The 115343-nt window shown below is 62.2% G+C and carries 103 protein-coding genes, 1 tRNA gene, 5 pseudogenes and 1 riboswitch (2 of these 110 running past the window's edge); of the genes and pseudogenes, 63 read left to right on the top strand and 46 right to left on the bottom strand.

Annotated features, from left to right (window positions below):
- The 3 genes from ACTAQJ_RS10410 to ACTAQJ_RS10400 all read right to left on the bottom strand — a co-directional run.
- Window positions 1–387, bottom strand: partial view of a trypsin-like serine peptidase gene (locus ACTAQJ_RS10410; RefSeq protein ID WP_498701932.1) — the start only. Its footprint begins 615 nt before the window's first position; the window shows 387 of its 1002 coding nt (coding positions 1–387); its start codon is at window positions 385–387; its stop codon lies beyond the left edge, outside the window.
- Between the two features lie 236 nt (window positions 388–623).
- Window positions 624–1742, bottom strand: a complete 1119-nt coding sequence (locus ACTAQJ_RS10405) for a hypothetical protein (protein ID WP_498701931.1) — start codon at window positions 1740–1742, stop codon at window positions 624–626.
- A gap of 174 nt (window positions 1743–1916) precedes the next feature.
- Window positions 1917–2507, bottom strand: coding sequence for a cysteine hydrolase family protein (locus ACTAQJ_RS10400; RefSeq protein ID WP_498701930.1), 591 nt, complete (start codon window positions 2505–2507; stop codon window positions 1917–1919).
- 130 nt (window positions 2508–2637) lie between these two features.
- On the opposite strand from ACTAQJ_RS10400, the gene ACTAQJ_RS10395 reads away from it, so the two are divergent.
- The gene (locus tag ACTAQJ_RS10395; RefSeq protein ID WP_498701929.1) at window positions 2638–3615 is read left to right on the top strand and encodes a GlxA family transcriptional regulator; all 978 of its coding nucleotides are present in this window, start codon (window positions 2638–2640) and stop codon (window positions 3613–3615) included.
- Window positions 3616–3792: 177 nt separating this feature from the next.
- Window positions 3793–6012 (top strand): NADP-dependent isocitrate dehydrogenase, encoded by a 2220-nt coding sequence (locus tag ACTAQJ_RS10390; RefSeq protein ID WP_498701928.1) that lies wholly within the window; start codon window positions 3793–3795, stop codon window positions 6010–6012.
- A 71-nt stretch (window positions 6013–6083) separates the two neighbouring features.
- Here ACTAQJ_RS10390 and ACTAQJ_RS10385 read toward each other — a convergent pair whose 3' ends face one another.
- Window positions 6084–7184, bottom strand: coding sequence for an FAD-dependent oxidoreductase (locus ACTAQJ_RS10385; RefSeq protein WP_498701927.1), 1101 nt, complete (start codon window positions 7182–7184; stop codon window positions 6084–6086).
- Window positions 7185–7283: 99 nt separating this feature from the next.
- Here ACTAQJ_RS10385 and ACTAQJ_RS10380 point away from each other — a divergent pair, with 99 nt between their 5' ends.
- Window positions 7284–7724, top strand: coding sequence for a DoxX family protein (locus tag ACTAQJ_RS10380; protein ID WP_498701926.1), 441 nt, complete (start codon window positions 7284–7286; stop codon window positions 7722–7724).
- Window positions 7725–7771: 47 nt separating this feature from the next.
- Here the strand turns inward: ACTAQJ_RS10380 and ACTAQJ_RS10375 are convergent, their stop codons facing one another.
- Window positions 7772–8842 (bottom strand): Gfo/Idh/MocA family protein, encoded by a 1071-nt coding sequence (locus ACTAQJ_RS10375; RefSeq protein WP_431118953.1) that lies wholly within the window; start codon window positions 8840–8842, stop codon window positions 7772–7774.
- 139 nt (window positions 8843–8981) lie between these two features.
- Between ACTAQJ_RS10375 and ACTAQJ_RS10370 the strand changes: the two genes are divergently transcribed.
- From ACTAQJ_RS10370 to ACTAQJ_RS10360, 3 genes are read left to right on the top strand one after another with little or no spacing between them, the layout of a single operon-like run.
- Window positions 8982–10079 carry an efflux RND transporter periplasmic adaptor subunit gene (locus ACTAQJ_RS10370; RefSeq protein ID WP_431118954.1) on the top strand — a complete coding sequence of 366 codons (1098 nt, stop codon included), beginning with the start codon at window positions 8982–8984 and terminating at the stop codon, window positions 10077–10079.
- 3 nt (window positions 10080–10082) lie between these two features.
- A complete protein-coding gene (locus ACTAQJ_RS10365) occupies window positions 10083–10829 on the top strand; it encodes an ABC transporter ATP-binding protein (protein WP_498701925.1) in 747 nt (248 codons plus the stop codon).
- Window positions 10826–12007 carry an ABC transporter permease gene (locus ACTAQJ_RS10360; protein ID WP_498701924.1) on the top strand — a complete coding sequence of 394 codons (1182 nt, stop codon included), beginning with the start codon at window positions 10826–10828 and terminating at the stop codon, window positions 12005–12007. Before ACTAQJ_RS10365 ends, ACTAQJ_RS10360 begins: the two co-directional genes overlap by 4 nt.
- On the opposite strand, the gene ACTAQJ_RS10355 is transcribed toward ACTAQJ_RS10360, so the two are convergent.
- From ACTAQJ_RS10355 to ACTAQJ_RS10325, 7 genes are all read right to left on the bottom strand, one after another.
- Window positions 11985–12677, bottom strand: coding sequence for an ABC transporter ATP-binding protein (locus tag ACTAQJ_RS10355; protein ID WP_224091496.1), 693 nt, complete (start codon window positions 12675–12677; stop codon window positions 11985–11987). The genes ACTAQJ_RS10360 and ACTAQJ_RS10355 overlap by 23 nt on opposite strands.
- Window positions 12678–12679: 2 nt before the next feature.
- Entirely contained in the window at window positions 12680–14104 is a 1425-nt protein-coding gene (locus tag ACTAQJ_RS10350; RefSeq protein WP_498701923.1) for an ABC transporter permease, read from the bottom strand.
- Between the two features lie 200 nt (window positions 14105–14304).
- Window positions 14305–15714 carry an MFS transporter gene (locus ACTAQJ_RS10345; RefSeq protein ID WP_498701922.1) on the bottom strand — a complete coding sequence of 470 codons (1410 nt, stop codon included), beginning with the start codon at window positions 15712–15714 and terminating at the stop codon, window positions 14305–14307.
- A gap of 419 nt (window positions 15715–16133) precedes the next feature.
- Complete coding sequence (locus ACTAQJ_RS10340; RefSeq protein ID WP_498702174.1) at window positions 16134–17231, bottom strand: substrate-binding domain-containing protein; 1098 nt, start codon at window positions 17229–17231, stop codon at window positions 16134–16136.
- 51 nt (window positions 17232–17282) lie between these two features.
- Window positions 17283–18551: a multiple monosaccharide ABC transporter permease gene (gene mmsB, locus ACTAQJ_RS10335; protein ID WP_498701921.1), complete on the bottom strand. Its 1269-nt coding sequence runs from the start codon at window positions 18549–18551 to the stop codon at window positions 17283–17285.
- Window positions 18552–18595: 44 nt separating this feature from the next.
- A complete protein-coding gene (gene mmsA / locus ACTAQJ_RS10330) occupies window positions 18596–20152 on the bottom strand; it encodes a multiple monosaccharide ABC transporter ATP-binding protein (RefSeq protein ID WP_498701920.1) in 1557 nt (518 codons plus the stop codon).
- Window positions 20153–20281: 129 nt separating this feature from the next.
- A complete protein-coding gene (locus ACTAQJ_RS10325) occupies window positions 20282–21472 on the bottom strand; it encodes an ROK family transcriptional regulator (protein ID WP_223936265.1) in 1191 nt (396 codons plus the stop codon).
- Window positions 21473–21724: 252 nt separating this feature from the next.
- Between ACTAQJ_RS10325 and ACTAQJ_RS10320 the strand changes: the two genes are divergently transcribed.
- Window positions 21725–22531 (top strand): carbon-nitrogen hydrolase family protein, encoded by an 807-nt coding sequence (locus ACTAQJ_RS10320; RefSeq protein ID WP_498701918.1) that lies wholly within the window; start codon window positions 21725–21727, stop codon window positions 22529–22531.
- Here ACTAQJ_RS10320 and ACTAQJ_RS10315 read toward each other — a convergent pair.
- Window positions 22528–24162: a PucR family transcriptional regulator gene (locus ACTAQJ_RS10315; RefSeq protein ID WP_498701917.1), complete on the bottom strand. Its 1635-nt coding sequence runs from the start codon at window positions 24160–24162 to the stop codon at window positions 22528–22530. The two genes, ACTAQJ_RS10320 and ACTAQJ_RS10315, sit on opposite strands and share 4 nt — an antisense overlap.
- Complete coding sequence (gene alr, locus ACTAQJ_RS10310) at window positions 24152–25399, bottom strand: alanine racemase (protein WP_498701916.1); 1248 nt, start codon at window positions 25397–25399, stop codon at window positions 24152–24154. The genes ACTAQJ_RS10315 and alr overlap by 11 nt, the downstream gene beginning before the upstream one ends.
- Window positions 25400–25539: 140 nt before the next feature.
- Between alr and ACTAQJ_RS10305 the strand changes: the two are divergent.
- Both ACTAQJ_RS10305 and ACTAQJ_RS10300 read left to right on the top strand, forming a co-directional pair.
- A pseudogene (locus tag ACTAQJ_RS10305) lies at window positions 25540–27020 on the top strand (amino acid permease).
- Window positions 27020–28726 (top strand): flavin monoamine oxidase family protein, encoded by a 1707-nt coding sequence (locus tag ACTAQJ_RS10300; RefSeq protein ID WP_498701915.1) that lies wholly within the window; start codon window positions 27020–27022, stop codon window positions 28724–28726. The pseudogene ACTAQJ_RS10305 and the gene ACTAQJ_RS10300 overlap by 1 nt, the downstream one beginning before the upstream one ends.
- Window positions 28727–28862: 136 nt before the next feature.
- On the opposite strand, the gene ACTAQJ_RS10295 is transcribed toward ACTAQJ_RS10300, so the two are convergent.
- Genes ACTAQJ_RS10295 through purU form a run of 3 tightly spaced genes read right to left on the bottom strand, consistent with a single transcriptional unit; the run spans window position 28863 to window position 30932 of the window.
- On the bottom strand, window positions 28863–29384 hold the full coding sequence (locus ACTAQJ_RS10295; protein ID WP_498701914.1) for a gamma carbonic anhydrase family protein: 522 nt from the start codon (window positions 29382–29384) through the stop codon (window positions 28863–28865).
- A gap of 9 nt (window positions 29385–29393) precedes the next feature.
- Complete coding sequence (locus ACTAQJ_RS10290; protein ID WP_498701912.1) at window positions 29394–30059, bottom strand: class I SAM-dependent methyltransferase; 666 nt, start codon at window positions 30057–30059, stop codon at window positions 29394–29396.
- A gap of 21 nt (window positions 30060–30080) precedes the next feature.
- Complete coding sequence (gene purU / locus ACTAQJ_RS10285; protein WP_431118976.1) at window positions 30081–30932, bottom strand: formyltetrahydrofolate deformylase; 852 nt, start codon at window positions 30930–30932, stop codon at window positions 30081–30083.
- A gap of 35 nt (window positions 30933–30967) precedes the next feature.
- Window positions 30968–31053, top strand: a riboswitch (ZMP/ZTP riboswitch).
- Window positions 31054–31168: 115 nt separating this feature from the next.
- Here purU and glyA point away from each other — a divergent pair.
- From glyA to ACTAQJ_RS10215, 14 genes and pseudogenes are all read left to right on the top strand, one after another.
- On the top strand, window positions 31169–32464 hold the full coding sequence (gene glyA, locus ACTAQJ_RS10280; RefSeq protein WP_477515262.1) for a serine hydroxymethyltransferase: 1296 nt from the start codon (window positions 31169–31171) through the stop codon (window positions 32462–32464).
- 135 nt (window positions 32465–32599) lie between these two features.
- A complete protein-coding gene (locus tag ACTAQJ_RS10275) occupies window positions 32600–33493 on the top strand; it encodes a bifunctional methylenetetrahydrofolate dehydrogenase/methenyltetrahydrofolate cyclohydrolase (protein ID WP_498701911.1) in 894 nt (297 codons plus the stop codon).
- 621 nt (window positions 33494–34114) lie between these two features.
- On the top strand, window positions 34115–34816 hold the full coding sequence (locus ACTAQJ_RS10270) for a sensor histidine kinase (protein ID WP_498701910.1): 702 nt from the start codon (window positions 34115–34117) through the stop codon (window positions 34814–34816).
- Window positions 34813–35478: a response regulator transcription factor gene (locus ACTAQJ_RS10265; RefSeq protein ID WP_498701909.1), complete on the top strand. Its 666-nt coding sequence runs from the start codon at window positions 34813–34815 to the stop codon at window positions 35476–35478. The genes ACTAQJ_RS10270 and ACTAQJ_RS10265 overlap by 4 nt, the downstream gene beginning before the upstream one ends.
- Window positions 35479–35628: 150 nt before the next feature.
- Window positions 35629–35949: an SHOCT domain-containing protein gene (locus ACTAQJ_RS10260; RefSeq protein WP_431118984.1), complete on the top strand. Its 321-nt coding sequence runs from the start codon at window positions 35629–35631 to the stop codon at window positions 35947–35949.
- A 148-nt stretch (window positions 35950–36097) separates the two neighbouring features.
- Complete coding sequence (locus ACTAQJ_RS10255; protein WP_224093888.1) at window positions 36098–37027, top strand: ABC transporter ATP-binding protein; 930 nt, start codon at window positions 36098–36100, stop codon at window positions 37025–37027.
- A 16-nt stretch (window positions 37028–37043) separates the two neighbouring features.
- Window positions 37044–37883 (top strand): ABC transporter permease, encoded by an 840-nt coding sequence (locus ACTAQJ_RS10250; RefSeq protein WP_498702173.1) that lies wholly within the window; start codon window positions 37044–37046, stop codon window positions 37881–37883.
- Window positions 37880–38713: an ABC transporter permease gene (locus tag ACTAQJ_RS10245; protein WP_498701908.1), complete on the top strand. Its 834-nt coding sequence runs from the start codon at window positions 37880–37882 to the stop codon at window positions 38711–38713. Before ACTAQJ_RS10250 ends, ACTAQJ_RS10245 begins: the two co-directional genes overlap by 4 nt.
- Before the next feature lie 66 nt (window positions 38714–38779).
- Entirely contained in the window at window positions 38780–39346 is a 567-nt protein-coding gene (locus ACTAQJ_RS10240; protein WP_498701907.1) for a hypothetical protein, read from the top strand.
- A 10-nt stretch (window positions 39347–39356) separates the two neighbouring features.
- Window positions 39357–40188, top strand: a pseudogene (locus tag ACTAQJ_RS10235) (exodeoxyribonuclease III).
- 21 nt (window positions 40189–40209) lie between these two features.
- Complete coding sequence (gene trpS / locus ACTAQJ_RS10230; RefSeq protein ID WP_498701906.1) at window positions 40210–41334, top strand: tryptophan--tRNA ligase; 1125 nt, start codon at window positions 40210–40212, stop codon at window positions 41332–41334.
- A 4-nt stretch (window positions 41335–41338) separates the two neighbouring features.
- Entirely contained in the window at window positions 41339–42016 is a 678-nt protein-coding gene (locus tag ACTAQJ_RS10225; protein WP_431118991.1) for a 2'-5' RNA ligase family protein, read from the top strand.
- Window positions 41943–43028: a YihY/virulence factor BrkB family protein gene (locus tag ACTAQJ_RS10220; RefSeq protein ID WP_498701905.1), complete on the top strand. Its 1086-nt coding sequence runs from the start codon at window positions 41943–41945 to the stop codon at window positions 43026–43028. Before ACTAQJ_RS10225 ends, ACTAQJ_RS10220 begins: the two co-directional genes overlap by 74 nt.
- Window positions 43029–43050: 22 nt before the next feature.
- A complete protein-coding gene (locus tag ACTAQJ_RS10215) occupies window positions 43051–43203 on the top strand; it encodes a hypothetical protein (RefSeq protein WP_431118994.1) in 153 nt (50 codons plus the stop codon).
- 76 nt (window positions 43204–43279) lie between these two features.
- Here the strand turns inward: ACTAQJ_RS10215 and ACTAQJ_RS10210 are convergent, their stop codons facing one another.
- Window positions 43280–45502 carry a hypothetical protein gene (locus ACTAQJ_RS10210; RefSeq protein ID WP_498701904.1) on the bottom strand — a complete coding sequence of 741 codons (2223 nt, stop codon included), beginning with the start codon at window positions 45500–45502 and terminating at the stop codon, window positions 43280–43282.
- Window positions 45503–45612: 110 nt separating this feature from the next.
- Between ACTAQJ_RS10210 and ACTAQJ_RS10205 the strand changes: the two genes are divergently transcribed.
- Window positions 45613–46914: an ABC transporter substrate-binding protein gene (locus ACTAQJ_RS10205; protein WP_498701903.1), complete on the top strand. Its 1302-nt coding sequence runs from the start codon at window positions 45613–45615 to the stop codon at window positions 46912–46914.
- A 68-nt stretch (window positions 46915–46982) separates the two neighbouring features.
- Here ACTAQJ_RS10205 and ACTAQJ_RS10200 read toward each other — a convergent pair whose 3' ends face one another.
- The 5 genes from ACTAQJ_RS10200 to sdhC all read right to left on the bottom strand — a co-directional run bounded on the left by ACTAQJ_RS10200 (window position 46983) and on the right by sdhC (window position 51388).
- On the bottom strand, window positions 46983–47756 hold the full coding sequence (locus ACTAQJ_RS10200) for an alpha/beta hydrolase (RefSeq protein ID WP_498701902.1): 774 nt from the start codon (window positions 47754–47756) through the stop codon (window positions 46983–46985).
- Window positions 47757–47884: 128 nt separating this feature from the next.
- A complete protein-coding gene (locus tag ACTAQJ_RS10195) occupies window positions 47885–48667 on the bottom strand; it encodes a succinate dehydrogenase iron-sulfur subunit (RefSeq protein WP_011773975.1) in 783 nt (260 codons plus the stop codon).
- Window positions 48667–50466, bottom strand: a complete 1800-nt coding sequence (gene sdhA / locus ACTAQJ_RS10190) for a succinate dehydrogenase flavoprotein subunit (RefSeq protein WP_498701901.1) — start codon at window positions 50464–50466, stop codon at window positions 48667–48669. The genes ACTAQJ_RS10195 and sdhA overlap by 1 nt, the downstream gene beginning before the upstream one ends.
- 106 nt (window positions 50467–50572) lie before the next feature.
- Window positions 50573–51049: a succinate dehydrogenase hydrophobic membrane anchor subunit gene (locus ACTAQJ_RS10185; RefSeq protein WP_431119003.1), complete on the bottom strand. Its 477-nt coding sequence runs from the start codon at window positions 51047–51049 to the stop codon at window positions 50573–50575.
- 3 nt (window positions 51050–51052) lie between these two features.
- Complete coding sequence (sdhC, locus tag ACTAQJ_RS10180; protein WP_231343329.1) at window positions 51053–51388, bottom strand: succinate dehydrogenase, cytochrome b556 subunit; 336 nt, start codon at window positions 51386–51388, stop codon at window positions 51053–51055.
- 309 nt (window positions 51389–51697) lie between these two features.
- Between sdhC and ACTAQJ_RS10175 the strand changes: the two genes are divergently transcribed.
- The 24 genes and pseudogenes from ACTAQJ_RS10175 to ACTAQJ_RS10060 all read left to right on the top strand — a co-directional run bounded on the left by ACTAQJ_RS10175 (window position 51698) and on the right by ACTAQJ_RS10060 (window position 76690).
- The gene (locus tag ACTAQJ_RS10175; RefSeq protein WP_431119004.1) at window positions 51698–52831 is read left to right on the top strand and encodes a mannose-1-phosphate guanylyltransferase; all 1134 of its coding nucleotides are present in this window, start codon (window positions 51698–51700) and stop codon (window positions 52829–52831) included.
- A 108-nt stretch (window positions 52832–52939) separates the two neighbouring features.
- Window positions 52940–54145 carry an amidohydrolase gene (locus ACTAQJ_RS10170; RefSeq protein WP_477520819.1) on the top strand — a complete coding sequence of 402 codons (1206 nt, stop codon included), beginning with the start codon at window positions 52940–52942 and terminating at the stop codon, window positions 54143–54145.
- A 113-nt stretch (window positions 54146–54258) separates the two neighbouring features.
- Window positions 54259–54693, top strand: a complete 435-nt coding sequence (locus ACTAQJ_RS10165; RefSeq protein WP_498701899.1) for a MarR family winged helix-turn-helix transcriptional regulator — start codon at window positions 54259–54261, stop codon at window positions 54691–54693.
- A 55-nt stretch (window positions 54694–54748) separates the two neighbouring features.
- A complete protein-coding gene (locus tag ACTAQJ_RS10160; protein ID WP_431119008.1) occupies window positions 54749–55180 on the top strand; it encodes an organic hydroperoxide resistance protein in 432 nt (143 codons plus the stop codon).
- Window positions 55177–56199, top strand: coding sequence for an NADP-dependent oxidoreductase (locus ACTAQJ_RS10155; RefSeq protein WP_498701898.1), 1023 nt, complete (start codon window positions 55177–55179; stop codon window positions 56197–56199). The genes ACTAQJ_RS10160 and ACTAQJ_RS10155 overlap by 4 nt, the downstream gene beginning before the upstream one ends.
- A gap of 302 nt (window positions 56200–56501) precedes the next feature.
- Window positions 56502–57570 (top strand): annotated as a pseudogene (locus ACTAQJ_RS10150) (BMP family lipoprotein).
- 183 nt (window positions 57571–57753) lie between these two features.
- A complete protein-coding gene (locus ACTAQJ_RS10145; RefSeq protein ID WP_431119010.1) occupies window positions 57754–59274 on the top strand; it encodes an ABC transporter ATP-binding protein in 1521 nt (506 codons plus the stop codon).
- A complete protein-coding gene (locus ACTAQJ_RS10140; protein WP_498701897.1) occupies window positions 59264–60589 on the top strand; it encodes an ABC transporter permease in 1326 nt (441 codons plus the stop codon). The genes ACTAQJ_RS10145 and ACTAQJ_RS10140 overlap by 11 nt, the downstream gene beginning before the upstream one ends.
- Entirely contained in the window at window positions 60586–61875 is a 1290-nt protein-coding gene (locus tag ACTAQJ_RS10135; protein ID WP_431119014.1) for an ABC transporter permease, read from the top strand. The genes ACTAQJ_RS10140 and ACTAQJ_RS10135 overlap by 4 nt, the downstream gene beginning before the upstream one ends.
- A 2-nt stretch (window positions 61876–61877) precedes the next feature.
- Window positions 61878–62282 (top strand): cytidine deaminase, encoded by a 405-nt coding sequence (locus ACTAQJ_RS10130; RefSeq protein ID WP_431119015.1) that lies wholly within the window; start codon window positions 61878–61880, stop codon window positions 62280–62282.
- Window positions 62279–63589, top strand: coding sequence for a thymidine phosphorylase (locus tag ACTAQJ_RS10125; protein ID WP_498701896.1), 1311 nt, complete (start codon window positions 62279–62281; stop codon window positions 63587–63589). The genes ACTAQJ_RS10130 and ACTAQJ_RS10125 overlap by 4 nt, the downstream gene beginning before the upstream one ends.
- 11 nt (window positions 63590–63600) lie before the next feature.
- Window positions 63601–64269, top strand: a complete 669-nt coding sequence (locus tag ACTAQJ_RS10120; RefSeq protein WP_498701895.1) for a DedA family protein — start codon at window positions 63601–63603, stop codon at window positions 64267–64269.
- Between the two features lie 193 nt (window positions 64270–64462).
- A complete protein-coding gene (locus ACTAQJ_RS10115) occupies window positions 64463–65170 on the top strand; it encodes a DedA family protein (protein WP_431120159.1) in 708 nt (235 codons plus the stop codon).
- Between the two features lie 76 nt (window positions 65171–65246).
- A complete protein-coding gene (locus ACTAQJ_RS10110) occupies window positions 65247–66389 on the top strand; it encodes an adenosine deaminase (protein WP_498701894.1) in 1143 nt (380 codons plus the stop codon).
- Complete coding sequence (locus ACTAQJ_RS10105; protein WP_498701893.1) at window positions 66367–67065, top strand: MazG nucleotide pyrophosphohydrolase domain-containing protein; 699 nt, start codon at window positions 66367–66369, stop codon at window positions 67063–67065. The genes ACTAQJ_RS10110 and ACTAQJ_RS10105 overlap by 23 nt, the downstream gene beginning before the upstream one ends.
- Before the next feature lie 116 nt (window positions 67066–67181).
- The gene (eno, locus tag ACTAQJ_RS10100; RefSeq protein ID WP_477515241.1) at window positions 67182–68462 is read left to right on the top strand and encodes a phosphopyruvate hydratase; all 1281 of its coding nucleotides are present in this window, start codon (window positions 67182–67184) and stop codon (window positions 68460–68462) included.
- 180 nt (window positions 68463–68642) lie between these two features.
- Window positions 68643–69446: an FtsB family cell division protein gene (locus ACTAQJ_RS10095; RefSeq protein WP_498701892.1), complete on the top strand. Its 804-nt coding sequence runs from the start codon at window positions 68643–68645 to the stop codon at window positions 69444–69446.
- 68 nt (window positions 69447–69514) lie between these two features.
- Window positions 69515–70198, top strand: coding sequence for a DUF501 domain-containing protein (locus ACTAQJ_RS10090; protein ID WP_477515368.1), 684 nt, complete (start codon window positions 69515–69517; stop codon window positions 70196–70198).
- Window positions 70195–71151, top strand: coding sequence for a Ppx/GppA phosphatase family protein (locus ACTAQJ_RS10085; RefSeq protein WP_498701891.1), 957 nt, complete (start codon window positions 70195–70197; stop codon window positions 71149–71151). The genes ACTAQJ_RS10090 and ACTAQJ_RS10085 overlap by 4 nt, the downstream gene beginning before the upstream one ends.
- Window positions 71148–72521: a S8 family serine peptidase gene (locus ACTAQJ_RS10080; RefSeq protein WP_498701890.1), complete on the top strand. Its 1374-nt coding sequence runs from the start codon at window positions 71148–71150 to the stop codon at window positions 72519–72521. The genes ACTAQJ_RS10085 and ACTAQJ_RS10080 overlap by 4 nt, the downstream gene beginning before the upstream one ends.
- Before the next feature lie 38 nt (window positions 72522–72559).
- Entirely contained in the window at window positions 72560–74017 is a 1458-nt protein-coding gene (locus ACTAQJ_RS10075) for an NAD(P)/FAD-dependent oxidoreductase (RefSeq protein WP_223948358.1), read from the top strand.
- Window positions 74018–74078: 61 nt separating this feature from the next.
- Window positions 74079–74999 (top strand): N-acetyltransferase, encoded by a 921-nt coding sequence (locus ACTAQJ_RS10070; RefSeq protein ID WP_498701889.1) that lies wholly within the window; start codon window positions 74079–74081, stop codon window positions 74997–74999.
- Window positions 75000–75037: 38 nt separating this feature from the next.
- Window positions 75038–75111, top strand: a tRNA-Leu gene (locus ACTAQJ_RS10065).
- A 223-nt stretch (window positions 75112–75334) separates the two neighbouring features.
- Window positions 75335–76690, top strand: coding sequence for an ABC transporter substrate-binding protein (locus tag ACTAQJ_RS10060; RefSeq protein WP_431119030.1), 1356 nt, complete (start codon window positions 75335–75337; stop codon window positions 76688–76690).
- A gap of 230 nt (window positions 76691–76920) precedes the next feature.
- Here ACTAQJ_RS10060 and ACTAQJ_RS10055 read toward each other — a convergent pair whose 3' ends face one another.
- The 4 genes from ACTAQJ_RS10055 to ACTAQJ_RS10040 are packed head-to-tail and all read right to left on the bottom strand — an operon-like array spanning window position 76921 to window position 81124.
- Window positions 76921–77691 carry an ABC transporter ATP-binding protein gene (locus ACTAQJ_RS10055; protein WP_498701887.1) on the bottom strand — a complete coding sequence of 257 codons (771 nt, stop codon included), beginning with the start codon at window positions 77689–77691 and terminating at the stop codon, window positions 76921–76923.
- Window positions 77688–78752, bottom strand: a complete 1065-nt coding sequence (locus tag ACTAQJ_RS10050; protein ID WP_498701886.1) for an ABC transporter ATP-binding protein — start codon at window positions 78750–78752, stop codon at window positions 77688–77690. Before ACTAQJ_RS10050 ends, ACTAQJ_RS10055 begins: the two co-directional genes overlap by 4 nt.
- Complete coding sequence (locus tag ACTAQJ_RS10045) at window positions 78749–79717, bottom strand: branched-chain amino acid ABC transporter permease (RefSeq protein ID WP_431119035.1); 969 nt, start codon at window positions 79715–79717, stop codon at window positions 78749–78751. Before ACTAQJ_RS10045 ends, ACTAQJ_RS10050 begins: the two co-directional genes overlap by 4 nt.
- A 9-nt stretch (window positions 79718–79726) precedes the next feature.
- Window positions 79727–81124, bottom strand: a complete 1398-nt coding sequence (locus tag ACTAQJ_RS10040) for a branched-chain amino acid ABC transporter permease (protein ID WP_431119037.1) — start codon at window positions 81122–81124, stop codon at window positions 79727–79729.
- Window positions 81125–81403: 279 nt separating this feature from the next.
- On the opposite strand from ACTAQJ_RS10040, the gene ACTAQJ_RS10035 reads away from it, so the two are divergent.
- Window positions 81404–82327 (top strand): Bax inhibitor-1/YccA family protein, encoded by a 924-nt coding sequence (locus tag ACTAQJ_RS10035; RefSeq protein WP_498701885.1) that lies wholly within the window; start codon window positions 81404–81406, stop codon window positions 82325–82327.
- 86 nt (window positions 82328–82413) lie between these two features.
- Here the strand turns inward: ACTAQJ_RS10035 and ACTAQJ_RS10030 are convergent, their stop codons facing one another.
- Genes ACTAQJ_RS10030 through galT form a run of 3 tightly spaced genes read right to left on the bottom strand, consistent with a single transcriptional unit; the run spans window position 82414 to window position 86023 of the window.
- Window positions 82414–83652: an acetyl-CoA C-acetyltransferase gene (locus tag ACTAQJ_RS10030; protein WP_498701884.1), complete on the bottom strand. Its 1239-nt coding sequence runs from the start codon at window positions 83650–83652 to the stop codon at window positions 82414–82416.
- A 53-nt stretch (window positions 83653–83705) separates the two neighbouring features.
- On the bottom strand, window positions 83706–84866 hold the full coding sequence (gene galK, locus ACTAQJ_RS10025) for a galactokinase (RefSeq protein ID WP_498701883.1): 1161 nt from the start codon (window positions 84864–84866) through the stop codon (window positions 83706–83708).
- On the bottom strand, window positions 84863–86023 hold the full coding sequence (gene galT, locus ACTAQJ_RS10020) for a galactose-1-phosphate uridylyltransferase (RefSeq protein ID WP_498701882.1): 1161 nt from the start codon (window positions 86021–86023) through the stop codon (window positions 84863–84865). The genes galK and galT overlap by 4 nt, the downstream gene beginning before the upstream one ends.
- 82 nt (window positions 86024–86105) lie before the next feature.
- Here galT and ACTAQJ_RS10015 point away from each other — a divergent pair, with 82 nt between their 5' ends.
- From ACTAQJ_RS10015 to ACTAQJ_RS10000, 4 genes and pseudogenes are all read left to right on the top strand, one after another.
- A complete protein-coding gene (locus ACTAQJ_RS10015) occupies window positions 86106–87074 on the top strand; it encodes an aldose 1-epimerase family protein (protein ID WP_498702172.1) in 969 nt (322 codons plus the stop codon).
- Between the two features lie 57 nt (window positions 87075–87131).
- A pseudogene (locus ACTAQJ_RS10010) lies at window positions 87132–88411 on the top strand (AI-2E family transporter).
- A gap of 3 nt (window positions 88412–88414) precedes the next feature.
- Window positions 88415–89653 (top strand): threonine ammonia-lyase, encoded by a 1239-nt coding sequence (gene ilvA, locus ACTAQJ_RS10005; RefSeq protein ID WP_498701881.1) that lies wholly within the window; start codon window positions 88415–88417, stop codon window positions 89651–89653.
- Between the two features lie 12 nt (window positions 89654–89665).
- Entirely contained in the window at window positions 89666–90280 is a 615-nt protein-coding gene (locus ACTAQJ_RS10000) for a rhomboid family intramembrane serine protease (RefSeq protein ID WP_498701880.1), read from the top strand.
- Between the two features lie 131 nt (window positions 90281–90411).
- On the opposite strand, the gene greA is transcribed toward ACTAQJ_RS10000, so the two are convergent.
- Together greA and ACTAQJ_RS09990 are read right to left on the bottom strand one after the other, a co-directional pair.
- Window positions 90412–90906: a transcription elongation factor GreA gene (gene greA, locus ACTAQJ_RS09995; RefSeq protein WP_431119052.1), complete on the bottom strand. Its 495-nt coding sequence runs from the start codon at window positions 90904–90906 to the stop codon at window positions 90412–90414.
- A gap of 151 nt (window positions 90907–91057) precedes the next feature.
- Window positions 91058–91516, bottom strand: a complete 459-nt coding sequence (locus ACTAQJ_RS09990; RefSeq protein ID WP_498701879.1) for a DUF4307 domain-containing protein — start codon at window positions 91514–91516, stop codon at window positions 91058–91060.
- 77 nt (window positions 91517–91593) lie between these two features.
- On the opposite strand from ACTAQJ_RS09990, the gene mca reads away from it, so the two are divergent.
- From mca to ACTAQJ_RS09975, 3 genes are all read left to right on the top strand, one after another.
- Window positions 91594–92499: a mycothiol conjugate amidase Mca gene (gene mca, locus ACTAQJ_RS09985; RefSeq protein ID WP_498701878.1), complete on the top strand. Its 906-nt coding sequence runs from the start codon at window positions 91594–91596 to the stop codon at window positions 92497–92499.
- A gap of 109 nt (window positions 92500–92608) precedes the next feature.
- Window positions 92609–92908, top strand: a complete 300-nt coding sequence (locus ACTAQJ_RS09980) for a hypothetical protein (protein ID WP_498701877.1) — start codon at window positions 92609–92611, stop codon at window positions 92906–92908.
- Window positions 92886–95045 carry a thioredoxin domain-containing protein gene (locus tag ACTAQJ_RS09975; protein ID WP_498701876.1) on the top strand — a complete coding sequence of 720 codons (2160 nt, stop codon included), beginning with the start codon at window positions 92886–92888 and terminating at the stop codon, window positions 95043–95045. The genes ACTAQJ_RS09980 and ACTAQJ_RS09975 overlap by 23 nt, the downstream gene beginning before the upstream one ends.
- On the opposite strand, the gene trhA is transcribed toward ACTAQJ_RS09975, so the two are convergent.
- Window positions 95038–95679 carry a PAQR family membrane homeostasis protein TrhA gene (gene trhA / locus ACTAQJ_RS09970; RefSeq protein WP_431119060.1) on the bottom strand — a complete coding sequence of 214 codons (642 nt, stop codon included), beginning with the start codon at window positions 95677–95679 and terminating at the stop codon, window positions 95038–95040. The genes ACTAQJ_RS09975 and trhA overlap by 8 nt on opposite strands.
- 108 nt (window positions 95680–95787) lie before the next feature.
- On the opposite strand from trhA, the gene ACTAQJ_RS09965 reads away from it, so the two are divergent.
- The gene (locus tag ACTAQJ_RS09965) at window positions 95788–96594 is read left to right on the top strand and encodes an isoprenyl transferase (RefSeq protein ID WP_431119061.1); all 807 of its coding nucleotides are present in this window, start codon (window positions 95788–95790) and stop codon (window positions 96592–96594) included.
- A gap of 263 nt (window positions 96595–96857) precedes the next feature.
- Window positions 96858–98225, top strand: coding sequence for an RNA 5'-3' helicase PhoH2 (phoH2, locus tag ACTAQJ_RS09960; RefSeq protein WP_498702171.1), 1368 nt, complete (start codon window positions 96858–96860; stop codon window positions 98223–98225).
- Between the two features lie 165 nt (window positions 98226–98390).
- Here the strand turns inward: phoH2 and ACTAQJ_RS09955 are convergent, their stop codons facing one another.
- Both ACTAQJ_RS09955 and ACTAQJ_RS09950 read right to left on the bottom strand, forming a co-directional pair.
- Window positions 98391–99035: a GNAT family N-acetyltransferase gene (locus ACTAQJ_RS09955; RefSeq protein WP_498701875.1), complete on the bottom strand. Its 645-nt coding sequence runs from the start codon at window positions 99033–99035 to the stop codon at window positions 98391–98393.
- Between the two features lie 75 nt (window positions 99036–99110).
- Entirely contained in the window at window positions 99111–99929 is an 819-nt protein-coding gene (locus ACTAQJ_RS09950) for a hypothetical protein (RefSeq protein ID WP_498701874.1), read from the bottom strand.
- A gap of 62 nt (window positions 99930–99991) precedes the next feature.
- On the opposite strand from ACTAQJ_RS09950, the gene ACTAQJ_RS09945 reads away from it, so the two are divergent.
- From ACTAQJ_RS09945 to ACTAQJ_RS09935, 3 genes are all read left to right on the top strand, one after another.
- Entirely contained in the window at window positions 99992–100537 is a 546-nt protein-coding gene (locus ACTAQJ_RS09945) for a prepilin peptidase (RefSeq protein ID WP_498701873.1), read from the top strand.
- Window positions 100538–100670: 133 nt separating this feature from the next.
- Window positions 100671–101174 (top strand): META domain-containing protein, encoded by a 504-nt coding sequence (locus tag ACTAQJ_RS09940; protein WP_498701872.1) that lies wholly within the window; start codon window positions 100671–100673, stop codon window positions 101172–101174.
- A gap of 4 nt (window positions 101175–101178) precedes the next feature.
- Window positions 101179–101655, top strand: a complete 477-nt coding sequence (locus ACTAQJ_RS09935) for an NUDIX hydrolase (protein WP_498701871.1) — start codon at window positions 101179–101181, stop codon at window positions 101653–101655.
- Window position 101656: 1 nt separating this feature from the next.
- On the opposite strand, the gene ACTAQJ_RS09930 is transcribed toward ACTAQJ_RS09935, so the two are convergent.
- The 5 genes from ACTAQJ_RS09930 to ACTAQJ_RS09910 all read right to left on the bottom strand — a co-directional run bounded on the left by ACTAQJ_RS09930 (window position 101657) and on the right by ACTAQJ_RS09910 (window position 106997).
- A complete protein-coding gene (locus ACTAQJ_RS09930) occupies window positions 101657–103318 on the bottom strand; it encodes an MDR family MFS transporter (RefSeq protein WP_498701870.1) in 1662 nt (553 codons plus the stop codon).
- Window positions 103315–103983, bottom strand: a complete 669-nt coding sequence (locus ACTAQJ_RS09925; RefSeq protein ID WP_498701869.1) for a TetR/AcrR family transcriptional regulator — start codon at window positions 103981–103983, stop codon at window positions 103315–103317. Before ACTAQJ_RS09925 ends, ACTAQJ_RS09930 begins: the two co-directional genes overlap by 4 nt.
- A 144-nt stretch (window positions 103984–104127) precedes the next feature.
- The gene (locus ACTAQJ_RS09920; RefSeq protein ID WP_442002671.1) at window positions 104128–105555 is read right to left on the bottom strand and encodes a class II fumarate hydratase; all 1428 of its coding nucleotides are present in this window, start codon (window positions 105553–105555) and stop codon (window positions 104128–104130) included.
- A gap of 87 nt (window positions 105556–105642) precedes the next feature.
- The gene (locus ACTAQJ_RS09915) at window positions 105643–106257 is read right to left on the bottom strand and encodes a carbonic anhydrase (protein ID WP_431119073.1); all 615 of its coding nucleotides are present in this window, start codon (window positions 106255–106257) and stop codon (window positions 105643–105645) included.
- A gap of 56 nt (window positions 106258–106313) precedes the next feature.
- Window positions 106314–106997 (bottom strand): DUF4245 domain-containing protein, encoded by a 684-nt coding sequence (locus ACTAQJ_RS09910; protein ID WP_498701868.1) that lies wholly within the window; start codon window positions 106995–106997, stop codon window positions 106314–106316.
- Window positions 106998–107197: 200 nt separating this feature from the next.
- Between ACTAQJ_RS09910 and glpX the strand changes: the two genes are divergently transcribed.
- Window positions 107198–108220, top strand: a complete 1023-nt coding sequence (glpX, locus tag ACTAQJ_RS09905; RefSeq protein WP_431120164.1) for a class II fructose-bisphosphatase — start codon at window positions 107198–107200, stop codon at window positions 108218–108220.
- 283 nt (window positions 108221–108503) lie between these two features.
- On the opposite strand, the gene ACTAQJ_RS09900 is transcribed toward glpX, so the two are convergent.
- The 5 genes and pseudogenes from ACTAQJ_RS09900 to ACTAQJ_RS09880 form a co-directional block, all read right to left on the bottom strand.
- Window positions 108504–109439: a lipid II:glycine glycyltransferase FemX gene (locus tag ACTAQJ_RS09900; protein ID WP_498702170.1), complete on the bottom strand. Its 936-nt coding sequence runs from the start codon at window positions 109437–109439 to the stop codon at window positions 108504–108506.
- A 2-nt stretch (window positions 109440–109441) separates the two neighbouring features.
- Window positions 109442–110692: a mannose-6-phosphate isomerase, class I gene (gene manA / locus ACTAQJ_RS09895; protein WP_498701867.1), complete on the bottom strand. Its 1251-nt coding sequence runs from the start codon at window positions 110690–110692 to the stop codon at window positions 109442–109444.
- A gap of 52 nt (window positions 110693–110744) precedes the next feature.
- Window positions 110745–112385, bottom strand: coding sequence for an LCP family protein (locus tag ACTAQJ_RS09890; RefSeq protein WP_498701866.1), 1641 nt, complete (start codon window positions 112383–112385; stop codon window positions 110745–110747).
- Window positions 112386–112396: 11 nt separating this feature from the next.
- Window positions 112397–112922: pseudogene (gene purE / locus ACTAQJ_RS09885) on the bottom strand (5-(carboxyamino)imidazole ribonucleotide mutase).
- 36 nt (window positions 112923–112958) lie between these two features.
- On the bottom strand, window positions 112959–114146 hold the full coding sequence (locus tag ACTAQJ_RS09880) for a 5-(carboxyamino)imidazole ribonucleotide synthase (RefSeq protein ID WP_498701864.1): 1188 nt from the start codon (window positions 114144–114146) through the stop codon (window positions 112959–112961).
- 225 nt (window positions 114147–114371) lie between these two features.
- Here ACTAQJ_RS09880 and ACTAQJ_RS09875 point away from each other — a divergent pair, with 225 nt between their 5' ends.
- On the top strand, window positions 114372–114938 hold the full coding sequence (locus tag ACTAQJ_RS09875; RefSeq protein ID WP_477515210.1) for a GtrA family protein: 567 nt from the start codon (window positions 114372–114374) through the stop codon (window positions 114936–114938).
- Window positions 114939–114940: 2 nt separating this feature from the next.
- Here the strand turns inward: ACTAQJ_RS09875 and ACTAQJ_RS09870 are convergent, their stop codons facing one another.
- On the bottom strand, window positions 114941–115343 hold the 3' portion of the coding sequence (locus tag ACTAQJ_RS09870) for a TIGR03089 family protein (RefSeq protein ID WP_498701863.1). Its footprint extends 293 nt past the window's final position; the window shows 403 of its 696 coding nt (coding positions 294–696); its start codon lies off the right edge, out of view; its stop codon occupies window positions 114941–114943.

Genomic DNA, 115343 nt, shown 5'->3' with positions numbered 1-115343 from the left:
GAAGATCTTGCCGATGTGCTTGACGGGTGTTTCGCTCTGGTTGGTCTTGAGGTTGATGGCCTTGGAGTCGGTGGAGGCTTGCTGGCCTTCGACGCTCTTAAGTGCGCCCGGGGCTTCGGTGACCGGGGCTTTTCCGAGGTTCAGGAGCCGGCCGCGGTCCAGTGCCTTGATGGCGAGGATGTCGCCGGACTTGGCGTTCTTCATGCGTTCCGGGGTCCAGTAGTCTGCGGCGCCGTTGTCCGACGCTACATGGCTGCTGACCGCAATGCCGCTGGAGTCGATGTCCTTGGCGGGGGCCGCATTTGCGCTGGTGGTTCCAACCAGGGCAAGGATTGCGGCAGCGGACAGACTCAGGAGGCTTGTGGCCAGGGTCTTGGTTTTTGTCACGTTGTTCCAACCTATCGAGGGAGTGGGGCGGCCAGTGATGGCGACCGCCGACTGACGGAATCGAAGCTACCCAACGTATGACAAGTTTGTAAAGAGTTGTTTCACACTTTGTGATATTTTGCTTTCACTTCCTTGTCGAGCGGCAGACTCCCTTGGTGACCCAATAGCTCAGGGGGCCAAGCCTCTCCCGGTGGAAGCGGCCTGGCCCCAGCGAACTAGTCGATCATTCCCACCGACTACTTCTTGACAGGGCAGACTCCCTTGGTGGTGGTGTTGTAATCCGGGAGGGCAGATCTTACGCGAGTGCCTGTTCCAAGTTGAACGAGGATTTCTTCCGAGAGTAGATCTTGCTTACCTTTAAGAGCGTCAGCAACGTTAGTGTCCTGGGAAAAGATGAGTTCCGCGGCAATGTTGTCTTGAACGATTCGGGCCAGATTATCCAGGGCCACTGCTACCGGATCGGCGGGCATTTCAAGTCCTGGAAGGTCAATGAGATGCGTATCGACCTTGGCTGGATTCATAAGATCCTTGATGATGATCGTGTTCTTATTCAACTCTGCGGTAGTCCATTGCGAGAGCACCACCGTGTACAAATCGGCCCAAGCTGATTCGCCAAGTTTTTTACGCCAGGTCCCCATCAAGGTCTTGACGCCCGCAATTTGAGCCTCTGAGGCGTATTTCATGTTCACTCGAATGTCCGGGTAAACGTTGCCGGCAAATGCCTGGAATGAAGTGATGCCGAATTTCTTGGTCTTTACCGAATTGGAAATGAAGTCGATGCCACCCGTGAGGATGTTGTAGCAGGATTTTTGCAGCTCTGGTACAAGGCCGGCTTCGGGCAGCACTCTCCGGGCAGTCTCGAGCTTGGATCCGAAGTCCTGAAGCGGGAGGATCCAGTCTCTGGAATGTTCGTCGTTAAAGGCGACCAACTTGAGGTCGTGGGGGTCGATGCGGCTCTCATTGGGCACCCCAGGCATACTGTCGGCGAGGTATGAGGCGACAATGGAGTAGCAGCCCAGGGGAACGTGAGCGATCGATTTCGCCAATTCGAACGCCTGAGGGACTGGCTCAACCGACTCTCGCGCTCCATTCGTGACGAGTGTGAATTTGCCTCCTGTTGCATTGTTCTGAACAACAATCACCGGCGAAAGATGCTGTACGAGGTCAGCCTTCAAAGCAGCATAATTGGATCTCATCCCGATATTGATGGCCAGGATGGCTTCCTTTGCCTTTGGAGTTGGAACTCCGGCGATCGTAGGAGTCGCCCGGGCTTGGGACAGAGGCAGGGCTGAGGTGAGGAGGGCAGTTGCCCCAATGCTGGAAACGCCTCGGATAAATCCTCTGCGTGTGGTCATGTGAATCTTCCTTCCTGCTTCAAAGCACAGGCTGTGCCTTGATGGAGTCTTGGCGCTGGTAAGCACCGGAAGATTGCGGGGACATTCTCCGGAGTTCTCTGATTGAAATCGGCGGATAACTGAGGAGTGGCAGGGCGCTTGGGAGGGCGCCCTGCCGACCGCCTGGATTGGGACTTAGGCGAGTTCCTCCTGGGTGGCGACTACCACGCCATAGAGATCGGCAATGGTGGCCAACGCCGAATAGTGGACCTGGCACGCGTCCAGTTCGGTGCCGGCAACGGGCAACGAACGGGTTGCGCTTGCGTCAGCAACGACGGTAGCGCGGTCGCCTCGCAGAAATGCACCCTGAGCGGTGTATGCGACGCACATGTGGGTCATAAAGCCGGCAATAATGAGAGTCTCCCGTCCGGCCGCCTCAACATGTTCGGCCAGGTCGGTGTCCAGAAAAGCGTTGGGTGCCTTTTTTACGACGACTGGTTCACCTTCCTCCGGAGCAACCATCGGATGGATTTGACCAATCTTATTCCGGATGTCGTAGGGGGTTCCTTCTCCGCCATCGTTGATGACGTGAATGATCTTTGTGCCTGCCTTGCGGGCCCGCTGGAGCAACGTGCTGGCTTTTTCCAAGGCATTTTCCCATCCGTCCAACTCCATCACGCCAGTGGTGTAGGTGTTCTGATAATCGATCAGAATTAGAGTTGAATCACCAAGTTGTGCTGGCATTTCATCCAAGCCGTTTAACTGGCGGAGTGTAGTTCTCGGCATTATTTTCTCCCTAGTGACAAGATTTCATCCAAGAAATGGACCATTTGATACGCTAACTTCGCATGCAAGATGTCGGCAATGACGCACAACATGCAAAAACCGACATGGCAGTTGAGGTGAAAGAACCCTGATGATCAAGAAGCTGGTAGTCGTGGTCCTTTTCGACAACATTGATTTGCTCGACGTCACGGGACCGCCTGAAGTCTTTGCGCTAGCGAGACGGGAGAACGATGAAGCCGCCAACTATGAAGTAGTCCTTGCCGCTGAAACGTTGGCGCCGGTGACCACGGGAGCCGGTGTAAGGGTGGTCCCAGATGTGACTTTCGAGGACCTCGGCACCAGGCGCATCCACACGTTGATCGTCCCTGGCGCTGTTGAAGTCGACGAGAACCGGCAGATCCGCCCTGTCGTCCACGCAGATGTTGTAGATCGCGTTAAGCAGCTCACCACGAGGGCGGATCGCGTGGCGTCAATCTGCGTTGGCGCGCATATCCTGGCCGCCGCGGGGGTGTTGGATGGCAAACGCGCAACTACGCACTGGTCCACAGCGGAGCAGCTGGCTGCGGATCACCCCTTGGTCACCGTCGATCCCGATCCGATTTTCATCCGCCAAGGCAACGTGTGGACTGGTACAGGCATTAGCGCCTGCCTGGATTTGACGCTCGCACTCGTAGCCGAAGACCTGGGGGAGGATACTGCGTTGAGAGTCGCTCGCCAGCTCGTCATGTATCTGAAACGTCCTAGCGGCCAGAGCCAGTTCAGCGTTCCATTGTCCAGGACCTCCACCAATCGGCGTATCGAAGATCTTCGCCACTTCATCCTTCGCAATGTTCACCAGACTCTTACCATCGGGAAACTCGCAGAGGAGGCCAATATCAGCGAGAGACAATTGACCCGCATTTTCAAGAGTGAACTCGGTATGACACCGCACAGCTACATAGAGTCCGTCAGGGTGGAAGTGGCACGCAGTCACCTTGAATCCACCGACGCCACGTTGGAGCGCATCGCTTCACTCTGTGGGCTCGGCTCGGTCGATACCCTCGTTAGGGCCTTTCGACGACGCCTTGACGCAACGCCCACCGAGTACCGGCTCAGATTCCAGATTTAGTCCCAGGAGCGTACGACGCCGGTCGGCGGCTTCGTCGGCCAGGCCGCCGTCGGGCGTAAATCGCTTTCCGGCACGGTAACGAACACGTGATCCCGGACACGAAGGGCCGCCAATCGAGCCTACTCGGGTAAGTTTAGAGATGTTGAAATCTGCAGACTTTCAGGGAGAACCCCGCCAATGGCCAAGATTATCTATACCCACACAGACGAAGCGCCGATGCTGGCTACCTACTCATTCCTGCCGATTGTGGAAGCGTATGCCTCGACCGCAGGTGTGGAGGTCGAGACCCGCGATATTTCGCTGGCAGGCCGCATCATCGCCGTTTTCGGCGATTTCCTGACTGAAGAGCAGCGCACGGGCAACGCCCTGGCTGAACTTGGCGAGCTGGCAAAGCAGCCGGAAGCCAACATCATCAAGCTGCCCAATATCAGCGCCTCCGTGCCGCAGCTCAAGGCTGCCATCGCCGAACTCCAGTCCCAGGGCTTCGCCCTCCCGGACTACCCGGACAACCCCTCCTCGGACACCGAGACGGATATCCGCTCCCGCTACGACAAAATCAAGGGTTCAGCTGTGAACCCGGTGCTGCGTGAAGGCAACTCCGACCGCCGCGCACCCCTGTCGGTGAAGAATTACGCCCGTCAGAACCCGCACTCCATGGGTGCCTGGTCTGCCGATTCCAAGACCAACGTTGCCACCATGGGCCAGAACGATTTCCGCTCCAATGAGAAGTCCGTCGTGCTCAAGGCTGACGATTCCCTCAGCATCCAGCTGGTCCGTGAAGACGGCACCACCAAGGTCCTCAAGAAGGACTTCCCCGTCCTGGCCGGCGAAGTTGTGGACGCCACCGTCCTGCGCGCAGACGCCCTGGACGAGTTCCTCAAGGCACAGGTTGCCCGTGCCAAGGAAGAGGGCATCCTCTTCTCGGCTCACCTGAAGGCCACCATGATGAAGGTCTCTGACCCCATCATCTTCGGCCACGTGGTCAAGGCTTACTTCTCCGAGCTGTTCGATACTTACGGCAAGCAGCTCGCAGCCGCAGGCATCAGTCCGAACAACGGCCTCGCAGCCATCCTCAGCGGTCTTGATGACCTGCCGGAAGACGTCCGCGAAGGCGTCAAGGCAGCCATCACCAAGGGCCTCGAAGACGGTCCGGCGTTGGCAATGGTGGACTCGGACAAGGGCATCACGAGCCTTCACGTTCCGTCGGACATCATCGTTGACGCCTCCATGCCGGCCATGATTCGCTCCTCCGGCCACATGTGGGGCCCGGACGGCAAGGAAGCCGATACCCTCGCCGTCATCCCGGACAGCTCCTACGCCGGTGTCTACCAGGTTGTCCTGGACGACTGCCGTGCCAACGGCGCATTCGATCCCACCACCATGGGCACCGTTCCCAACGTGGGCCTCATGGCGCAGGCAGCCGAGGAATACGGCAGCCACGACAAAACCTTCGAAGTCCAGGCAGCCGGCACGCTCCAGCTCGTCGACAGCAAGGGCAACGTCCTCGCTGAGCACCAGGTTTCCCCTGGTGACATCTGGCGGGCATGCCAGACCAAGGATGTCCCGATCCGCGACTGGGTCAAGCTTGCCGTCAACCGCGCCCGCGCGTCCCAGACCCCGACCGTTTTCTGGCTGGACAAGGGCCGTGCGCACGACGCCAACCTCATCGCCAAGGTCAACGAGTACCTCAAGGAACACGACACCGAGGGCCTGCAGATCGAGATCATGTCCCCGGAGGAGGCAACAGCCTTCACCCTGGAGCGCATCCGCAAGGGTGAGGACACCATCTCCGTCACCGGTAACGTCCTCCGCGACTACCTCACGGACCTGTTCCCGATCCTCGAGCTCGGCACCAGCGCCAAGATGCTTTCCATCGTTCCGTTGATCAACGGTGGTGGCCTCTTCGAGACCGGTGCAGGCGGATCTGCTCCCAAGCACGTGCAGCAGCTGATCAAGGAAAACCACCTTCGCTGGGACAGCCTGGGTGAATTCCTTGCTCTGGCCGTCAGCTTCGAGCACCTTGCCACCACCACTGGCAACGCCCGCGCCCAGGTCCTTGCCGACACACTGGACCGCGCTACGGGTACGTTCCTGCTGGAAAACAAGTCCCCGCGCCGCAGCGTTGGCGAGCTGGACAACCGTGGAAGCCATTTCTACCTGGCCATGTACTGGGCACAGGAACTGGCCAAGCAGACTGAGGATGCAGAGCTCGCCAAGGACTTCGCAGCCATCGCTGAAGCCCTGACCTCCAACGAAGAGGCAATCGTCGGCGAGCTTGCCGCAGTCCAGGGTCCCGGCGTCGATCTGGGCGGCTACTACCGTCCGGACGCTGCCAAGGCCGCTGAAATCATGCGCCCGTCGGCTACGTTCAACAAGGTCCTCGCGACCCTCAGCTAATTCCTAAACTGACTCGCAGTTGTGGTTGTTTTGAGGACTCATAACAACCACAACTGCGGGTCAGTTGCTGTTTAACGGTCGGCCAGGAACCGCTGAGGTGCCACGCCGCCGTCGACGATGTCTTTCAGCACCCGGCCAATAGCCGGTGTGAACTTGAAACCGTGCCCGGAGAACCCGGCGCCTACCACCAACGGTCCAAAACGGTCCAGCACAAAGTCCTCGGTGGGCGTGGTGGTGTAGGTGCAGCTGATGGGAACCGCGGTTGAAGGGTCGACGCCGGGGAGCCACTCCTGCGCGTATCGCACCAAGGCATCGAGCTGCTCGGGTATGGGCTGGAACGTGCGCTCGTCAGGGTCCATGACAGGTCCGACACCATGCCAACCAGCTTTGACGCCTTCGCCAGGTGTGAGCATCCCGTAGACGGGGCTGTACCAGTATTCGTACGCGGGATCGTCCACGTCCGGGGTGTGGTTGAAGCTTGGCCACACCAGCGTGTTGTCCACGGGGGTGAAGTGGGCGGGCTGCTCCTGCGTGACAACCAGTGGCGGTAGCTTCGCGTGTTCGCCGAGCAGCTTGTTCGTCCAGGCACCGGCGGTGACTACCACGCGGTTGGCCTTGTACTCGGTCTCCTCCGTCACGACGACCACGGTTTCGGCGCCGTCGATGCGGATGTCGTGGACCGGCGTCGAGTATTCGAAGATGGCGCCATGGGACTCGGCTGCCTTGCGAAGTGCCACCAACGCGTTGGCCGAACGGATGCGTCCGGACCCCGGAACGAAAAGCACATCGGTGGCGAAGTTCATGCCTTGCCAGCGGTCTATGGCCTCGTCGGCTGAGATGAAGTAGCTTTCGATGCCGCGCTCCTGATGAGCCGCTTGGACGGTCCGGAGCCGCTCGACGTTGCCGTGGTTCGCCAGCCCCACCAGATCCAGCAGCGGCGCCCCGGTTTCGGCAGCAAGCTCATCCCACAGGTTCTTGGCTTCGGCGAGGAGGTCCAGGTAGTCCGCCTCGGAATAGGCGGTGTTGAAGTTGCGGGTGGCGCCGTGGGAGGCGCCGATGTGATGACCCGCCTCGAACTGCTCCAACAGGATCACGGACTTACCGCTCCGGGCCAACTGCCACGCGGCGGCCGATCCCATTGCTCCTCCGCCAACAACTACGACGTCCACCATGCCAGCTCCATCCACCTTGGCCCACTATAAGGTTCCATTCTGCCCCCACTCACCCAGTTGGGTTGGCACTTGGTGGGAAGGCATGGAAGATTGGGACGGGTGAAATTCCTTCACCCGTCTCCCAAGTCCTCTGCCCGCGGCGTCACGATCCTGCGCGTGGTGTTTGGCGCCCTGATCATGGTGCACGGCATCCAAAAGTTCATGGCCGGGCACGCCGCCTTCACGGCCTCGGTTGCTGCCATGGGTGTGCAGAAGCCCGAGATCGTGGCTTGGCTGGTGATCGCAGGTGAGATTGGACTGGGCCTGCTCCTGGTCCTGGGCGCTTTGACCAGGGTGGCGGGCTTCCTTACGGCAATCATGTTCGCCGGCATCTGGTTCGTGACGGAAGCAGGCAAACCGCTGCTCACGGACAAGTCCGGAGTCACGGCAGAGCTTTTGATCATCTACGTAGCCATTTCCGTGGCGTTTGTGTTCCTTGGCCCCGGCGCGTGGTCCCTGGATCGGAAGCTGGCCAGGCAGCCGGCGGGCCAGCGGCGTTAATACAGTCGGGTTAACTCCCGACGGCGGCACTCACCGCGCGGCCAACGTCACCGCGCGTCGTTCGGGTACCGGATCCCCAATTGGGACCGCACGCCGTCGAACAAGCGCATGACGTTTACGGAGTCCTCCAGCGGCATCACGGGGCTCTCTGTCAGGCCCTGTTGAATGCAGCGGGTCACCTCGCGGAGTTCGTAGGTGTAGCCCACGCCCACCACATCGAACCGTTCGTGCCGCGGCTCGTCCCAACCAACACGGATCAGCAGTTCCCGGGGGTTGTTCACGGAACCCACCGTCTGCAGGTACCCGAGCCCGCCAGCTATTGTGGCGGTCCGCGGCCCATGGGCCGTCAGGGACGACGTCAGCTGCGCTTGGGCCCCGCTCGCATAACCAAGCGTCAGCGCATTCTGGGTGTCCACACCGTCCTCGTTCAAGGTGCCGATCGCGGTAACAGATTGTGGGAAGCCCAGTGTTCCCAGGGCCCAGAGCAACGGGTAGACGGTGATGTCCAGAAGCGCGCCGCCACCATCATTCAGTGCCCAGATGCGGGCGGAGGGATCGTATGGCGCAGGGAAGCCGAGGTCCGCGCTGACCCACTGGGTGTGTCCGATTTCCCCTGATGCGGCGATGGAAAAGGCGCGCTGCATGCTGGGCAGGAAGCGGCTCCAGACGGCCTCCATGAAGAAGACCTTGTGCTCGCGGGCCAACTTCACCAGCTCGGTGGCTTCGCGTGCGTTGATGGTGAGGGCCTTCTCGCACAGGACATGCTTGCCGGCTCGCAGTGCTGCGGCCGCAATCTGGAAGTGCTGGGCATGAGGTGTGGCCACGTAAACCACGTCCACGGCGGGATCGTCGAACAGCCGCTGGTAGCCGGGGACACCGGCGTCGTTCCCGTAGGCCTTGGCGAAACCAAGTGTGTGCGCAAAAGCGTCCGCGGCTGCCTGGGTCCTGGAGCTCACCGCGTAGAGTTCCGCATCCTCCAGCAGGGAAAGGTCCTGGGAAACGCTGTTGGCGATGTTGCCCGTGGACACCACTCCCCAGCGCAAGCGGCGGCCGGTGATAGCCCGGGGGTCCTGGTTGGTCTGGCTGGACAGCCACGGTTTGGCGATAGGGAGCGTCATGACTGCCATCCTCTCATTTCCCAAACAGTAAGCACTCTGTCGAGTCACGCGAATGTGCGGCGCTGCGGAAGTCCTCGCCTAGGCTGAGGAAATCATCCCTCGCAGAGGTTCTGTGGGGAGTTACCGAAATGGAGCAGGGATGGGTATTTTTCGGCGCGTCATTTTGCCGGTTGCCTGGCTAGTGGTTTTCGCAGTAATTGCGGTGGCTTTGGTCAAGATCGCTTTCGTAGATGGCCTCAAGCCGTCTGATTCCGGGCCAGCGCCCTTGGCGCAAGTGGACATCCCGGTGGTCCCAGCCACCCGAGCTACGGTCACCAATACTGTGGAAATCAAGGGCACCGTCCAGAGCGACGCAGCCGAACCGGTCCGGAGCACGTCTGCGGGCAAGGTCATCAAGATTTTTGTCGAAGAAGGCGCCACGGTGGCCAAGGGCGATGCCCTGTTCCAGGTCAAGGCCGAGCGCGCCGTGACATCCACGCAGCCGTCCAAGGATGGAATGTCCTCGCCGCCGAAGCCTGTTTATGACTACTTCGACGTCCTTGCACCCAGCGGCGGCACCTTGCAGTCCTTGACCACGCTGATCGACCAACAAGTGAGCGTCGGGGAAAGCGTCGGCAAGATCGATCCCGGCACCTACACGGTGGCCGGCTCGGTGACCGCCGCCCAGCAGTACCGCCTGCTCGGCAAGCCGGGGCCGGCGGAGATCGCTTTGGTGGGCGGACCAGCGCCGTTCCAGTGCACCGAAGTCACGCTGAAGAACAACGCTTCCGACGACGGCGGAGGCGGCTCGGGCGGCTTGTCGTCCACAGGCGGAGGTGCTGGGATGGGAGTCGGCGGGGCAGTCGCAATCCCCGGCGGTGGCGGCGGCCAGTCGCAGGAAGGTGGCACGCCCACGGGAACGCTTAGCTGCGCGATCCCCGCTGGGCATGAAGTCTTTGCCGGACTTGGCGCGACCATGACCGTCAGCGCTGGCGTCGCCGCTGATGTGGTGACGGTTCCGCTGACCTCGGTGAAGGGAAGCGTGAAGGACGGCATTGTCTGGATATCGGGTCCGGCCGGTAGCGGCGCAGCCCCCGAGCAGCGGACGGTCCAGTTGGGCCTGAACGATGGTTCTGTGGTTGAGGTTGTTTCCGGGCTGTCCGAGGGCGAACAAGTCCTCGAGTTCGTGCCCGGCGCTCCAGCTGTCCCGGGTCCCATGATGGGGCCGGGACAGGCTGCCTACGCTCCGGCGGGCTGAAGCATGACAGAAACAGCGCAGGAAGTAGAAAGCAACAAGGAAACCCTCGTCAGTCTTCGGTCAGTCACCCGGTCGGTAACGCTGCCGGATGAGCAGCAACTGCATATCCTCCGCGGCATCGATCTTGAGGTCCAGAGCGGTGATCACACGGCCATTGTTGGCCGTTCAGGATGTGGAAAATCGACCCTGCTCAACCTCTTGGGGCTTCTGGATGTCCCCACCTCCGGTGAGCTGGAATTCCTCGGCAACCCTGCCGAGCGGCTGAGCAGCAACGCCCGTGCCCGCCTGCGTGGATCAACGGTGGGCTTCGTGTTCCAGCAGTTCAACCTGTTGCCTGGCCGCAACGCTTTGGACAACGTCATCACACCGCTCTTTTACGCCAAGGGCAGGGAATTTTGGCGCCGGCGTGAACTGGCCATGGACATGCTGGACCGCGTCGGTCTGGCAGCCCGGGCCAAAACGATGCCCAACATGCTGTCCGGCGGTGAGCAGCAACGTGTTGCGATCGCACGCGCCCTGGTCCGCAGGCCACGGCTCATCCTTGCCGATGAACCAACGGGTGCCTTGGACGTCGAAACGGGGCAGGCTGTCATGGCCTTGCTGGACACCGTGGCCACGGAAACCGCGGCCGCACTGGTGACCATCACGCACGATACCAATGTGGCAGCCCTTGCCCGCGCCTGCTACCGCTTGGATGCCGGCGTGCTCAGCCCGCTGGCAGTTGCAGAAACAGCAGGAGTCAGCGCATGACCGGTTTCATGTCCACGATGGTGGAAGCTTGGCAGGAACTCCGGATCAACAAGGTCCGCATCCTCTTGGCCCTCCTTGGCGTGGCCCTTTCCGTGGCAGCGTTGACGTCCGTGGTAGGAATCGGCAGCCTGGTCCGTGAAGGAATCAAGGTGCAGTCCGAACGCAACGGTGGGCGTGTAGCCACCCTGGCCCTCAGCGTGAACGGCCCTTCCTCGCCTGATCCCGCGAAACTGGAGAAGGTTTACGAAGGCATCCAACAGCGCTTCGGCATCACCACGTCCACCCACGTGGGCAGGACCCAAGCGGGCTTCCAGTTTCCGCGTGGCGTCACCAACGTTGACGTGACCATCGTGGACATTGGATACGGCATCATCCACCGCGTACCGCTAACCCAGGGAACCTGGTTCGCCGCCGACGACGACCAACGGCTCGCACCCGCCGTCGTCGTCTCCGAAGCGTTCTATAACCAGGCCGGAATGCCCAACCTGACCACCAGCCCAACCGTGACCATCCCGGGGGACTACCCTGCCACTGCGGTGATTATCGGCGTCGTGCCTGATGCCTATCCGCAGCAGCCTCCAGCCGCTTTCATCCTCACCGGCGGTGCCGCGATGACCGGAATGGAATCACAAATGTCCGAGTTCAAGGTGTGGGTGGGGGAGGACCAAGCCGATTCCCTGGCCGCTGCTATTTCCGCGGACCTCCAAGGTCAGTTTCCCGGGTACTACGCCCAAGCCACCCGAATGGACTTTGCCGCTTACGGTGACCCGCTGGGACCGGCTCAGTGGATAGTTGGCGGAGTGGCTGGGCTGGTGCTCCTGCTCGGGGCAGTGGGAATGCTCAACATCTCCATGGTCACCGTGCGCTACAGGGTAAGGGAAATCGGCATCCGGCGAAGCTTCGGCGCGACGTCCGGCAGGATCTTCTTCGGCGTCATGATGGAATCCGTCGTAGCCACCGCAGTTGCCGGCCTGGTGGGCGTCATGCTGGCTGTCGCAGTGGTGAAGAACCCGTGGATCGAGTCAAAGGTAGCTCCGGGACTGACCGAATATCCGTCCTTCCCCATCGACGCCGCGCTCCTGGGCTTTGGCGCCGCCGTCCTTGTGGGCGCACTCGCCGGCGCCATTCCTGCGCTCGTGGCGGTGCGCGTCAAGGTCATCGATGCAATCCGCTTTTGACCTCCTCCGTCAGCCGGCCCTGCTGAAGCCGGAAGCAGCGTTCCGTTTTTTGCGCCAGGCTGCGATCGTGGGTGACTACCAGGATGGTGGTGTTGTGGTCGCGGCTCAGTGAGCTCAGCAGTTCAATGATGTGCTCGCCGGTCTGCTCATCCAGGTTTCCCGTGGGCTCATCGGCAAGGATCAGTTTGGGCTCGTTGGCCAGCGCCCTCGCGATCGCGACACGCTGCTGCTCGCCACCGGAGAGGCGGTTGATCCGCCGGGACTGCTTCTCCGGATCCAACTGCACCTGCTCCAGCAATTCCTTGGCACGCTTCAGCCGCGCAGCCTTCCGGACCCCGGCGAACTCCATGGGCAGCATGACGTTGTCCACGGCGCTAAGGTTCGGGATCAGGTTGAACTGTTGGAACACAAACCCGATATCGCGCCGACGGTACTCCGTCAGCTTGCTGTCCGGCAGTCCGGCCAGGCTGACGCCATCCACGACGACGTCTCCGCTGGTTGGTTTGTCCAGCGCACCCAGGAGGGACAAAAGAGTGCTTTTACCGCTGCCGCTCTTGCCAACGATCGAGGCCAGAGATCCTTTCTCCAGCTGGAAACTCACACCATTGACAGGCTTGATGGTCCTGTCGCCGGACTTGAACTGACGGACCAGGTCCTTGACTTCAATCACGGCTATTCTCCTCGGAGTACTTCGATGGGACGGATGCGGGCGGTCAGCAAGGCCGGAACCAATGCACCGATGATGGCCACCGCGAAGACGGCGGCGATGCCAGCAGCAATGACGCCGGGGGAGGCGCTCGCCGTGACGGACGTGAGCAGTTGGGAGGCTCCACCAAAAGGACCGCCCTGGCCGCCGGCGAAACCGCCACCGGCGAAGCCGCCACCGGCGAAACCGCCCGCGCGCTGGGTGGTTGGGGCCCCCGTCGTGCTGGTGTTGGAACTGATCAGCGCGGACGCGATGCCGCCGCTGGCGAGCGATGCAGTGGCCGCTCCCACCACGCTGCCCAAGGCCACGAGTACCAGCGATTCAAGGACAAACTGCAGGCCGATAGTGCGGTTCCGGGCACCGATGGCCTTCAACACGCCAATTTCGCGGCGGCGTTCACGGACCAGCATCACCATGATGAGGAGAATGATGAGCCCGGCGGTAGCGAGTGCTGCAATGAACGCGACCAGGGAGATGTTCTTGACGCTGTCCAGCGAGCTGACCGCGGTTTCCAGGTTGCGTTGACCCTGGGTGACGTCGGCCTTACCGGTTCCCAACGCGGACTGGACTGCCGTCTTGGTGCTGTCGACGTTTTCCATGCTGTTGACTGTGACGATCATCGTGGAGAGTTCGTCAGGAGTTCCCGCCAGGGTTTGGGCTTCCGGAAGGGTGACGTAGACGGCGTTGTTTCCGAAGGCGGTTCCGGCGTCGAAGATGCCCTCTACGGTGAACGTCTTGTCCTGGATGGTGAAGGTGGAACCCGCGGTGAGGTTGTTCTTTTGCGCCAGCGTCGTTCCCACCAGTGCCTTTGCCGCCGCCGTCGTGTAGTCGCCCAGACCGGTGCCGCTGGTGATGTCCAAGGCCTTGCCAGCGCTATCAACCTCGGCGCCGATGCCCGTGGCCGTAATGGGAAGGGTTCGAACTCGTTGGGTGGTGCCTGTACCGCCGGTGTTACTGGTAGAGCCGTTGCGGTTGCCGAGGGTGCCGGCGTCGATGGCTGCCGTGAGGTTGGTGGTGACGCTGGCCTGCTGCCCGCCGGGACCAAAACCACCCTGAGTGGGCTGGGTGGTGCTTGTTTCTGCCGTCGCCGTCTGAAGACGAAGAGCCTTGGTACCCACCACGGACGTTACGTTGCTGACTGCGGCTGCCGTTTGCGCTTGAGCAGCGGTGAGCGGTTCCCCGCCACCTTCGAAGCCCTGCCCGCCAGCCGGATTCACTGTCAGGGTGGTGCCCACGGAAGCATTGAGCTCCTGGACTTTGGCACCCACGGCCTGGTTGGCCACCAGCATGGCCAATGCCAGGCCGATCGCTACGGCCAGCACAGCGACTACCGCGGCCGTTCTGATTTTGTTGCGGAAGGCATTGCCTACGCTTCGGGCAAGGACGCTCACGTTTCTCCTTTGGACCTGCTGAGTTCCGCAGACCGCTGGCTCGCGGGCTGCAGGTCCAACACTGCTCAGCGCTGCTGTGCGGGAAGCCTGCCGAAGCTATGCGTGGGCTGTGAAAGCCGGCGGGCTCATTAAGGAGTCAAAGAACCCGTGCCGGGCTCAGGATCCTGAGCCCGGCACGGGTTCTCCGTGCAGTCCCGGTGTCAGTGGGAGAAGTTTGCTGAGATTTCGGCGAGGGTGCGCCCCTTGGTCTCAGGCGCGAGCCATTGCGAGAGGACGGCGCCGAGTAATGCGACGGCGGCGGCTACCACCATGCTTGGGCCCAGGCCGATGTTGCTGATCGCCCATGGCAGGGCGAAGGTGCCCAGTGCGGCTCCGATGCGGCTGAAGGCCGCGGCGAAGCCCATGCCGATGCCGCGCAGGTCGCCGGGGAATACCTCGGCCGGATAGACCTGGGTCATCGTGGTGTAGCCGGCATTGAAGAAGGAGAAGGCGAGAAACAGTACGAGCACGATGATCGCTGGTGCGTCCGTCCAGACTCCGATGATCAGCAGGATGCCCGGGCAGAGCCACTGCCCGGGCACAGTGAGGATTCGGCGGCCGAGCTTGTCAATCAGAAGTACGGTGATGACAACACCCGCGGCTGCAAGTGCGGATAGGCCGACTCCACCGGTCCAACCGCCGAAGCCGAATTGGTCGAGAACGTCGTCGGCGAAGGTCGCGATCGCGAAGTACGGAGTGACCGCGCAGAACCAAAAACCTGAGGTGAAGAGGGTGGCGCGCCAGTTCTGCTTCGAGAACAGCATTCCGAAGGAGGCGCCCTTGATTTTGGTCCTGCTCTGCGCGGCTTGGGCCTCCTGGATCATCCTCAGATCGATCTCTCCGGTGATGCTGTCGTGCATTTGGGGCGATTCGACGTATCTGTGTGCGATCGCGAGTGCTTCCTTGTGCCGTCCCTTCGTAATGAGCCAGCTCGGCGATTCGGGGAGGCCCATGCGGGCGAGGAACAGGACCAATGCGAGTATCGTGCTCGTGCCGATGACGAGGCGCCATGGGATACCGGCGTCGTGCAGGAGCGTGCCGATGATGAATGCCATCATGAAACCGACGTACCAGGCGATCAGAGTCAGCCCGAGCAATCGCCCGCGCAGCTTCGGAGGGGAGAACTCTGATAGCAATGGCCCACCGATTGAGTACTCGCCGCCGATCGCCACGCCCATTAAGAACCGGATGGCGGCCAGCTGGATGACGGCCCCGTCTCCGGAGGTTACGAAGAACTGGGCCGCTGAGGCGACCAGGAACAGGCCCATGTCCACGAGGAACATGGGCTTGCGTCCGAACTTGTCAGTAGCCCAGCCGGCCAGTGGGGAGCCGACGAAGATGCCAACCAGCGGGCCTGCAGCGATCATGCCCAGAGATAGTGCGTCGAGCTGGAGCTCTGACCGCATGAGTCCGGTGACGGGGCCGATAATTCCGAGGATGTAACCGTCGAGGAACATCCCACCGATGAAGACAGCGACGAGCCGCACCATGAAGCGGCGTTTGAACTTGGAGCTGGTCTCTTTTGATATGGAGGTGTCGACGGAGTCCGTCGTCCTGGTCGGATGGATCATTGAGATTTGTTCCCTTCTGGCTTCAGCACAAACCGCTGGCGGCACCAGAGCGCCGTTTCATGGATGCACGGACAGCCGCAGCCCTTAGCGACCGGTGGGCGATGCGGACTGGCTCGATGCCAGCCGATATGCCCGCGCAGGACTTGCGAGATGATTTCGGGGTCGGCCACATGTGACATATGACTCATATATCAGAACTCTAAGGGGGCGATCCGCCCCGGTCAAGAGTTGACAAGTTAATTCGTTGTATCCGTCGACTCACCGCAAACTCCGGCATGGACAGACAGAGAAGCATCGCGGAAAACGGTTCAGGCAAGCGAAAGCCCCGGCCCGCCTGCTGAATGCTGGCGGACCGGGGCTTGCTGTTGCTTGCTGCGAAGCGGTGTTACTCGATGATCGGTGTTACTCGATGATCGGTGTTACTTGGTGATCGGGCCGAGTACCGGATCGTCCACGTAAGCCGTCTTGACGTTGGCTGCCGTCACGATCTGCGGCGGGAGCAGGTAAGCCGGAACAGTCTTGACACCATTCTTGTAAGAATCCTTGTCATTGATTTCCAGCTGCTTGCCGGCCTGCAGGTCCTTCACCATGGTGATGGCGTGCTCAACCAGCTTGCGGGTGTCCTTGTTGATGGTGGAGTACTGCTCGCCAGCCATGATCGACTTGACGGACTCAACCTCGGAGTCCTGGCCTGTGATGACCGGAATCGGCTTGCCGGCGGCCTTGACGGAGTTCAGGATGTAGCGTGCCAAGAGGTCATTCGGGGAAAGTACGCCGTCCAGCGAGGCTGAGGTGTAGCTGCCTGCCAAGAGGGTGTCCGCACGCCGCTGCGCGTTTTCGCCCTTCCACGCCTGGGTTACGGCCTGCTCGAACGCAGTCTGGCCGGAGAGGACCTTGAGCGTTCCGTCGTCGATCTTCGGCTTCAGCACGCTCATGGCGCCATCGAAGAAGACCTTGGCGTTGGCGTCATCCGGGGAACCCGCGAAGAGCTCGATGTTGTACGGGCCGGAAGGCTTCTTGGCCTTCAACCCGTCCAGCAGGGCCTGGCCCTGGAGCACACCGACCTTGAAGTTGTCGTACGCCACGTAGTAGTCCACGTTCTCCGTGTTCAGGAGCAGACGGTCATAAGCAATGACCGTGGCGCCGGAGTCCTTGGCCTGCTTGAGCTGCGTACCCAGCTGTGCGCCGTCGATTGCGCCAACGATAATGACCTTGGCACCCTTGGTGACCATGGCGCTGATCTGGTTCTGCTGCTCGGACACGCCGCCGTTGGCGAACTGGACGTCGGGCTTGAATCCGGCACCCTTGAGGCCGTCGTTGAACAGCTTCTCCGCGAGAACCCAGTTTTCACTGGTCTTCTGCGGAAGGGCGACGCCGATCATCGAGTCCTTGGGGAACGCTTCCCCGCCAGCAGTGCTGCTGCTTGAGCCGCTGTCAGAGCGGCCGCAGGCTGTCAGCGCCAGTGCCGCGATGGCAGCTACTGCTGCTGCCTTTCCTGCTTTACCAAACATTCGCATATCTTGGTTCACTTTCTGTGTGGTGGGTGGAGCGAGTCAGACGGAAACCGGTCAGGCTTCCTTGGAGATGACCTCTTTGGTGGACGTGGTTTCATCCGGCTTGATGTCGTTGTTGCGCTGGAAATTCCTCATCAACAGGCCGGTGATGGAACGCTTGCCCTGGATCTTGTTGTAGACGTCGAAGGCAACAGCGATCAGCAGTACCAGGCCCTTGATGATCTGGGTGAGGTCGGCGCCTACGCCCAGGAGCTGGAGGCCGTTGTTCAGCACAGCCATCACCAGACCACCAACGATCGAGCCGATCACGGTGCCAACGCCGCCGGTAACTGCGGCGCCACCGATGAACACGGCTGCGATTGCGTCCAGTTCCCAACCGACGCCGTCGAAGGGACCGGAGGCGGTGGAGCGGCCAACGAAGATCATGCCGGCGAGGCCTGCAAGGACGGACATGTTGAGCATGACCATGAAGTTGACCTTCTTGGACTGCACACCGGACAGTTCTGCTGCGTGCCGGTTACCACCCACGGCGTAGACGTGGCGGCCCAGGACCGTCTTGTCGGCGATGAAGCCATATATCAGGACCAGCACGGCCAGGATCAAACCTGGGATGGGGAAGGAAGTTCCCGGACGGCCGGTGGCGAACAGGTACGTGGCGTAGAGGATGGCACCGCAGATGAGGACCAGCTTGGTGACCTCAACCCAGAGCTCGGGAACGTCGGCGCCGAGGGCCTTGTTGGTAGCCCGGGCCCGCAGGGACATGATGACAACGAACGCCGCGGCAAGGATGCCCAACAACAAAGTGAGGTTGTTGAAGCCCGTGTTCGGACCAATTTCAGGCAGGTAGCCCGAGCCCAGGTACTGGAAGTCGCTGGGGACAGGGATGGTGTTGGATTTGCCGACGAACTGGTTGAAACCACGGAACAGGAGCATGCCTGCCAGCGTCACGATGAAGGCGGGGATGCCAACATACGCTGTCCAGAATCCTTGCCAGGCCCCGATCACGGCCCCGAGCACCAGTCCGAAGAGCACACCCATGTACCAGGGGATACCCCAGTCCCGGATTGCGAGGGCTACAGAAACACCCACAAATGCGGCCACGGAGCCCACAGACAGGTCGATGTGGCCGGCGATGATGACCAGGACCATGCCGATGGCCAGGATCAGGATGTAGGAGTTGCCGTTGAACAGGTTGATCACGTTGCCGGGGGTTAGCGTACGGCCCTCGGTGAAGATCTGGAAGAAGACGATAAGTGCCACCAGGGCGAAGATCATGCCGAACTGGCGGGTATTGCCACCAAATAGCTTCTTGAGCGCGTTCATTGTTTTGGTCCTTGTGTCAGGAAGGGGTGAGTCTGGGCCAACGGTCAGGCCGTCTTGCGGGCGGAGGTCATGAGTTTCATCAGGCTTTCCTGGCTTGCTTCGTTCTTGTCCAGGACACCAGTAATGGCGCCTTCAAAAATGGTGTAAATGCGGTCGGACAGGCCCAGGAGCTCGGGCAGCTCCGAGGAAATGACAATCACTCCCTTGCCCTGGTTCGCCAGCCTCTGGATGATGCCGTAGATCTCGTACTTGGCGCCCACATCGATTCCTCGGGTGGGTTCATCCAAAATCAGGAGATCCGGATCGGTGAACATCCATTTGGCCAGCACAACTTTCTGCTGGTTACCGCCGGAAAGCTTGGCCACGCCCTCCTCAACTGAGGGAGTCTTGGTGCGCAGGGATTTTCGGTATTCCTCGGCAACCGAGAACTCCTTGCGGTCGTCCACCACCGAGTACTTGCTGATCGCGCGGAGGTTCGCCGCAACCGTGGTGGTCTTGATGTCATCCAGCAGGTTCAGACCGAGGGATTTCCGGTCTTCAGTGACGTAGCCCAATCCGGCGTCGATGGCCGCGCGGACGCTACGAAGGTTGACCGGCTTGCCGTCCTTGTAAACCTGGCCCTTGATGTAACGGCCGTAGGAGTGACCGAAGAGCGAGCGGGCAAGTTCCGTGCGGCCGGCTCCCATCAGTCCCGCGAATCCCACGATTTCACCGCGGCGTACGTAGAAGTTGGAGCCTTTGCAGATCAAGCGGTCCTGGATCTGTGGGTGACCGACGGTCCAGTCCTTGACTTCGAAGAAGACCTCGCCGATCTTCGGTTCATGGTCCGGGAAACGGGACTCGAGTGTCCGGCCCACCATGCCTTTGATAATCCGGTCTTCGTCAACGCCATCCCTCTTGACGTTCAGCGTTTCGATCGACTTGCCATCGCGGATGATGGTGATCTCGTCGGCGATCTGTTCGATCTCGTTGAGCTTGTGGGAAATGATGATCGAGGTGATGCCCTTGCCCTTCAGGCCCAGGATCAGGTCCAGCAGGTGCTGGGAGTCCGATTCGTTCAGGGCTGCTGTGGGCTCGTCCAGAATCAGCAGGCGGACGGACTTGTTCAGCGCCTTGGCGATTTCCACCAGTTGCTGCTTGCCGACGCCAAGTTCCTTGATAGGAGTGTCCGGATCCTCACGGAGTCCAACCCTGGCCAGCAGTTCGGTGGAGCGTTTCCGTGCCTCTGCCCAGTCGATGACACCCCATTTGGTCGGCTCGTTGCCCAGGAAGATGTTCTCCATGATGGACAGTTCCGGGATCAACGCCAGCTCCTGATGGATGATGACGATGCCCGCAGCTTCGCTTGCGCGGATGTCCTTGAATTGCTGCGTTTCGGCCATGTACACGATGTCGCCGGTGTAACTGCCGTGCGGATACACCCCGGAAAGAACCTTCATCAGCGTGGATTTGCCGGCGCCGTTTTCACCACAGATGGCGTGGATTTCGCCGGCTTTTACCCGAAGGCTCACATTCGACAAGGCCTTCACGCCGGGAAATTCCTTCGTGATCGAGCGCATCTCCAAGAGGATGGGTTCGTCTTGCGTGTCAGGGGTTGTCATTAGCCCTTACGCCTCCAATGCATGACTTCGTTGTCGCTCCCCAAACGGCGGAGCTGTCTGATGAAAAAGTAAACTGGATCACCTATCTTGTCGTCAAGACTTGAACACAAGAACCAGCTAACGATTTCGTTACCTACCCGTAATTCCTGCATGTTGGAACACTAAAGCTGCTGCTCCAAGTGCTTCCGCGCGCGCTCCCAGGGACGACATCGCGAGGTGCGTTGTTTCGCCCACAACGGGCACAGCGTGACGAACGAGCCCCCTTCGAATGGGGTCCAACAGGAGGTCGCCAAGCCCTGCCAGTGGACCTCCCACGACGATCACTTCAGGGTTGATCAGGTTGGCGACGTTGCCCAGTGCGCGCCCCACGGCAAGGCCGGCATCGTCCACTACGCGCTGGGTTGCGGAGTCACCTGCGAGGCAATTTCGGACGATGTCCTGTGGCGTCAATGATGTCTCCTTGCCGCGTCCCAGCAACTCAATCATGGTGGTGGTGGAGGCGATGGTTTCAAGGCAGCCGCGGTTGCCGCATCGGCACACCAGCCCATGCTCATGGATGGTCGCGTGGCCGATTTCGCCTGTGATGCCCACATTCCCGTAATAGGGCACGCCGTTGAGAATCAGACCCGAACCGATACCTGATCCGATCTTGAGGAACATCAGGTTGGACACCCCGCTATGGGGTCCCCACGTCACCTCCGACAGGGCTCCAAGATTGGCGTCATTATCAACAAATACGGGGCAATTCAGGGCTTCCTCAAGCCTATGGAGGATGTCGATTCCTACCCATTCGGGGAGGATGGCACCTTGGGCAACGGTGCCTGTTCTGCGGTCGATCGGGCCGGGAATGCCCGCTCCTGCGCCCACTACCGCGCTCGGATCGATGCCATTTTCTGCGAGCAATCGCCCCAGCAACCGCACTGCCGCCGCGATGCCTTCCTCGGCATGATGGCCCAACGGAAGTTCAATGAAATCTTCGGCGATGACGTGGTATCCGAGGGATGCCAGAACCACCCTGAGGTGGCGGCGGCCAAAGTCGATTCCGACGGCGACCGCACCGTTGCTGTTCAACCTCACGTTGGTTGCCCGGCGTCCGGAGCTGGTGGTTGGCTCGGTTGAAACGAGGCCTGCGTCCTGCATGATTTTCACAATGTTGGACACAGTGGCGGTGGAGAGCCCGGTCTGTCTGGAAAGCTCGGCTTGCGTGGACGGCCCGCTCAACAAGCACTCGATAATCCGTTGCTGGTTCAGGTGCCGGAGCGCGGACTGCGAGCCGGGTTTTCGTGGTTGGCTCTTCGTTGAGCGCTGCATAGCGGGCATGACAAGAAGATTGCCCCAAAAGCAACCTTGTAGTCAAGAAGTGAACACAAGGAGTCAAGCATTCCCGACATACTCCAACGCAAGACGCACCTGGTCCTGCCGTTGTGGGGCCTGGTGTGCGTGCAATGCGTCCCGCTTCGCATGCCTTCGGGTCCAAATGCCCCGCTCCAGGTGTCAGACCACAGGCCTACTCTGGAAACAAGATGACTTCCGGCCCTCTGCGGTCCGGTACCCGGTGCAACCAAGGTGGTAATGATGCTGTTATCCGTCCTGCAGGCCAACGCTTCCGTCCTGGACGTTGAGGCGAACCTGCGCACGATCTACGAGGCCGCCCGGCGCGCCGCCCAAGCAGGGGCCGGGTTGCTCTTGACGCCGGAGCTCTTTCCGGTGGGCTACGCACCGCTGCGGCTTCACGCCGAACTGGATCCGGCAACGCTCCCGGGCATCCGCGAACGCCTTTCCGGCATCGCCCGCCAGCACAACATCGGACTCGTCTACAGCCTTCCCGCGCCGGCTCCCGAGGACAACACGTGGCACATCACCGCCACACTCGTGGACGGCAACGGCGAGGAACTCCTCCATTACGCCAAGGTTCACCTCTTCGGCGCGGAGGAGCGCAAGGCGTTCGTCGGCGCCCAAGAACCTCCCGCCGTCGTGGATTTCAACGGGATCCGCACGTCGCTTCTGATTTGCTACGACGTTGAGTTCCCGGAGGCAGTCCGTGCTGCCGCGACCCGCGGGGCGGAGCTCCTGCTGGTCCCCACAGCGTTGTCGATGGGGTTCGATAACGTGCCGCAGGTGCTCATTCGTGCCCGCGCGGTGGAGAGCCAGCTCAACGTTGCGTACGCCAACCACAGCGGGCACGAGGACATCTACAACTTCCTGGGCGGCAGCGTTGTCGCCGGCCCCGATGGCTCGTTGCTCGCGGCGGCAGGGGAGTCGGCGGCGCTCCTGTTCGCGGAAGTGGGGACGGAGACGGTGAAGGCCGCGCGCGACGAAGTCCCGTATCTGCGTGAACGACGCCCTGAGCTCTACCGGAAGTGGGAGGCCGGCGCCTAGACGCCGCCACCGTCGCGCTCGGAGAGTCTGGACAACCCGGCAACAAGTTCGTCCGCATACTGCAGGGCGATCCACAATTCTGCCCGGACCTGTGCCTGGTTAAGGTCCATGTCGAGCAACTCACCGAGGACGCCTATTTGCCGCCGGACGCTGTTGCGGTGCAAACCCAGCAGCTTGGCGGAACCGTCCCAGCTGCCGTTTTCGCTGAGCCAGCCGCGCAGTACCGACAGTAGCGGGTCACGGCGATCCGGTTCCAAAGACAAAAATGGGGCCAGGAGCCGCTCGGCCAGCATGGTTCCCGCTTCGCGTCCAAGAAGTCCAGTGACGGACCACTGCACTTCCTCCACGCGGACACTCTTGCCGCTGGACAACACGCGGCTCCGCAGCGAACTCACCCGCTGATAGGCCGCGGCAAGTTCGGTGAGTTCGGTCGGCTCGCCGATCGCCAGCCTCCAGCCAAGCTTCTCGACGTCGGCAAGCAGCGCGTCGTCCACCTTCAACCGGGTAATGGCCGCGAAACCGTAGTCGGTTATTTCCACAAGTTTCGTATCGAAAAGCCTGCGCCACTGCAGCAGTTCACGGACGGGGCCGTCACCTGCAGGCCAGTCGGGAGATTCGGCCTTGATGCCCTGCACTACCCGCATCTGGCCGGAGCGGGTAGAGGAAAGGCTCTGCGCCAGCAGGTCTTTGAGTCCGTTGACGTGCTTGGTTCCGCCTGAGGACAAGGTGTCCGGATGGAGGAGCAGGGCCGTGGCAAGCTGGCTCGGAGCAAGTGACCCACTGGTTCGTTGACGGACCAGCAACTCCAGCAAACCCACCGCCGACTGCACCACATTGTTCTGCGCAGGCGTCAGGGGAGCATCCGAACCAAGAATCAGCGCCCCGAGGTTCGCGTCCTTGGTACTGCGCAGCGGATGACCGAACACCAGGGCAGATCCAGGCTGCTCGAAACCATCCATCTCCACGCGCGGTCCGCTGCCGGTCAGCAACCGTTCCAGCAGTGGCGCCAACAAGGAATGCTCGACGCCGGTGCTGCCGCCGGCATTGTGCCCGCGCGCCCGGACCCGTCCGTCCGCCCCGACCAGCAGCGCCCACACGGGCACACGCTGGACGAGGGCTGCCAGCAGTTCGTGCTCCGGCCTGGGGGAGAGGACTGCCCGCATGAGCTGGCGGTTGGTTTCGGCCAATTGCCGGAACACGCGGGCGTTGTCCGATTCCAGGAGCTGGGAGAACTCCAAGCCAATCGCGGCGAACGGCACGGACTCCGGGACCTCGAACAGGGTGAGGTTGTGCCTGCGGCAGGCGTCGAGGAGGACGTCGGGGACGGCGTCGAAATAGGGCCTGATCCCAAAACCGAGCGCCGCCACTTTCGCACCCACCAGCCGCCGAACATAGGCGTCCACGCTGGCCGCCGAGCCGCCCTCCCCAAGGAAAGGCAGCCCGGCGGTCAGCAAGAACTCGCCCTCCGGCAGATATGGCGTGGGGTCTTCGAGCTCGCTCGGTTCCACCCAGCGCAGCAGCGAGGCGCCGCTGCCGCCGTCGTGGAGCATTTTCAACTCGGGCGGCAGCTGCTCCAGGAACTGTTCCAGTGTGACGAAACTCAGGCGGGCGGTGGCGGGCTCAGGCAACATTGTCCTGCCCGGCGGTTGCCGGCTCCTGGTAGTCGGGGCACTCGTAGGCGGCATCTTCATGTGTAGCGGAGGCGTATATGCGCGGCAAGCGCGGGGCGATCCTGTTGATGATTTCATCCCCGTGGCTGCCGATCGCAGCGCCCCAATCGTCGGCGCTCGCCGCACCGGTGGCGGGGTCGCCGAACAACACCGCAGTATCGCCGACCTCGATCCCGGTCGCGTCGGGGCCGAGGTCCACCATGAATTGGTCCATGCAGACCTTGCCGATGACCGGGACGCTGCGGCCCGCGATGTTCACCACCGAGCGGCCGCTGATGCCTTTCGGGATGCCGTCCGCGTAGCCAAGGGGAATGAGTCCCAGGTAGCGGGGTTCGTAGGTGATGGCCTGGTGCTCGTAACTGACGCCGGTACCTGCAGGGACCTTCTTGACCATCACCAATGGAGCGGTGACGCTGAGGGCTGGCCGCAATCCGAAGTCGGTCGGGTTGAGGTGGTCTGCGGGAGCGAGGCCGTAAATTGCCAGTCCCGCCCGGACCATGTCGAAGTGGAATTCCGGCCGATCCAGGATGTTGGCTGAGCTGGAAACGTGCCTCAGTTCAGGCTTGAGTCCGACTTCACGCGCCTCACGGACGGCGTCCTCGAACTCAGCAACAGCGCTGGCGTTCCCGGGATGGGCGGGCACATCGGCCCACGCCAAGTGGGTCCAAATGCCGCGGACCAGCACCGTGCCGTCCACTTCCGCCTGCCGGGCATGAGATACAAGTTCGGCCCAATCCTCCTTTCGCGCCCCGCCGCGGCTTAGCCCGCTGTCCAGTTCAAGATGTACGACGGCGGGACGGCCAAGGCGTTCGGCGATGCCTGCCAGCACCTGAAGTTGGTGGACGCTTCCGAGGGACACATCGATGTTGTTTTCGAGTGCTTCCAGAATGGTGTCGCTCGTCTGGGATGCCAGATATAGCCAGGAAAGGATCGGTTCAGTGATGCCGGCTTTGCGCAGTGCGATGGCTTCGGTGAGCTGCGCGGTTCCGAGCCAGTCGGCGCCGGAACCGACAGCCGTGCGGGCTACTTCCACGAGCCCATGACCGTAGGCGTTGCCCTTCACCACGGCCATGAAGAAGGGTGCCTCGGTCCGGTTCTTCAGGGCCCTGATGTTGTCTGAAATGGCGGACAAGTCCACTCTGACCTGACCGGAGAGGGCCAGCGGGCCGCCCTCTTGATACTGTGCAATACGTCTCATGGTTGAACACTATAGGTCATTTTGCACCATTGTGAGAGGTGGCTCACATGCCAGTCTTGTGGAGGGGAAATCGAAACTACTTTGAAGGGACGTCAAGGGTGACTGTGCCTGTGAACACTCAAAACTCAACGGCGGCGAGCATGGCCAGGCCAAGCCTCGGTGCCCAACTCCTGCGCCGCAAGCCGATCGGGCAGATGGCCGACGAGGCCGGAACCGGCGAAGGCGGTACGCCGCTGGTACGCAGCTTCGGGGTCCTCCAGCTGACCATGATCAGCGTCGGTGCAACGCTGGGCACCGGCATCCTGGTGATCCTTGGCGAGTCCGTGCCGCTGGCCGGGCCGGCGATCTGGATCTCCTTCGTGATCGCTGGTTTGGCTGCCCTCTTCTCTGCAGTGTCCTACGCGGAAATGGCCGGGCTCGTTCCAGTGGCAGGTTCCAGCTACTCCTACTCCTACGCCACCATGGGTGAGGGAATGGCCTGGATCTGCGGTTGGTGCCTGGTGCTGGAATATGCAGTGTCCGTGGCAGCAGTTGCTGTGGGCGCGGGCCAGTACGTCAACGAGACCCTGGCTGCGTTTGGACAGGTCCTGCCCGACGCCATGAGCCAACCGCCGGGCGACGGTGGGGTGGTAAATGTTCCCGCCATGGTGATCGTGGTCCTTGCCATGATCCTACTCGTGCGGGGCGCCCGTGAAAGTGCATGGATCAACACCGCGATCGTCATCATCAAAGTGGGCATTCTGATCTTCTTCTGCGCGGTAGCTTTCACCGCTTTCAACGCCGGCAACTTCGAGCCCCTCATGCCGATGGGTGCAGCCGGTGTCTCCGCTGCAGCGTCAAGCGTCTTCTTCTCCTACATCGGATTCGATGCCGCCTCCACCGCCGGCGAGGAAGCCAGGAACCCCAAGCGGGACCTCCCACGCGCCATCATGCTCTCCATGGTGATTGTCACCAGCATCTACGTCCTCGTTTCCGTTGCCGCGATCGGTGCCCGTCCGTGGGGCTGGTTCGATGGCACGGAAGCTGCCCTGGTCCAGATCCTGCATGAGATCACCGGGCAGCCGTGGATCGCACTCGTCTTCTCTGCCGGTGCAGTGCTTGCCATTGCCAGCATCGTGCTGACTGTCCTTTACGGCCAGACCCGCATCCTGCTCTCGATGTCCCGCGATGGCATGGTGCCCAAAGTCTTCGGCCGCGTCTCCGCCGCACCGGAACGCCAGTCGCCGGGACCCTGATAGTCGGAACCGCCGTCGCCCTCACCGCTGGCTTGGTCCCGCTGGGTGCCTTGGCTGACGCAACGAGCATCGGTACGCTCTTCGCCTTCGCACTGGTCAATGTTGCAGTGATCTATCTCCGGCGCAACCGCCCGGACCTTGACCGCAGTTTCCGGGTTCCGCTGTACCCGATCACCCCGATCCTGGGCACGCTGATGTGTGCCTTCCTGATGCTCAACCTCGGCGCCGACACCTGGATCACGTTCGGTGTTTGGATGCTGGTGGGCATCGCCATCTACTTCGGCTATGGACGCCGGAATTCCAAGGTAGCCGCGCTCAGCGATCAGGACTACCGTGAACTGAGCACCAGGGCCGTGAGCCCGGAACCTGTGAAAGCCGCAAACTGATGACCATCGCTACCGAACTTCCCACAGCCGACGTTGCCGCTTCCGCGGCGGAAGCAGGCGAAGCCCCCATCACCATGCTGAACCCGGACTTCCCCTTCAGCTATGACCATTACCTGGCACACCCGGACGGACTCGGCAGCATTCCGGAAGAGAGCTACGGCACGGAAGTGGCCGTCATCGGTGCCGGCCTGTCAGGGCTGGTCACTGCCTATGAGCTCATGAAGCTCGGCCTCAAGCCCGTGATGTACGAGGCCGACCAGATCGGCGGCCGTCTTCGCACGGCGAGCTTCCCCTCAGCGCCCGGCGTGGTGGCAGATCTTGGTGGCATGCGTTTCCCGGTCTCCGGCAAAGCCTTCTACCACTACGTGGATCTTCTTGGCCTGGAAACGCAGGACTTCCCCAACCCGATGGCCCCGGCGACGTCCAGCACCGTGATCGAACTTGCGGGCAAGAAGCACTACGCCACCACGGCAGATGAGCTACCGGAATTTTTCCAGGAAGTGGCCGATGCCTGGAAGGCCGCCGTCAACGATGGTGCTGCGTTCGCGCAAATGCAGGAAGCCATCAAGGCCCGCGACACCAAGCGGATCAAGGAACTCTGGAACGCACTCCTGCCCGAATTGGACGAGCAAACGTTCTACGGATTCATCGCAGCCAGCAAGTCCTTCAAGGAAGCCGGCTTCGCGCACCGTGAAGCTTTCGGCCAGGTGGGCTTCGGCACCGGAGGCTGGGACACCGATTTCCCCAACTCCATCCTGGAAATCCTCCGGGTTGTCTACACGGACGCAGACGACCAGCACCGGCTCATTTCGGGAGGAGCGCAAAGGCTTCCCGAGGCGCTGTGGAACCACGCGCCGTCGGACCTTAAGTACTGGCCGCAGGGCACGTCACTGTCCTCGTTGCATTCCGGCTCGCCGCGCGGAGCCGTGGATAACATCCGCCGCGCGGACAACGGGGACCTGGTAGTCCGCGAAAACTGGGGACGCGAAGCCACGTACCAGGCGGTGGTAACCACTTGCCAGTCGTGGTTGCTGTCCACTCGCATCCACACCGAAGAGGCACTGTTCCCGGCGGAGCTGTGGACGGCGATCGAGCGCTCGCACTACATGCAGTCGTCCAAGACGTTCGTGATGGTGGACAGGCCCTTCTGGAAGGACATCGATCCGGAAACCGGACGCGAAGTCCTGTCCATGACGCTCACTGACCGCCTCAACCGGGCCACATACTTGCTCGACGACGGCCCTGACAAGCCCGCTGTCATCCTCTTGTCCTACACCTGGAACGACGACGCCCTGAAGTGGCTTGCGCTCACTGCCGAAGAACGCGTCAAGCTGATGCTGCACTCGCTGGAGCAGATCTACCCGGGCGTGGACATCGCCAGCCACATCGTCGGGCAGCCGATCACGGTGTCCTGGGAAGCGGACCCCAACTTCATGGGTGCCTTCAAAGCCAACCTGCCGGGCCATTACAGGTACCAGCAGCGGCTCTTCACCCACTTCAAGCAGGATCAGCTGCCGGAAAGCCAGCGCGGCATCTTCCTCGCCGGCGACGACGTGTCCTTCACCGCAGGCTGGGCCGAGGGGGCCGTGACCACAGGCCTGAACGCTGTGTGGGGGGTAGTGAACCACTTGGGGGGATCGTCCGTCGCCGGGAACCCGGGTCCGGGCGACCTGCTGGACGAGTTCGGGCCAATTTCACTGGACTAGATTTCCCTGGACTAAATGCTGTTGCGGGGCCTGCTCTGCGTCCTAAACCAATCGCAGGGCCCACACCGCCCGGGTTCCCTGGCTGAGCTTGCGAAGTCAGGGAGGCGGTGGGGATGCAGAGCAGGCCCGACATTGTCTAAGAAGCGTGCATTTCCCTGTGTGCCGCCGCGAGGTCCTTGTAGTGGGCGGCGTTGTGCTTGACGCCCTCGAACTCCTCGTCGGTCAATTCGCGGCGCACTTTTGCAGGCACGCCCGCTACGAGTGAGCGCGGCGGAATGACTGTGCCTTCCAGGACCACGGCGCCGGCTGCAATGAGCGAGCCCGTGCCGATCACTGCGCCGTTGAGGATAGTGGCGCTCATTCCGATGAGGCAGTCGTCCTCCACAGTGCAGCCGTGGACCACTGCGCTGTGCCCGATGGAAACGCGTTCGCCAACGGTGCAGGGGAATCCGGGGTCGGCGTGCAGGACCACGTTGTCCTGCAGGTTGGACCCTGCGCCGACGCTGATGGCCGCCGTATCGGCACGGACCGAAACCCCGTAAAAGGCGCTGGAGTCCTCGGCCAAAGTCGCTTTGCCGATGATGGAAGCAGTGGGTGCGACGAACGCAGATTCATGGATGGCCGGGGTGTCCCCGGCGAAAGTGTAAGAGGGAGCCATGAGCCCAGCCTAGTTGGGTGCGGGGGTGCGCAGGACCAGGAACTGGTAGTGCTGCGTCCAGTTGCCCGCTCCCGGCCCGGACTCTACCCCGGCGCCCTCCGGCCAGGTCCGGAAATGCTCAATCGAGCCGTGCCCGCCGAAGATCCGCCGAATCGTGTCGTCGCTGCGGCGGCTGAAGAAACGCCGGGGTTCTTCCAGGTCCTCCGGGTTGAGGACCTCTTCGTCCTCACCTGACCAAAGCCCGACGGCGATTGGCGCACCAGCCGCGCTGACCCGCACAAGTTCGCTGACGACGTCGTGAATCCTGCTGTTGGGCACGTGCAGAAGCGTGCTCATGGTCCAAACTGCCGAGAAGACCGAATCGGGGAACGGCAATTGGCGGCCACTGGCTACCGTCGCTTCGAGCCCGTGGGAGCGGGCCACATGGACGCTCTCCGACGACAGGTCCACGCCGGTGTAGTGCAGGCCTGCACGGACGAACTCCAACCCCTCAACCCCGGTCCCGCAGCCCAGCTCGAAGACGGAGTGCCGGTGCTCATCCTTCAGAAGCCGGATGAACCATTCCCGGCACTCCACCCGGTGAGGGGTGAGGGAGCGTGTGTTCCGGACGGGTGCTTGGCGGTCGTAGAAAACTGCGAGGTCAGCTTCGTGGTCAGCTTCGGGGATGCCCTGCATACCCCCAGCTTAGGAGTGACGCTAGTTGAACACCACGGTGCGGGTGCCGTCCAAAAGCACGCGGTGTTCAGCGTGCCACTGGACTGCCTGGGCCAGGGTGCGCCCCTCCACGTCGCGGCCCATCTGGACGAACTGGGCGGCAGTGCGGGCGTGGTCCACACGGATGACTTCCTGTTCGATGATCGGACCTTCATCGAGGTCCGCCGTCACGTAGTGGGCCGTGGCTCCGATGATCTTCACACCGCGGGCGTGGGCCTGGTGGTAAGGCTTGGCGCCCTTGAAGGAAGGCAGGAACGAGTGGTGGATGTTGATGGCCTTGCCGTTCAACTCCGTGCAGAGTTCGTTGGACAGGACCTGCATGTAACGCGCCAGGACCGTCAACTCGACGTCGTGCTCGGCAATCAGTTTCAGGAGTTCGGCCTCGGCTTGGGGCTTGGTCTCCGGGGTCACGGGGATGTGGTGGAACGGGATCCCATAGAACTGGGCCAGCTCTTCGAGGTCGCGGTGGTTTGAAACAATCGCCGGAACCTCGATAGGCAATGTTCCCGTGCGCTGCTGGAACAGGAGGTCATTCAGGCAATGCGCATCCTTGGAACACAGGATGATGGTGCGGACTTTCTGGCCTACCGGGTTGATCTGCCACGTCATGCCAAAGGTCTCTGCAACCGGACGCAGTGCGGCGGTCAGCTCGTCCTGCGAGGATGCTGTGGTTGCCTCCACGCGCATGAAGAAGTTGCCGGTGCTGGGGCTTCCGTACTGCTGGGAGTCGGCGATATTGCAGCCGGCCTCAAGGAGGGCGCCGGCTACCGCGTGGACGATGCCGGGGCGGTCCGGGCAGGAGAGTGTTACAACGAAAGCGGTGGAGTCAGTCACGCGGATAAGCCTACCTGTGCTGCCTTGTTGTACTGTTAACGGGTCGCAACTGGCGTTGGGTGGACTACCACCAGGGAGCGGCAATCACGAAGACCACGGATCGTACGCCTGGGCCGAGGGTCATGTCTTACCGCTGCACGCACGTGACCGATCCCTCCGTAATCAAGGGGACGCGGGAATGCTGCTGCCGGTAGCCTGACCTGTAGCACCACCCGTTGCCTAGCCAGGAGATCTCCGTGCCTACCACCACCACTTCCGCGTCTGTCAGCAACCAGTCGCTAGCTGAGCTCGATCCCGAGATCGCAGCAGTCCTCGACCAGGAACTCGGCCGCCAGCGCGGCACCCTGGAAATGATCGCCTCCGAAAACTTCGCCCCGCGCGCCGTCATGGAAGCACAGGGCTCCGTCCTGACCAACAAGTACGCCGAGGGTTACCCGGGCCGCCGCTACTACGGCGGCTGTGAATACGTCGACGTCGCCGAGCAGCTGGCGATCGACCGCGTCAAGGAACTCTTCGGTGCCGAATACGCCAACGTCCAGCCGCACTCCGGTGCCCAGGCGAACGCCGCAGCACTGTCCGCCATGATCACTCCGGGCGACAAGATCCTCGGCCTCTCCCTGGCACACGGTGGGCACCTGACCCACGGCATGAAGCTGAACTTCTCCGGCAAGCTCTACAACGTAGCTGCTTACCAGGTTGAAGAAGACACTTTCCGCGTGGACATGGACAAGCTCCGCGAGCAGGCCATCGCCGAGAAGCCGCAGGTCATCATCGCCGGCTGGTCCGCTTACCCGCGCCACCTCGACTTCGCTGCCTTCCGCTCCATCGCTGACGAGGTGGGCGCGCTCCTGTGGACGGACATGGCACACTTCGCCGGACTGGTTGCAGCAGGCCTGCACCCCAGCCCGGTCCCGCACTCCGACGTCGTCACCTCCACCGTGCACAAGACCCTCGCAGGTCCGCGTTCCGGTGTCATCCTGGCCAAGCAGGAGTGGGCCAAGAAGCTGAACTCCAACGTCTTCCCGGGCCAGCAGGGTGGCCCGCTCATGCACGTCATCGCGGCCAAGGCTGTTGCCTTCAAGATTGCCGGCAGCGAAGAATTCAAGGAACGCCAGGAGCGTGTCCTCGAGGGTGCCAAGATCATCGCTGACCGCCTGAACCAGTCCGACGTCGCCGAAGCCGGCGTCTCGGTCCTCACCGGCGGCACCGACGTCCACCTGGTCCTGGTGGACCTCCGTAACTCGCAGCTGGACGGCCAGCAGGCTGAAGACCTCCTGCACTCCGTGGGCATCACCGTGAACCGCAACGCCGTTCCGTTCGACCCCCGCCCGCCGATGGTCACCTCCGGCCTCCGCATTGGTACGCCTGCACTGGCTACCCGCGGATTCGGTGCCACTGAGTTCACCGAGGTTGCCGAGATCATCGCAACTGCCCTGAAGGCTGGCTCCGCTACAGACGTGGAGGCCCTCCAGGCCCGCGTGGACAAGCTCGCTGCCGACTTCCCGCTGTACCCGCAGCACGAGCAGTGGTAACCCACGCATAAAGCATCACCCGGGCATTGGCCCGGAGCCAACGGGATCCGCCGCCACACCACAGGCGGCGGGTCCCGCTGCATGAACCTCACAGTAGGTTTTTGAATAGGTCACCCACCAGAAAGAGCAGATGGAATGACACAGTCCACCGCACAGATCCTTGACGGCAAGGCCACCGCCGCAGCCATCAAGGCAGAACTGACCGAACGCGTTTCCGTCCTCGCAGCAAAGGGCATCGTCCCCGGCCTGGGGACCATCCTGGTGGGTTCGGACCCCGGCAGCACCTGGTACGTCGGAGGCAAGCACAAGGACTGCGCAGAGGTGGGCATCCAGTCCATCCGCCGGGACCTGCCCGAGGACATCACCCAGGAAGACCTCCTGAAGGTTGTCCGCGAGCTCAACGAGAACCCGGAGTGCACGGGCTACATCGTTCAGTTGCCGCTGCCCAAGCACATTGACCAGGACGTCATTCTCGAAGCCATGGATCCGAACAAGGACGCCGATGGCCTCCATCCCATGAACCTTGGCCGCCTGGTGGCCAACGTCAGCGGCGAAATGAAGTCCCCGCTTCCCTGCACGCCCAAGGGCTGTGTGGAACTGATGCGCCGGCACGGCATCCAGCTCAACGGCAAGCGCGTCCTGGTAGTGGGACGCGGCGTCACCATCGGCCGCCCCATCGGCCTCCTTCTCACCCGCAGGGAAGTCAACGCCACGGTCATCCTGGCCCACACGGGAACCGTCGACCTGCCCGCGGAACTCAAGCAGGCCGACGTCGTGATTGCCGCTGCAGGTGTACCGCACATGATCAAGGCTGAAGACCTCAAGCCGGGCGCAGTAGTGCTCGACGTCGGCGTCAGCCGTGTGGAGGACGCTAACGGCAAGGCGGTGGTCACCGGAGACGTGGACCCGGCAGCTGCCGACGTCGCCGCCTGGCTGTCCCCGAACCCGGGCGGCGTGGGTCCGATGACCCGCGCCATGCTGCTCGCCAACGTTGTGGAGAGCGCCGAGCGCGCAGCGGGCATCGCCTGACGCCTGCTGGAAACTGGAACCTGCTTGAAACTGTAAACAGAGCCAGGGTGCCTACTCCTCCGGGAGTAGGCGCCCTGCTCCGTTAACCCGACGACGAACACCCGGACCAAAGCTAGGCTCGGTGTATGCAACCCCGCTTCCCTGGACCCGAGAGCTCTCCTGGACCACGGGGATTTCCAGGCCCAGGTCGTTTCGCGGGTCCACGCCGTTTTGCCGGCCCACCCACGAGCTTCATCGTCATCACAGTGGCCCTCATCCAGGTGGCAGGGACACTTTTTTCCGCGGGCCACCAGGACGCCCCACGGCCGTTGGACGCGCTTGCGATTCTGTTGCTGCTGGCCGGACCTGCGGGACTGGCGTTCCGGAGGCGGGCGCCTGTAGTTATGCTTCCGGTCGCGCTCCTGGCCACGGGTGTCTATGTTGGCCTTGGCTACGCCTGGGGTCCCATTGCGCTCTCACTGGCGGTGGCCATCGTGCTGACGTCGTCCGCGGGTTTACGGTGGCAGGCGTGGGCGGGGGCAGGTATCGCGGCTGCCGCAGTGGTGTTCGCAGCCGCCCTCAGCGGCGATCCCAACTGGCTCCTGCCGCGCTTCAGCCGGAGTGGGATGGGCAGCCATTTTGGTGCTGATAGGACAGGGATTTCGACGCCGGAGCGAGCGGTTCGCGGAGTACCGGCGTCGCCGGGAGGCCGCCCGGAAGGCCGAACGCGATGCGTACCGGCTCACGCTTGCCCGCGACATCCACGATGTCGTGGCCCATTCCTTATCCATGATCAACGTGCAGGCATCCGTGGCGTTGCACGTGGGCTCGGATGATCCCCAGAAGCTTAGGCCCGCGCTGGAAGCCATCAAGGCGGCCAGCAAGGAATCCCTCACGGAGGTGCGGCAACTCCTGGGCGTGTTGCGGGAGGACGTCCCGCTTGCCCCTGCGGCCCGGCCTACGCTGGCCAGGATTCCCGAACTCGTGAAGAATGCGGAGCTGGGGGGTTTGCAGGTGCGCTTCGAGGACCACTCGAACCATGAGCTCGTTGGCCCGGCCCAGCAGGAGGCAGCGTACCGGATCATCCAGGAAGCGTTGACCAACGTCGGCAGGCACTCAGGTGCCCAATCCGCCGTCGTGCATCTTGCCCAGACCGAGGGCGCGCTGACTGTCCGGATAGACGACGACGGCGCGGGCATGGGCGGTGCGCTGCCGGGCAACGGCCTCACGGGGATGCGTGAGAGGGCGGTCGCCTTGGGCGGGACGCTCACGCTGCACGAACTCCAGCCCGGGCTCCGCGTGGAAGCAACTTTGCCTGCACAACAAGAAGGAAACCACCCATGATCCGCATCCTCCTCGCTGATGACCAGACCCTCATCCGGGCAGGCTTCCGCGCGCTTCTGGATGCTGAACCGGACATGGAAGTGGTGGCTGAAGCCGGCACTGGCAGGGAGGCTGTGAGGCTGGCGGCGCGCGACAAACCGGACGTCATCCTCATGGACATCCGGATGCCGGACGACGACGGCCTCACCGCCACCCGCAGAATTCTTGCAGACCCATCCCTGTCCGGCACGCGCATCATCATCCTGACCACCTTCGAGCTCGACGAGTACATTGCCGAGGCCGTCCGTGCGGGCGCAGCTGGTTTCCTGGTGAAGGACACGGAACCTGCGGAGCTCATCCGCGCCGTCCAGGTAGTCCACGACGGCGATGCGCTGCTCTCGCCCTCGGTGACCCGACGGATCATGGCTCAGCTGGCGTCCCAGAGCCGGGCGGCAGGAAAGGTAATTCCCCTGGAGCAGGTGACGGAACGCGAACGCGAAGTCCTGGCCTTGGTGGGGGAGGGCCTGAACAATGCCGAGATCGCCGAACGCCTGTTCATCACGCCGCTGACCGCGAAGACCCACGTATCGCGCATCATGACCAAGCTGATGGTCCGCGACCGCTCCCAGCTGGTGGTGCTCGCGTATGAATCAGGACTGGTGCGGCCAGGTTGGACCAGTTGACGGGCTGCTTCCGACTCCCAAGGGAGTAGGGCAGCACCTGCAGGTGACTCCCGACGGCGGACGTCCCGCCGCCCGTCCCCGGGCAGACTCAAATCAGAGCCGAAAGACGGTTCGCGCCGGGAATCGGCGGAGAGAGTTTGGATCACTGACATGTTCACCGCATTGACTTCAATCGTCGGGGAGACCACCACGCTCGGGGGAGCGCTGGCACAACTGCCGGCCACCGTCGTCGCACACGGTCCCTGGGGTGACGGCACCTACTGGCCGTTCTTCCTCCTGTTCCCGCTGTTCTGGATCCTCGTGATCTTCCTGTTCATTTTCGTGGGCCGGCGGGCTTGGCGCCGCAACCATCACTGGGTAGCAACCCAGGGCGCTGAGGGCGTGCTGCGTGAACGCTATGCGCGCGGCGAAATTGATGAGACCGAGTTCCGGCAGCGGCTGGAGGTCCTGCGCTCGCAGCCACCGTCCTGACTTGGACGAAGGCGAAATGAGAGGGCTCTTGCAAAAATATCTGCAAGAGCCCTTTCACATATTCGTTGGCGCTACTAGTCTGCTGAGGGTGCACAATGAAGCAACCGGCTCTGCAACACACTCCGAATCGTGGCAAACCAGCTTCGACATGAACCCACCCACCGTCATCAGCGCGCGGAACCTCACCAAGACCTATGGCGAGCTCACAGCCGTAGACAACATCTCCTTCGATGTTCCGGCGGGGGAGTCCTTCGGGCTGCTCGGCCCCAACGGCGCGGGCAAATCCACCACCATGAAAATGATCGGCGGCGTCTCCCAGCGCACTTCAGGAACGCTGAACATCATGGGCCTGGACCCGGAATCCCACGGGCCCGAGGTCAGGGCACACCTGGGAGTCGTTCCACAGCAGGACAACCTTGACGAAGAACTGAAGGTCCGCGAGAACCTGATCGTTTACGGTCGCTACTTCGGGCTCCCGTTGAGCTACCTGCGGCCCAAAGCGGACGAGCTCCTTGAATTCGCGCAACTCACGGACAAAGCCAACTCCAAAGTGGATGCCCTGTCCGGCGGCATGAAACGGCGGCTCACCATTGCACGCTCGCTCATCAACGAACCCCGGATCCTCCTGCTCGACGAGCCCACCACGGGCCTTGACCCACAAGCCCGGCACATCCTCTGGGACCGCCTGTTCCGGCTCAAGGAAAACGGCGTCACCCTGATCCTGACCACCCACTACATGGACGAGGCAGAGCAGCTCTGCGACCGCCTGATCGTGGTGGACAAGGGCAAGATCATGGCCGAGGGGTCGCCGGCCAGCTTGATCCGCGAGCACTCCTCCCGCGAAGTACTTGAACTCAGGTTCGGGTCCGAGCGGAACTCGCGTATCGGCGTCGAACTTCAGGGCATTGGCGAGCGGCTCGAGACACTGCCTGACCGCGTGCTCATCTACGCGCACGACGGCGAAGCGGCGCTGGAGCAGGTTTCCGCGCGCGGGCTGCGCCCGATGACGTCCCTGGTGCGCCGTTCCTCGCTGGAGGACGTGTTCCTGCGGCTCACCGGTAGGAGCCTCGTTGACTAGCGGAGCTGAGAAGCCAATCACGACGGCGGAGCAGCCGTTGCGGGCACACTCGCCTGCCGTCTCGGCGGCCAGGGCACGGCGTTGGGGTTCCTTTTTCTACGCGGAACAAGTGCTCCGCGTCATGCGCAATTACGGCTGGTCCGTGGTTCTCTACAGCGTGGGACAGCCGGTGGCATATTTATTCGCCATGGGAGTCGGGCTGGCAAGCCTTGTTGACGCGAACAGCGAATCCGTCTTCGGTGGCGTCAGCTACCTGGAATTCGTAGCACCTGCGCTGCTGGTGTCCGCGGCGGTCATGACGGCTTCCGGGGAATTCTCCTACCCCATCATGGACGGCTTCAAATGGCGTCGGGTGTTCTACGGGCCGCATGCCTCGCCTCTGGTACCGCAGCAAATAGCGAGCGGTCACATCATGGCCAGCACGCTCAGGTTCCTGCTGCAGTCGCTGGTCTATTTAGCGGTGGTGGCCATGTTCGGGGCGTCGCCGAGTCCGTGGGGCTGGGTATCCGCGCTGGTTGCCACCGTGGCGGCGTTGTCCTTCGGCCTGCCACTCATGGCCTATGCCGCCAGCATCACACAGGACAAAGGACAGTTCGCTTTGGTGCAGCGGTTCATTGTCATGCCACTGTTTCTGTTCTCCGGGACGTTCTTTCCCCTGGACACGCTGCCGTGGGCTGTCCGTTGGATCGGCTGGATATCGCCTGTTTGGCACGGAACGGAGCTGGGACGGGTCTTCACCTATGGCATGGACGAGAACCCCTTGCTGACCATTACGCATGTGGTGTACCTCCTGGGAACGGCCACGGTTGGCTGGCTGCTGGTCCGGCGCCAGTTCGTGAAGAGGATGGGCTCATGAGTATCCTGACCGGCGGCCACAGCGCCACCGATATTGCCCGCGAACGCAAGTTCGGGCCGCTCTATTCGCGAAACGCCAAGGCCGTGGTTGCGCGTGGCCTCATGGCCGCGAAGTCCAGTACTTGGCTGGTGTTGCTGTCCGGGTTCTTCGAACCTGTTCTCTTCCTGTTGGCCATGGGTGTTGGCATGGGCTCGATCGTGGGCACAGTCCAAGGACCCGGCGGCGAAGACATCAGCTACGCGGCCTACATAGCGCCCGCACTCCTTGCTGTCTCAGCCATGAACGGTGCCATCTACGATTCCACCTGGAACGTCTTCTTCAAGATGAACTTCGCCAAGCTATACCAGGGGATGCTCTACACATCCCTCGGGCCGTTGGACGTGGCGATGGGCGAGATCTTCCTGGCACTGTTGCGGGGTCTTCTCTATGCCACCGGATTCACCGCGGTGATGGGGGTCATGGGGCTGATCACTAGCTGGTGGGCCATCCTGGTCATCCCTGCGTCAGTGTTGATTGCCTTCGGTTTCGCGAGCTTCGGCATGGGCATCACCAGCTTCATGAAGACGTTCCAGCAGATGGACTGGATCAACTTCTTCTTGTTGCCCATGTTCCTGTTCAGTGCCACGTTCTATCCGCTCAGCGTCTACCCTCAGGTCATCCAGTGGTTCATCCAAGCCATGCCCCTGTGGCACGGGGTTGAGCTGCTGCGGCAGATCAGCGTGGGCTCGTTCAGCCCGGCAACGGCCATCCACGTGGGCTACTACCTGGTGATGATCGCGCTGGGGATCATGCTCACCACCGGACGGCTGCGCCAGTTGTTCCTGAAGTGATGGAGTTTGTGTTCGCCATCCGTGGAAGCGGCGCAGACACCTTCGGGGGTTTGCGACAATTGACTCATGCAATCTCTCGGCGACCCACACCCGTCCACGTCCTCGTCCGGTAAAGGCCTTTTCAAGGGCTTCCGCATCGGCGGCCTGGGGATGACCGTAGTCATCATCGCCTTCGTGGTGGCCGTCATTTTCGCGGCCAACCAGAACGATTTTGTGGGTTGGGTAGTTGCGGTGGTCGCCTTCGGCTGGCTCGCGCTCGCCACCTTCGTGGTGTTCAGCATTCGAAGGGCCGCGCGGCGAGCCGGAGCAAAATTGAGCGAAGCGCAAGCCGCTTTCAACTCGGCAACCGGCCGCGCGCCGTCGTCGTCCTCGGCTGACAGCAGCGGTACCCGCGTGGTCGCCGAACGCAGCCAGGCCGACGAAGTCCGGGACCTCAAGCTGGACCACTCCTTCAAGATTGTGCAGGTGCAGGTGCGCGTCGTGGACGAAGAACGTGCCAAGGGCGCAGCGGCAAACCAGGACACCATCAACCGCGCACTGGAAACCATTGCCATCACGGCCACCAATGCCCGGGACATGATCAAGTCCTCAGGTGGCTCGGACGAGCCCGTGGCCGGCACCATCATCGACTAGAGTAGACCGGGTGAGTACGGCATTGAAGAAGGACTTCCTTCGCATCGCATCGGTCAACGTCAATGGCCTTCGGGCTGCCTACAAGAACGGCATGGCGGAATGGCTGGAGCCACGCGAGGTTGACATCCTCTGCCTGCAGGAAGTCCGTGCTCCTGATGCCATCGTCAACACGCTGCTCGGCGAAGGCTGGTACATCCTCCACGCTGAGGCTGAGGCAAAGGGCCGCGCAGGGGTTGCCATTGCTTCCCGCGAGGAACCCACCGCCACCCGGATCGGGATTGGCGATGACTACTTCGCCACCGCGGGCCGCTGGGTTGAAGCGGATTTCTCCGTCAGGAACACCCACGGCGAATCCTCCACGTTGTCCGTGGTCAGCGCTTACGTTCACTCCGGTGAGGCAGGCACGCCCAAGCAGGATGACAAGTACCGCTTCCTGGACGCCATGACCACCCGTCTCCCCGAGCTCGCCAAGCACAGCGATCACGCGCTGGTAGTTGGCGATCTCAACGTCGGGCACACCGAACTGGACATCAAGAACTGGAAGGGCAACGTCAAGCGTGCCGGTTTCCTGCCAGAGGAGCGCGCTTATTTTGACCGCTTCATGGGTGAAGAAATCGGATGGAGGGATGTCCACAGGGGCCTGGCAGGAAATGTCGCCGGCCCCTACACCTGGTGGTCCCAGCGCGGAAAGGCCTTTGATACTGACACAGGCTGGCGCATCGACTACCACCTGGCTACTCCCGGACTTGCAGCGGCCGCGTTCTCGGCTGTCGTGGATCGGGCGCCTTCGTGGGACACCCGCTTCTGACCACGCACCGCTGGTAGTGGACTACCGGCTCTAAGCTTCACGAAAGTATTGCTCAATGACTAGCTCCATCACGACTGAAACCGGCACCCCAGCCGCCACACTGCCCAGCGGGAGAACCGTGACCTCCACCAAGCTTGCCGTTGGCGCCAAGCAGCGCGTCCTTTCAGGCATGCAGCCCTCGGCTGACTCCCTGCACCTTGGCAACTACCTTGGCGCCTTGGTCAATTGGGTTCGCATGCAGGATGAGTACGATGCCGTCTTCTTCATTCCGGATTTGCACGCCATCACCGTTCCGCAGGATCCTGCCGAGCTCGCCCGCCGCACCAGGGTCACCGCCGCCCAGTACATCGCTGGCGGTGTGGACGTGGAGAAGTGCACACTGTTCGTGCAATCGCAGGTTCCCGAGCACGCCCAGCTTGCCTGGGTACTGAACTGCATCACCGGCATGGGTGAAGCCGGCCGCATGACCCAGTTCAAGGACAAGGCACAGAAGCAGGGCTCTGACCACGCCAGCGTCGGCCTGTTCACTTATCCGATCCTGCAGGCTGCAGACATCCTGCTGTATCAGCCGCACGGCGTACCCGTGGGCGAAGACCAGCGCCAGCACGTGGAGCTCAGCAGGGACCTCGCCAACCGCTTCAACAGCCGTTTCGGCGAGACGTTCCAGGTGCCCGAGCCATTCATCCAGAAGGAATCGGCAAAGATCTACGATCTCCAGAACCCCACGGCCAAGATGTCCAAGTCTGCCGAATCACCCGCTGGCCTCATCAACCTGTTGGATGACCCCAAGACCGTTGCCAAGCGCATCAAGTCCGCTGTCACTGACACTGAGACCGAGATCCGCTACGACCGCGAAAACAAGCCGGGCGTCTCCAATCTGCTCACCATCTACTCGGCTATCAGTGGTACCCCGGTAGAGAAGATCGTGGCTGATTACCAGGGCAAGATGTACGGCCACCTGAAAGTGGACCTCGCCGAACTCGTTTCGGGACGCCTTGCCCCCATCCGTGAGCGTGCCAACGAACTTCTCGCGGACCCGGCAGAATTGGACCGTCTTCTGGCTCACGGTGCGGACAAGGCGCGTGAGATCGCCTCGGCGACGCTCGCCGATGTCTACTCCAAGGTAGGCTTCCTGCCGTACCGAGGGGATGCATACCGCAGCGAGCAAGGAGTCCGCTAAGTTCATGTGCGCAGCTGGCCAGCTTAACGTCAAGACCGGTACCCCTCAAGGCGTCGGTCCGGACGAATCGCGCCAGCCTGCTGTCACCGGCACCGACTGCGGTGCCGGTGACACCATGTGCGTTGGGGTGATCCTTGGCTTCCCGCCGGAGATTGCGCGGGAACTGCAGGCCTGGCGGGCATCCTTTGGCGATCCCATGGCCGAAGTCATCCCTGCCCACATCACACTCATCACCACCACGCCCACTCAAGACTGGGCAGCCACCCGGGACCACGTGCGCGAGGTGGCCCGCTCACAGGAACCGTTCACCATTACCATTTCCGGTACCGGTTCCTTCCGGCCCGTTTCGCCCGTGGTGTTCGTCAACGTCGAAGAAGGCTTTGAAGAGTGCGTGCAGCTGCACGAAAAGCTCCAGACGGGTCCACTTGAGCGTTTGCTTCCCTTCCCGTACCACCCGCATGTCACCGTGGCCCATGATGTCGCCAAGGAAAATCTGGACGAGGCAGAAACGGTCCTGAGAGATTACCGGGCAACCTTCCCAGTGGTTAGCATGGGACTTTACGAGCACGACACCAATGGAATTTGGCAGCTACGGGAAGAGCTCGACTTTGGCGGCGACACTGACAAGACGCAGCAGGCGGAATCAACATCCACCGGCCGGAAGTCCTCCGCTGCCAACTGAGCTGGCAAAGCTAAAACTTCAACTTCTTCACAAGCGGCAGGACTGGGGCCACGCCAAGCGTGCCGGAGAAGGCCTGCCGAAGAGGGCCGGCGCCCTTCTGGCCCTCCTGCTCGCAAGGCTGAACACCAACCGGGCCATGCGCTCCTTCCAGAACTACACCCGGCAGCATGGCCCTCTTCTGAGTGCCGGCATCGGCTTCAACATGTTCTTCTCCGTCACAGGTCTCCTGACCACGGGTTTCGCCATCGCCGGAATCGTCCTGGGCGGCAACCCGGTTCTCGAAGACGCCGTCATTCGCAGCGTCGCTTCTGCAGCTCCGGGACTCCTCCAGGTCAATGGCGGTGAGGGCTTGGTTGATCCGCAAACGCTGCTCAATCCTTCAGGGCTTGGATGGACCGCCGTCATCGCGGCTGCGGTAACCATCTTCACGTCCCTTGGGTGGATTGCCAGCGTCAGGGAAGGCCTGCGGGGCGTGATGGATGCTGCTCCGCTCCAGCGCAGCCCCGTCCTTCAGAAACTGGTCGACGCCGGTACGCTCCTGCTCCTTGGCGTGATCCTCGTGGTCAGCGCCGGCGCGTCCCTCATCTTTGGCACAGCTGCCGACTGGATCTTCGACCTCCTCAGGTTGGATGAAGCGGTCGCGGCGCCCGTGGCAGCCGTCGTCAAGGTGGTCGTCCCCCTTCTGCTGAACTGCGCGACGGCGGCCGTGCTGTTCCACATTGCAGGTGGCCTCAAACTGGGGCGCCGGGCATTCATCGAAGGCGTTGCATTGGCCGGTATCGGGACCACCGTGCTTCAGCTATTCAGCACCGAACTCCTCGCCCGGGCAGGACAGAACCCTGTCCTCGCCTCGTTCGCGATCATCATCGGCCTTCTCATCTGGTTCAACCTGGTAAGCCAGGTCTATCTCGTTTCCGCTTCGTGGGCCGCCATCCGCGAGGCTGACCTGCAGGCGGGGGAGACCCCGCGCAAAAAGGTCCTCGGTTCACGCCGCACAACTCCCCAGACGTAGGAGTTTCTTTCCAGGAGGTCTCATGAACAACCAGTTGTGGATCGCTTGCCTCCTGGGAACCGCAGCAGGGCTGGTGGTTGGCCAGCTCGTCTTCAACTCTCCATTTGTGGGGATGCTCGTTGGCCTCGGCTTGGGCGCCTTGGTGGGAGCGGCCGTGGGACCCCGCCGCGAATAGGCAACGCGAGGTCACTTAAGGCCCCTTCCAGAAGGAAACATGGGCCATAAGTGACCCCGGGTTGCAACAAGTCCGGCTAGGGTGCCCGGACCAGACCTTCCCAAGCAACGGTCCAGTCAGCCGGGAAACCTGGTGCGTGGCGGTCCGGTCCGTTGTCCCAGCCAGCTGCCATGAGCGCCACGGCGGCCAGGAGCCCACCATTCCCGGGCAAGTAGAGCGGCAGGGAATCGGTTTGACGGTTGTGCCCGTTGGCGAGCACGGTGTTTTTTCCGGCGTCGAGGAGAAGGGCGTCGACGGCAGCATCGGGGTCTTCCAGTCGCGCGGCAGTCATTGCCATCACTGGATAGTCCCAACCCCAGGTGCTGCCCCAATCCCAGTCCGCCAGGACATCCGATAGGGTGGCGCGCATGATGTCCGGATCAATCAAATCCGTCCGAGGCAGGACGCCAAGCGCGCACAGCATCGAAGGGTGGTCCGTACGGATGGTGAAGGGCTCCACGTCGATGGCCGCGTAAACGCCGTCGATCACGCGTGGCGGCACCATGCCATCTGCCACGTCCGACCATGCCTGCACAGGTTCCAGACCGAGCCGATCGCGCCAGGCAACTGCGGTCCGGAGACCCCACTGCCAGTAGGCCAACTCAAACGTGGGATTGGTGACCTTGGCCCGGATAGCGCCGTAGCTTTCCTGTGCCGGAATCAACGGTGGCCCCAGCTCGAACCCGCGCGATGTGGGATGCGCAAAGTCGGCCATGAAAGCAGCTGACTCGAACACGATCTCCGCAAATTCTTCCAACACTTCACGGCTGGGATTTGCCCGGTACACAAGCTCGGCCAAGTGAATGGGGTGTGGCTGCTGCCAGATCAGGAATGTCCCGACGGGACTTGGGCTTTCCCTGCCGTCCGGTCCGATCTGCTTGGGCCAGCGGACGCCGTCGAATCCCTGCGCTTTTGCAGTTTGGCGGGATACGTCCAGGACACTCGAATACCACCGTAGCGACGGCAGGAGCAGCTCCACACGGTTCCAGTGCGCAAAGTGCGCGGCATGCCACCAATGCATCTCCAAGTGGAAGCGGCCACGCCAGGAGTTGCACACAAGTCCGGTTTCCTGCGGAGGTAGCGAACCCGAGCAATTGATCGCCGTCAGATACTGGGAAAGGACAATCCTTCGCTCCAATTCCTTGGCCCTGGGATCCTCGGTCGCATCAAGTTCGATCGCCCCGCCCGAGGACCAGAACCCAGGCCAATAGGCTTGGGAAGCTGCGATCACGCTACGGCCAGGTGAAAGCTCGACGCCGGTCCAGTCAGTGGCTGCATAGCTCACCTCGGGTGTCGTGGCTGTTCGCCTGTTGTTGCCTCGAGGGATACAGTCGCCATCTCCGGCGGAAAGGAATGCGACGGAGAAGTCCAGCACCTCGTTGGTGTCCGGACCTCCGGCCGTAGCAGGAGCTACTTGGAGTTGGTGCTGTTCGGTCTGTTCCACTGTCAGGTTTTGGCCGGTGATGACAACCTGATAGCGGGCCTCGTCCAGCTCGCGGTGGACTGTCCATGTTTCGCAACCATCGTGCTCTTCAGACATCGCCGGGCGGTCAAGCGAGGTGGTGTGGGCGTCCGGACTGTTCCAGTCAGCCGCGTCATGCCACGCCTCGGAGCCGTAGGGGAAACCGACGCCCACAACCAAGCCGGCACCAAGCGCCGTCGATTCCACGCGGAAGCCGAGCTCATCAGCGTCGGGGTGGCACGCCGTCGTGACCTTGACGGCGTGTCCGGCCAAAGTGAAGCGGCTGGTAACTACTCCCGACCATAAATCGAGTGTTTGTTCGGTGTCGGTGATCTCAGTCTCACGGATGGAGCGCGCCGTGCCATTCTCCAGCCAGCGGAAGCCGATGCGCCCCAGGTCCAGCCGATGCTGGTTCGCCCGGAGCCAGGTTTCAGCCAGGGATGTGTCGGTCTCGCGATCATTGACGATGCCACCCACCATGTCCACGTAGGGCACTGGGCCACGGGGCGAATCGTAGGGGACTATCGAGCCGGCCAGGTCGTAGGGCCGTGCCGGCGGCACGGAGTGCCAACCCCATTGGGATTGGATTCCCAGAAGCGTGCCCGGCGGGAGGTCATCACGGGCGCCCACAGGGTAGGCCACGGGAAAAGTCTGCAACCCGGTGAGATCCAGTGTGAATGCGAATTCGCCATTGCCGACGGATACTGGGCTCCGCGGATCAAGGTGTTTCTGGCGCACGTTGTGGCGCTGGACGAGTGCCTGGCGGTCGATTGCAGCGGATTCGGACCTCTTGGTCAAGGCGCACTCCTCAGTAGGCAAAATAGTTCATATCCAAAACTATTGACGAATATACACCGCCTTGATACGTTTCAGGAACCGTTTTCTTGAGTCTGAAAGAAGCCTACCCAATGACGCGTAAATCTCTCCGTAGTATCCGGAAGTCAATAGCTTTCATAGCAGCCGTCAGCATGTTGGGACTCACCGCAGCCTGCTCGAGCCCCACATCCAACCAGGCCGAGGACGGGCCTGTGGAAATCCGGTTCTCATGGTGGGGCAACGCCACCCGTGCCGAACTGACCAACAAGGCCATCAAGGAGTTTGAGGCCGCCAACCCCAACATCAAGGTCAAGCCGGAGTATGGCGACATTGGAGGCTATTTCGACAAGCTGGCTACCCAAGTGGCAGCGAACGACGCCCCCGATGTCATCACCATGGGAGGTGCCTACCCCGCCGAATATGCCAACCGCGGCGCCCTGCTGGATCTGTCCAAGGTGGACGGCTCCCTCGACCTCTCCAAAATGGACCAAGGAGCCCTTGAAAACGGGCAGGTCCAAGGCAAGCAGTACGGCATCTCCACTGGTGCCAACGCCTTGGCCATCGTAGTGAACCCCGCTGTTTTCCAGGCTGCAGGCGTTGCCCTACCGGACGACAACACATGGTCGTGGGATGACTTCGCAAAGACCGCCGAAGACATCACGGCCAAGAGCCCCAAGGGAACCTACGGCACTGCCACAGTCCTCACGCATGACTCGCTGGACGCCTTCGCCCGTCAGCGCGGCAAGTCGCTGTACACACAAGACGGCCAGCTGGGACTGGACAAGCAAACCGTGCAGGACTACTTCGATTTCTCGCTCAAACTCAGCGAGTCAGGCGCCGCCCCCAGCGCTTCGGAAACCGTGGAGAAGCTCAACGTCAGCACTGAACAGACACTCATGGGCATGGGGCAGGCCGGCATGATGCTCACTTGGACGAACTCCCTGACCGCACTGAGCAAAGCCTCCGGCGCTGAGTTGAAGCTGCTGAAGTTGCCTGGGGAGACGCCCACGCCCGGCATCTGGTTGCAGTCATCGCAGTTCTACACCATCTCCGCGCGCAGCAAGCACACGGATGCCGCTGCCAAGCTGGTCAGCTTCCTTGTGAACAATGAGGCCGCAGCAAAGATCATCCAGAGCGACCGTGGTGTACCCAGCAACTCCGGCATGCGTACGGCCATCCAGGATCTGCTCACGCCGCAGGGCAAGGCGGAGGCAGCCTACATTGACCAGATCGGGAAGATGGACTTTGCCCCGACGTTCATCGGTCCTACTGGTTCAACAGCGGTCTCTGAGATTACTGCCCGCATCAACACCGAAGTACTGTTCAAGCGGCTGACCCCGGAGAAGGCCGCCGAGCAGTGGCTTAGTGAGAGCAAGGCCGCCATCAACAAATAGGACAACGCGAGGTCACTTAAGGCCCCTTCCAGAAGGAAACATGGGCCATAAGTGACCCCGGGTTGGTCTTAGGCGTCGCGGACTTCCAAATACGGATCGGCCCAGGCACTGATGATCCGTGCCACCCGGGCGGCCTGGCCCTTCCCGGTGAGGAGATGCTCGCTGCCCTCCAGGGAGATAAAACTCCGGGGGTGTCGGGCAGTCCGGAAGATTTCGCTGGCGTTGTCGATGCCCACTGTGTTGTCGGTGGGGGAGTGCATCACCATCAACGGTTTGTGGAGGGTGCGGATGCAGTCGCGCAGGTCAGCGCGTTCCACGTCCTCCACAAAGTGCCGGCGGATTTCCATGGGCCTGCCACCGAGGTCAACCACGGCGCTGCCGTCACGCAGGATGGAATCAATCTCGGCGTCGAACATGTGCTCAACGTGCTTTGGCTCGTAAGGTGCGCCTACGGTCACCACGGCGTTGAGTCCGGGGATGTCGCGCGCAGCAGCCAGCACAGCGGCGCCACCGAAGGAGTGGCCAACCAGCAAGGAGACCGGCCTGTCCTGCTCCCGCATGAAGCCCGCAGCGAGGATGGTGTCAGCCACCTTGACGCTGAACGAGCCCGCGGACCATTCCCCGGCAGAGCCGCCCAGGCCAAGGTTGTCGAACCGAAGCATGCCCACACCCTGCTCTGCGAGACCTTTGCAGATCCGAGAGGCAGCAGGGCTGTCCTTGCCAAGGGTCAGCCCATGCGAGTACACGCCCCAGCCACGGACAGGACCCTCAGGCACGTCTACGATGCCGGCGAGGGGGTCACCCGTGCTTCCGGTGAAAGTGATCTTCTCAGGGCGTGACACGCTGATCTCCTTGCTTTTGCGGCTACCGGCCCGGGCCCAGGTTAGCCAAATGATTAACGACGACGGCGCCACGCACCAAAAGTGGTGAGCGGCGCCGTCGTCGGTTGGTTCCTTAGGGGGCCGGCAAACTAGATCTTGCGGGCCAGGATGGCCTGCTTGACCTCAGCGATTGCCTGGGTCACCTGGATGCCGCGGGGGCATGCTTCCGAGCAGTTGAAGGTGGTGCGGCAACGCCACACGCCTTCTTTGTCGTTCAGGATTTCCAAGCGCATGTCGCCGGCGTCATCACGGGAATCGAAGATGAAGCGGTGTGCATTGACGATTGCGGCCGGACCAAAGTACTGGCCGTCGGTCCAGAAGACCGGGCAGGAGGAGGTGCAGGCAGCACACAGGATGCACTTGGTGGTGTCGTCAAAGCGCTCACGGTCCTCAACGGACTGCAGGCGTTCCTTGGTGGGCTCATGGCCCTTGTTGATCAGGAACGGCATGACTTCGCGGAAGGACTGGAAGAAGGGTTCCATGTCCACGATCAGGTCCTTCTCCACAGGGAGGCCCTTGATCGGCTCGACGGTGATGGGCTTGGTGGTGTCCAGGTCCTTCAGCAGCGTCTTGCAGGCGAGGCGGTTGCGGCCGTTGATGCGCATGGCATCCGAACCACAGACACCGTGTGCGCAGGAGCGGCGGAAGGAAACGCTGCCGTCGATCTCCCACTTGACCTTGTGGAGGGCATCCAGAACGCGGTCCGTGCCGTACATGGTCAGCTTGTAGTCATCCCAGCGTGCTTCGTCCGAGATCTCGGGATCGTAGCGGCGGACGCGGAGCGTGATGTGGAAGGTGGGAATTTCACCGTCGCCCGCAACGCTTGCCGGGAGCTCGATCTTGGAAGCGGGCTCTGCCATTTCGGTCGTCATTAGTACTTACGCTCCATCGGCTCGTAACGGGTGAAGATGACGGGCTTCGTCTCAAGACGGATGCCCGCAACAGATTCCGCCGAGGAGTCGACGGTGACGGAAGTGTCCAGGTAAGCCATGGAGTGCTTCATGAACTTTTCGTCATTGCGGTCCGGGAAGTCTTCGCGGTAGTGGCCACCGCGGGACTCTTCACGGTGCAGGGCACCGACTGTCATGACCTTGGCCATGTCCAGCAGGAAGCCCAGCTCCACTGCTTCCAGGAGGTCCAGGTTGAAGCGCTTGCCCTTGTCCTGGACGGTGACGTTCTTGTACCGCTCTTCGAAGGAAGCGATGTCGCTAAGGACCTGCTCCAGGGATTCCTTGGTACGGAACACCTGCATGTTCGCATCCATGGTGTCCTGCAGTTCCTTGCGGATCTGGGCCACACGCTCGGTGCCGTTGCCGGTCAGCAGGCCGTTGAGGATGCCGCGGGTCATTGCCTCGGGGTCCTCGGGCAGCTCAACGTATTCAGCTGTCTTGGAGTACTCCGCAGCGGCGATACCGGCCCGCTTGCCGAAGACGTTGATGTCCAGGAGCGAGTTGGTGCCGAGTCGGTTGGAGCCGTGCACGGAAACGCAGGCAACTTCACCGGCAGCGTAGAGGCCCGGCACGATCGTGTCGTTGTCCTGCAGCACCTCGGTGGTGATGTTGGTGGGGATGCCGCCCATGGCGTAGTGCGCGGTGGGGAACACGGGGACAGGATCGGTGAACGGCTCCACACCCAGGTAGGTGCGTGCGAACTCCGTGATGTCCGGAAGCTTGGCCTCGATGTGGGCCGGCTCAAGGTGGGTCAGGTCCAGGAGGACGTAATCCTTGTTTGGACCACAACCACGACCTTCACGCACTTCGTTCGCCATGGCGCGGGCCACGATGTCACGGGGTGCAAGGTCCTTGATGGTGGGGGCGTAGCGCTCCATGAAGCGCTCACCCTCGGAGTTACGAAGGATGGCACCTTCACCACGTGCGCCCTCGGTGAGGAGGATGCCCAGGCCAGCGAGGCCGGTCGGATGGAACTGGAAGAACTCCATGTCCTCCAGGGGGATGCCACGGCGGAAGGCGATGCCCATGCCGTCGCCCGTGAGGGTGTGGGCGTTGGAAGTCGTCTTGAAGACCTTGCCGGCACCACCGGAGGCGAACACAACGGACTTGGCCTGGAAAACGTGCAGTTCACCGGAAGCAAGATCGTAGGAGACTACGCCGGCGACACGCTTCTGCTTGTACGGGGTACCGTCTTCGCGTACTGCGTCTTCTTCGACGATCAGCAGGTCAAGGACGTAGTACTCGTTGTAGAACTCAACGTTGTGCTTGACGCAGTTTTGGTACAGCGTCTGCAGGATCATGTGGCCGGTACGGTCGGCAGCGTAGCAAGCACGGCGGACAGGTGCCTTGCCATGATCGCGGGTGTGGCCACCAAAGCGGCGCTGGTCGATCCGGCCTTCGGGCGTGCGGTTGAACGGCAGACCCATCTTCTCCAGGTCCAGCACGGCGTCGATGGCTTCCTTCGCCATGACCTCGGCTGCGTCCTGGTCAACCAGGTAGTCGCCACCCTTGATCGTGTCAAAGGTGTGCCACTCCCAGTTGTCTTCTTCGACGTTGGCCAGTGCTGCACACATGCCACCCTGGGCCGCACCGGTGTGCGAGCGGGTGGGGTAGAGCTTGGTCAGTACCGCTGTGCGTGCGCGCTGACCGGATTCGATCGCGGCGCGCATGCCGGCGCCACCTGCACCGACAATGACGACGTCGTACTTATGGACCTGCATACCAGATGCTCTCTCTTTCAAAAATTCAGATGGTCGGCGGAGGCTGTTCCGCTAAGTCAGGCGCAACCGGTTCCCTGCAGGGCCGGCCGGCTGCGCCAGGAAGCCGCTACGGGGCCGGGCAGAAGCCGCCAGGCAGCTGAACGCCGTCGACGACGGGGCACGGGTTGAACGTGAAGATCACCAGGGTGCCGAGAATGATGATGACAGCCGTGGCTGCATAGAGGACTACCTTGAGCCAGAAGCGCGTGGCGTCCTTTTCAGCGTAGTCGTTGATGATGGTGCGGACGCCGTTGGTTCCGTGCAGCATGGCAAGCCAGAGCATGGCGAGGTCCCAGAACTGCCAGAAGGGATCCGCCCACTTGCCGGCGACGAAACCGAAGTCGATGGCGTGGATACCCTCACCCACCAGCAGGTTCACGAAGAGGTGGCCGAAGATCAGCACCACCAGGACGATGCCGGAGAGGCGCATGAAGAGCCAGGCGATCATCTCGAAGTTGCCACGGCTGGGGCCGGAGCGGTTGTACTTCGGAGCAATCTTGCCTGCACCGATTTTTCCGCTGCGGGGGGATTCGATCGTCGTCATGGTCTAGTGGCCTCCCAGCGCGAGGGAAAGGTGGCGGATAGCGAAGCCGGCGAACGTGACCAGCCACAGCGCAAGCACGATCCACAGCATTTGGCGCTGGTACTTCGCGCCCTTCTTCCAGAAATCGATGGCGATCACACGCAGGCCGTTGAAGGCGTGGAAGATGATCGCGGCGACCAGGCCCGTTTCACCCAGGGCCATGAGGGGGTTCTTGTAAGCACCAATGACGGCCGTGTAGGCCTCAGGGGACACGCGCACCAATGAGGTGTCCAACACATGGACCAACAAGAAGAAAAAGATCACTACACCGGTAATACGGTGTCCAACCCAGGACCACATGCCTTCACGGCCGCGGTACAAGGTGCCAGCTGGTTTTGTCGGCACTGATTAAACCTTCCTGCAACACAGCGGCGCTGGCATGGGATCCATGCGGGGGGAACGCCTGCTGCGAGAGCACTCGTAGCTCACGCCTAAATCTAGGCTTCGCTACCAGCTTATTCAATTTAGGACGCGCTTCTCTGGTTGTTAATTCCATGTTTCCTGCCCGTATTTACGCGATATTTGGGCAATTTCCCGTGCTTCGTGAGACGAAGGCCACATGTGTGGCGTGCTGCGGGGCTTTGCAGTCGCGTCCGATAAAGTGTTGCGGTGAGTACAGAAGACGCGACATTCCCGGAATCTCCATTGAACCGCTTCCACGCGGTTATTCCGGCGGGCGGTGTGGGGACCCGGCTGTGGCCACTCTCGCGTGCCGCTGCGCCCAAGTTCCTCCACGACCTGACCGGCTCCGGCAGCACGTTGTTGAGGGCCACCTATGACCGCCTTGAGCCGCTGGCCGGCGAGCGGGTGCTCGTTGTGACCGGCGAGGCACACCGTGCCGCTGTGTGCCGGCAGCTCCCCGAGGTGGGCGATGACGAGCTGGTGCTCGAGAGCGAGCCCAAGGACTCCGGTGCTGCCATCGGATTGGCCGCCGCCATCCTCTACCGCCGCGACCCGGAAACCATCATGGGTTCGTTCGCCGCGGACCAGGTGATCAGCCCTGACGACCTCTTCCAGGACACCGTGCGCGAGGCAATTTACACCGCTGCCACGGGCAAGATCGTCACCATCGGCATCAAGCCCACGCACCCCTCCACCGGCTTCGGCTACATCCGCTCCGGTGCAGCACTGAACGTGGAAGGTGCTCCGAACGCGCTTGCCGTGGCTGAGTTTGTTGAGAAGCCCAGCCAGGAAGTTGCCAACAAATACGTAGAAGCAGGGGACTACGTCTGGAACGCAGGCATGTTCGTGGCTCCCGTAGCGCTCATGCTCCAGCACCTCGAAGCGAACCAGCCGGAGTTGTTCAAGGGCCTTCAGGAAATCGCCGAGGCCTGGGACACGCCCCAGCGCGCTGAAGTTACCGCGCGTGTCTGGCCCACACTGCCCAAGATTGCGATCGACTACGCGGTTGCCGAGCCGGCAGCGGCAGCCGGCGATGTCGCCGTCGTGCCTGGTACTTTCCGCTGGGACGACGTTGGCGACTTTGCCGCAATTGGCCGCCTGAACAATGCCGGCGACGTCGATGAAGTGACCGTTCTTGGCGAAGGTGCCCGCGTGTTTGCCGAGAATGCGAGCGGCGTAGTGGTGTCCGATACCAAGCGCGTGATCGCACTTATCGGCATCAAGGACGTGGTCATCGTGGATACGCCGGACGCGCTCCTGGTCACTACCAAGGAACATGCCCAGTTGGTCAAGGGCACTGTTGATGCCTTGAAAGCCAGCGGGGATACGGACGTCCTGTAGCAATCCCTTATACCGTGAGCCACCTCTTTGGTTGTCCTGCGCCTGAACGCAGCGTAACCAAGAGGTGGCTTTCGTTCTTCCGAGGCCGTGGATGGCTAGAGTTGTGACGTGCGCAATTACACCACTGAAACCGAGCCGACTCCCGTTGTAAGTCCGTGGGTGGATGAGCTCCTGCCTGGACTCATCGATTTCAGGCGGGATCTGCACGCGCACCCTGAACTCTCCTTCAAGGAATTCCGCACTACGGACAAACTCGTGGAGCGGCTCGAAGCTGCCGGATTACAGCCGCGCCGCCTTGAAGGAACCGGGCTCACGGTGGACATCGGGGAAGGTCCGATTGCCACTGCACTACGTGGTGACATCGACGCGTTGCCCATCATCGAGGAAACGGGTCTGCCGTTCGCTTCGAAGAACCACGGCGTCACGCACGCCTGCGGGCATGACGTCCACACCACCACCATGCTCGGCATTGCCTTGGTGCTGCAGCGGATGCACAAGAACACACCGCTGGGCGGGACCGTCCGCATCATCTTCCAGCCAGCCGAGGAGACCATGCCCGGCGGTGCTTTGTCCTGCATCGAGCAGGGCGTGCTGGACGGCGTGCCCAGGATCCTTGCGCTGCACTGCGATCCCAGGATCAACGTCGGCAAGATCGGCACCCGGATCGGGGCCATCACGTCGGCATCGGACACCATCAAGATCGAACTCACGGGCCGCGGTGGCCACACGTCCAGGCCGCACCTGACGGAAGACCTTGTCTTTGCCCTGGCGCAAATTGCGGTCAACGTACCCGCCGTGCTCTCCCGTCGCGTGGATGTCCGCAGCGGAGTGTCAGTGGTTTGGGGCCAGATTTCGGCAGGTTCTGCACCCAACGCCATCCCGGGCACTGGCTACATGGCGGGCACCATGCGCTGCCTGGACCGCGATGCCTGGCACAGTGCGGGGGAGTTGCTGGACGACGTCGTGAAGCAGGTTGCCGCTCCTTACGGCGTGGACGTGCATCTGGAGCACACCCGCGGCGTTCCTCCCGTGGTGAACTCCGAGCATGAGACTGCGCTGATTGAAGCCGCGGCCCGTGCCGAACTCGGCGAGAACGCCGTGGTCCTGACGCCCCAGTCCATGGGTGGCGAAGACTTTGCCTGGTTCCTGGCTGACCTTCCGGGTGCCATGATGCGGCTCGGCACCCACACGCCTGGTGGCGAGGAATATGACCTCCACCGTGGCGACTTCATCGTGGATGAACGCGCTCTCGGCTACGCCATCCGGGTCCTCACTGCAGCTGCACTTCGAACGATCCGCGACCTCCAGGACTAAACCCAACTAAGGGACAGCACGTGTTCCACTGAGGACTCATTGGGACATGTGTTGTCCCCTAGTTGAGCCAAGTTGAGTTGTGCACAATTGAATTGTGCACTATCGTTTTATTCATGAGTGATGCACCCCGCCTCCGCCACCAGGTCTGCTTTGCGCTGTATTCGGCGTCCAAGGCCGCGACGGCGGTCTACCGCCCCGTGCTGGACGAGCTGGGCCTTACATATCCCCAGTACCTGGTGATGCTGGTCCTGTGGGAGGAGGAACCGCGCAGCGTGCGGGAACTTGGCGCCGAACTCGGGCTCGACTCCGGCACGTTGTCGCCTCTCCTGAAGCGCCTTGAGGCGCTCGGTCTCGTTGAGCGCCACCGTTCCGCTGATGATGAGCGCCGGGTGGATGTGGTCCTGACCGACGCCGGCAGGGAGTTGAGCAGCCGCGCCCAGGCCGTCCCCAAGCGCCTCGCGGATGCCGCCGGCCTCTCCGCGGATGAGATTGAGCAGTTGCATGCGACGCTCGGCAAACTCACGGCGGCACTGCAGAAGTCACTCTGAGAAATTTTCAAAACTACACACAAGCCCACTGATGTCCAAGAGAAAAGGAAGATTCGTGAAGACTCTCTATACTGCCGAGGCTTTGGCCTCCGGCGAAGGCCGCGATGGCAACGCCCGCACCAACGACGGCAAGCTCGACGTCGCCCTCGCCAGCCCGGTTGAGCTCGGAGGCAACGGCCAGGGCACCAACCCCGAGCAGTTGTTCGCCGCCGGCTACGCGGCATGCTTCCATTCCGCGCTGCGCCTGGTGGGCCGCAAGGAACGCGTTGACCTCAGCGATTCCGCCGTGGCCGCCAAGGTCCACTTCGGCGCATTCACTGACCGCGAGGGCTACGGCTTGGCCGCCGAGCTGGAGATCGCCCTGCCCGCCTTGGATCGCGAAAAGGCGGAAGAACTGATGGCAAAGGCGCACCAGATCTGCCCCTACTCCAATGCCACCCGCGGGAACATGGCCGTAGACCTCAAGCTCGTGGAGTTCGCAGCATGAGCGCCGCTACCAGCACGCCAGTGGAAACCCGCGAAATCCAGCTCGCGTCACGCCCGGTAGGACGCCCGTCGCCGGAGAACTTCCGGCTGGCCGCCTCCGGGCTGCCGGACCTGCAGGACGGCCAGGTCCTGGTCCGCAACCAGTTCATGTCCGTGGACCCCTATATGCGCGGACGCATGAACGACGTCAAGTCCTACTCGGCTCCTTTCCGCCTGGATGCAGCGCTCGACGGCGGTGCGGTAGGTGAGGTGATCGCGTCCAGGTCCGACGCGCACAAGGTGGGTGACGTCGTCGTGCATCAGTTGGGGTGGCGCGAGCACGCGGTGGTGGACGCGGCCGCGACGACCACGGTTCCAAGCGGCCTTGCTCCAACATCGGCGTTCCTTGGTGCCTTGGGCATGACGGGCCTGACCGCGTATGCGGGCCTGCTCAAGGTGGCCGAGTTCAAAGAAGGCGATGTTGTCTTCGTGTCCGGTGCGGCCGGCGCTGTGGGATCCATGGTGGGCCAGATTGCCAAGGCGTCCGGAGCCAGCAAGGTGATCGGCAGTGCCGGTTCTGCCGAAAAGGTCGCCAGGCTGCTGGAGCTCGGTTTCGACGCCGCCTTCAACTACAACGACGGCCCCGTTCTTGAGCAGTTGCGGGAAGCTGCGGGGGAGCGTGGCGTCGATGTGTACTTCGACAATGTGGGCGGCGAGCACCTCGAAGCCGCTCTCGCTACGCTCACTGTGGGCGGGCGCGTTGCCATGTGTGGTGCCATTGCCCAATACAACTCCACCGAACCGCCGGCGGCCCCTAGGAACCTGGCCCTGGCGATTGGCAAGCAGCTGACCCTGCGTGGATTCCTCGTTGGCGGCCAGCGTCAGCACGCGGCGGAATTCGCGGAGAAGATGGCCGGTTGGCTGGCTGACGGGACCGTCCGTTACGACGAGACGATCGTGGACGGCCTGGAGAACGCACCACAGGCATTCATTGATCTGCTGGACGGCGCCAACACCGGAAAGATGCTCGTCAGGCTCTGACGTTGGGGTGGGGCCGGGTGTGACTTGCGCGCCCGGCTACTGCTTGGTAACAAAAGGTCAACAATCTGCCCATGAGGACTGGATTGTGCTACCTGCCTGTGGTCCACGCCACTAGTGTTGTGGGTATCAAGGCGCTTCGGCGCAGTGCTGCGAACTTCAGTGAAAACAGAATTTCTGCCTCGGGTATTCGAAACGGACACTCATTGACCATCCGTCGTAGCGCGACTCACTTTCTTCCTGGAGGAAAATTGAAGAACCCACTGCGTGCCACCCTTAAGCGCGGTTCAATTAAGCGCGGTTCAATGGCCGGTATTGCAACTGCGGGAGCGGCAGCGCTCCTGCTCAGCGGTTGCGGACAAGCTTCCCGACGCCGGTTCCGGCGCCCCCACCAAGAGCGACTACATCGGCTGTATTGTGTCCGACTCCGGTGGATTCGATGACCAGTCCTTTAACCAGTCCTCCTTCGAGGGTCTGCAGAAGGCCGAAAAGGACCTTGGCATCACCATGAAGTCAGCTGAGTCCAAGGCGAACAGCGACTTCGAGACCAACCTCAACGGCATGGTTTCCGCTGGCTGCAACATGACCATCACGGTGGGCTTCCTCCTGGGCGACGCCACCAAGGCAGCAGCGCAGAAGAACACGGACAAGCACTTCGCGATCATCGACTTCTCCTACAAGGAGCCCGTCGCCAACGTGAAGCCGGTGGTGTATGACACCGCCCAGGCAGCCTACCTCGCAGGCTACGCCGCTGCATCGGCGAGCAAGACCGGCAAGGTGGGAACCTTCGGCGGCATCAAGCTCCCTACGGTCACCATCTTCATGGACGGTTTCTATGACGGCGTCCAGGCCTACAACAAGGCCAAGGGCAAGTCCGTCCAGGTAGTCGGCTGGGACAAGGCCACCCAGGATGGCTCGTTCACAGGCGACTTCGAGAAGCAGGACACCGGCAAGCAGATCACCAAGAACCTCCTGGACCAGGGTGCGGACATTGTGATGCCCGTTGCCGGCCCGGTGGGCAAGGGCGCAGGTGCAGCCCTCAAGGAAGCCAAGGCTGCCGGCAAGGACGTCAAGCTCATCTGGGTTGACTCCGATGGCTACCTCACTGCTCCTGAGTACAAGGACCTCATGCTGACCTCCGTGGTCAAGCAGATGGGTGAGGCCGTGGAAACCGTGGTGAAGGACGACAAGGAAGGCAAGTTCAGCAACGAAGCCTATGTTGGCACGCTTGCCAACGAAGGCGTTGCCATCGCACCGTTCCACGACCTCGATTCCGCAGTCTCCGCAGATACCAAGTCCGAGCTCAACGCCTTGAAGGCGGACATCGTGTCCGGCAAGCTGGTTGTCGAATCAGCGGCAAGCCCCAAGAAGTAACAATTCCTGGACGCGCCGCCAGTACCGAGTGCCGGTACTGGCGGCGCGTTTTTGCCCTGACCAGCGCCTATCTAGCGGACCCCAGCGCCTATCTTGCTGGCCCTCGCAAGAATAGGCTTCTGCTCAAAGCCAATGGCTTTGAGCAGTACAGCCGTCCCTCGGACTCAAAGAACGGTGGGAGTTGTGAAACTCGAATTGAAGGGGATCTCGAAAGCTTTCGGGACCTTCTACGCCAACCAAGACATCGACCTCGTGGTCGAATCCGGCCAGATCCATTGCCTCCTCGGCGAAAATGGCGCCGGAAAATCAACCCTCATGAACGTGCTGTACGGACTCTATGAACCGACGGCCGGACAAATCCTCGTTGACGACAAGACGGTCAACTTCCGGGGCCCGGGCGACGCCATGGCCGCCGGTATTGGCATGGTCCACCAGCATTTCATGCTGGTTCCCGTCTTCACAGTCGCCGAAAACGTGGCCCTCGGCGCAGAGCCGACGTCCTTTGGCGGCGTCCTCAGCATTGATGAAACCCGGAAGAAAATCCGGGACATTTCAAAGAAGTACGGCTTCGACGTCGATCCTGACGCCCTCGTGGAGGACCTGCCCGTGGGCGTCCAGCAGCGCGTCGAGATCATCAAGGCGTTGGTCCGGGACGCCAAGGTGCTCATCCTCGATGAACCCACGGCAGTCCTGACACCGCAGGAAACGGATGAGCTACTGGACATCATGCGCCAGCTCAAAGCATCCGGCACATCCATCGTGTTCATTTCGCACAAGCTTCGAGAAGTGAAGGCTGTCGCCGACGTCATCACGGTAATCCGCCGCGGCAAGGTAGTAGGCGATGCTCCACCCACGGCCTCGGCCACGGAACTTGCCTCCATGATGGTGGGCCGCCCCGTTAGCCTGACCTTGGACAAAGCCGCCGCCCAGCCAAAGGAAACAACCTTCGTGGTGAAGGACCTGACAGTCCGCGCCCCCAATGGAACCAACGTGGTGGACGGCATCAGCTTCGACATCGCCCAAGGCGAGATCCTCGCCGTCGCCGGTGTCCAAGGCAACGGCCAGACGGAACTTACGGAAGCCATCCTCGGTATCCAGCCGCACGTCACGGGATCCGTGACACTGGACGGCAAGCAGCTCCTGGGCCTTCCGGTCAAGGACGTGCTGCGCTCCGGCGTCGGCTTTGTGCCTGAAGACCGAACAGTGGACGGGCTGGTTGGCCCCTTTTCTGTTGCCGAGAACCTGGTGCTGGACCTTTACGACCAAGCACCATTTGCCAGCGGCATCAGCATGAAGCCTTCCAAAGTGGCGGAAAATGCCGAAGCCAAGATTCAGGAGTTCGATATCAGGACGCCGTCGGCGGGAGCTGCGGCCGGAACCCTCTCCGGTGGCAACCAGCAAAAGGTTGTCATGGCACGCGAGTTGTCCAGGCCGTTGAGGCTTTTCATCGCAAGCCAGCCCACGCGCGGCGTAGATGTTGGCTCCATCGAATTCCTGCATAAACGCATAGTTGCCGAGCGGGACGTCGGAACACCGGTGATGATCATCTCCACGGAACTCGATGAAGTGATCGAACTCGCGGACAGGATCGCTGTGCTTTACAAGGGGAAGCTGGTGGGCATTGTCCCTGCCGGAACTCCCCGTGACACCCTCGGCCTGATGATGGCTGGCGTCGGCCCGGAAGGAGGCTCCCATGACGAGTAAGGACCAGACCCCCGAGGAATCTACCTCGGAAGTGCGTGCGGCGGACGTCGCACTCGACACCGCTGGCGGCACGCTGGAACCGTCAATCGTTCCCGTGTCCTCGCAGAGCGGGGACACCGGTCACCGGCAAGGCAGCACGATGCGCAGGATCGTCATGGGCAACGGCTTCGTGTCCGTCCTGGCGGTTATCGTGGCGCTGTTCCTGGGCGGTTTGCTCATTGCCAGCACGGATAAGAAGGTTTCCGAGAGCGCGGGTTATTTCTTCGCACGGCCCAGCGACTTCCTGCTGGCGCTGTGGAATGCCATGACCAAGAGCTACGTCGCGTTGTTCCAAGGCTCGGTCTTCAACCCCCGCCAAGGTTTCATGCCCCTGCTTGAAACAATGACGGTAGCCACGCCCCTGATCTGTGCAGGCCTCGGCGTTGCCTTGGCCTTCCGGGCCGGCCTGTTCAACATCGGTGCCCAGGGCCAGATCATCATCAGCGCCACGCTGGCTGCCTATGTTGGTTTCACCTGGCACTTGCCGTTCGGGCTCCACTTGCTGCTGGTCATCATCATGGGCGTCCTCGGAGGCGCTGCATGGGGTGCGATAGTTGGCATCCTCAAAGCCAGGACCGGCGCTCACGAGGTCATCGTGACGATCATGCTGAACTACGTGGCGCTGTTCCTTTTGGACTTCCTCCTGAACACCGCGGCCTTCCGGCGCCCGGGGGACAACAGCCCCATCTCACCCCGGCTGGATGAGACTGCCACCTACCCTGTGCTCATCCCAAATTCCCGGCTCCACCTGGGCTTCCTGGTGGCCGTCCTGCTGACGTACGGCGTGTGGTGGATGCTGAACCGCTCCACCATTGGCTTTGAGTTCCGCGCTGTTGGTGCCAACCCGGTGGCCGCACGGACGGCCGGGGTCAAGGTACCCCGTGCCACCATCCTGGTGATGGCCTTTGCCGGCGCGCTCGCTGCCTTCGGCGGGGTTGCCCAGGTGGCCGGTACGGAAAAGGTGTTGACGGGCGGAATTGCGGCCCAGATTGGCTTCGACTCCATCACCGTTGCACTGCTTGGCCGAAGCACTCCATGGGGGACGTTCTTCGCGGGCCTGCTCTTCGGTGCTTTCCGGGCCGGTGCGGTTCAGATGCAGATCCAGACGGGCACGCCCATCGACATCGTGTTGGTGGTCCAGTCGCTGATCGTCCTGTTCATCGCAGCGCCCCCGCTGATCAGGTCGGTTTTCCGGCTTGAGCCCAAGAAGAAGAACAAGACACCGAAGGCCGCTCGGAAAGCTGCCCTTGCCAACGCCACCGGAGGTGCCAAGTGAGCGCAACATCCACCGCGCCCCTAGCGGGAGCAACAGCATTGCCCGGGCTCCGCCCATCTTTGAAGGTCCCGGTTTCGCTCAGCGTCCTGGCGCTCATTGCGCTCGTATTCTTCGGTCTCATGGGTCCGGACCAGACAGCAGAGATGAAGATCAGCGATCCCGGCGACGCCTTTGCCGTCCCGGCGCTGGCGATTCCAGGCCAGGTAGGTGGCATAGTCCTGGCCATCGTGCTCCTGGCCATGGCCGCTTACTCGATCTACCTGTGGACGCGGGGGGAGCGGTCTCCCAAGTGGTTGCCGATCGCCTTCGCCGTGGTCTTCGTTTTCGCCTTGCTGGTATGGATTGTTGCCGGTGCACGCCAGCCGTCCATCTCTCTTGCCGGCCTGGTTGCGGGTTCGGTGACTTTGGCTGTTCCCTTGGTGTTTGGCTCCCTCTCCGGTGTCCTGTGCGAGCGGGTGGGCGTGGTGAACATTGCCATTGAAGGCCAGTTGCTGGGCGGAGCTTTCACCGCCGCTTTGGTGGCAACGGTGACCGGCAGCCCCTATGTCGGCTTGATTGCTGCCGCAGCCGCTGGCGCCGTCGTGTCCATGGTCCTCGCGGTCTTCAGCATCAAGTACCTCGTCAACCAGATCATTGTGGGCGTTGTCCTGAATGTGCTGGTCTCAGGTCTCACCGGCTTCCTGTTCGGCACAGTCATGGTGACCAACAAGGAGCGTTTCAACACCCCTGGCCGCCTGGATATTCTGCCAATTCCGTTCCTTTCGGACATTCCCATCATCGGGCCCATCCTGTTCAAGCAATCCATCGCCGGCTACCTCATGTATGTGGCTGTAGCAGTCGTCTGGTTCGGACTGTTCAAGACCCGTTGGGGCTTGCGAGTCCGCGCTGTCGGCGAGCACCCGCAGGCCGCGGACACCCTCGGCATCAACGTCAACGCCACCCGCTTCTGGAACGTGACGCTTGGCGGTGCGATCGCCGGCATCGGTGGTGCCGTGTTCACGCTGGTGACCATCGACTCCTTCACCAAGGAAATCTCCGGTGGCCGTGGCTTCATCGCCCTGGCGGCACTGATCTTTGGACGGTGGAATCCGATTGGTGCCTTCCTCGCCTCGCTGCTGTTCGGCTTTGCGTACAACCTGCAATCGATTCTGGGCATCATTGGCACCCCGGTGCCAAGCCAGTTCATGGCCATGCTGCCGTACCTGGTGACCATCTTCGCCGTCGCCGGTTTGGTGGGTAGGTCGCGGCCACCTGCCGCAAGCGGCATACCGTATGTGAAGGGTTGACGATGCCAACGGTTGACGTCGATTGGCATGCACTGGAAGAAGCTGCAGTACAGGCCATGGAACGGGCCTATGCCCCGTATTCCAAGTTCCCGGTGGGGGCTGCGGCCCTCACCGAGGACGGCAGGATCGTTAGCGGCTGCAACGTGGAGAACGCCAGCTATGGCCTGACGCTCTGCGCTGAATGCGCCCTGGTGGGACAACTCCACATGACCGGCGGGGGCAGGATCGCGGCTTTCTACTGCGTCGATGGCCAAGGGAACGTCCTCATGCCATGCGGACGCTGCCGTCAGCTGCTCTACGAATTCCGGGCTCCCGGAATGCAGCTCATGACAACGCAGGGAATCAAATCCATGGACCAGGTGCTGCCTGACGCCTTTGGTCCCGAAAACCTGGAGGAAACCACGTGAGAAGCACTGAAGCCTTCGACGCCGTTCAGATCATCTCCATCAAACGCGACAAAGGCACCCTCACACCCGAACAGATCGACTGGACCATCGACGCCTATACCCGGGGTGTTATCGCCGAGGAGCAGATGGCGGCGTTGAACATGGCCATCCTGCTCAACGGCATGAACCGCGAGGAAATCTCACGCTGGACTTCGGCGATGATCGCCTCGGGGGAGCGGATGGACTTCTCCGCGCTGACAACGCCCGACGGCGGCCGGAAACCTACCAGCGACAAACACTCCACCGGTGGGGTGGGGGATAAGATTACGCTCCCGTTGGCTCCGCTGGTGGCGGTCTTCGGGGTGGCCGTTCCGCAGTTGTCCGGCCGTGGACTCGGCCACACCGGCGGCACCTTGGACAAGCTCGAAGCGATCCCCGGATGGCGTGCGAACTTGAGCAATGAGGAGATCATGGCGCAGCTCCAGGACGTCGGAGCGGTCATTTGTGCTGCCGGATCCGGTCTGGCGCCGGCTGACAAGAAGCTCTACGCCCTGCGCGATGTCACGGGAACGGTGGAAGCGATCCCACTGATTGCTTCCTCCATCATGAGTAAGAAGATCGCAGAAGGCACCGGCTCGTTGGTATTGGACGTGAAGGTGGGTTCCGGCGCCTTCATGAAGGATGAGGCGCGGGCACGTGAGCTGGCGGAGACCATGGTGGCCTTGGGGAAGGATGCGGGCGTTCACACGGTGGCTTTGATGACCGATATGTCCACGCCACTGGGCCTGACAGCAGGCAACGCCATCGAGGTGGAGGAATCCGTGGAGGTCCTTGCGGGCGGCGGTCCGGAAGACGTCGTCGAACTGACTGTCCGCCTGGCCGAGGAGATGCTGGCCGGTGCCGGCATTCACGATGCCGATCCCGCGGCTGCCCTCAAGGATGGGCGCGCCATGGACGTCTGGAACCGGATGATCGAAGCACAGGGCGGTGATCCGCGAGCGGCGTTGCCGGTGGCCAAGGAATCCGAGGTGGTCTACGCCCCGGCTGATGGCGTTCTGGTGGAACTGGATGCCTTGTCCGTCGGCGTTGCCGCGTGGCGCCTCGGAGCTGGCCGCGCCCGCAAGGAGGACAAAGTCCAGGCCGGAGCCGGTGTGCGGCTTCATGCCAAACCGGGCGCGCTGGTCAGGGCCGGCGAGCCCTTGATGACCCTGTTGACAGATACTCCTGAGAAGTTCGAGAGGGCCAAGGAAGCGCTACAGGACGCCGTGGTGATTGCACCTGAGGGCTCACGACCAGCCCATCAGTTGATCATCGACAGGATCGCCTAGGCTTAGATCCCGTGCAGGCCATCAACGATTTCATTCTCGCCGCGGCCGAGCAGCCGTGGGTGTTGTTCCTTGTGTTGGCCTGCTGTCTGATCGACGGTTTCTTCCCACCCATCCCCAGCGAGTCTGTGGTGGTCGGCTTGAGTGCTGTCTCCGGCGGCGGAGGCTCACCCCACGTGTGGCTGCTCGGGGTCATGGCAGCAATTGGCGCTTTCTCAGGTGACAACATTGCCTACCTGATAGGCCACCGGATCGGGGTCCAGCGTTGGCGCTGGATGCGCACGCAGCGCATGCAGGGCGCCTTCCGCTGGGCCGGGAAGGAACTTCGACGGCGGTCAGCCTCACTCATCATGGTGGCGCGCTTCATTCCCATCGGCCGGGTGGCAGTGAACCTCACGGCCGGTGCCACGCACTTCCATCACCGCCGCTTTGTTGGACTCACTGCAATGTCGGCCATCCTGTGGGCCAGCTATTCAGTGGTCCTCGGGTACTTCTTTGGGGTCTGGTTCGAGCACAACCACCTGTTGGGTGCAGTGATTGCAATTGTGGTGGCGGTGATCCTGGGCATCATCATCGACCGCATCATCAGCAAGGTCAGGGGATCGGCGCCGCTGGACCGCAGCAACGTCGAAGACGCTTCGACTATTACTGAGGAAGAAGCGCCGCCTCCACCCACGGTATGACATGAACGACGCCGGGAGATCAGCCCGGCGGTTGACGACGGAACGCGTAGTCCACGCGTAGCGTTAAGCGGGTGATCCCGAGGCTGGGGCGTAGCGAACGACGTCCCGGCCATGGGACACTAAGAGCGACTTCCGTCACAGTGTCAAGTCATATTCGCCTAGGAGCTACCGCCGCGTGGAGTTTTTGAACCAAATGCTCGAGCATGCAGCTGGGCAGCCCTGGATTTACCCGGTACTCCTCGTCTTCTTCTTCATCGACGGATTCGCCACCATCCTTCCCAGTGAAACAGCCATTGTTGGGCTGTCGGCGCTGTCCCTTCACAGCGGTCAGCCGAACCTTTGGATTCTGGGGGCCACGGCCCTGGTTGGTGCCATGGCCGGTGACAACATGGCGTACATGCTGGGCCGCAAGATCGGTTTGACGCGCTGGAAGTGGATGCGGCGCCCCAAGGTTCAGAAGATGTTTGCCTGGGCCCACTATGAGCTCGACAAACGTGGGGCAGTCCTGATCTTCACGGCCCGCTACATTCCCTGGGGACGTGTGGCTGTGAACTACGTGGCGGGCCAAACCGGGTTCCGCCACAGGACATTCTTCTTCTTGGATGCCTTTGCCTGTGTCACCTGGGTTTGCTACTCCATCGGCATCGGCCTGCTCGCTGGCCAATGGGTGCACAACAACCCGCTGCTCGGCGTGGGTATTGCCGTGGCGTTTGCGGTGATCCTGGGCATTGTTGTGGACCACGTCCTTCGTTGGTGGCACAAGCATCTGGAGAAGAAGGACACGGAGAAGAAGGATCAGGCCCGCGCTGCCGCTGCAACTGCGAAGGCGCCCACGGCGAACCCGCAGGAGTTGACGCAAAAGGCGGTCGCCGGCGTCGACCTTTCCAAGCCTGCTGGCTAAGCTCCTGCCATCCCTTGGCGACCACAGCGGGCACCTGAAACGAGTCCATGGCAGCCGTGGGGATTAGTCTTAGTACGTGACTGAGCCCATTGTTGACGCTGCCCCTGCCCTCGACTTCGATTTGAAGAGCCTTCCCAAGGTTTCCCTCCACGACCATTTGGACGGAGGACTGCGGCCTGTAACCATCATCGAACTGGCGCAAGCCGTCGGCCACACGCTGCCCTCCACCGATCCTGTTGCCCTGGGCGAATGGTTCCGCGAATCCGCCGACTCCGGTTCGCTGGTGCGGTACCTGGAAACGTTTGACCACACGGTTGCCGTAATGCAGACCAAGGAGGGCCTGTTCCGGGTCGCCAAGGAATTCGTGGAGGACCTTGCCGAGGACGGCGTCGTTTACGGTGAAGTCCGCTGGGCCCCCGAGCAGCACCTGCAGAAGGGCCTGACCCTGGATGAAGTGGTGGAAGCGGTCCAGGATGGCCTCGAAGCCGGCGTGGATGCGGCGGAAGAACGCGGCCAGCAGATCCAGGTGGGGCAACTCATCACTGCCATGCGCCACGCGGACCGCGGCCAGGAAATCGCGGAGCTCGCTGTTCGACACCGCGCCAACGGCGCTGTCGGCTTCGACATCGCAGGCGCCGAGGACGGCTTCCTGCCCTCCCGCTTCAAGGACGCGTTCACCTACCTTGCCGAGAACAACTTCCCGGCCACGGTCCACGCCGGTGAGGCCGCAGGTCTGGACAGCATCCAGTCGGCCCTCGTGGACGGACGCGCTTTGCGGCTCGGCCACGGGGTGCGTATTGCCGAGGACATCACGGTGGAGTTCGAAGACAACTCCGACGACGACGGCGAGGACACCATCGGCATGGTGACCCTCGGCGGCGTGGCCGCCTGGGTACGTGACCGCGGAATCGCCCTGGAAATCTGCCCGTCATCGAACCTCCAGACTGGCGCTATCTCCAGCTTTGGCGAAGGCATCGAGAGCCACCCGTTGGACATGCTTTTCCAGCTCGGTTTCAACGTCACCATCAACACGGACAACAGGCTCATGAGCGGTGTCACGTTGACGGACGAGTTTGAGCTCCTGGTGGAGACTTTCGACTACGACCTCGATGATTTGCTCGAACTGACGCTCAACGCCGCAGAGGCCGCGTTCCTGCCGCTGGACGAGCGTGAAGCTTTGGTCGAGTACATCAACGATGCTTACGCCAACCTCGGCTAACGAGTCCGGGACGGGGATTACGGAGCTGATCCGGACTGTCGCTTCACTGCGGGAGCACTGCCCCTGGATGGGTGCGCTGACGCATGAATCCTTGGTGGAGTACTTGATCGAGGAAGCCTACGAGGTTGTGGACTCGATCGAGGCCGGGGATTCACCGGCCAGGGACGATGAACTTCGCGGCGAGCTCGGCGATGTACTGCTTCAGGTGGTGCTTCACGCCCGTCTTGCCGAGGAGCGCGGCAGCTTCGACTTTGATGCTGTAGCCCGCGGCATCAACGCGAAGATGGTCCGCCGCAATCCCCATGTGTTCAAGGCGGACGGTTCGCTGCAGGCAACGTTCCCGGCGACGGTCGAGGAAATCATCCTGAAGTGGGATGCCGTGAAGCGTGCCGAGAAATCCGGCCGTGCCGATCCGTTCGAGGGAATTCCGCCGCACCTGCCTGCCTTGGCAGGGGCGCAAAAGTCCCTGGACCGTGCTGCCCGTGCGGGTCTGTCGATCGACGCCCAAAGCCGGGCAACCGCCGTCGGGCTTCCTGCGATTCCAGACTCGGAAGAGGCGCTCGGTGAGCTGTTGCTCGCCGTTGTTGCCGGCGCCCGGGAGCAAGGGCTCGACGCCGAGCGTGCCCTCCGCGCAGCAGTTCGATCGTTTCAGAACGGGAAGGCCCAGCCTTCATGACGTGAGGAGTTTGAACCCGTTCCGTAACCTAAGCCACTCTCGACTACGCTAGTAGCGACGAGGACGTTGAGAATTTCCCTCCACATTCCTGTAATTTGCCCATAAGGAGCACATCCATGGCGCTTATCGATGCCATTCACGCCCGCGAAATCCTTGATTCCCGCGGAAACCCGACCGTAGAAGTTGAGGTCCTGCTTTCCGACGGCCAGATCGGCCGCGCAGCAGTTCCCTCCGGCGCCTCCACCGGCGAGCACGAAGCTGTTGAACTCCGCGACGGCGACAAGGGCCGTTACCTCGGCAAGGGTGTCCAGAAGGCCGTTGACGCGGTCATCGACGAGATCTCGCCGGCACTCATTGGTTTCGACGCAACGGACCAGCGCAGCATCGACCAGGCCATGATCGACCTCGACGGCACCCCGAACAAGAGCAAGCTCGGCGCCAACGCCATCCTGGGTGTTTCCCTGGCCGTTGCCAACGCAGCTGCTGCTTCCTCGGACCTGCCGCTGTACAAGTACCTCGGTGGCCCGAACGCACACGTCCTGCCGGTTCCCCTGATGAACATCCTCAACGGTGGCTCGCACGCCGACTCCGATGTTGACATCCAGGAATTCATGATCGCCCCGATCGGCGCCGAGACCTTCTCCGAAGGCCTGCGGTGGGGCGTTGAGGTCTACCACAACCTCAAGGCTGTCCTCCAGGAAAAGGGCCTCTCCACGGGCCTCGGTGACGAGGGTGGCTTCGCCCCCAACCTGCCGTCCAACCGCGCTGCACTGGACCTGATCCAGGAAGCCATCAAGAACGCCGGCTACACCCCGGGTACGGACATCGCCCTTGCCCTGGACGTTGCATCTTCCGAGTTCTACAAGGATGGTGCTTACCAGTTCGAAGGCAAGGCACTGACCGCCTCGGAAATGAGCGCCTACTACGCCGAGCTCGTTGCCGACTACCCGCTGGTCTCCATTGAAGACCCGCTGGACGAGAACGACTGGGAAGGCTGGAAGACCCTCACCGACGCCATCGGTGACAAGGTCCAGCTGGTTGGCGATGACCTCTTCGTCACCAACCCGGTCCGCCTGCAGCAGGGCATCGAGACGGCCACGGCCAACTCCCTGCTGGTCAAGGTCAACCAGATCGGTTCCCTGACCGAGACCCTGGACGCCGTTTCCCTGGCCCAGCGTTCCGGTTACACCACCATCACCTCGCACCGCTCCGGCGAAACCGAGGACACCACCATTGCTGACATCGCCGTTGCCACCAACGCGGGCCAGATCAAGACCGGTGCCCCGGCCCGCTCCGAGCGCGTCGCCAAGTACAACCAGCTGCTGCGCATCGAAGAAGAACTCGACGACGCCGCACGCTACGCCGGCCGCAGCGCGTTCCCGCGTTTCAAGGGCTAGCATTCCGCGAAAACAGCTGACCGGTGGCTATGGTGGAAAGACCATAGCCACCGGTTCTGTTTAACGCTTGCCTGCGGAGCCGCGGGCACAGCAGGACCTACGCAAGTTCCGCACACGTACGTTACGCGCAGGGCAAGCGCAGCAACCCGCCAGGCAAGCACCGGGCATTACAGGAGTGTCATGGCCACCCGTCGTCCAAAGGTTCCCAGGGCCGACGCCCTCGGCAGGCCAAACAGCGCAGGAAGGCCAAACAGCGCAGGCACGGCCAACGGTCCGGCACGGCCCACTACGGCGGGCAAGCCAAACAGCGCAGGCCCTGCTGGCGGAGACGTCATCGAGGCCGAGTTCGGCGCCTCCCGCGGCTCTGCGGAATCCTCGACGCCGGCAACGGGCACCAGAAAGCCCTCGGCTCCCAAGCCCTCCGGCAGTGCCAGGACGGCAGGCAGTACCAAGAGCCCAGCCACCAAGACCGCGGGCAGCGCCAAGGGAGCGTCCACCAAGACCAGCCCCGCCGCTTCCACGAAAGCCGCGTCCACGAAAGCTTCAGACAAAGCCTCCGGCAACGGTGCCCGTGAAGCCCAGGACCTCGATCCTGTACCTGCCAAGGCGTTCTCGGGCAGGATGCTCGCGCTGGCTGTGGTCATGATTGCCATCACTATCATGCTGGCGCCCACGGTCCGGATTTTCTTGGAGAAGCGCGCTGAAATCTCGGCCCTGGAGGCTGAGATCGCCAGCAAGGAGGCAGAGCAGGCGGAGCTGAACAAGCAGCTCTCCCGGTGGCAGGATCCCAACTACGTGAAACAACAGGCCCGCGACCGCATTAACATGGTTATGCCGGGTGAAACGGGTTACTGGGTATTTGGCGGGGAAGAAGCCGCCGGTACCCCTGGGGGCCGCACCGGCTCCGGATCATCCGCAAACCCGGCAAACCTGCCCTGGGTGGATGCGCTCTGGGAGTCAATCAGACGATCGGCAACAGACTAGACGCGGTGCCCGCCGCCGTCGTGTCCTACTGGGACATGGCCAAAAGGGCAGGAAGGTTGGCAGCGCAAGTGGAAGAGAACACGGCAGCCGTGCCGCAGGAATCCCGCCAGCCATCAGCACATGACCTCGATGTCCTCAGCCGCCAGCTGGGCAGGCCGGTGCGGGACGTGGTGGAAATTCCCGCGCGCTGTGTTTGTGGGAATCCGCTCGTAGCGGCCACCGCGCCCCGGCTCAGCAACGGGACTCCATTTCCCACCACGTTCTACCTCACCCACCCGGTCATCACGTCCGCCGTGTCGCGGCTGGAAGCCGGCGGGTTGATGAATGAGATGAATGATCGGCTTACGGCGGATCAGGAACTTGCGGACGCTTATCATGGGGCGCACGAGGCCTATCTGCAGGCACGCAATGAGATCGCTGGACGTTCCGGGACGGGGGCCGTGCCGGAAATCGATGGTATCTCCGCCGGCGGCATGCCCACCCGCGTTAAGTGCTTGCACGTCCTGGTTGGCCACTCGCTGGCTGCCGGTCCCGGGGTCAACCCGCTGGGTGACGAAGCCTTGGACGCAATCGCAGAGTGGTGGACCAAGGACCGCTGCTACTGCGATGGCGCCTGGGACACTGCAGGCGAGGCTCCCTCGAGGGACCTGAGCCGTCACGGTCCTCAAGGATTGCCTGACATCGTGGGGCGTCCGGCGCCAGTCCGAAAGCCCAAGGCCGGGTCCGGCAGCGAATTGGTGGAGGACGCATGAGCCGCGTCGCCGCCATTGACTGCGGAACCAACTCCATCCGCCTCCTCATTGCCGACGCCTCGGCGAACGGGGCGCCAGGGCCGCTGACCGACGTCGTGCGTGAAATGCGCGTGGTCCGGCTGGGGCAGGGCGTGGATGCCACCGGAGAACTTGCTCCGGAGGCCTTGGAACGCACCTTCTCCGCCACGGCTGACTATGCAGCGCTAATCCGTGAACACGGTGCCACGCGCGTTCGCTTTGCCGCCACCTCGGCCACCCGCGACGCCCGGAACCGCCAGGTTTTCGTTGACGGAATCCGGGAGCTTCTGGGTGTGGAGCCTGAAGTTATCTCAGGTGATGAGGAAGCTGCACTGTCCTTCGCAGGTGCCAGCAGTGTTTTGCCGGTCACAGGGGATGACGCTGTCCTGGTGGTTGACCTTGGTGGCGGCAGCACCGAATTCGTCCTGGGCGACGCCAATGGCGTGATTGCCGCGCGTTCCGTGGACATTGGCTGTGTTCGGCTGACGGAACGCCACCTTCGCAGCGACCCGCCTACGGCGGCGCAGATTGCAGCGGCAGAGGCCGACGTCGATGCCGCACTTGACCTTGCCGCCCAGACAGTTCCGCTTGACCGAGCCACGGCCGTGGTTGGCGTCGCGGGTTCCATCACCACCATCACTGCGCACGCCCTGGGCCTGAGCGAGTACCAGCCGGACCGGATCCACGGTGCCTACCTCGATATTGAAACCATCAGCGACGCGTGCACCAGCCTGCTGGAGATGACCCGCGCCGAACGGGCTGTTCTTCCCTACATGCATCCAGGCCGCGTGGACGTCATTGGAGCTGGAGCCCTGGTGTGGCGGCGAATCCTGGAAAGGCTTGCCACCGTGGGTAACGGTGCCATCAGCGGTGCAATTTCCAGCGAGCACGACATCCTGGACGGGATTGCCCTGAGTATCCGGGACTCCGCATGACCCTGCGATGCCAGCGCCTGCTTTCTGTTGCCCTGGCCACGATGCTGGCCGGGGGAGCACTCGCCGGTGCGCTATTGACTGCGCCGCCAGCGATGGCGGACGCCTGGCGGGACAAGGAGTTCTGGCTCAAGGAATCGGGAATCACGAATGCCTGGCAGGTTTCCAAGGGAGCTGGAGTCAAGGTCGCCATCATCGATAGCGGCATTGACGGAAACCACCCTGACCTGAAGGGCGTCGTGGTGGGCGGAACGGACGTTTCCGGAGCTGGAGCGCCCAACGGACAGAAAAGCATAGGCGCCAAGACGGAGCACGGGACCCTTGTGGCCACCATGCTGGCCGGGCGCGGACACGCCACGCCCACAGCTTCCCCGTCGCCCTCAGCCTCGCCCACCGTTCCGCCTGCCGGGGGACCGGACGGGATCATCGGCGTCGCGCCTGAAGCGGAAATCCTGGCAGTGTCCACCTGGCTGGGTTCACCGAACCCCGGAGGCAAGACGGACCAGGAGCAGATTCCTGACGCCGTGCGCTGGGCCGTGGACAATGGCGCAAAGGTCATCAATATTTCCCTGGGCAGCACCTCACCGGTTTGGCCGCAAAGTTGGGATGCTGCCTTCCTGTATGCCGAGCAAAAGGATGTGGTGATCGTCGCCGCCGCGGGCAACCGGGTGGGTGGCAACGTGCAGGTTGGAGCTCCTGCCACCATTCCCGGTGTGCTCACAGTGGCAGGGCTCGACGGCGATGGCCAGGCCAGCGTCGACTCCTCCTCGCAGGGGATCAGCATCGGCGTTGCGGCGCCGGCAGAAAACCTCCTTGGCGGCCTTCCCGGGGGCGGATACGCCCAATGGGCTGGAACTTCGGGGTCCGCCCCCATCGTTTCCGGCGTGGCCGCACTCATCCGGTCCAAGTGGCCTGACATGAGTGCGAAGCAGGTCATCAACAGGATTGTGAGCACGGCCAAGGACGCCGGTGCCCCTGGCAAGGACCCCCTTTATGGTTACGGAGTGCTCAACGCAGAGGCAGCGCTGAAGGAGGAGGTAGAGACCACAAGCACCAATCCGCTCGGATCGATCGCGGACTGGATCCGTGTCCACCGGCGAGGCGACTTCAGCACCCCCTCCGAAGCCCCTGTGGCCAGTCCTACAAGCGCGGCACCTACTCTGGCAGATCCAACCGTTCCTGTGGCCGCCACTCCGGCGCACGTGGATGACGCCCTTCCTGCCGCCGTCGTGCTCGGATTCGGAGGCATTTTCGCGGTGATCGTCGTGGGCGCATCCATCCAGCTGCGCAGGGTGGCCAAAAGCCCGCCCGCCGCTGCAGAAGAGGCCGAAACCGGAGCGCTGGAAGCGGTGGATCCACCCACCCGGAAGTAGCTAGTGAAGATTTTCACAAAGTGCTGTACTCTGGTTTCATGGCAACCACCCCAGAGCTCATTGACCGTCCCCGGGTTCTCGTCGTCGGCGGCGGCTACGTCGGCCTGTACGTAGCCCTTAAATTGCAGAAGAAGATCGCGAATGCTGGTGGCATCGTCACCGTCGTAGATCCACTGCCTTACATGACTTACCAGCCGTTCCTCCCCGAGGTCGCTGGTGGCAACATCGAGGCACGCCACGCCGTCGTCTCCCACCGTCAGCACCTCAAGCAGACGGAGCTCATCCAGGGCCGCGTCACCAGCATCGACCACGCAAACCGCACCGCGGTGGTGGCTCCTGCCAATGGTGAGGCTCCGTTCGAGATTCCGTACTTCGACGTCGTCATCGCAGCTGGTGCCATCACCCGCACCTTCCCCATCAAGGGCCTCGCTGACAAGGGCATCGGCCTGAAGACCATTGAGGAAGCCGTAGCACTGCGCAACAAGGTGCTGGAGCGCATTGAAGCCGCTTCCACCATGACGGACCCCGCAGAGCGCGCCAAGGCCCTTACCTTCGTCGTAGTCGGTGGCGGTTTTGCCGGCATCGAATGCCTCACCGAAATGGAAGACCTCGCCCGCGCCGCGGTCAAGAACAACCCGCGTGTCCGCCAGGAAGAAGTCCGCTTCATCCTCGTCGAGGCCATGGGCCGCATCATGCCCGAGGTCACCGCATCCCAGGCCGAGTGGGTTGTAGAGCACCTGCGTAGCCGCGATATCGAGGTTCTCCTCAACACCTCCCTGGACAGCGCTGAGGGCAACCTCAAGCTGATCAACCTCCCGGACAAGACGTCCGCTGGTGAAGTTGAAGCTGACACCCTCGTGTGGGCTGCCGGTGTGCAGGCCAACCCGATGATTCGCTCCACCGACTTCCCGCTGGAACCGCGCGGCCGTGTCCGCGTCCTCCCGGACCTCCGTATTGCCGGCGACGAAGGCATTGTCGAGAACGCTTGGGCCGCCGGCGACATCGCCGCTGTTCCGGACCTCACGGGCAAAGGCCTGCCGGACGGTACTTGCGTCCCGAACGCCCAGCACGCACTCCGCCAGGCGAAGAAGCTCGCCAAGAACCTCTGGGCTTCCCGCTGGGACAAGCCGCTGCACGACTACAAGCACAAGAACCTTGGTGCTGTGGCTGGCTTCGGCGAGTGGAAGGGCGTTGCCAACATCAACCTGCTGGGCCGCATCGGCCTCAAGGGCGGCCTCGCCTGGCTGGCACACCGTGGTTACCACGGCATGGCCATGCCCACGGTTGAGCGCAAGTTCCGCGTGATCTTCGGCTGGATCCTGGCCTTCTTCGCAGGCCGCGACACCACGCAGCTGATTGACCTGGACAACCCGCGTGGCGCATTCGTTGCAGCTGCAACCCCGGCCCCCAAGCCGGCTGCTGCACCTGCCCCCGCACCTGTTGTTGCGGAAAAGCCTGCCGAGGACAAGACTCCGGTATCGGCTGACGCCAAGTAGTACACGTTCGACGACGGCTGCTCCCCTGAGGGGAGTGGCCGTCGTCGTTTAAGCTGTTGCCATGCCTGGCGAAACTGATCTGAAGACCCTTCTGGAGTCACTGCATCCTGTCATCAGGGATGGTGACTACGTGTACGCTCTCTGGCCGCATGGCAAGCCGCTGGAAGGCGGCATCGAGGCCGCCGTCCGGGAGGCCGAAGGTTTGACTGTGGTCCTTCGACGGGACGAGGCGGACAGGCTTGGCCTCGCTTACGATTTCGTGGCCGCCTGGATCACGCTCCAGATTCATTCCGCGTTGGAAGCGGTGGGATTGACGGCCGCAGTGAGTGCGGCGCTGACGCATGCAGGCATCAGCTGCAACGTCCTGGCTGGCTTTCATCATGACCACTTGCTGGTTCCCGTGGCGGAGGCCGACCGCGCGCTGGACGTGTTGCGTTTGCTGGCCCGGGGAGTGGTACTGCGGACTGAGCGGCCAGAAGACCGCCCTGAAATCCTTGAGCTGGCGGCACGGGCTTTTTCAGTGTCTCCCGTGACCGGTGAGCCGGTTGAGGGGACCCCTTCGGAAGTTGGTTTGCTGCGCGAGCTTTTCGAGTGCGACGAGTACATTCCAGAGTTGAGCATCGTGGCTGAGATCGGCGGGGACATTGTTGGCCACGCCATCAGCACCCGCGGCTGGATTGGCGACCTGGAACTCGTGGGGTTGGGTCCCATCGGCGTGCTTCCCCAGTTTCAGCGACGCGGCGTTGGCTCGGCCCTCATGCGTGAGACCGCAGCGCGCGCCACGGCAGCAGGAGAGCCTGCGATAGCTCTGTTAGGCAGCCCGCTCTATTACCCGCGCTTCGGCTACGTGCCGGCCACCTCCTTGGGCGTGGAACCGCCCGAGCCTGCCTGGGGTGATCACTTCCAGCTGCTGCCGCTTCCAGCATGGCCCGACGGCGTTCGGGGGACCTTTCGCTACGCGGCGCCATTCGAACGCGTGTAACTGGGATACCCGTCTAGCTGGGATACCATGGTGCGGGCGCCCCAGTAGCCCAATTGGCAGAGGCAGCGGACTTAAAATCCGCGTGTTGTGGGTTCGAGTCCCACCTGGGGCACAGACCGGAAGGGGAGGACGTTTCCTCCCCTTCCATTTGTCGGCCCTTCTTCAGAGACTTTTCCCAGCAGGCTCGTAGATTCCCCACAGGCAACGAGTGTTATAGGGATGTGACCTGAATCACTTATCTTCGCGGATCAATTGCACTAGTTTGAGTCTTAATCAGGAACACCTGAGTTATCGCATCAAAGGCAGTTCGCACCTTTCGATCGAGGAGACAACGAATGTTTGATCTTTCCCAAGCGGCGCCCCGAGCCGCCAAGCTTACAGCGCTTGGCATTGGGGTTGCCCTCCTGGCCACAGCTTGTGGTGGGTCCTCCACACCGAGCCAGACCGGGTCCAGTTCCGCCGCCGCCGCAGGCATCTCCTGCCCGGCTCCGAGTGCAGGGGCGGGAGCCGGCAACAGCCAGGCTGCTACCAATACGGGACCCGTACCTCCCTCGACCACCACTACCGCCACTCCTCTGAAACTTGGATCGCTTCTGCCGACAACGGGGTCGCTCGCGTTCCTCGGCCCACCGGAAATTGCCGGCGTCAACCTCGGTATCAAGGAAGTCAATGATGCTGGTGGCGTCTTGGGCGCTCCCGTTTCGGTGGTGCACCGTGACTCTGGTGACACCAAGACCGACATCGCAACCCAGTCCACCACGGCCCTCCTGGGCCAGGGCGTAAGCGCAGTTATTGGTGCAGCTTCGTCCGGTGTTTCCAAGACGGTCATCAACCAGATCACAGGCGCTGGAGTCATCCAGTTCTCACCTGCGAACACATCCCCTGACTTCACCACGTGGGACGACAAGGGCCTGTACTGGCGTACCGCCCCCTCTGACGTCCTGCAGGGTAAGGTCCTGGGCAACTACATGGCTACCTGTGGCGCCCAGACTGTGGGCATGATCGTCCTCAACGACGCCTACGGCACCGGGCTGCAGAAGAACGTCAAGGCAGCCTTCGAAGCCGCTGGCGGCAAGGTTGTGGCCGAGGAACTCTTCAACGAAGGTGACTCGCAGTTCAGCAGCCAGGTGGACAAGGTCATCGCCGCCAAGCCCGACGCCATCGCATTGATCACCTTCGACCAGGCAAAGAGCATCGTCCCCCTGATCACCGGCAAGGGAATCAAGCCCACGCAGCTGTTCATGGTTGACGGCAACACCTCGGATTACAGCAAGGACTTCCAGGCCGGCACCTTGAAGGGCGCACAGGGAACCATCCCCGGTACGTTCGCCAAGGACGCCTTCAAGCAGAAGCTCCTCGCCATCGATCCTGCACTGAAGGACTACAGCTACGCAGGTGAGTCCTACGACGCCGTGAACCTGATCGCGCTGGCCTCTGAAGCGGCTAAGAGCACCAAGGGCACGGACATTGCAGCCAAGCTGAAGGACGTCTCTCAAGGCGGCGAGAAGTGCACCGACTTCCCCTCCTGCGTAACCCTGCTTCGCCAGGGCAAGGACATCGACTACGACGGCCAGTCGGGTCCGGTAACGTTCTCCGACGCCGGTGACCCCACTGAGGCGTACATCGGTATCTACGAATACCAGGACAACAACACCTACAAGCCGGTCCGTGAAGAGTTCGGCAAGCTCTAAGCCAAACCCCGACTAGACCGCAAACAGAACAGGTCCCCTTCCTCTCCAGGAAGGGGACCTGTTCTGTTTCGTTTTCGGCTCCGGCGCCGGGGGTGTTGTGGGCCTGGTGTGCGTGGCTGGGGGTGGTTCTGGGGCGCAGAGCGGGCCTGGCAACGGGCGTGTTGCGGAGCCGAGACGCAAGGAGGGCCCTGGGTATACCCAGGGCCCTCCTTGCGTGTGTGATGCGGCTGCTAGACCTCGTCGGCCAGGGTTCCCAGGTACAGCTGGATAACCTTGGGGTCCTTCATGAGCTCGCGTCCAGTGCCTGTGTAGGCGTCCTTCCCTTGGTCCAGGACGTAGCCGCGGTCGCAGATCTGCAGGCAACGGCGGGTGTTCTGTTCCACCATGATGACTGAGACGCCGGCGCGGTTGATCTCGTGGACCCGAAGGAAGGTCTCGTCCTGCTTGACGGGGGAGAGGCCTGCCGATGGCTCATCGAGCAGGAGTACCGCGGGGTCCATCATGAGTGCACGCCCCATCGCTACCATCTGACGTTCACCTCCTGAGAGGGAACCGGCTCGCTGGGCACGTCGCTTGGCCAGTTCGGGGAAGAGGCTGGCGACGAAGTCGAAGCGCTCGGCGAACGCCTTGGGCCGCTGGAACATGCCCATCTGGAGGTTCTCTTCGATGGTGAGGGTGGCGAAGACGTTGTTGGTCTGCGGGACAAAGCCGACGCCCTGTGTGACAAGCTTGTTGGCCTTCAAACCGGTGAGATCCTGACCCCGGACTATTACAGTGCCGGAGTGGACCTTGACCAGGCCGAACATGGCCTTCAGCAGGGTGGACTTACCGGCGCCGTTGGGCCCAATAATGCCGATCAATTCACCCTTGCGGGCCTCGATGGAGCAACCGTTGAGGATATTGACGCCGGGAATGTAGCCCGCCACCAGGTTGGTGACTTTGACGACGGAATCGCTGGCCGGGGCATCTGCCGAGGCGGGCATTGCGCTGGTGCTGCTCATTTCCCGTCCTCCTTCTTGGTTTCTACGATGTCGGACAGGATGCCCGCGTCTTCGGTTCCCACCACCGACTCTTCGTCGGCCTCAAGTTCTGCCTCGAGCACCTTGATCCCTTCAGCGTCGCCGAGGTCAACGTCGTGGTGTGCGCCAAGGTAAGCATCGATCACGGCAGGGTTCTTCATGACTTCCCCGGGAGGGCCTTCGGCCACGATCTTTCCTTCTGCCATGACTACTACCCAGTCTGCGATGTGGCGCACCATATTCATGTCGTGCTCGACGAACAGGACCGTCATGCCTTCAGCCTTGAGGTTCTTGATGTGGTCCAGGAGGGACTGGGTGAGTGCCGGGTTCACGCCGGCCATGGGCTCGTCGAGCATGACGAGCTTGGGCCTCACCATCAGGGATCGTGCCATCTCCAGGAGCTTACGCTGGCCGCCGGAGAGGGAAGCGGCGTAGTCATCCTTCTTGGTGTCCAGCTTGAACTTCTCCAAGAGCACGTGTGCCTGTGCCGTGATCTCCTTCTCGCGACCACCCCAGATGCCCTTGAACAGAGCCTTGGAAAGACGCTCGCCCGGCTGGTCTGCTGCACCGAGCCGCATGTTTTCCATGACTGTCAGCTTGCCCATGACCTTGGTCAGCTGGAATGTCCGCACCATGCCCATACGCGCCACTTTGTAGGACGAGACGCCGGCAATGCTGTTTCCTTCGAACTGCCACTTGCCCGTGTTTGGCGTGTCGAAGCCGGTGAGCAAGTTGAACAGGGTTGTCTTGCCGGCACCGTTTGGCCCAATCAATGCAGTGATCTTGTGGCGGGGGATCTCCAGGTATTCCACGTCCACTGCGTTGATGCCGCCGAAGGAGCGGGTGACGTCTTCGGCCACGACGATCGGATCGCGCTTCTTGCAGCCCGGGGTATTTTCCCCGACCGCAATGGGGCGCGAATCGGTCATGTAGTCGATGCCTGCCTCGTCGCTTGGGACGGCGCGGTGGGCAGAACTACCACTGCCGGAAGGGGTAGCCGGGTTGCCTGGGTTGTTGCTGTTTGGTTCGTTTGTCTCACTCATGCGAAAGCAAGCTCCTTCTTATTGCCGAAGACGCCTTGCGGGCGGAAGATCATCAGGAGCATCAGTGCCACACCAACAAGGATGTAACGCAGCTGGCCGGCCTGAACGGTGGTCAGCCAAGTGATGACTCCGGATTCGATGAGCCCATAAAGCAGGCTCTGCGTCAGCGAGAGCACTACCCAGAAGATCATGGCTCCAATCACCGGGCCCAGGACGGTTGCCATGCCACCGAGCAGGAGACAGGTCCAGAGGAAGAACGTGAGCTCTGTGCCGTAGTTGGATGGTTGGACGGCGCCGCGGGGGAGGGTGAAGATCATGCCTGCAAGGGCACCCAGGATGCCGCCAATAATGAGGGCCTGCATCTTGTAGGAGTAGACATTCTTGCCGAGTGACCGAACAGCGTTCTCGTCCTCGCGGATGCCCTTCAGGACGCGGCCCCAAGGGCTGCGCATCAGCAGCCAGACCAGCAGGCAGCAGATAATGACCAAGCCCCAACCAACAACGCGGATGAAGAAGTCACGGTTGTTCATGCCCATGTAGGACCCCTCGGGGAAGGGATTCATGGAGTAGAAACCACCCTCGAACGCAGCCAGTCCGTTTGCCGAACCCGTAACGCCGGTGAGCTGGTTGGTAGTGACGACGTAGCGCACAATTTCCGCTGCTGCGATCGTGACGATAGCGAGGTAGTCCGCCCTCAAGCGCAGTGTCGGAATACCCAGGATGAACGCGAAGATCACCGAACACAGGACCGCGATAAGGAGCCCGATGAAGAACGGCGTCTTGAAGGTCAAAGTGGAGATGGCGAAACCGTAGGCTCCCACTGCCATGAATCCGGCCTGGCCGAAGTTCAACAGGCCTGAGTAGCCGAAGTGGACGGCGAGGCCCAAAGCAGCAAGTGCGTAGGCCGCCGTCGTCGGGCTGAACAATTCGCCAAGGGCGCTGGAAAGAATAAATCCGAAGTCCATGGCCCGCTCCTAACCCACACGCTCACGCCGGCCGAGGATACCCTGCGGTCGGAACAGAAGAACAACAATCATGATGAACAAAGCGCCAACGTACTTGAGGTCGGCGGGGAGGCCAAAGACGGTGGTCAGCTCCACGAAGATACCGACGACGATAGAGCCGATCAGGGCACCGAAGACGGTTCCCAGGCCACCGAGCGTCACGCCGGCGAAGATGAGCAGCAGGATTTGCGAGCCCATGTCGAACGTCACGCCGGGCCGGTAGTAAGCCCACAGGATGCCACCGAGGGAAGCGAGGACGCCGCCGACGATCCATACGAGCCGGATGACCGAGTCGACGTCAATGCCCGAAGCAGCCGCCAGAGCAGGATTGTCTGCCACCGCACGGGTTGCTTTACCAAGGCGGGTCTTCAGCAGGATGATGCCGATCAGGGCAATCACCACGGCGCTGATCAACAGGGACCACAGGTTGTTCGGAGAGATGGAGATGGGCCCGATCTGGACCTCAGCGCTTTGGGCTCCGGGCAGCTGTTGGGTGGCACCGCCAAAGAAGAACTGGATCACGTAGCGGATGGCCAGTGCCAAGCCGATGCTGACAATCATCATGGGGACCAAGCCCGAGCCGCGCCGCCTCAGTGGCCGCCAGAGCCCGGCATCCTGGACGTAGCCGAAGAGCCCGCCGCCAATCAGCGAAAGCAGGATGGCCAGCCAGAACGGCAAACCAAAACCGTTGAACATGAAGACGAGCACAGCACCCATGGTCACCATCTCGCCGTGGGCGAAGTTGGTAAGGCCTGTGGTACCGAAGATGAGGGACAAGCCCACGGAGGCAAGTGCCAGCAGCAGACCGAAGCTCAGTCCTGCAACCAGCCGGTTGAGGAGGTTTTGGCCGAAGTCCTGTTGCTGGAGGACGATGCCTTTGCCGAACGCGAAGATCACAGACAGGTTGGAGGTCTGGTTGAACGTGACGTCGCGGGGATTCTCCTGGCCATCGGCAAGCTTGATGCCCTCCGGCAAGGTGGAGGTATCCAGTTCAACTCTGTACGTGCCCTGTACGGGGACGCCTATGTTCCAGGCTCCGTTGGCTCCGGAGGTGGCTTCCCCCTCAAACCCGTTGCCCGAGGCCTTGATTTTCACGCCCGGTATGGGAGCACGGGCATCGTCGCGGAGGAAGCCGCTGATATTGTTCTGGAAATTCGTTGGGGATGGCGAAGGCGAGGGGGTGGTTGCCTCCGCCGCGGGGGCGGCGATCAACAGAGTGGCAATGAGGGCTGCGAAGAACGCCCCCACGGCTCTCTGCAGTCCCTTGGACCGTCTCATGGACGGGTCGCGCAGTGTGCTTCTCAAAATGGAAACCTCCACAGTGGGGGTGGTCCCGGCTGCGCCATTGCAGCCGGTGCGAACGGTCATGGGGCTTGTGCACAGTTCTTGCCTAGCTGCCTCGATTGTGATCTAAGTCACCCATGTGTGGCCTATGTTACCGCTCAGTGCGGCTAAAAAATGCACAGCATAGAGGTCAGAAGATAGCGATCGGATAACAACTGTGAAGCTATAGGCAACAAGCAATCTCCCACATTCGTGTCACGGTTGAGTTTCGTCTGGGTGAACAAGGGAACTTTCTGTGCCCCGGGCGCGTGGTAATTGGTACCGTGAATTATCACTTAGCCCTTTTTCAGGAGGACACCCGCAATGGCACTTGGCGGAAACCCTATCTTCAACGGAAAGAATTTCCGTGGAGCCAAACAGGCACCGCCTGTTCCGCAAAATCCGTATTCCAACCCGTACGGCCAGCAGTTTAACCAGGCACCTGGCCGCGCGCCTGGACAGGTCCTCGACGCCCAGTCGGCTTGGTCCGCCCCGCAGCAGAACATGACCAACGAACAACTGCAGCAGATGTACAACCAGCCTGCAGCAGGACCCGCCGATACCGGCCGGATGACCTACGACGACGTCATCATGAAGACCGTCGCCTGCCTTGTTGCCCTGGTCATCGGCGCCGGCATCACGCTCTTTGTAGCGCCGGCCCTGTCCACCATGCTCATGATCGTCGGTGCACTGGGCGGTTTCGTCCTGGCGCTGGTCAACACCTTCAAGAAGCAGCCTTCTCCGGCACTGATTCTGGCGTATGCGGGCCTTGAGGGACTCTTCCTCGGTGGCCTGACCCGGATTCTTGACGGGATGTTCCCTGGCGTCGGCCTCCAAGCGGTCATCGGTACTCTGGCCGTCTTCGGCGTCACGCTGCTGCTCTTCAAGAGTGGCAAGGTCCGCGCCACACCCAAGATGGTGCGCTTCTTCATGATCGCCACCATCGGGTACGCGGTCTTTGCACTGATCAACCTCGTCATGATGTGGACCGGGGCGGTTCAGGAACCATTCGGCCTGCGCACGAGTATCACGATTGCAGGCATCCCACTGGGTGTCTTCATTGGCATCCTGGCGATTGGCCTGGCAGCCTTCTCGCTCATCATGGACTTCACCAGCATCGAAGAAGGCGTCCGTGCCGGCGCCCCTGAGCGCTACTCCTGGGTCGCTGCCTTCGGCCTGACCGTCACCCTGGTTTGGCTCTACGTCGAAATCATTCGGCTTCTGGCGATTTTGCGCGGCGACGACTAACTCCGCCCGAGTTCAGGAAAAATGCCCCCGAAATTACTTCGGGGGCATATTCTTTTAAACGGGGCCTGGTTTAAAACAGGGATGCCTCAGCTCAGGCGTTCGAAAACAACGGCCATTCCCTGGCCGCCTCCCACGCATAACGTGGCCAGGCCAAGGGTTCCGTCGCGTTCCTTCAAGCCATTGAGGAGCGTGGTGGTCATGCGCGCTCCTGTCATGCCAAAGGGGTGCCCCAGGGCAATGGCTCCACCGTGCACATTGAGCTTCTGTGGGTCGATGCCAAGTTCACGGGCGCTCGCAACCACTTGGACCGCAAAGGCTTCGTTGAGCTCTACGAGGTCGATGTCGTCAATCGTCAGTCCTGCCAGTTTCAATGCCCGCTGCGTTGATTCAACAGGTCCCATGCCCATGAGTTCGGGTGAGAGGGCGGAAACGGCGGTGGAGACAACGCGCGCCAGCGGCTGGAGTCCGAGTTCGCGTGCGCGGGCGTCACTCATGACGAGGACGGCGGCGGCGCCGTCGTTCAGTGGGCAGGCATTGCCCGCGGTCACGGTGCCTTCGGGCCGGAAAACGGGCTGCAGGGCGGATACGGCTTCCAGGGTCACTCCTGCCCTCGGGGAGTCGTCCCTGTCAACTACGGTGCCGTCCTTGCGCGTGTACGGTGTGATCTCGCGGGCGTAGAAACCCGAGGCAATGGCCGCTTCGGCGCGATTCTGGCTCAGGACGCCCCACTCGTCCTGCTCTGCCCGGCCGATTCCATAGCTGGTGGCAACGTTCTCGGCTGTCTGGCCCATGGCGATATAGATATCGGGAAGCCTCCCGCCAAGCCGCGGATCCGTCCAGGGAATGTTCGACGCCGCCCGGGCCGCTGTCCGCTGAGCTGCTGATTCGAAGAGTGGGTTGTGATTGCCGGCATCGGTCTGCCCGGCCCCTGCCCAATTCTGGTATCTCGAGACACTTTCCACGCCGGCCGAGATGATCGCGTTCGCTTCACCGGCTTTGATGGCGTGGAATGCCATGCGAAGAGTCTGCAGGCTGGACGCGCAGAATCGGTTGATGGTCGCCGCCGGTACGCGGTCCAGGCCTGCAAGGACAGCGACGACGCGGGCCATGTTGGAGCCCGCTTCGCCGCTGGGTTCGGCGCACCCCAGGAGGATGTCATCCAGGCCGCCTCCATCTTCGGCGGCAGGATCGAAACCCGGAACTTTGGCGAGTGCGGCCTGCACCATGGCAGTAGCAAGGTCGTCGGGGCGTTCGTCCTTAAGGGAGCCTTTGAAGGCCCGCCCAATTGGACTTCTGGCAGTGGAAACGATGACAGCCTCAGTCATGGCCCCAGCTTACGCCCGGCATCCGGAAGGAAGACGGGCGCAAGCCTGAGGGGTCAGGCCAGACGAAGGGCGCCTGCTGCTGGAGTCACGGTGAAGATGTCCGGTGCGGTGAAACCGCTCTCGGCGAAGGAACGCACGACGGCGTCACGCACCTGCTGCTCCTGGCCTACCGGGGTCAGGGCGATGGCGGAGCCGCCGAAACCCCCGCCCGTCATGCGGGCACCGATCGCGCCGTTGGCCTTTGATGTCTCCACGGCGAGGTCGAGCTCAGGGCAGGAGATCTCGAAGTCGTCGCGCATGGACACGTGGCTGGCATCCAGCAACGCGCCAATGTTGGCCGGGCCTTTGCTTGTGAGGATTTCCACGGTCTGGAGTACGCGGTCGTTTTCGGTGACCACATGCCGGACCCTGCGAAGGGTTGTCTCGTCAAGCAAGCCCGCGGCTTTCTCCAAGGATTCCACGCCGACGTCGCGCAGTGCTTTGACACCGAGGATTTCGGCGCCCAACTCGCAGGAGGCGCGCCTGGAGGCGTAACCGCCGTCGGCGTGTGAATGGGACACCTTCGTGTCGATGACCAGCAGGACCAGGCCCGAGGCTTCGGCGTCGAAGGGGACAAGGTCAACGTGCTGGTCCCGGCAATCCAGGAACACAGCATGACCCTTGGCTCCGCGCAGTGAAGCTGACTGGTCCATGATGCCGGTGGGTGCGCCGACGAACACATTCTCAGCACGCTGGGTGGCGAGCACCAGATCCTCAGCGCCTAGACCTGCCCCGGTGAGGTCGTTGAGGGCGGAAATGACGGCACATTCGATCGCGTGGGAGGACGAGAGCCCGGCGCCCAGCGGAACGTCCGAATCGAGCAGCAGGTCAAAACCGGGAACGTCGATGCCGCGTTCTTTCAAGGCCCAGGCAACGCCGAGGGGATAGCGTGACCAGCCTTCGCCGGAGCCCGGTTCCGAGAAGGACAGGTCCGCCTCCACCAAGCCGTGACCGCCGAACAGCGACAGCAGCCGCACCGTGGAGTCCGGACGGAGGCGAATTGCCACCTTGGCGGTCTTATCAATCGCGAACGGCAGAACGAAGCCCTCGTTGTAATCCGTGTGTTCACCGATCAGGTTCACGCGCCCCGGTGCCTGCCACACGCCGTCGGGAACTGAACCAAAGGTTTCCTGGAAGCGGGCAGAAAGCACGCTGGTGTCAGTGGTGGTGGTCATGCTCGGGTGCCTTCCAGGGTGTCGGCCATCCGTGTGGCGTCGGTGGTTGCGGCGACGTCGCGGAGTCGCTCCGCCACGCCTTCCGGGGTGGTGTCGTTGATGAACGCTCCCATGGCTGCTTCAGAGCCTGCCAGGTACTTGAGCTTATCGGCAGCGCGGCGCGGTGAGGTCAGCTGCAGGTGCAACTGCCCTGCCGGGCGCAGGATCGGGTCCAGTGGTGCCTGGTGCCAAGCAGAGATATACGGCATGGGGGTGGGGTAAAGCGCATCAAGTCGCTTAAGCAGGTCCAGGTAGACGTGGGAAAGCTCGTCGCGTTCTTCGCCCGTCAGGGCCGCGAGATCAGGGACGCTGCGGTGGGGGACAAGGTGGATTTCCAGGGGCCAGCGGGCGGCGAAGGGCACGTAGGCGCTGAAGTGCTTGGCTTCGAGAACCATGCGGCTGCCATCCTCGCGTTCTGCCTTGAGGAGGGACGCCCCGAGCGTCTCTTTCGCGTCGACGTCGTCGTAGTACTTGCGGGCTACCGCGCCCAAGGTGGCGGCCCGGGGCGTGACGTAGGGATACGCGTAAATCTGGCCGTGGGGGTGGTGCAGGGTGACCCCGATATCGGCGCCGCGGTTCTCGAACGGGAAGACCTGCTTGATGCCGGGCAGGGCGCTCAGTGCTTCTGTGCGTTGTGCCCAGGCTTCAATGACAGTGCGGGCCCGTGTCTCTCCCAATTCGGCGAAGGACCCTGTGTGCTGCGGCGTAAAGGCCACAACCTCGCAGCGGCCGAAGGCAGGTCCGGTGACGCCGTTGCCGGCGGATCCATGACCGGGGATCTCCGGGATCTGGCCCAGCGCCGGTCCCAGTGAGGGGAAACGGTTTTCGAAGACCACAACGTCATAATCCGGGGCAGGGATCTCTGATGGGTTGTCAGCAGTGGTGGGGCAGATAGGGCACTGGTCGGCCGGAGGAAGGTGAGTACGGCTTTGGCGATGGGCCGCCACAGCTACCCATTCGCCGGACAGGGCGTCGTACCTGACCTCGCCGGGCTCGCCACGGGCCGGAAGCTCGCGGTGGTCCACCATCGAGTCCGGTGTGCGCTCAGGAGTTCCGGGGTCATCAAAGTAGATCAACTCACGGTTGTCAGCGAGGCGGGTGCGGGTCATACGGCTCATGGGTCCATCATCCCACAAAGCAATCAAAAACGCATAATTTCAAACAAAAGCTAACATCATGATTCTCTGGGAGCGGCAACGCATGCAGTACGGTATTGCCATGTCTGCCTCTTCCCCATCTGTCCAAAGCCCGGCCGAATCAGCACCCCGACGCTTCGCCACCGGCCGCCAATTCGAGCTTCGGCGGGACGATGCGCTCGCCATCGTGACCGAGCTTGCTGCAGGCCTCCGGCTGTACTCCCGGGCAGGCGTCCAACTCACCGAAAGTTACGGAGACGCCGAGATCCCCCCAGGCGCCACGGGCATCACACTCGCCCCGTGGGCCAACCGGGTGGAGGACGGCATCTGGTATCTCAACGGCAAAAAGCAGCAGCTAGATATCACCGAGGTCTCACGCAACAACGCCAGCCACGGACTGCTCCGGAACGCCGGATACACCCTGGTGGACGAGTCTGAGTTCTCCGTGACCCTTGAAGCAACCGTCTTCCCACAGCACGGCTACCCTTTCCTTGTCCGGCACATCGTTCGGTATGAACTCGACGAAAACCTGGACCTTCGTGTCTCACAGACGATGGTCAACGATTCCCAGGACGATGCACCCGTCGTCCTGGGCGCCCACCCCTATCTTCGACTGGGCGAGGTAGCCCCCGAAGATTTGGTCCTGACCGTCAAAGCCGACACCCGCCTGGTAGCGGACGAACGATTGATTCCCCGCAGCACGGCTGCGGTGGAGGGAGACTTTGACCTTTCTGCAGGTCGCGCGGTGGGCAGCTTGGACATCGACGTCGCCTTGACGGACCTGACGTTCGACGGCGGCGTGGCCCGCCATACGCTGACGGCGCCGGATGGGCGCAGCGTGTCCCTCGAGCAGGACCAGAACTGCCAGTATGTCCACGTGTTCGTCACGGACACCTTCCCTGGCCGATCAAAAGTAGTCGCTATTGAGCCCATGACCGGTCCGGCCAACGCCTTTAACAGCGGGGATGGTTTGCGTTGGCTTGCGCCGGGAGAGACGTTGACCATGACGTGGGGGATTACCGCCACTCTCTAGGTCACGTGCGCGGCGGGCCGGTTTCCCATACGGGGCGGGCTGCGGAATTATGGGTTCATGACGCCAACACCGGACGCCAAATCACGTTCTGACCGACAAATTGCCCAAGACATTCCCTATGGGGTGCGCATTGCGGCCGCGTGGTCGTGGCGGATGGGCCTGATCCTGCTCATGATCGGCGCCCTTGTCTGGTTGCTGGGCAAGGTCAGCTTCCTCATCATTCCGGTCATGGTCGCTGCGCTCCTGGCCGGACTCCTCTACCCGGTGGTGCTCTGGCTGCGCAAGCGGAATCTGCCCAACGGTGCGGCTGTGGCCATTACAGTGCTGGGTTTCATTGGGGTCATCGGGGGTGCCCTTGCCCTGGTAGGCCGGCAGCTTGTCTCAGGATTCGGGGAGCTTTGGACGGAGGCACTCACAGGAATCCAACAGATCCAGGACTGGCTGGCAGCCGGACCCCTGCACCTGACGGCCGCCCAAATCGACCAGTACATTTCAGACGGTGCCACTGCCCTGCAGGACAACAGCAGCAGCATCCTCAGCGGTGCCCTGTCCTTTGGCAGCACGCGGGACACTTTGCGGCCGGCTTGGTGCTGGCACTCTTTATCCTGATTTTCTTCCTGCTGGAAGGAAGCCGGATCTGGGGGTTCCTGGTCCGGCTCCTGCCCAAGACGGCCCGGAGGGCCGCTGATGGTGCCGGACGTCGCGGCTGGACCTCCATGGTCAGCTATGTACGGATCCAGATGTTCGTTGCCTTCATCGACGCCGTGGGTATCGGAGCCGGTGCCGCGATCATCCAGGTTCCCCTCGCGCTTCCACTGGCTGTCCTGGTGTTTATTGGTTCGTTCATTCCCGTAGTGGGTGCGCTGGTTACTGGTGCAATCGCCGTCCTGCTGGCCCTTGTGGCGAACGGACCCGTCAACGCGCTGATCATGCTGGCGATCGTCCTGCTTGTCCAGCAGCTTGAAAGCCATATCCTGCAGCCGCTGGTCATGGGTAGGGCTGTGGCGCTTCATCCCGTGGCGGTGATCCTTTCGGTAGCTGCCGGATCCTATCTCGCGGGCATTCCCGGCGCGCTGTTCGCAGTGCCGCTGCTCGCCGTAGTAAACACGGCGGTTCGCTACATTGCCGGCCGGACGTGGGAACATGATGAAGGATTGGGCGCGGCTGAGCTGCAGCCTGGAGCCGCGTCGTCGGAAACCGATGGCGACTCCAACTTCAAGGAAGTCCACCTTCCGCGAGCCGGATCCCGCAGCGGCAGCAGCGCTGTCGGCAAGACCAAGGCCGCAGATAACACCTCCGTCCAGGAGCCTGCAGTTGACACCAACAAAGGAGAATAGTCAGTGAATACCCTCGATACCCTGCCCGTCACGCTGGACGATGTCCTCAAGGCGCAGGAGCTGCTCGAGGGCATTATTACCAAGACTCCAGTGGAGTCGTCCCGGGCGCTGGGCAGCCTCGTGGGCGGCAATGTTTTCTTCAAATGCGAGAACCTGCAGCGTGCCGGATCCTTCAAAGTCCGCGGCGCCTACGTACGGATGGCGCGCCTGACTGATGCCGAGAAGAAGCGCGGTGTGGTGGCTGCCTCTGCAGGAAACCACGCGCAGGGCGTAGCCGTAGCCGCAAAGAGCCTGGGCATCAATGCCCGCATCTACATGCCGCTGGGCGTGGCGCTTCCCAAGCTTGCAGCAACGCGCAGCCATGGTGCAGAAGTCATCCTGCACGGCCACAACGTGGATGAGGCACTGGCCGAAGCCCAGCGCTACGCCAACGAAACGGGGGCAGTCTTTGTGCACCCCTTTGACAACGTGGATGTCGTCGCCGGCCAGGGCACCATCGGACTGGAAATCCTGGAACAGATCCCCAACGTGGACACCATTCTCATGGGCGTCGGCGGCGGAGGACTTCTTGCAGGCGTCGCAGTGGCCATCAAGGCCAAGGCCAAGGAGCTCGGTCGCGAGATCCGTGTCATCGGCGTACAAGCGGAAAATGCGGCCGCCTACCCCCCGTCCCTCGCTGCGGACGCCCTGGTGCCGCTCAAAAAGGTTTCGACCATGGCCGATGGCATCGCCGTAGGCCGGCCAGGGCAGCTTCCTTTCAGCATCATCCGCGAGCTCGTGGACGATGTTGTGACTGTGAGCGAGGATTCCCTTGCCCGGGCCCTGATCTTCCTGCTGGAACGGGCCAAGATGGTCGTGGAGCCGGCAGGCGCGGTGGGAGTAGCCGCGCTGATGGATGGCAAGATCGAAAACCCGGGTAACACCGCCGTCGTACTTTCCGGTGGCAACATCGATCCGATGCTGATGCTCAAAGTTATCCAGCGTGGTCTCTCGGCTGCGGGCCGGTTCATGACGGTTCGAATGATGCTGGATGACCGCCCGGGCTCATTGGCGACGATCGCCCGCATCATTGCCGAAAACGACGCCAACGTCACTGGCCTTGACCACACGCGACTGGGTGGCTCCATCAGCATGGGCGATGTCTCCATCACCATCAACCTGGAAACGAAGGGCCACGAACACGGCGAACAGGTCCTCGGCGCCTTGAGGGCCGAAGGCTTCCAGCCGATCGTGGTGCACTGACGGGAGTCGCACATGGTGCTCGAAACGCCTGACGGATCCAAGGCCGAGGCCAAGGAGACACTCGCGGGCCGAGCCAAGGGCGGCCTGCTGTTCATGGGCAGCTTCGTGATCGTGCTGTACGTGATCGAGTTCCTGAACACGCTGATGAGGCATGGCCTTAACAGTACTTTTGGGCTCCGATCACGCAGCATCGACGGAGTGCTGGACATCCTGACATTCCCGCTGCTGCACGCGAACCTCAACCATTTGCTGTCCAACACCCTGCCCCTCATCATCTTCGGCTTCCTGGTTTTCCTGGCCGGGATCAGGGTCTTCCTCACAGCCCTGGCCTTCAGCTGGCTGGGTTCAGGCCTAACGGTGTGGCTCATCGGCGGGGGAGGGGTGACAGTGGGAGCATCCGGGCTGGTGTTCGGGTTCTTCGCGTTCCTGCTGGTCAGGGGATTCTTCAACAGGAGCTGGTGGCAGATCCTGCTATCCGTGGTCCTCTTCATGGCGTACGGCAGCATCCTCTTTGGGGTGCTGCCCACCGTCATGGGCTTCATTTCGTGGCAGGCCCATCTGGGCGGCGCCATTGGAGGAATCATCGCGGCCATCCTGTTGCGTCCGAAACCCGAGCCCGCCGTCTGACTCATCTGAGTGGCATTTGTGGCGTTATGAGCTCTCAAAACGCGCACTGCTGCGACCCAGTTGGGCACGCACACGAAAAACGCCGGCCCACCCCGCGAAGGGGTGGACCGGCGTCGGGCTTTTCGCGCTGCTTAGGCGACGTACGGCTTGGCGGAAACGATCTCCACCGGAATTTCCTTGCCGTTGGGGGCGGTGTAGCTGAGCTTGTCGCCCTCCTTGTGGCCGATGATGGCGGCACCCAGTGGAGACTTCTCGCTGAAGACATCGAGGTCGGAGTCGCCAGCGATCTCGCGGGAGCCGAGCAGGAACGTCTCTTCGTCCCCGGCGATGCGGGCAACAACCAACATGCCGGGCTCTACGATTCCGTCATCGGCAGGAGCTTCGCCCACCTGGGCATCGCGCAGGAGCGCGGTGAGCTGGCGGATGCGGGCTTCAATCTTGCCCTGCTCTTCCTTGGCTGCGTGGTATCCGCCGTTTTCCTTGAGGTCGCCTTCTTGGCGGGCGGCTTCGATCTTCTGGACGATTTCCGCCCGGCCAGCGCCGGAAAGGTGGTCCAGCTCAGCCTTCAAGCGGTCGAAAGCTTCCTGGGTAAGCCAAGCTGCTGTGGCGCCTTTGGTGGTAGACACGGATTTCTCCTCTTGATCTGACAAAGCAAAGACCCCGCCGAGGTGGCCACTCGTGAAACTCAGTAACCAACTTAACGGGGTGAAGGTTTCATCCATTGTAGTAAATCCTCTGGACGAACCCAAACTGGTTGAGTTGTGGGTCACACGATTGTTATTTCCCGCTGTCCACGATCCAGCAATTATCCACTACCCCGGCGACAGCGGGGGACTCGGTTCTCAACACTGTGCGCTGGGCTGTTGTGCTGCCGCCGTCGGCACCGTCCTTTGGCTCATTGGGCCCGATCTCAACCACTTTCCAGCCCACCACCGCAAACTTGGAATCCATGGCCTTCACGGCACATTTGGCCGTGGCTCCCGGGTATTTGGTGACCTGGTAATCGACCTCGGCCCGTGTGCCATCCACAGTGCTGTATCCGATGTCCTTGAAGGTCACCGGGGCTTGTGCAGCGGACGTTGCCACCCATGCTGCGAACACAATTCCAAGGACCAGGGCCACGATGACGATGTTCCGCTTCGATGTGCGGGTCAAGCCGCGCTTTTGACCACCGTAGCGATTGGCTAGGCTGTTGCTTGCCGGTAGTTCGTTGGCCGATAGGTCCTCTGAAGTCACCTATCCAGTTTAGTGCGGATCCCGGCGCCTCCTGCACAGTCCTGATTTTGCACCATCCATGAAAGAGGAGCCGTCAAGTGACAGCGTCCAGCAGTTCCGAGCAGCAGCTGCGGCTGCTCGCCGTCCACGCTCATCCGGATGATGAATCCAGCAAGGGTGCAGCGACCATGGCGATGTATGCCGCTGCAGGAGTAGACGTCATGGTCGCTACCTGCACTGATGGATCCAGGGGGGATATCCAGAACCCTGGCATGTTGGACGCTCCGCACCCCAAGCGCGACATGGCAGGTGCCCGCCGGTTGGAAATGGCCAATGCGGCTGCCGTGCTTGGCATTCGGCAGCGATGGCTTGGCTTTGTGGACTCGGGCCTGCCAGAGGGCGATCCTCTTCCACCGCTTCCGCCGGGATGCTTTGCCTTGCAGCCGTTGGAGCGGGCCACGGCTCCGCTGGTCCGTCTGGTCCGCGACTTCAGGCCGCACGTCATCATCAGCTATGACGAAAACGGCGGCTATCCGCACCCGGACCACATTATGGCCCACAAGGTTGCCGTGGAGGCGTTTGAGGCAGCGGGTGACGCCGAGCGCTATCCGGGAACAGGGGAGCCATGGGCGCCCAGCAAGCTCTACTACGACCGCGCTTTCAGCCCCGAACGCTTCCGTGCACTGCACTTTGCGCTGGAAGAGGCTGGGCTGCAGTCGCCCTATGCTGAGCGGCTCGCGGCGTGGCTTGAAGCAGACGCCGAGGGCCACACGCCTCCTGCTCCCGCGCACCAGACCACCACGCAGGTGGATTGCGGCGACTTCTTCGAGGCGCGCGATGACGCACTCCGGGCGCACCGGACACAGATCGACCCCATGGGTTTCTTCTTTGCGGTCTCACCCGACTTGCAGCGGACGGCGTGGCCTTGGGAGGACTACACGCTGATCAAGTCCAGGGTGTCTACGGAGCTGCCGGAAAAGGATCTGTTTGCGGGGATAAGATAGGTGTTGCCGCCAGTTTCTATCGTTCGTAGAAATAGCCGGCGGCCATCGAATAGCCCAGCTCCGCGCTGAAGCCAGCCGACATGCATCAGCTCCCATAGAAGGTTTGAACGTGCACCACTTGATCCTCGCCTTGACCGTCACTCCGTCGCCGGACCCCACCGGGACGCTGCGGCCTGGCCTGTCCGAGGACCAGGTGACGCCCGGGACCTGGGGCTTCGTCCTCACGGCGTTCATCGTGATCCTCACGACGTTCCTCATCGTGGACATGGTTCGCCGTATCCGCCGGGTTCGGTACCGTGCGCAGGTGGAGGAGGCACGCTTGGCTGCGGAAGCCGGAACCCTTGATAGTGCGGACGGCGACGCCGGCACCGCGGATGAGAACGGCGATGCCGCTCCCGGAAGCCGCTGACCCACGCGGAAACAACTGGCCCGGGGCTGCGAATGTCCTGGGTTCGGAGCCGTCTGCGTATTTGCGCCAACACGCAGGTAACCCGGTCTTCTGGCGTCCTTTCGGCGACGAAGCGTTCGCCCTTGCCGCAGCCCGGGATGTCCCCGTCTTCCTCTCCATTGGCTATGCGGCCTGCCACTGGTGCCATGTCATGGCCCATGAATCCTTTGAGGACCAGGAAACGGCGGACTACCTGAATGCCCACTTCGTGCCCGTCAAAGTGGATCGCGAAGAACGGCCGGACGTCGATTCCGTCTACATGACGGCCACGCAGGCCATCAGCGGCGAGGGCGGCTGGCCCATGTCCGTTTTCCTGACTCCGGAGGGCCTCGCCTTCCATGCGGGAACGTACTTCCCGCCCGTTCCCTTGCCTGGACGGCCGTCCTTCCGAAACGTGCTTGAAGCGGTCCATGAGGCATGGCTTGAACGCCGTGAAGCTGTTGAGCAAAACGCGAGGGGACTGGCCGCGAACATGGCCAACGCCCAGCTGTCGTCTGCCGTTCGGCTTGACGGTCCGCCCGAGGCGCTGGATGCCCAGCTGCTTTCGGATGCAGTAAGGGTTTTGGGCCGCTCTGAAGACCCCGACGCCGGTGGGTTCGGCAGCGCCCCCAAGTTTCCGCCGTCGGCGGTTCTTGAGTTCCTCATCCGCCACGCAGCGGCACTGTCAGAGACTGCGGAGGATGCTCGGGACATGGCTGGGCGCGCGCTGGCCGGGATGGCACGTTCCGCGCTGTGCGACCAGCTCGACGGCGGTTTCACCCGGTACTCGGTTACGGCGGATTGGTCCGTGCCGCACTTCGAGAAAATGCTCTACGACAATGCGCAGCTCCTGCGCGTCTACGCCCACTGGGTGCGGCTTGGGGGCAATGAGGTGTTCCCCGCTGAGGAGGCGGCGGAGGTAGCGTCCAGGTGCGGGGATTGGATGCTGGCCTCACTGGGGCTGCCTGGGAGTGGACTGGCTTCATCACTGGACGCCGATACCGTGGTGGACGGTGTGCACCACGAGGGCGCAGCGTACCTCTGGACGCCCGAATCCTTGCTGGAAGTCCTTGGCCGCGGTGACGCCGAGGAGGTGGCCCGCATGATGAATATTGGTGCCCAGGGGGCCGTCTCGGAATTGGGGTCACCCCTGCATCCCGGGCGGCCTCTGTCCGCTCCCGAAACCACGCTCTGGCGTCGCATCAGGCCCGCACTCCTGGCCGCGCGCGATCTCCGGAACCAGCCTGCCAGGGACGAGAAAGTTGTGGCCGGGTGGAATGGGCTCGCGATCGCGGGGCTTGCCGAGGCCGGAGCGGTGCTGGACCGCCCGGACCTCGTCGCTGCAGCAGAGAACGTTGCTGGGTATCTCGAGAAGGTGCATTGGAACGCCGAACACGGGCTGCTGGTCCGGGTCTCGCACGATTCCAAGCCCCGGGGGATCGGGGGACTCCTGGAAGACTACGCATTCTGTGCAGAGGGCTTGTTCTCGCTGTACGCCGTAACGGGAACAAAGCGCTGGTACCGCCTGGCGGAACACATCATCCAGGCCGCCGAAGCGCGTTTTGTAGAGGATGGGCACCTTGCGGATTCGGCAGGGGAATCGGCCCAGGTGTTCAACGCCCAAGGGCAACGCGCCGCACTTGATCCGTTCGACAATGCCACGCCCAGCGGGGCTGCCGGATTTGCAGGGGTGCTGCTGACGTATTCGGCGTACTCAGGCTCGCACGCCCACCGCCTCATGGCCGGGAACATCCTGGGCCTGCTTCCTCCGCTGGCCACACGAGCCCCCCGTGTTGCCGGTTGGCTCCTGGCCACGGCACAGGCCGCGCAGGCGGGTCCGGTGGAGGCCGCCGTCGCTGGTCCTCCGTCGCGTTTGCGGCAGGAACTGCACAGTGCGCTCTTGAAGTCCGCCAGCCCGGGCCTGGTGGTCGCGTTGCAAGAGAACGACGCCGCGTCCCCGGCTGGTGAGGGCGAGGTTCCGCTGCTGGTTCATCGCACGGGTGCGCCTGACGGCTCGCCACAAGTGTATTTGTGCAGGGATATGGTCTGCGAGAGGCCGGTGGGGACGGTTGCGGAGGTGCAATCAATGCTTGCGCGGATGACCTCCGGCGCTAGCTGAGGACAGCCATCATGATGGCCACGAAATGGGCCGCGAACGCCAGGACAGTGAAGGCATGGAAGAGTTCGTGGAACCCGAAGTGTTGGACGCTGAAATTTGGCTTCTTGATGGCATAGAAGACCGCGCCTGCTATGTAGAGCGCGCCGCCCACGCAGATGAGGGTGGCAGAGGCGGCATTCGCTGTGAAGAACTGGGGGAGGTAGAAGAGTGCCCCGCAGCCCAGCGCAATGTAGATCGGGACGTATAACCAACGCGGGGCGTCGGTCCACAGAACCCGGAACAGCACCCCGGCTATGGCCGCGGTCCAGATAATCCACAGCAACGTGACGGCCTGGGAGCGCTCCAGAAGCGACCAAGCCAGCGGCGTATAGCTTCCAGCGATCACCAACATGATGTTGGTGTGGTCCAGGCGCTTGAGCACCAGCCGGGTCTTCGGGGACCAGTTTCCGCGGTGGTAAACGGCACTGACACCGAAGAGAAGGACGCCTGTTACCGCATAGATCGTGGACGTGATCTTTCGGTCCGCTGTGGGGGCAAGAGCCACCAGGACGATTCCAGCCGCGAGGGCGAAAGGGGCGGCAACGGCGTGGATCCAACCGCGCCATGCGGGCTTGATAGTGAGCAGCTCGGCCATCGTTAAAGAGTAACCTACGCTTCAGTAAGTTACTGATCAGTAACTCCTCCTGAATGTGAATGCGACCCAGCCCTGCACCTGCGAGGCAGCTCGGGAAGGTAGCCTTGGATGTGCGCCGTCGTCGTAAGAGCAAGGAAGTCAGGTGAGAGTCCGGTGGAGCTGCCCGGTTTCCTCTATGGCTACTACGAACGTCAACTCCTTCGCTCCCTGAAGCAAGACCGCATCCCCAGGCACATCGGTGTCATGGTGGACGGCAACCGCAGATGGGCCCGTCAATTCAACGCGCCAACCAGCCAGGGACATCAGGCCGGGGCGGACAAAATCCACGAGTTCCTTGGCTGGTGCCAGGAGCTTGGCGTCAAAGTAGTGACGCTGTACATGCTCTCCACCGACAACATGAACCGCTCCGGCGAAGAGCTTGACCTGCTCATGGGCATCATCGCCAACACCATGGACCGGCTGGATGAAAACGAGGACGTTTCCGTGCACGCCATGGGTGCGCCAGAGCTTCTCCCGGACTACCTGGCCGATCGTCTGAACAAGTTGACCGCCCGGACCCCGGTCCATGAAAAAATCCATGTGAACGTGGCAGTCGGCTATGGCGGGCGGCGTGAAATCGTCGACGCCGTGAAGGAACTCCTCCGCGACGCCGTCGCCAAAGGGCGGACCATGTCCGACGTCGCAGATGAACTTTCGGTGGACGACATCTCAAGGTTCCTTTACACGCGCGGCCAGCCGGATCCGGACCTTGTCATCCGCACCTCCGGTGAGCAGCGGCTCTCCGGATTCCTGATGTGGCAGAGCGCCTACAGCGAGTTCTACTTCTGCGAGGCCCTCTGGCCGGCGTTCCGCAAGGTTGATTTTCTGCGGGCGCTCCGGGACTATGCCGGACGCCAGCGTCGCTTCGGCTCCTAGGTGCGCTTCGGTTCACCAGGAATTAATCAGCTGGCAATGCGACTTGCCGACGCACGTTTCGGAATTTTCTGTGAGGGGGATTACGTTAATCCCATCAGCAGGCAAAACCGCCCGCTGATCGGGGAGGCCAGTAGATGGAGCGAACTATCGCACCAGTTACATGGGAGGCCACGCCCGGCCTTCCGGCCGAGCCGCTTCACCATTAGGCCGGGCGACCGCCCGGGGCTGGAGTCGATGTGGCTATTTCTGAGCAACTGCCCACAATGGTTTCTGACGGGGAAAGTGCAGCTACCTCTCGCGCCAAACGGGTTTCATCGGGGGAACGGACAGCATCGTCTGCAGTGGGCCGCAGCTATGTGATCGATACATCCGTCTTGCTCTCAGACCCGCACGCACTGCTGCGCTTCGCTGAGCACGAAGTCATCGTCCCGATCGTGGTCATCAGCGAACTTGAAGGCAAACGCCACGATCCCGAACTAGGGTATTTTGCCCGCAAAGCCCTGCGGCTCCTGGATGACCTCCGAATCGAACATGGCGGACTGGACCACGCGATACCCATTGGCGCCGATGGAGGCATGCTCCGGGTAGAGATGAACCACATTTCCACGGAGGTCCTTCCCGCAGGCTTCCGGGGCGGGGACAATGACAGCCGCATCCTGGCCGTAGCGAAGAACCTGGCCAATGAGGGCAACAACGTCACCGTGGTGTCCAAAGACCTCCCCATGCGCGTCAAAGCCTCCGCGATGGGATTGCACGCAGACGAATACCGCAACGAACTCGTCAAGGATTCAGGCTGGACCGGCATAGCCGAAGTGGAAGCCAGCGAAGACGAAATCACCACACTTTACGGCCATGAGCCCGTGTTCATCCCCTCCGCCGCGGAACTTCCCGTGAACACCGGACTTGTCCTCCTGTCCAACCGCGGCTCGGCGCTCGGCCGCGTAGGGGCCGACAAACAGGTCCGCCTCGTCAAGGGTGACCGTGATGTGTTCGGGCTCCACGGACGTTCAGCAGAACAACGGCTCGCCATCGACCTCCTCATGGATCCCGCAGTGGGCATCGTCTCCATCGGTGGCCGGGCCGGCACCGGTAAATCCGCACTGGCGCTCTGTGCGGGCCTCGAAGCCGTCCTGGAGCGGCGCGAACACCGCAAGGTGATCGTCTTCCGGCCCCTCTACGCCGTGGGCGGCCAGGAACTGGGATACCTGCCCGGGTCCGAGGCGGAAAAGATGAACCCTTGGGCTCAGGCCGTTTTCGACACACTCGGTGCGTTGGTCAGCCAGGAAGTCGTGGAAGAAGTCATGGACCGTGGCATGCTCGAAGTCATGCCGCTCACCCACATCCGCGGACGCTCGCTGCACGATGCTTTCGTGATCGTGGACGAGGCACAGTCCCTGGAGAAGAACGTCCTCTTGACCGTGATGAGCCGCATCGGCCAGAACTCCAAGATCGTCCTCACCCACGACGTCGCCCAGCGCGACAACCTCCGTGTCGGCCGGCACGACGGCGTGGCCGCCGTCGTCGAAACCCTAAAAGGCCACCCGCTGTTTGGCCACATCACCCTCACCAGGTCCGAGCGGTCGCCGATTGCAGCCTTGGTGACGGAGCTGCTAGAAGGGGCTGAAATCTAACTGGTCCTTCCCGCACGGTGGTCACCGCCGCGCGGCAACGGCCTCCCGCCGTCGCTTAGACACAACGCAAAAGGACCCGAAGGTCGCTGGGCGACCTTCGGGTCCGATGCGTCGCGATGCGCTCCTTCCCGGAAGCCCGCGGCCACGCTACGTGCTCAGGTGCGGTTAGAGCTTGAGATAGGTTTTCAGCTCTTCGTGGCCTTGGACTTTTAGGGTCCAGTTGGGGCGGTTGAAAGTTTCCGGGGTGAGGCGGACTCTTTGGACTTCTTCGACTTTGTCGCCCCAGCCGTCGCGGACGAGGCCGTTGAGTTCGTAGCCGAGGCTCAGGGAGACGCCTAAGGATTGCTTGTTCCATGTGGCGGCTTCTGATTCTGCCACTTCCGCCTCCAGGTAGTCGAACGCATAACTCACGACGGCGGCCCGCATCTCCTTGCCGAAACCCTGGCCCTGCGCGGCCTGCTTGAGCCAGGAGCCCGTGCTGACTGTTTTGAGGGTGTTGAAGTTCTTGGCGCCGATGTCCTGGACTCCCAGGAGGTCCTCGTTGTGCCAGACGCCGAGGAGCAGTGTCCAGGATTCAGGCGTGAATCCGGCCCTGCAGCGCCAGTACCACTGAGCCATGTTGGGAGCGAGCTCGTCGTCGGGGAGTTCTGTCCACGGGGTGCTGAAAGGGCTCTTGCCGGGCTCGTGGACGCCGGAACGGGCTGCCGCGACGGCAGCCGGGATATCGGCGTCGAGAACTGGACGAAGGGTCAGTCGGGGAGTCGTGAGCGTGAGTCCGAAGGGCGGCCAGATTTCCGCGAGCGTGGTCATCGGTGCAGCTTAGCCCGGCTGTCGAGGGCTTGCGAGTCACAGAGCTCGTGACACAGCCTGGATGGACAGGGGATGTCAGGCGGCCGGGCCGATGTCCCAGGAGATATGGCGCCGAACGTCGGTCAGATTCATTGATTCGGCAAGGAAAAGATCGTCCAGCATGTATTCGTCAACGGCCAGGATCTTTAGCCAATGCCCCTTGCCGGACGTATCGCCGTCCAGGCTTTGACTGGCGACGCAGACGCCGGTCGCTGCATCCACCCGGATCAGGGTACGCCCAGGATGGGCCAAAGGTTGGGAAGGATCCAAGGGCACGTAGGTTCGGCCACGGGTAACCACTGTTTCCAAGGCAGACCGTCCCTCATGGTCTACTTCCCGAGGCTCTTCCAGGGACACGCGATTGGAATCCGGGAACTCCAGCGGGACGGGCGCATTGCCGGCAAGTTCCACCGGATCCAGTGCTGCAGCCAGCCGTCCGTTTCCAAAGGACGGTTCACCGTAGGCCGCCTCCGGGCGCCTGCGGACCAAGCCAGCGCCATCATAGACCGGGGTCACCAGGTGTGCAGGAAGCAACCAAGAGCGTCGCGTGGCACTGACGTAGAGGTCGTCCCGGGAATCGTTGATGCCCGTGGTGCTGTGCAGCAGCTTTCCGTCAGGAGTCTCCAGCCGCAGGGCACCAGGCCGCCTGAGCCATGCACGGACCAGATTGGCGCCAGTCCCAGGCCTTTCGAGGTATTCGAAACGAAGACTCGTCCACTTCCACGGTGAAGAACGGCACAGATTGCGGAATGTGGAGGACAAGTCCTGCGGCTGGCCGCCAGGCCCGTTAGTTGGTGCAAACCCAGACCCGAAGTCCGATCCGAAACCTGATCCACCTGCACTGTAGCGCCCCATATCCACAGTTTACCTACGCGTACAACCCGGCCCCTGGACCAATTCGGGATAGCATCTGCAGGGTGATCAGACGACTCGCCGACCTCTGGGACGCCAGCCCGCTGGGCTTCTGGCTGGTGGTTCTTGCGTGCGCATACTTCCTGGTGATGGCGGTCCGCCTGACCATCATTGATGTCCGGAGCCATCTGCTGCCGAACCGGATCGTCTTTCCCTCCTATGCGGTGGGCGGGGTCCTGCTGCTGGGCGCTGCCGTTCTGGTATTCGTGGGCGGCGCTGGTGCTGCGCTGGATGCCTCGCTGTTCGGTATCCCTGGGCTCGGCGTGCTGGCCGGTGGCGGCGTGCTGTGGTTGTTCTACTTCCTGCTTCGCTTGGTTTATCCACCTGGTATGGGGTTCGGCGACGTGAAGCTGGCCGGAGTGCTGGGACTCTACCTCGGCTACCTGGGGTGGGCCCACGTCTTCGCGGGCACCTTCGCTGCTTTCCTGCTCGGCGGGTTGTGGAGCCTGGTGATCCTTGTGTCCAGGCGCGGCACGCTGGGTTCGGCCATCCCGTTCGGGCCCTTCATGCTGGCAGGAGCCTTGGTGAGCATGGTGCTTTTGCCTGCTTGAACCGTTTGTGCGGAGGCCGCCGGGGCCAACTGCGGCCGAACTGCAACGCTTCCCGTATTCTGCGGGTTCACCGGGCTGCGGCATGCTTAGCCCAGATGGTTTGATGTGCTCAACACGCCTGGAGGGGGCTGCAGTGCAGAGGAGTAGTTTTTGGCCCGGCCTGGGTGCCACCATTGCCTGCACTTTGCTGCTCTCCGGCTGCGGGCAATCCGGCAACGTTCCCGGTGCAACCCCTGGGTCCAGCATTCAACCGCTCATCACCCAACAGCCGGAGCCCTTCTGCGAGGGCGGCCCATTGGGTTGCTCCACCTTCACGTCGGTGCACGGGAGCGATGCCGCCGGAGACGTAGCGTGGCTCGGGACACAACCGCTGCAGATCAGTTCGACGCACATCAACGGGGAGTGGACCCTGCTGGTGAAGACACCATGCAACGTGCTCAATGTGGAAGTCTCGGTCCAGGACGATGTCTGGGCAATGCGTTCAATGGCCGCCTCGGCCATGGGCTGCCGGGAGCTTGAGGGCAGCTACGAGGGCTGGACCGTCAAGCTCTTCGAGCAGCCTGTTCAATGGAACCTCGACGACGGCGTGCTCACGTTGAGCAACTCCCACGCCACGATCGAATTGAAGGAAAGCTAACGCCATGGGCGCTCCGGAATTTGTCCTCAAGCTTCGGGAGAAGATCGGGAATGACCCGCTGTGGTTGCCGGCGGTCAGGGGAGTGATTTTCGACGACCATGGCCGGATACTGCTCTGCCAAAGGGCGGACAATCACCACTGGACGGTGATCACCGGCATCCTTGAACCAGGCGAGCATCCCGCTCCCGGACTGGTCAGGGAAATCTTCGAGGAAACTGCGGTTGTGGCCGAAACTGAGCGGATCATCGCCGTCGGGGTTGTAGGTCCGGTGACCTTTCCGAATGGCGACGTCTGCGACTTCCTGGACATCACCTTCCGCTGCAGATATGTCTCCGGCAATGCTCAAGTAAACGATGACGAATCGATCGCCGTTGGCTGGTTCGGTCTGGACGAACTGCCTGACATGAGCGAGGGAAACCTTCAAGCCATCAGGCTTGCCACGGAGCCCGAAGGCCCCGTGGCGTACCAGGTGGAGGACTAAGCTATTTGGCGCCGGCGTCAGCCGGTGCCCGCTGGGGCTCTTGTCCCTCGGCCGCGGCCACAGCGGCTTCCAGGCGTTCGGCTTCGAGGCGTTCAGCTTCCGCACCACCAACGGCCTCGCCTCGCGCCACCATGCCGGCAGTATCCGAGAGGGGAATCTGCTTGAGGGTGATGGCCAACAGCAATGCGATGGCGATGAAGGGAACCAAGTACCAGAACACGGGTGCCAGCGAGTTGGCGTAGGCGTTGACTATCGCGTCGCGAAGCTGTTCAGGCAGTTGAGCCAGGGCTTGGGGATCCAAGGTACTGGTGGACTGCGAAGCCTGCTCGGCAGATGCACCTGCCCCAGTAAAGGCGTTGGTCAAGGATTCAGCAAGGCGGTTGGTGAAGATGGAACCGAAGACGGCGACCCCCAGGGAAGCGCCCACCTCACGGAAGTAGTTGTTGGTGCTGGTAGCCGTGCCAATCTGGTCTGCCGGAACGGAATTCTGTACCACCAGGACGATGACCTGCATGATCAGGCCGAGGCCTGCGCCGAAGAGGAAGAGCTGGACGCAGATGACCCAGATCGGAGTTTCAGCCGTGAGGGTGGTCAGCCACAACATGGCCGCGATGGTCAGTGAGGCGCCAAGGATCGGAAACATTTTGTACTTGCCGGTCTTGGAGATGCGGATGCCGGAGTAGATGGACGTACCCATCAAGCCAACCATCATTGGCAACATGAGCAGCCCAGACTCGGCGGCAGAGGTCCCGGAGGACATCTGCAGGAAGGTAGGTACGAAAGCGATCGCTGCGAACATTCCCAGGCCCAGCGTGAAGCCAATGGCCGTAGCGTTGATGAAGATGGGGTTCTTGAACAGGCTCAGAGGAATGATGGGGTCCTCAGCACGCCGTTCAACCATCACGAAGGCAAATGCCGCCAGAACCATGCCGGCTCCGAAGGCCCACGTGAGTGGGGAATCCCAGCCCTCATCCTTCTTGCCACCGAAATCGGTGAAGAAGATGAGGCAGGTGGTGGCCGCGGAGAGGAACAGGACACCCAGGAGGTCGATCTTCTTCTCAGCCTTCTTGTTCGGCAACGTCAGGGTGAACCAAGCCGTGATGAAGGCTGCGATGCCGATGGGGATGTTGATGTAGAAAGCCCATTCCCACGTCAGGTGATCAACGAAGAATCCGCCCAGCAGCGGACCAACCACGGCTGACAGGCCAAAGATGGCCCCCAAGGGACCCATGTATTTGCCGCGCTCTTTAGCCGGGACGACGTCGGCAATGATGGCCTGCGAGAGGATCATCAAGCCGCCTCCGCCGAGGCCCTGGATGGCACGGAAGATCACGAAGCCCCAGAAATTCGTGGCGAAGGCACAACCCACCGAAGCGAGCGTAAACAACGCGATGGCTACGAGGAACAGGTTCCGCCGGCCAAGGATGTCGCCGAACTTGCCGTAGATCGGCATAACGATGGTGGTGGCCAGAAGGTAGGCCGTAGTGATCCAGGCCTGGTGCTCCACCCCGCCCAGCTTGCCCACAATGGTGGGCATGGCAGTGGAAACAATGGTTTGGTCGAGGCTGGACAGGAGCATGCCTGCGATCAGCGCCGAGAAAATGATCCAGATCCTTTTCTGGGTCAACAGCAGCGGCTCGGCTGCCTTGGAAAGGGTACTCATGCGTGATCCTTCGGGGTTTCTGCAGATGTGGTGTCCAGCGGTTGGGCAAAGAGTTTTTGGGCTGCGGCGAGGTTCTGACGCAGAAGTTCGCGGTAGGGCCGGACATTGTCCTCGGAGAAGAACTGCTGCGCGGTCTTCTTTGAGACGGCTCCGAATACGGCTGCGGCCATGACGATTTCCGGGTGCCCGGGTGTAAGGCCTTCACGGTCCGCGATGAGTTCGGCGAATTGCCGCTCACGGGCTTCGCCTTCCAGCGTCATCCGGCCAAGGAGTTGGGGCTCGGCTTTGATGGCGGCGATGAGTTGGTGGACCTCGGACCGGCTGATTGCCGAACGCTCCATGATGGTCAACGTGAGCTGGTTCAATGCGGCGAGCAAAGTGCCCGAGATGCTGTCAGCGTTCTGTACGGGCCCACGGTTGAAATCTTCGATCGCGTCCTGGGGCAGTTCGTCCGAGAACGCGCCGATCACCGCGTCTTCCTTGGAATGGAAGTAATTGAAGAACGTACGGCGCGAGATACCCGATTCTTCGCAGACCTGTTCCACGGTGTATCCGTTCAGCCCCCGTTCTGCGGTGAGGGAACGGGCGACGGCGGTAATCGCCGAACGTGTGGCGGCCCGCTTGCGCTCGCGCAGGCCGCCGTCGATATTTGCACTATTGCTCACAAAGTAAAGTTTTGCACTCTTGAAAGGAAAGTGCAAAATCTTTCGGCGGGGGGTGGTGAAGCTGAGGCCCCCACAAACTCCCGGGTACGACGGCGGCCGGTACCTTTCGTGCGAAAGGTACCGGCCGCCGTCGTGCTCTGAGTGTTAGTTCTTGTGAGCGGGAGACGTCATGGTGGTGACGTCGAGGGCCTTGTCGAGCTCTGCCTCGGTGACCTTGCCCTCGCCCTCGCCGACGAAGCCAAGCTTCTCGGTGGCCTGGCGAATGGTCAGGCCCTCCTTGACGGCAATCTTTGCGATCTTGGCGGCGTTCTCGTAGCCGATGAACTTGTTCAGCGGGGTCACGATGGACGGGGACGCCTCGGCCAGGAAGCGGGCGCGCTCAACGTTGGCGGTGATGCCATCGATCATCTTGTCCGCCATCACGCGGCTGGTGTTGGCCAGCAGGCGGATGGACTCCAGCAGGTTGGCGGCCATAACGGGGATGCCGACGTTCAATTCGAAGGCGCCGTTGGTCCCGGACCAGGCAATCGCGGTGTCATTGCCGATAACCTGGGCGCACACCATGATGGAGGCTTCGCAGATAACGGGGTTGACCTTGCCCGGCATGATCGAGGAGCCCGGCTGCAGGTCCGGGATGGCGATCTCGCCGAGGCCCGTGTTGGGGCCGGAGCCCATCCAGCGGAGGTCGTTGTTGATCTTCATGAAGGAGATCGCGATGTTGCGCAGCTGGCTGGAGCCCTCGATGAGGCCGTCGCGGTTTGCCTGTGCTTCGAAGTGGTCGCGGGCCTCGGTCAGCGGCAGGCCGGTGTCGGCTGCGAGCAGTTCGATGACGCGCTCCGGGAAGCCGGCGGGAGTGTTGATACCGGTGCCAACAGCGGTGCCACCCAGGGGGACCTCCGCGACGCGGGGGAGGGCTGCATTGATGCGCTCGATGCCGTAACGGACCTGGGCGGCGTAGCCACCGAACTCCTGGCCGAGCATGACCGGCGTGGCATCCATGAGGTGCGTGCGGCCGGACTTGACGACGTCCTTGAACTCCTCGGCCTTGCGGTCCAGGGAAGCTGCCAGATATTCCAGGGCCGGGATCAGGTCATTGATCAGGGCAGACGTGGCGGCAACGTGAACGGACGTCGGGAACACATCGTTGGAGGACTGAGAAGCGTTCACGTGGTCGTTGGGGTGGACCACCTTGTCGCTGCCCGCAGCGGCGAGGGCACGCGAAGCGAGCTCAGCGATGACCTCGTTGGTGTTCATGTTGGAGGAAGTGCCCGAGCCGGTCTGGAAGACGTCAATCGGGAAGTCGCCGTCGTACTTGCCGGTGGCTACCTCATCGGCAGCTGCGGCGATGGCCTCGGCGAGCTCACCATCGAGCACCCCCAGTTCGGCGTTCGCCAGTGCAGCGGCCTTCTTGACGCGTGCAAGGGCTTCGATGTGAGTGCGCTCAAGCGTCTTGCCGGAGATGGGGAAGTTCTCCACAGCACGCTGCGTCTGGGCGCGGTACAGGGCGTTCACGGGGACGCGAACTTCGCCCATCGTGTCATGTTCAATACGGAACTCAGTGGTGGAAGTCATGGGGCTAGCTTAGGGCGATTGGGTCCCGCATCGAAAACCCGGAAGGGAGTGCTACGTGCTCCGGCGCGGAGGCCGGAGCACGTGCCACTAAAGCTTGCCGATCCCGGAAACGAGGGCCGCACGGCCTTCATCAAGCTTGTAGGACAAGCCCACCACAGCCACGCGGCCGTCGTCGATGGCGTCCGAAATCACACGTGAGCTGTCGGCCAGCCTCGCTGAGGTTTGCTTGACGTGCTCCACCACCATGTCGTTGACGTCTTCCTGGCTATTGCGCTTGGCAGTTAGGACGGACGGGGTGATGCGTTCCACGAGGTCGCGGATGAATCCCACAGGCATCTCGCCGGTTTCCACAGCAGCCTTGGTAGCAGTCACGGCTCCACAGCTGTCGTGGCCCAGAATGACGATGAGTGGAACACGGAGCTCGGCAATGCTGTATTCAAGGGAACCGAGGACGGCGTCGTCGATCACCTGGCCGGCGGTGCGCACCACGAAGGCGTCGCCCAAGCCGAGATCGAAGATAATCTCGGCCGCGAGGCGGGAGTCGGAGCAGCCAAAGATGACGGCGAAAGGGTTCTGGTTCTCGATGAGTGATGAGCGCCGGGACGCGTCCTGGTTGGGGTGCAGGGATTCGCCGGCAACAAAACGTTCGTTGCCCTCTTGGAGGCGGCGCCAGGCAAGGGCGGGAGTCAGATAAGTAGGCACCTGATTACTTTACGGCCCGGAGGTGGCGGGCCGTAAAACTGTTGCGCTGCGTGTGCTTATGAGGACGGCGCTGCAGATGGGGACGCTGCAGCGGCCTGGTCCGCGGACTTAACGACGGCGGCGGCCAGCTTGGCGAACTCTTCAAGGTTCGCCGTGCCGCTCAGGATGATGGTGGTTCCGCGGTAGTTGAGCACCATGCTGCGCTTGTCCTTGCCGGAATCGTGAAGCTCCCAATCCTGGCCACCGGCGTTACGGGCGCCGGTTACCGGCATGTTGCCGGTCTGCTGCAGCACCCACGTGGGATTCGCCTTGCTGGTCTGGGTGAGGCCAATGAAGGCTTCCTTGGGAGTCAGGTAGCCAACCTCCCAGGTGGGCACGCCCGTACCGGTGCCGGATTCCCAGCGGGCGTAGTTCGGCTTGAATGTGTCGCCGGTTTCCGGCGTGACAGGTGTGAATCCCGCCACATCGGCAGCGTTGCGGGCTATGGAAGCAACGTCAACGGCGGGCCGAAAGCCCTCGCCCTTCGGTGCAGGGTTCATCAACACAATAGGAAGGAACGCGAGGACACACAGCACCAGGGCAATGATCATGCCAATGACGGAGGCGTTGGCCCGCTTGGCGGCTTTTGCCGGAATGACGGGTTTATAAGGGGCATCCAGGGCGTCCGGGGCGCTGTTGGGGTTTGCCTCTGCGGCCTTGGGCTGGTTGCCGGCAGCGGGCTTGTCCTGCGTTTCACTCACACCTCCATAGTCCCTCATCCCGGCTGTGAACACACAACCGGGAACCTCACCGCAGGAATTGCCGGCCGTGGTCATCCAGCGACTCCAAACGCATGCGGCGACTATGATCGTTCATAGAGGGACCCCAGGTTGCCTCGTGCAACCGTGTCCGGTCCCGTGAATCGTCACTCGAAGAAGAGGTTCAAGTGTCTCCTGCACCAATGACCCAGCAGTATTCCACGATTTCGCCGTCGCTCGCCGTCGGCACCGACGAACCCGACCGCAACCTGGCGCTGGAACTCGTCCGTGTCACCGAGGCCGCGGCAATTGCCGGTGGCCACTGGGTAGGTTTCGGCGACAAGAACAAGGCAGACGGCGCCGCCGTCGACGCCATGCGTTCGTTCCTTCACACCGTCCACTTCAATGGCGTCGTGGTCATCGGTGAAGGCGAAAAAGACGAAGCCCCCATGTTGTTCAACGGCGAGCAGGTTGGTGACGGCACCGGTCCCGAGTGTGACGTCGCCGTGGACCCCATCGACGGAACCCGCCTGACCGCCCTCGGCATCAACAACGCCCTTGCCGTCCTGGCAGTGGCTGAACGCGGCTCCATGTTCGATCCCTCCGCGGTCTTCTACATGGAAAAGCTCGTCACAGGCCCCGAAGCTGCCGACATGGTGGACCTGCGCCTGCCTGTGAAGCAGAACCTGCACCTGATCGCCAAGGCAAAGGGCGTCAAGGTCAACCAGCTCAACGTCATGATCCTGGACCGCGACCGGCACCGCCCGCTCGTGGAAGAAATCCGTGAAGCCGGTGCGCGCACCAAATTCATCATGGACGGCGACGTCGCAGGTGCCATTGCCGCCGCCCGGTCCGGAACCGGCGTGGACGCACTGATGGGTATCGGTGGAACCCCCGAAGGCATCGTTGCCGCCTGCGCCATCAAGTCTCTCGGCGGTGTTATCCAAGGCCGCCTGTGGCCTACGTCGGACGATGAGAAGCAGAAAGCGATCGACGCCGGACACGACCTCGACCGCGTCCTCTCCACCAACGACCTCGTCACCTCGGACAACTGCTACTTCGCAGCCACCGGCATCACCGACGGCGACCTCCTCCGCGGCGTTCGCTACTCGAAGGACCGCGTACTGACGCAGTCCATCGTGATGCGTTCCAAGTCAGGCACAGTTCGCTTCGTTGATGCTGAGCACCACGCATCCAAGTGGGAGACGTACGCGCGCAAGCCGTAATCCCGTAGCTACAGAAGGACGGCGAGCATCGCTCGGCGGCTATCTCCTCGTACCTCGTCGATTTGATGCCGCTTTCGCGATACTCGCCGTCCTTCTGTGTGCGCTACGGGCTCCGCTTGCGCGCGATTTTTGGGGGAGGGGTGTGGGCGAGGTGTGCTCTCATCACCTACTTTGACTTTGGAAACCTGCGGACACGCCGGGAGTCTGGGCGTGTCGTGATTCAGGCGGCGTCAAAGTGGGTGGTGGAGGTACGCGTTCCTTGTGTTGACTTGGGGGAACTGGCCTAGCGGAGCTTGTCGCGGAGTTTTCTGGCCAGTTGGTAGGCGCCATAGCGGAGTTTGTTCACCGGGAGGTCCCATGTGCCGGGGTAGGCCACTTCGCGGCCTCCGAAGGACTTCTTGAAGGATGTGAAGCCTGCCCATTTGTGGTCCGGCTGGTCTTCAGGGGCCACGCCCCAGAGGTCCACGTGCTTCAGGCCCTTCTCCTTGGCATCTGCCATGAGGTTGACCAGGAGCGGAATACCGGCGCTGAGCTTGCGGTGGGTGTCGTCCAGTGCGGCATGGGCATAGGTGCGCGTGTCCGAGGAATCGTAGGTGAACGCGGCAGCGATCGGCTCGCCCTCGAGTTCAGCTATGAACAGCGTTCCGGCGCCGGACGGTAGCAAACATTCAGCCACCTGGGTGAGGTACTCATCGCTTTGTGGCTTGAAGCCGTTGCGTGCTGCCGTCAGGTGGAGGAAATGCAGGAGAACTTTGATGTCCGCAGGATCCTGGGATGCCCGGAACGTCACGCCCTTCTTGTGGATGTTGCGGTAGAGGTTCCGGTTGGTCGGCTTCATTCCGGCAAGGACGTCCTTGAAATCGCCCTCAAGGTCCACGATCCAGCTCAACTCCGGCTGGAGGTTGACGGGCGCCGGCTGCAGGCCGCGGGAACGGAGGAGCGCATCGGCCTCGGACGCAGTAAAGCCCGCTGATACAGGTTCCATGCGGACGAAGACAGCACGTTCCTTCTTCGCCAATTCCACCAAGGCCGCCGTCGCGGCGTCGAAGGCGTCCACGGACTTTGCCACAGGCCCATACGGGGCGTAGATGACTTTGCCCGCCGGGTTCTTTTCCTCTATCGCGAGGAAGCTCCATCCGGGACCTGACTGCTCATGGACCCGGCGGCCGAGCGAGCGCTGGACGTCAGCCCAAGCGGGCGTCTGCAGAAAGAAGTCCACGCTCATTTACCCAGTCCTGTTGTTACGGCGAAGGCAATACTCGTATCGGTGGCGCCTTGTACGGGATGAACATTCACCGGGTTCTCCACCTCAGGGATGAACGCGGCACCGCCACGCTGCAGCGGGAGGTCGCTCTTGGGCGAGTCGAGCACCACGGAACCGGCAACAACCACGACGACGGCGGGACCGGACTGTGCCAGCGGCACCGGTTCGGCACCCGGGCCGAGTTCGATCCGCTGGAGTTGGAACTCCTTGAAGGGCGGGCGGTACAGTTCCTGGCCAAACTCCGTTCCGCTGGCCTCAACACGGGGCACGCCCATCGATTCGAAGCGGATGGTCTTGATCAGTTCCGGGACGTCCACATGCTTGGGGGTGAGTCCGCCGCGCAGCACATTGTCCGAGGAAGCCATGACTTCCACGCCCAGGCCGTGAAGGTAGGCGTGGACGTTGCCGGCCGGCAGGTACACGGCCTCACCCGGCTGCAGGGAAAGATGGTTGAGGAGCAGGGAAATGAGCACACCAGGATCGCCGGGGAAAGCCTCATCGATCCCCAGCATTGCAGCCAGCGCCTCTTCGTGGGGCTCCTGGGGGGCACCCGCACGCAGGACGGCTTCTACCTCGAGAATGGCGTCCGAGACCTCGCTCCCGCCCTCGATCAGGTGTGTGAAGGCAGCTTTGAGGGCTTCGGATTCGTTAGGAATGCTGAGATCGGAAATTACGCCGCTGATGATTGCGGGGACCTCCACCGCGGCGGAATCCAGCACTGAGGCAAGGTGCTCAAAAACACTCTTGGCTGCTGCAGTGGAACGGAACCCACACAATGCCCGGAACGGCGTGAGCGCAAAAATCATCTCCGGCTTGTGGTTATCGTCCCGGTAGTTGCGTTCGGAGGAATCAGCGGGGATCCCGGCGGCATTCTCGCGGGCGAAGCCTTCGCGCGCTTGCTCCAAGCTAGGGTGCACCTGCAAAGAAAGTGGCTGCTCTGCGGCCAGAATCTTGGTAAGGAAGGGAAGCCGGGGCCCGAACTCGGCAAGGCTGTCAGTTCCCAAAAAGTGGGTAGGATCCGAGGCGATCAGGGCGTCGAGGGGTTGTGTGACCCCATTCGGGTGAATGGCTGTGGACGGGGAATCAGGGTGGGCGCCGATCCACATTTCTGCCTCCGGACCACCTGACGCCGGCCGCCCCAGCAAGCCGGCAATCGCCGTCGTCGAACCCCACGCGTAGGGTCGCAAAACATTCTCAATCTGATACACGAAGGAAAGTCCTTATCGTCGCGCTGAACGTGAGGTGGTGATGCTGCTGGTGCTACAGCGGGGCGCATTGCCCATTGGTTGCCACGAGATCCCGGATGCCCTGCTCGTCGCCCTGGGCCTTGAGGCCGTTGAGCAGTTCTTCCGTGATGGGCGTACCGTCCGGCGTGGTGGTCACCGGCGTGAAATCCGAGGACGACGGCGAGGGCTGCTGGCCCGCGGGAATCCCGGCCGGGAAGCTGCCCTGGACCGGGCCCGCTGCCGCGACATGAGAGCCCGCATTGCCGTTGTTGGACACCATTGAGTCATTGGCCTTGGGGCTGTTCTGGGAGGTCAACAGTTCCTGGACCTTGGAGTGAATCAGATCGAAGTCCGGCACCGTGGAGAACGAGGCATCGAAATCGGGAGGACCAATAGTGAGGCGCTTGACCGGTTGGCTCTTGGACTTCAAGGCAAGGTCCACGAAGCTTCCGAGCTGCGCGGAGGAGATGTTGGATTCCACCACCTTGGTGCCTGCGTTGGCGATGTCCTCGAACTTGGTCAGCAGCGTACCGGGGTCCAGCTGCTTGAGCATGGCCTGCTGTACGCATTGCTGGCGTGCAATTCGGGCGTAGTCGTCAACAAATTCACGGGAACGGCCATACCAAAGGGCGTGGAAGCCGTCCAAGTGCTGGTCGCCGGCGGGGATCCAGCCATCGGGCATGCCGTGGATCCCGTTGGCCTCGTCCGTGACGGGACCGCTGATGGGTACCCAGCCGCCAGCCTTGATGCGGATGCCGCCCATGGCATCAATGAGCTTGGCGAACCCGTCCATATCCACCAGCACGTACGCCTGCACAGTGATACCCAAGGTCCCGGATACAGCCTCAAGGGTGGCCTGCGCGCCAGGGTCGGCAACGCCCGGGTACAGGTCCTTGTGGTTGTTGGTGACCTCGGTGTTGACGGCGTTGATGAGGCATTCGTCGCCGCAGTTATAGCCATCGGGGTAGATCTTCCGCATGGGCGAGCCCTCGCTGAACTGGGCGTTCTGCAGGTTCCTGGGCACGGAAATGATGGCACTTTCACCGGTTTTGGCGTCGACGCTGATGACCGAAAGGCTGTCCGGACGCCTGCCCGTCCGGTCATCACCGGCGTCGCCTCCCATCATCAGGAAGTTGTAGCGACCATCCACGGGATCGATGGCAGGGCCGGCGTTGAAGATGCTGCCGATCGCGTTGCGGCTGACGTTCAAAACGTACGCAAGGTAGCCCAATGATCCGCTGGCCAGCACTGTTGTTACGGCAAGGACGACGGCAATGATAGGCCGCATCCCGGGTGCCAGCAGGTTGGGCCGGATGATCCGCAGGGTGTTCAAGAACAGGTAGGCCCAGCCCAAAGCCAGGGCAACGAGGACAACGATGATGAACAGCGAGCCCACCGGATGGGTGACGATGCTGAGCAGCATGCTCCGGTTCACCAACGCAATCAAGAGCGTCAGCAAGGCCAGCGCCCACACAGTGAGGGTGATGCGCAGGGCGAGGCGGCCCAGTTTGCGGTCACCTGCCACGATCTGGGCGCTGCCGGGGATGAAGAGGGTGAGGAGGACCAGCACGAAGGCGCGTTTGGTCCGCACCGGGGCGCTGGCCCCGGATGGATAGCGGACTGGATCAGTCAGGGCGGTGCCGGACTGATTCTGGTTCTTGTGCATGGTGGTCATCCGCTGCCCTCCTAGCGGCTGCTCCGGGCGGAAGCATTGGCAGGGGAAAAGACCTCTTCCACCTTGTGGCGCAGGTTCTCGCCCTTCTTGGTGGCGACGTCGTTCAACTCCTGGGCGAATTTGAGCAAGTCTTCGCGAAGGCGGTTGGCGAGTTCATCTGTGCCGGAGGCGAGCATCCGGACAGCCAGGAGTCCTGCGTTGCGTGCCCCGGCGATGGAGACAGTGGCAACCGGAACTCCGGCAGGCATTTGAACGATGGACAACAGCGAGTCCATACCATCCAGTGTCTTCAACGGAACAGGGACGCCGATCACGGGCAGGGGAGTGACCGAGGCCAACATTCCAGGAAGGTGTGCCGCGCCTCCTGCTCCGGCGATGATGACGCGCAGGCCGCGCTCGTGCGCAGTCTGGCCATAGCGGATCATCTCGGTGGGCATGCGGTGTGCCGAGACGACGTCTGCCTCAAAGGGGATGCCGAACTCGGCCAGGGCGTCCGCAGCGGCTTCCACTGACGGGCCAGTCGGAGTCCGAGCCCATGACGAGACCTACGAGCGGGGCTGTTCGATGCTGATGTCATTCGGTCTCCTCGGGGGTGGTCTGTGCGGGCATCCGGCCGTCACGGATGATGTCGGCTACTGCCGTGGCGCGTTGGCGGACGGAATCTACCTCCGAGGCAGATGTGCCAGCCAGGTTGACGTGCCCGATCTTCCGACCTGGCCGCACGGACTTGCCGTAGCAGTGCACCTTCGCAGCTGGTTCATACGCCAAGGCCATGGGGAAGGCTTCAAAGAGGTTTTGGTTGTCGCCACCCAGGAAATTCTTCATGACAAATACCGGCGCCACAGCATCCGTGGCGCCCAGTGGCAGGTCCAGTACCGCACGCAGATGCTGTTCGAACTGGCTGGTGATCGATCCGTCCTGCGTCCAATGCCCCGTGTTGTGCGGGCGCATTGCGAGTTCGTTGATGAGGAAGCCGGCGCCAACGCCCGGGGTCTCAAAGAGCTCAGCAGCCATGACGCCCGTAACGCCGAGTTCGTTGGCGATCCGTAGTGCAGCCCCCTCGGCAGCCGCGGCAACTTCGAGTGGAATGTTCTGGGCGGGGGCGATAACTTCATCGCACACGCCGTCAACCTGAATGGTGTGAACTACGGGCCATGCGCGCGATTCGCCACTGGGCGTGCGGGCTACAAGGGCCGAGAGTTCGCGGCTGAAATCCACCTTTGCTTCTGCAAGCAGGGGACTCATTGCCTGGAACCAGTCGGCAGTACCAGCGGCATCATCGGCGGAGTCAACAATGCGGACGCCCTTGCCGTCGTAGCCGCCACGCGGCGTCTTCAGCACTACGGGCCAGCCGATCTTGTCGCCGAATGCCACCAGATCTTCTACTGAGCCAACGGCGGCCCACGCAGGGTTGGGCAGCCCGAGGCGATCGATGGCCGCGCGCATCACGAGCTTGTCCTGCGCATTCACCAGGGCATCCGGCCCGGGCTGCACATTCACGCCGGCGTCGATCAAGGCACGCAGATGTTCCGTGGGAACGTGTTCGTGATCAAAGGTCAGGACGTCCACGCCCTTGGAGAACTCAAGGAGAGCGTCCAGGTCTTTGTAGTCGCCAATGGGGGCGTTGGCCACAGCGGGGACAGCCGAAACGTCCTCGCCCTCAGCCAAAACGCGTAGTTCGAAGCCTAAAGCGGTAGCAGGCGGGGCCATCATGCGTGCGAGCTGGCCGCCGCCAACAACACCAATTACTGGAAAAGTCACAAGGTTCAGCCTACCGAACCAGCGGCCGGAACACTGATTCAGCCGCTATTCAACCGCCATATCGTCACCATTTGGACATGGTTCAGTGGTTGGTTCAGTCCTGCTTTGGCAGTGCCGCAGGCCCCGGTATCGGCGTTCTCACAGGGGACTCAAAGGGAACGGCCGGAAATGGGCGCTAAAATGGATGTGGCCCATCGGCCCACTTTTCAACGGCCATGGAGGGTCATGATCACCACACTTGCAGATCGCATCCGCGGACTTGCCTCGCTTTTTTGGCGCGAGGTTGCAAAGTTCGGCGCCGTAGGCGGTGTTGCTTTTGTCATTGACTCGGCAGTTTACATCTGGCTGTTTTCGGGCCCGATGCACGGAAGCGAAGTCTGGGCGAAGGCCATTGCGACGATCGTTGCAAGCGTGTTCTCCTGGGTAGCCAACCGCTTCTGGACCTTCCGCCATCGCAAACAGGCGAACGTGGTCCGTGAAGCCGTTCTGTTTGCCGTCATGAACTTCGTCGGGCTGCTGATTGCTTCCGGTTGTGTGTGGTTCGCCAAGTACGTGCTGGACTTAAACGACAAGCCGTCGCTGTTTATCGCAGGAAGCGTCGTCGGACTCGTCCTGGGCACCATTTTCCGGTTCTTCGCATACCGCTTTTGGGTTTTCAACGAAGAGTTGGATGCCGAGCCGGCTTACTCCCACGACCACGAGATCCTGGAGCTCCATCACAAGGAGAAGTCAGCTGCGGACGCGGGCCAAGGCGCACCGCCGACCGGCGAAGTGCCCTCCATCAAGAACTGATCTCAGGATCGGCTGACGCGCTCATTCTCAAGCAGATGCCCGGTCACTTCCAGATCGGGATGCACCAGCACCACTGAGCCATCTTCTTTCCACGCGCCCAACGACGCTGCCAGGCCCGGCTCCAAACCATCGGCCGCCCGAACCAAAAGCCGGACGCCGGGTTCCTGGGGTGCAGCGAATCCGTCCAGAAGGCTGTCATGGGTGTGGCCCGCGCTGCCGCGGACGGCCGGAAGGTCGGCTTCCGGTTCGTTGTGCGCCATGAAGACGTCACCGTGGGACCGGACTTCCGCAGCATAATCCACGACGCCGGGCGGCAAGTCGCCGGGCCAGCGCATCGCAAGTGCCGCGAGCGGCACGGCGACGACCGCCTCAAAGCCGGCCCCGGCGCCGTCGTCGGGAGTATCA

The organism is Arthrobacter sp. alpha11c (assembly GCF_054149985.1).
Note: the sequence above shows the minus strand (reverse complement) of the source record. Positions and strands in the feature narration are given on the sequence as shown.

Bases quoted from the DNA above. Each gene is read 5' to 3' on its own strand.
- ACTAQJ_RS10405 (WP_498701931.1), bottom strand. From the start codon at position 1,742: ATGACCACACGCAGAGGATTTATCCGAGGCGTTTCCAGCATTGGGGCA.
- ACTAQJ_RS10400 (WP_498701930.1), bottom strand. From the start codon at position 2,507: ATGCCGAGAACTACACTCCGCCAGTTAAACGGCTTGGATGAAATGCCA.
- ACTAQJ_RS10395 (WP_498701929.1), top strand. From the start codon at position 2,638: ATGATCAAGAAGCTGGTAGTCGTGGTCCTTTTCGACAACATTGATTTG.
- ACTAQJ_RS10390 (WP_498701928.1), top strand. From the start codon at position 3,793: ATGGCCAAGATTATCTATACCCACACAGACGAAGCGCCGATGCTGGCT.
- ACTAQJ_RS10385 (WP_498701927.1), bottom strand. From the start codon at position 7,184: ATGGTGGACGTCGTAGTTGTTGGCGGAGGAGCAATGGGATCGGCCGCC.
- ACTAQJ_RS10375 (WP_431118953.1), bottom strand. From the start codon at position 8,842: ATGACGCTCCCTATCGCCAAACCGTGGCTGTCCAGCCAGACCAACCAG.
- ACTAQJ_RS10370 (WP_431118954.1), top strand. From the start codon at position 8,982: ATGGGTATTTTTCGGCGCGTCATTTTGCCGGTTGCCTGGCTAGTGGTT.
- ACTAQJ_RS10365 (WP_498701925.1), top strand. From the start codon at position 10,083: ATGACAGAAACAGCGCAGGAAGTAGAAAGCAACAAGGAAACCCTCGTC.
- ACTAQJ_RS10360 (WP_498701924.1), top strand. From the start codon at position 10,826: ATGACCGGTTTCATGTCCACGATGGTGGAAGCTTGGCAGGAACTCCGG.
- ACTAQJ_RS10345 (WP_498701922.1), bottom strand. From the start codon at position 15,714: ATGATCCATCCGACCAGGACGACGGACTCCGTCGACACCTCCATATCA.
- ACTAQJ_RS10340 (WP_498702174.1), bottom strand. From the start codon at position 17,231: ATGCGAATGTTTGGTAAAGCAGGAAAGGCAGCAGCAGTAGCTGCCATC.
- mmsB (WP_498701921.1), bottom strand. From the start codon at position 18,551: ATGAACGCGCTCAAGAAGCTATTTGGTGGCAATACCCGCCAGTTCGGC.
- mmsA (WP_498701920.1), bottom strand. From the start codon at position 20,152: ATGACAACCCCTGACACGCAAGACGAACCCATCCTCTTGGAGATGCGC.
- ACTAQJ_RS10325 (WP_223936265.1), bottom strand. From the start codon at position 21,472: ATGCCCGCTATGCAGCGCTCAACGAAGAGCCAACCACGAAAACCCGGC.
- ACTAQJ_RS10320 (WP_498701918.1), top strand. From the start codon at position 21,725: ATGATGCTGTTATCCGTCCTGCAGGCCAACGCTTCCGTCCTGGACGTT.
- ACTAQJ_RS10315 (WP_498701917.1), bottom strand. From the start codon at position 24,162: ATGTTGCCTGAGCCCGCCACCGCCCGCCTGAGTTTCGTCACACTGGAA.
- alr (WP_498701916.1), bottom strand. From the start codon at position 25,399: ATGAGACGTATTGCACAGTATCAAGAGGGCGGCCCGCTGGCCCTCTCC.
- ACTAQJ_RS10300 (WP_498701915.1), top strand. From the start codon at position 27,020: ATGACCATCGCTACCGAACTTCCCACAGCCGACGTTGCCGCTTCCGCG.
- ACTAQJ_RS10295 (WP_498701914.1), bottom strand. From the start codon at position 29,384: ATGGCTCCCTCTTACACTTTCGCCGGGGACACCCCGGCCATCCATGAA.
- ACTAQJ_RS10290 (WP_498701912.1), bottom strand. From the start codon at position 30,059: ATGCAGGGCATCCCCGAAGCTGACCACGAAGCTGACCTCGCAGTTTTC.
- ACTAQJ_RS10275 (WP_498701911.1), top strand. From the start codon at position 32,600: ATGACACAGTCCACCGCACAGATCCTTGACGGCAAGGCCACCGCCGCA.
- ACTAQJ_RS10265 (WP_498701909.1), top strand. From the start codon at position 34,813: ATGATCCGCATCCTCCTCGCTGATGACCAGACCCTCATCCGGGCAGGC.
- ACTAQJ_RS10260 (WP_431118984.1), top strand. From the start codon at position 35,629: ATGTTCACCGCATTGACTTCAATCGTCGGGGAGACCACCACGCTCGGG.
- ACTAQJ_RS10255 (WP_224093888.1), top strand. From the start codon at position 36,098: ATGAACCCACCCACCGTCATCAGCGCGCGGAACCTCACCAAGACCTAT.
- ACTAQJ_RS10245 (WP_498701908.1), top strand. From the start codon at position 37,880: ATGAGTATCCTGACCGGCGGCCACAGCGCCACCGATATTGCCCGCGAA.
- ACTAQJ_RS10240 (WP_498701907.1), top strand. From the start codon at position 38,780: ATGCAATCTCTCGGCGACCCACACCCGTCCACGTCCTCGTCCGGTAAA.
- trpS (WP_498701906.1), top strand. From the start codon at position 40,210: ATGACTAGCTCCATCACGACTGAAACCGGCACCCCAGCCGCCACACTG.
- ACTAQJ_RS10225 (WP_431118991.1), top strand. From the start codon at position 41,339: ATGTGCGCAGCTGGCCAGCTTAACGTCAAGACCGGTACCCCTCAAGGC.
- ACTAQJ_RS10215 (WP_431118994.1), top strand. From the start codon at position 43,051: ATGAACAACCAGTTGTGGATCGCTTGCCTCCTGGGAACCGCAGCAGGG.
- ACTAQJ_RS10205 (WP_498701903.1), top strand. From the start codon at position 45,613: ATGACGCGTAAATCTCTCCGTAGTATCCGGAAGTCAATAGCTTTCATA.
- ACTAQJ_RS10195 (WP_011773975.1), bottom strand. From the start codon at position 48,667: ATGACGACCGAAATGGCAGAGCCCGCTTCCAAGATCGAGCTCCCGGCA.
- sdhA (WP_498701901.1), bottom strand. From the start codon at position 50,466: ATGCAGGTCCATAAGTACGACGTCGTCATTGTCGGTGCAGGTGGCGCC.
- ACTAQJ_RS10185 (WP_431119003.1), bottom strand. From the start codon at position 51,049: ATGACGACGATCGAATCCCCCCGCAGCGGAAAAATCGGTGCAGGCAAG.
- sdhC (WP_231343329.1), bottom strand. From the start codon at position 51,388: ATGTGGTCCTGGGTTGGACACCGTATTACCGGTGTAGTGATCTTTTTC.
- ACTAQJ_RS10165 (WP_498701899.1), top strand. From the start codon at position 54,259: ATGAGTGATGCACCCCGCCTCCGCCACCAGGTCTGCTTTGCGCTGTAT.
- ACTAQJ_RS10155 (WP_498701898.1), top strand. From the start codon at position 55,177: ATGAGCGCCGCTACCAGCACGCCAGTGGAAACCCGCGAAATCCAGCTC.
- ACTAQJ_RS10140 (WP_498701897.1), top strand. From the start codon at position 59,264: ATGACGAGTAAGGACCAGACCCCCGAGGAATCTACCTCGGAAGTGCGT.
- ACTAQJ_RS10130 (WP_431119015.1), top strand. From the start codon at position 61,878: ATGCCAACGGTTGACGTCGATTGGCATGCACTGGAAGAAGCTGCAGTA.
- ACTAQJ_RS10115 (WP_431120159.1), top strand. From the start codon at position 64,463: ATGCTCGAGCATGCAGCTGGGCAGCCCTGGATTTACCCGGTACTCCTC.
- ACTAQJ_RS10105 (WP_498701893.1), top strand. From the start codon at position 66,367: ATGCTTACGCCAACCTCGGCTAACGAGTCCGGGACGGGGATTACGGAG.
- eno (WP_477515241.1), top strand. From the start codon at position 67,182: ATGGCGCTTATCGATGCCATTCACGCCCGCGAAATCCTTGATTCCCGC.
- ACTAQJ_RS10095 (WP_498701892.1), top strand. From the start codon at position 68,643: ATGGCCACCCGTCGTCCAAAGGTTCCCAGGGCCGACGCCCTCGGCAGG.
- ACTAQJ_RS10085 (WP_498701891.1), top strand. From the start codon at position 70,195: ATGAGCCGCGTCGCCGCCATTGACTGCGGAACCAACTCCATCCGCCTC.
- ACTAQJ_RS10080 (WP_498701890.1), top strand. From the start codon at position 71,148: ATGACCCTGCGATGCCAGCGCCTGCTTTCTGTTGCCCTGGCCACGATG.
- ACTAQJ_RS10075 (WP_223948358.1), top strand. From the start codon at position 72,560: ATGGCAACCACCCCAGAGCTCATTGACCGTCCCCGGGTTCTCGTCGTC.
- ACTAQJ_RS10070 (WP_498701889.1), top strand. From the start codon at position 74,079: ATGCCTGGCGAAACTGATCTGAAGACCCTTCTGGAGTCACTGCATCCT.
- ACTAQJ_RS10060 (WP_431119030.1), top strand. From the start codon at position 75,335: ATGTTTGATCTTTCCCAAGCGGCGCCCCGAGCCGCCAAGCTTACAGCG.
- ACTAQJ_RS10055 (WP_498701887.1), bottom strand. From the start codon at position 77,691: ATGAGCAGCACCAGCGCAATGCCCGCCTCGGCAGATGCCCCGGCCAGC.
- ACTAQJ_RS10050 (WP_498701886.1), bottom strand. From the start codon at position 78,752: ATGAGTGAGACAAACGAACCAAACAGCAACAACCCAGGCAACCCGGCT.
- ACTAQJ_RS10045 (WP_431119035.1), bottom strand. From the start codon at position 79,717: ATGGACTTCGGATTTATTCTTTCCAGCGCCCTTGGCGAATTGTTCAGC.
- ACTAQJ_RS10040 (WP_431119037.1), bottom strand. From the start codon at position 81,124: ATGACCGTTCGCACCGGCTGCAATGGCGCAGCCGGGACCACCCCCACT.
- ACTAQJ_RS10035 (WP_498701885.1), top strand. From the start codon at position 81,404: ATGGCACTTGGCGGAAACCCTATCTTCAACGGAAAGAATTTCCGTGGA.
- ACTAQJ_RS10030 (WP_498701884.1), bottom strand. From the start codon at position 83,652: ATGACTGAGGCTGTCATCGTTTCCACTGCCAGAAGTCCAATTGGGCGG.
- galK (WP_498701883.1), bottom strand. From the start codon at position 84,866: ATGACCACCACCACTGACACCAGCGTGCTTTCTGCCCGCTTCCAGGAA.
- galT (WP_498701882.1), bottom strand. From the start codon at position 86,023: ATGAGCCGTATGACCCGCACCCGCCTCGCTGACAACCGTGAGTTGATC.
- ACTAQJ_RS10015 (WP_498702172.1), top strand. From the start codon at position 86,106: ATGCAGTACGGTATTGCCATGTCTGCCTCTTCCCCATCTGTCCAAAGC.
- ACTAQJ_RS10000 (WP_498701880.1), top strand. From the start codon at position 89,666: ATGGTGCTCGAAACGCCTGACGGATCCAAGGCCGAGGCCAAGGAGACA.
- ACTAQJ_RS09975 (WP_498701876.1), top strand. From the start codon at position 92,886: ATGCCGCTCCCGGAAGCCGCTGACCCACGCGGAAACAACTGGCCCGGG.
- trhA (WP_431119060.1), bottom strand. From the start codon at position 95,679: ATGGCCGAGCTGCTCACTATCAAGCCCGCATGGCGCGGTTGGATCCAC.
- ACTAQJ_RS09965 (WP_431119061.1), top strand. From the start codon at position 95,788: ATGTGCGCCGTCGTCGTAAGAGCAAGGAAGTCAGGTGAGAGTCCGGTG.
- phoH2 (WP_498702171.1), top strand. From the start codon at position 96,858: ATGGTTTCTGACGGGGAAAGTGCAGCTACCTCTCGCGCCAAACGGGTT.
- ACTAQJ_RS09955 (WP_498701875.1), bottom strand. From the start codon at position 99,035: ATGACCACGCTCGCGGAAATCTGGCCGCCCTTCGGACTCACGCTCACG.
- ACTAQJ_RS09950 (WP_498701874.1), bottom strand. From the start codon at position 99,929: ATGGGGCGCTACAGTGCAGGTGGATCAGGTTTCGGATCGGACTTCGGG.
- ACTAQJ_RS09935 (WP_498701871.1), top strand. From the start codon at position 101,179: ATGGGCGCTCCGGAATTTGTCCTCAAGCTTCGGGAGAAGATCGGGAAT.
- ACTAQJ_RS09930 (WP_498701870.1), bottom strand. From the start codon at position 103,318: ATGAGTACCCTTTCCAAGGCAGCCGAGCCGCTGCTGTTGACCCAGAAA.
- ACTAQJ_RS09920 (WP_442002671.1), bottom strand. From the start codon at position 105,555: ATGACTTCCACCACTGAGTTCCGTATTGAACATGACACGATGGGCGAA.
- glpX (WP_431120164.1), top strand. From the start codon at position 107,198: ATGACCCAGCAGTATTCCACGATTTCGCCGTCGCTCGCCGTCGGCACC.
- ACTAQJ_RS09890 (WP_498701866.1), bottom strand. From the start codon at position 112,385: ATGACCACCATGCACAAGAACCAGAATCAGTCCGGCACCGCCCTGACT.
- ACTAQJ_RS09875 (WP_477515210.1), top strand. From the start codon at position 114,372: ATGATCACCACACTTGCAGATCGCATCCGCGGACTTGCCTCGCTTTTT.